Source organism: Flavobacterium sp. PLA-1-15 (assembly GCF_049060005.1).
Taxonomy (GTDB): Bacteria; Bacteroidota; Bacteroidia; order Flavobacteriales; family Flavobacteriaceae; genus Flavobacterium.
Genome location: NZ_JBMGQS010000001.1, coordinates 230,687 through 346,029, shown reverse-complemented (window position 1 = coordinate 346,029; position 115,343 = coordinate 230,687). Strand labels below are relative to the sequence as shown.

At 35.8% G+C, this 115,343-nt stretch carries 99 protein-coding genes and 2 tRNA genes (1 of these 101 cut by a window edge); 73 read left to right on the top strand and 28 right to left on the bottom strand.

The features are described from left to right. Window positions 1–29: 29 nt before the first annotated feature. From ACI6PS_RS01535 to ACI6PS_RS01510, 6 genes are all read right to left on the bottom strand, one after another. Window positions 30–1,499, bottom strand: coding sequence for a lipopolysaccharide biosynthesis protein (locus tag ACI6PS_RS01535; RefSeq protein ID WP_421010776.1), 1,470 nt, complete (start codon window positions 1,497–1,499; stop codon window positions 30–32). A 7-nt stretch (window positions 1,500–1,506) separates the two neighbouring features. Further along, window positions 1,507–2,802, bottom strand: coding sequence for a glycosyltransferase family 4 protein (locus ACI6PS_RS01530; protein WP_421010775.1), 1,296 nt, complete (start codon window positions 2,800–2,802; stop codon window positions 1,507–1,509). 32 nt (window positions 2,803–2,834) lie between these two features. Further along, window positions 2,835–3,305: a hypothetical protein gene (locus ACI6PS_RS01525; RefSeq protein WP_421010774.1), complete on the bottom strand. Its 471-nt coding sequence runs from the start codon at window positions 3,303–3,305 to the stop codon at window positions 2,835–2,837. Between the two features lie 4 nt (window positions 3,306–3,309). Continuing rightward, entirely contained in the window at window positions 3,310–3,465 is a 156-nt protein-coding gene (locus tag ACI6PS_RS01520) for a hypothetical protein (protein ID WP_421010773.1), read from the bottom strand. Window positions 3,466–3,508: 43 nt separating this feature from the next. Then, window positions 3,509–5,953 (bottom strand): YfhO family protein, encoded by a 2,445-nt coding sequence (locus ACI6PS_RS01515; RefSeq protein WP_421010772.1) that lies wholly within the window; start codon window positions 5,951–5,953, stop codon window positions 3,509–3,511. 76 nt (window positions 5,954–6,029) lie between these two features. After that, window positions 6,030–6,314 (bottom strand): DUF4834 family protein, encoded by a 285-nt coding sequence (locus ACI6PS_RS01510; protein ID WP_421010771.1) that lies wholly within the window; start codon window positions 6,312–6,314, stop codon window positions 6,030–6,032. Window positions 6,315–6,440: 126 nt separating this feature from the next. Here ACI6PS_RS01510 and ACI6PS_RS01505 point away from each other — a divergent pair, with 126 nt between their 5' ends. Then, entirely contained in the window at window positions 6,441–7,400 is a 960-nt protein-coding gene (locus tag ACI6PS_RS01505; protein WP_421010770.1) for a transporter, read from the top strand. After that, window positions 7,400–8,518, top strand: a complete 1,119-nt coding sequence (locus ACI6PS_RS01500; protein ID WP_421010769.1) for a GTP cyclohydrolase — start codon at window positions 7,400–7,402, stop codon at window positions 8,516–8,518. Before ACI6PS_RS01505 ends, ACI6PS_RS01500 begins: the two co-directional genes overlap by 1 nt. Before the next feature lies 1 nt (window position 8,519). On the opposite strand, the gene ACI6PS_RS01495 is transcribed toward ACI6PS_RS01500, so the two are convergent. Then, on the bottom strand, window positions 8,520–10,055 hold the full coding sequence (locus tag ACI6PS_RS01495; protein WP_421010768.1) for a YifB family Mg chelatase-like AAA ATPase: 1,536 nt from the start codon (window positions 10,053–10,055) through the stop codon (window positions 8,520–8,522). 153 nt (window positions 10,056–10,208) lie between these two features. On the opposite strand from ACI6PS_RS01495, the gene ACI6PS_RS01490 reads away from it, so the two are divergent. The 3 genes from ACI6PS_RS01490 (at window position 10,209) to ACI6PS_RS01480 (ending at window position 13,251) form a co-directional block, all read left to right on the top strand. After that, window positions 10,209–11,408 carry an NAD(P)/FAD-dependent oxidoreductase gene (locus ACI6PS_RS01490; RefSeq protein WP_421010767.1) on the top strand — a complete coding sequence of 400 codons (1,200 nt, stop codon included), beginning with the start codon at window positions 10,209–10,211 and terminating at the stop codon, window positions 11,406–11,408. A 31-nt stretch (window positions 11,409–11,439) separates the two neighbouring features. Next, the gene (locus ACI6PS_RS01485) at window positions 11,440–11,817 is read left to right on the top strand and encodes a PH domain-containing protein (RefSeq protein WP_421010766.1); all 378 of its coding nucleotides are present in this window, start codon (window positions 11,440–11,442) and stop codon (window positions 11,815–11,817) included. Window positions 11,818–11,895: 78 nt separating this feature from the next. Continuing rightward, window positions 11,896–13,251: an FAD-dependent oxidoreductase gene (locus ACI6PS_RS01480; RefSeq protein ID WP_421010765.1), complete on the top strand. Its 1,356-nt coding sequence runs from the start codon at window positions 11,896–11,898 to the stop codon at window positions 13,249–13,251. Between the two features lie 36 nt (window positions 13,252–13,287). On the opposite strand, the gene ACI6PS_RS01475 is transcribed toward ACI6PS_RS01480, so the two are convergent. The 3 genes from ACI6PS_RS01475 to ACI6PS_RS01465 form a co-directional block, all read right to left on the bottom strand. Then, window positions 13,288–15,264: an alpha-ketoacid dehydrogenase subunit alpha/beta gene (locus tag ACI6PS_RS01475; protein WP_421010764.1), complete on the bottom strand. Its 1,977-nt coding sequence runs from the start codon at window positions 15,262–15,264 to the stop codon at window positions 13,288–13,290. Between the two features lie 198 nt (window positions 15,265–15,462). Then, complete coding sequence (locus ACI6PS_RS01470) at window positions 15,463–16,821, bottom strand: hypothetical protein (protein WP_421010763.1); 1,359 nt, start codon at window positions 16,819–16,821, stop codon at window positions 15,463–15,465. Between the two features lie 11 nt (window positions 16,822–16,832). Continuing rightward, window positions 16,833–19,232, bottom strand: a complete 2,400-nt coding sequence (locus ACI6PS_RS01465; RefSeq protein WP_421010762.1) for a TonB-dependent receptor — start codon at window positions 19,230–19,232, stop codon at window positions 16,833–16,835. A gap of 229 nt (window positions 19,233–19,461) precedes the next feature. Between ACI6PS_RS01465 and ACI6PS_RS01460 the strand changes: the two genes are divergently transcribed. The 5 genes from ACI6PS_RS01460 (at window position 19,462) to ACI6PS_RS01440 (ending at window position 23,560) form a co-directional block, all read left to right on the top strand. Further along, window positions 19,462–20,412, top strand: coding sequence for an isopenicillin N synthase family dioxygenase (locus ACI6PS_RS01460; protein ID WP_421010761.1), 951 nt, complete (start codon window positions 19,462–19,464; stop codon window positions 20,410–20,412). 82 nt (window positions 20,413–20,494) lie between these two features. Beyond that, on the top strand, window positions 20,495–20,827 hold the full coding sequence (locus ACI6PS_RS01455; RefSeq protein ID WP_421010760.1) for a translation initiation factor: 333 nt from the start codon (window positions 20,495–20,497) through the stop codon (window positions 20,825–20,827). 59 nt (window positions 20,828–20,886) lie between these two features. Continuing rightward, the gene (locus ACI6PS_RS01450; protein WP_421010759.1) at window positions 20,887–21,756 is read left to right on the top strand and encodes a nucleoside phosphorylase; all 870 of its coding nucleotides are present in this window, start codon (window positions 20,887–20,889) and stop codon (window positions 21,754–21,756) included. Continuing rightward, window positions 21,757–22,605, top strand: coding sequence for a substrate-binding domain-containing protein (locus tag ACI6PS_RS01445; protein ID WP_421010758.1), 849 nt, complete (start codon window positions 21,757–21,759; stop codon window positions 22,603–22,605). Between the two features lie 22 nt (window positions 22,606–22,627). After that, window positions 22,628–23,560, top strand: a complete 933-nt coding sequence (locus tag ACI6PS_RS01440; RefSeq protein WP_421010757.1) for a transglutaminase domain-containing protein — start codon at window positions 22,628–22,630, stop codon at window positions 23,558–23,560. A 158-nt stretch (window positions 23,561–23,718) separates the two neighbouring features. Here the strand turns inward: ACI6PS_RS01440 and ung are convergent, their stop codons facing one another. Then, window positions 23,719–24,384 (bottom strand): uracil-DNA glycosylase, encoded by a 666-nt coding sequence (gene ung, locus ACI6PS_RS01435; RefSeq protein ID WP_421010756.1) that lies wholly within the window; start codon window positions 24,382–24,384, stop codon window positions 23,719–23,721. A gap of 284 nt (window positions 24,385–24,668) precedes the next feature. Between ung and ACI6PS_RS01430 the strand changes: the two genes are divergently transcribed. Next, complete coding sequence (locus ACI6PS_RS01430) at window positions 24,669–26,837, top strand: endonuclease MutS2 (protein WP_421010755.1); 2,169 nt, start codon at window positions 24,669–24,671, stop codon at window positions 26,835–26,837. Between the two features lie 4 nt (window positions 26,838–26,841). Further along, a complete protein-coding gene (locus ACI6PS_RS01425) occupies window positions 26,842–27,252 on the top strand; it encodes a thiol-disulfide oxidoreductase DCC family protein (protein WP_421010754.1) in 411 nt (136 codons plus the stop codon). Window positions 27,253–27,299: 47 nt separating this feature from the next. Here the strand turns inward: ACI6PS_RS01425 and ACI6PS_RS01420 are convergent, their stop codons facing one another. After that, window positions 27,300–28,616: a tetratricopeptide repeat protein gene (locus ACI6PS_RS01420; protein ID WP_421010753.1), complete on the bottom strand. Its 1,317-nt coding sequence runs from the start codon at window positions 28,614–28,616 to the stop codon at window positions 27,300–27,302. Window positions 28,617–28,634: 18 nt separating this feature from the next. Then, entirely contained in the window at window positions 28,635–31,259 is a 2,625-nt protein-coding gene (gene gyrA / locus ACI6PS_RS01415) for a DNA gyrase subunit A (protein ID WP_421010752.1), read from the bottom strand. Between the two features lie 263 nt (window positions 31,260–31,522). Here gyrA and ACI6PS_RS01410 point away from each other — a divergent pair, with 263 nt between their 5' ends. Both ACI6PS_RS01410 and rimK read left to right on the top strand, forming a co-directional pair. Continuing rightward, entirely contained in the window at window positions 31,523–34,066 is a 2,544-nt protein-coding gene (locus ACI6PS_RS01410) for an ATP-dependent Clp protease ATP-binding subunit (RefSeq protein WP_421010751.1), read from the top strand. Window positions 34,067–34,199: 133 nt separating this feature from the next. Next, the gene (gene rimK / locus ACI6PS_RS01405) at window positions 34,200–35,573 is read left to right on the top strand and encodes a 30S ribosomal protein S6--L-glutamate ligase (RefSeq protein ID WP_421010750.1); all 1,374 of its coding nucleotides are present in this window, start codon (window positions 34,200–34,202) and stop codon (window positions 35,571–35,573) included. A 38-nt stretch (window positions 35,574–35,611) separates the two neighbouring features. Here rimK and ACI6PS_RS01400 read toward each other — a convergent pair whose 3' ends face one another. Beyond that, entirely contained in the window at window positions 35,612–36,265 is a 654-nt protein-coding gene (locus ACI6PS_RS01400; protein ID WP_421010749.1) for a class I SAM-dependent methyltransferase, read from the bottom strand. A 129-nt stretch (window positions 36,266–36,394) separates the two neighbouring features. Then, a complete protein-coding gene (locus ACI6PS_RS01395) occupies window positions 36,395–36,781 on the bottom strand; it encodes a hypothetical protein (RefSeq protein WP_421010748.1) in 387 nt (128 codons plus the stop codon). A 396-nt stretch (window positions 36,782–37,177) separates the two neighbouring features. Between ACI6PS_RS01395 and ACI6PS_RS01390 the strand changes: the two genes are divergently transcribed. The 10 genes from ACI6PS_RS01390 (at window position 37,178) to ACI6PS_RS01345 (ending at window position 46,900) form a co-directional block, all read left to right on the top strand. Further along, the gene (locus ACI6PS_RS01390; RefSeq protein WP_421010747.1) at window positions 37,178–37,342 is read left to right on the top strand and encodes a hypothetical protein; all 165 of its coding nucleotides are present in this window, start codon (window positions 37,178–37,180) and stop codon (window positions 37,340–37,342) included. A 308-nt stretch (window positions 37,343–37,650) separates the two neighbouring features. After that, window positions 37,651–38,733 carry a glycine cleavage system aminomethyltransferase GcvT gene (gene gcvT / locus ACI6PS_RS01385; RefSeq protein ID WP_421010869.1) on the top strand — a complete coding sequence of 361 codons (1,083 nt, stop codon included), beginning with the start codon at window positions 37,651–37,653 and terminating at the stop codon, window positions 38,731–38,733. A 126-nt stretch (window positions 38,734–38,859) separates the two neighbouring features. Further along, a complete protein-coding gene (locus ACI6PS_RS01380; protein ID WP_421010746.1) occupies window positions 38,860–40,902 on the top strand; it encodes a carboxy terminal-processing peptidase in 2,043 nt (680 codons plus the stop codon). Window positions 40,903–40,980: 78 nt separating this feature from the next. Further along, window positions 40,981–41,691 (top strand): YebC/PmpR family DNA-binding transcriptional regulator, encoded by a 711-nt coding sequence (locus ACI6PS_RS01375; RefSeq protein WP_026704877.1) that lies wholly within the window; start codon window positions 40,981–40,983, stop codon window positions 41,689–41,691. Window positions 41,692–41,861: 170 nt separating this feature from the next. Next, window positions 41,862–43,415 carry a response regulator gene (locus ACI6PS_RS01370; RefSeq protein WP_421010745.1) on the top strand — a complete coding sequence of 518 codons (1,554 nt, stop codon included), beginning with the start codon at window positions 41,862–41,864 and terminating at the stop codon, window positions 43,413–43,415. Window positions 43,416–43,437: 22 nt separating this feature from the next. Next, on the top strand, window positions 43,438–43,845 hold the full coding sequence (tsaE, locus tag ACI6PS_RS01365) for a tRNA (adenosine(37)-N6)-threonylcarbamoyltransferase complex ATPase subunit type 1 TsaE (protein ID WP_421010744.1): 408 nt from the start codon (window positions 43,438–43,440) through the stop codon (window positions 43,843–43,845). A gap of 253 nt (window positions 43,846–44,098) precedes the next feature. Beyond that, the gene (locus tag ACI6PS_RS01360) at window positions 44,099–45,292 is read left to right on the top strand and encodes an alanine dehydrogenase (RefSeq protein ID WP_421010743.1); all 1,194 of its coding nucleotides are present in this window, start codon (window positions 44,099–44,101) and stop codon (window positions 45,290–45,292) included. A gap of 36 nt (window positions 45,293–45,328) precedes the next feature. Further along, window positions 45,329–45,703, top strand: a complete 375-nt coding sequence (locus tag ACI6PS_RS01355) for a DUF4258 domain-containing protein (RefSeq protein WP_421010742.1) — start codon at window positions 45,329–45,331, stop codon at window positions 45,701–45,703. A 60-nt stretch (window positions 45,704–45,763) separates the two neighbouring features. After that, a tRNA-Val gene (locus ACI6PS_RS01350) sits at window positions 45,764–45,841 on the top strand. Between the two features lie 72 nt (window positions 45,842–45,913). Further along, on the top strand, window positions 45,914–46,900 hold the full coding sequence (locus ACI6PS_RS01345; RefSeq protein ID WP_421010741.1) for a phosphotransferase: 987 nt from the start codon (window positions 45,914–45,916) through the stop codon (window positions 46,898–46,900). Window positions 46,901–47,053: 153 nt separating this feature from the next. On the opposite strand, the gene ACI6PS_RS01340 is transcribed toward ACI6PS_RS01345, so the two are convergent. Next, a complete protein-coding gene (locus ACI6PS_RS01340) occupies window positions 47,054–50,329 on the bottom strand; it encodes a CheR family methyltransferase (protein ID WP_421010740.1) in 3,276 nt (1,091 codons plus the stop codon). Between the two features lie 208 nt (window positions 50,330–50,537). Here ACI6PS_RS01340 and ACI6PS_RS01335 point away from each other — a divergent pair, with 208 nt between their 5' ends. Beyond that, window positions 50,538–50,786 (top strand): hypothetical protein, encoded by a 249-nt coding sequence (locus ACI6PS_RS01335; protein ID WP_421010739.1) that lies wholly within the window; start codon window positions 50,538–50,540, stop codon window positions 50,784–50,786. Between the two features lie 592 nt (window positions 50,787–51,378). Here ACI6PS_RS01335 and ACI6PS_RS01330 read toward each other — a convergent pair. Next, window positions 51,379–52,155, bottom strand: a complete 777-nt coding sequence (locus ACI6PS_RS01330; protein ID WP_421010738.1) for an XRE family transcriptional regulator — start codon at window positions 52,153–52,155, stop codon at window positions 51,379–51,381. A gap of 144 nt (window positions 52,156–52,299) precedes the next feature. Here ACI6PS_RS01330 and ACI6PS_RS01325 point away from each other — a divergent pair, with 144 nt between their 5' ends. From ACI6PS_RS01325 to ACI6PS_RS01285, 9 genes are all read left to right on the top strand, one after another. Then, on the top strand, window positions 52,300–53,670 hold the full coding sequence (locus tag ACI6PS_RS01325; RefSeq protein ID WP_421010737.1) for an exonuclease domain-containing protein: 1,371 nt from the start codon (window positions 52,300–52,302) through the stop codon (window positions 53,668–53,670). A 70-nt stretch (window positions 53,671–53,740) separates the two neighbouring features. Continuing rightward, on the top strand, window positions 53,741–54,367 hold the full coding sequence (locus ACI6PS_RS01320) for an alpha-ketoglutarate-dependent dioxygenase AlkB family protein (protein WP_421010736.1): 627 nt from the start codon (window positions 53,741–53,743) through the stop codon (window positions 54,365–54,367). A gap of 187 nt (window positions 54,368–54,554) precedes the next feature. Further along, a complete protein-coding gene (locus tag ACI6PS_RS01315; RefSeq protein ID WP_421010735.1) occupies window positions 54,555–55,292 on the top strand; it encodes a hypothetical protein in 738 nt (245 codons plus the stop codon). Window positions 55,293–55,489: 197 nt separating this feature from the next. Next, on the top strand, window positions 55,490–56,128 hold the full coding sequence (locus tag ACI6PS_RS01310) for an SCO family protein (protein ID WP_421010734.1): 639 nt from the start codon (window positions 55,490–55,492) through the stop codon (window positions 56,126–56,128). After that, window positions 56,129–56,503 (top strand): hypothetical protein, encoded by a 375-nt coding sequence (locus tag ACI6PS_RS01305; RefSeq protein ID WP_421010733.1) that lies wholly within the window; start codon window positions 56,129–56,131, stop codon window positions 56,501–56,503. 37 nt (window positions 56,504–56,540) lie between these two features. Then, on the top strand, window positions 56,541–57,398 hold the full coding sequence (locus tag ACI6PS_RS01300; RefSeq protein ID WP_421010732.1) for an AraC family transcriptional regulator: 858 nt from the start codon (window positions 56,541–56,543) through the stop codon (window positions 57,396–57,398). Window positions 57,399–57,410: 12 nt separating this feature from the next. Next, window positions 57,411–58,265 carry an MbnP family protein gene (locus ACI6PS_RS01295; protein WP_421010731.1) on the top strand — a complete coding sequence of 285 codons (855 nt, stop codon included), beginning with the start codon at window positions 57,411–57,413 and terminating at the stop codon, window positions 58,263–58,265. Window positions 58,266–58,355: 90 nt separating this feature from the next. Continuing rightward, a complete protein-coding gene (locus ACI6PS_RS01290) occupies window positions 58,356–59,420 on the top strand; it encodes a cytochrome-c peroxidase (RefSeq protein ID WP_421010730.1) in 1,065 nt (354 codons plus the stop codon). Between the two features lie 10 nt (window positions 59,421–59,430). Then, window positions 59,431–60,390 carry a transporter gene (locus tag ACI6PS_RS01285; protein ID WP_421010729.1) on the top strand — a complete coding sequence of 320 codons (960 nt, stop codon included), beginning with the start codon at window positions 59,431–59,433 and terminating at the stop codon, window positions 60,388–60,390. An 84-nt stretch (window positions 60,391–60,474) separates the two neighbouring features. On the opposite strand, the gene ACI6PS_RS01280 is transcribed toward ACI6PS_RS01285, so the two are convergent. The 3 genes from ACI6PS_RS01280 to ACI6PS_RS01270 are packed head-to-tail and all read right to left on the bottom strand — an operon-like array spanning window position 60,475 to window position 64,646. After that, on the bottom strand, window positions 60,475–62,670 hold the full coding sequence (locus tag ACI6PS_RS01280; RefSeq protein ID WP_421010728.1) for a PepSY domain-containing protein: 2,196 nt from the start codon (window positions 62,668–62,670) through the stop codon (window positions 60,475–60,477). 11 nt (window positions 62,671–62,681) lie between these two features. Further along, window positions 62,682–63,170, bottom strand: coding sequence for a DUF2271 domain-containing protein (locus ACI6PS_RS01275; RefSeq protein WP_421010727.1), 489 nt, complete (start codon window positions 63,168–63,170; stop codon window positions 62,682–62,684). Between the two features lie 3 nt (window positions 63,171–63,173). Further along, the gene (locus tag ACI6PS_RS01270; RefSeq protein WP_421010726.1) at window positions 63,174–64,646 is read right to left on the bottom strand and encodes an ankyrin repeat domain-containing protein; all 1,473 of its coding nucleotides are present in this window, start codon (window positions 64,644–64,646) and stop codon (window positions 63,174–63,176) included. A 233-nt stretch (window positions 64,647–64,879) separates the two neighbouring features. On the opposite strand from ACI6PS_RS01270, the gene ACI6PS_RS01265 reads away from it, so the two are divergent. From ACI6PS_RS01265 to ACI6PS_RS01250, 4 genes are all read left to right on the top strand, one after another. Further along, window positions 64,880–65,866, top strand: a complete 987-nt coding sequence (locus ACI6PS_RS01265; protein WP_421010868.1) for an FAD:protein FMN transferase — start codon at window positions 64,880–64,882, stop codon at window positions 65,864–65,866. Window positions 65,867–66,033: 167 nt separating this feature from the next. Beyond that, on the top strand, window positions 66,034–66,981 hold the full coding sequence (locus ACI6PS_RS01260; protein ID WP_421010725.1) for a DUF4349 domain-containing protein: 948 nt from the start codon (window positions 66,034–66,036) through the stop codon (window positions 66,979–66,981). 359 nt (window positions 66,982–67,340) lie between these two features. Next, entirely contained in the window at window positions 67,341–67,775 is a 435-nt protein-coding gene (locus ACI6PS_RS01255; RefSeq protein WP_421010724.1) for a GNAT family N-acetyltransferase, read from the top strand. 12 nt (window positions 67,776–67,787) lie between these two features. Beyond that, a complete protein-coding gene (locus tag ACI6PS_RS01250; RefSeq protein WP_421010723.1) occupies window positions 67,788–68,861 on the top strand; it encodes an alanine/ornithine racemase family PLP-dependent enzyme in 1,074 nt (357 codons plus the stop codon). Window positions 68,862–69,117: 256 nt separating this feature from the next. Here ACI6PS_RS01250 and lpdA read toward each other — a convergent pair whose 3' ends face one another. The 5 genes from lpdA to ACI6PS_RS01225 form a co-directional block, all read right to left on the bottom strand. Next, on the bottom strand, window positions 69,118–70,524 hold the full coding sequence (gene lpdA, locus ACI6PS_RS01245; RefSeq protein WP_421010722.1) for a dihydrolipoyl dehydrogenase: 1,407 nt from the start codon (window positions 70,522–70,524) through the stop codon (window positions 69,118–69,120). A 95-nt stretch (window positions 70,525–70,619) separates the two neighbouring features. Continuing rightward, window positions 70,620–70,910, bottom strand: a complete 291-nt coding sequence (locus ACI6PS_RS01240) for a type II toxin-antitoxin system RelE/ParE family toxin (RefSeq protein WP_421010721.1) — start codon at window positions 70,908–70,910, stop codon at window positions 70,620–70,622. After that, complete coding sequence (locus tag ACI6PS_RS01235) at window positions 70,900–71,145, bottom strand: hypothetical protein (protein WP_421010720.1); 246 nt, start codon at window positions 71,143–71,145, stop codon at window positions 70,900–70,902. Before ACI6PS_RS01235 ends, ACI6PS_RS01240 begins: the two co-directional genes overlap by 11 nt. 36 nt (window positions 71,146–71,181) lie before the next feature. Continuing rightward, window positions 71,182–72,537, bottom strand: coding sequence for a Na+/H+ antiporter NhaA (gene nhaA / locus ACI6PS_RS01230; protein ID WP_421010719.1), 1,356 nt, complete (start codon window positions 72,535–72,537; stop codon window positions 71,182–71,184). 90 nt (window positions 72,538–72,627) lie between these two features. After that, entirely contained in the window at window positions 72,628–73,086 is a 459-nt protein-coding gene (locus ACI6PS_RS01225) for an Lrp/AsnC family transcriptional regulator (protein WP_421010718.1), read from the bottom strand. Between the two features lie 303 nt (window positions 73,087–73,389). On the opposite strand from ACI6PS_RS01225, the gene ACI6PS_RS01220 reads away from it, so the two are divergent. Continuing rightward, a complete protein-coding gene (locus tag ACI6PS_RS01220; protein WP_421010717.1) occupies window positions 73,390–74,607 on the top strand; it encodes an aminotransferase class I/II-fold pyridoxal phosphate-dependent enzyme in 1,218 nt (405 codons plus the stop codon). A gap of 88 nt (window positions 74,608–74,695) precedes the next feature. Here ACI6PS_RS01220 and ACI6PS_RS01215 read toward each other — a convergent pair whose 3' ends face one another. After that, a complete protein-coding gene (locus ACI6PS_RS01215; RefSeq protein WP_421010716.1) occupies window positions 74,696–76,264 on the bottom strand; it encodes a L,D-transpeptidase family protein in 1,569 nt (522 codons plus the stop codon). 113 nt (window positions 76,265–76,377) lie between these two features. Beyond that, the gene (locus tag ACI6PS_RS01210) at window positions 76,378–78,309 is read right to left on the bottom strand and encodes an amino acid permease (protein ID WP_421010715.1); all 1,932 of its coding nucleotides are present in this window, start codon (window positions 78,307–78,309) and stop codon (window positions 76,378–76,380) included. A gap of 194 nt (window positions 78,310–78,503) precedes the next feature. Between ACI6PS_RS01210 and ACI6PS_RS01205 the strand changes: the two genes are divergently transcribed. The 11 genes from ACI6PS_RS01205 to ACI6PS_RS01155 all read left to right on the top strand — a co-directional run bounded on the left by ACI6PS_RS01205 (window position 78,504) and on the right by ACI6PS_RS01155 (window position 88,508). Further along, the gene (locus ACI6PS_RS01205; RefSeq protein ID WP_421010714.1) at window positions 78,504–79,142 is read left to right on the top strand and encodes a peroxiredoxin; all 639 of its coding nucleotides are present in this window, start codon (window positions 78,504–78,506) and stop codon (window positions 79,140–79,142) included. Between the two features lie 87 nt (window positions 79,143–79,229). After that, window positions 79,230–79,538 (top strand): thioredoxin family protein, encoded by a 309-nt coding sequence (locus tag ACI6PS_RS01200; RefSeq protein ID WP_421010713.1) that lies wholly within the window; start codon window positions 79,230–79,232, stop codon window positions 79,536–79,538. A gap of 11 nt (window positions 79,539–79,549) precedes the next feature. Continuing rightward, window positions 79,550–79,807 carry a DUF6952 family protein gene (locus tag ACI6PS_RS01195; protein WP_310026590.1) on the top strand — a complete coding sequence of 86 codons (258 nt, stop codon included), beginning with the start codon at window positions 79,550–79,552 and terminating at the stop codon, window positions 79,805–79,807. 128 nt (window positions 79,808–79,935) lie between these two features. Further along, window positions 79,936–80,433 carry a thiol peroxidase gene (gene tpx, locus ACI6PS_RS01190; RefSeq protein WP_421010712.1) on the top strand — a complete coding sequence of 166 codons (498 nt, stop codon included), beginning with the start codon at window positions 79,936–79,938 and terminating at the stop codon, window positions 80,431–80,433. Window positions 80,434–80,443: 10 nt separating this feature from the next. Then, the gene (locus ACI6PS_RS01185) at window positions 80,444–80,818 is read left to right on the top strand and encodes a diacylglycerol kinase family protein (protein ID WP_421010711.1); all 375 of its coding nucleotides are present in this window, start codon (window positions 80,444–80,446) and stop codon (window positions 80,816–80,818) included. A 54-nt stretch (window positions 80,819–80,872) separates the two neighbouring features. Further along, on the top strand, window positions 80,873–83,368 hold the full coding sequence (locus tag ACI6PS_RS01180) for a DNA translocase FtsK (RefSeq protein WP_421010710.1): 2,496 nt from the start codon (window positions 80,873–80,875) through the stop codon (window positions 83,366–83,368). A 1-nt stretch (window position 83,369) separates the two neighbouring features. Then, window positions 83,370–84,011 (top strand): LolA family protein, encoded by a 642-nt coding sequence (locus ACI6PS_RS01175; protein WP_421010709.1) that lies wholly within the window; start codon window positions 83,370–83,372, stop codon window positions 84,009–84,011. 9 nt (window positions 84,012–84,020) lie between these two features. Further along, complete coding sequence (locus ACI6PS_RS01170; RefSeq protein ID WP_421010708.1) at window positions 84,021–85,592, top strand: LptF/LptG family permease; 1,572 nt, start codon at window positions 84,021–84,023, stop codon at window positions 85,590–85,592. 5 nt (window positions 85,593–85,597) lie between these two features. Beyond that, window positions 85,598–86,734, top strand: a complete 1,137-nt coding sequence (ribB, locus tag ACI6PS_RS01165; RefSeq protein WP_421010707.1) for a 3,4-dihydroxy-2-butanone-4-phosphate synthase — start codon at window positions 85,598–85,600, stop codon at window positions 86,732–86,734. Window positions 86,735–86,911: 177 nt separating this feature from the next. Continuing rightward, a tRNA-Ser gene (locus ACI6PS_RS01160) sits at window positions 86,912–86,996 on the top strand. A 273-nt stretch (window positions 86,997–87,269) separates the two neighbouring features. Then, complete coding sequence (locus ACI6PS_RS01155; protein WP_421010706.1) at window positions 87,270–88,508, top strand: site-specific integrase; 1,239 nt, start codon at window positions 87,270–87,272, stop codon at window positions 88,506–88,508. Window positions 88,509–88,632: 124 nt separating this feature from the next. Here ACI6PS_RS01155 and ACI6PS_RS01150 read toward each other — a convergent pair whose 3' ends face one another. Beyond that, entirely contained in the window at window positions 88,633–91,386 is a 2,754-nt protein-coding gene (locus ACI6PS_RS01150) for an HNH endonuclease (RefSeq protein WP_421010705.1), read from the bottom strand. A gap of 227 nt (window positions 91,387–91,613) precedes the next feature. Between ACI6PS_RS01150 and ACI6PS_RS01145 the strand changes: the two genes are divergently transcribed. The 23 genes from ACI6PS_RS01145 to ACI6PS_RS01035 form a co-directional block, all read left to right on the top strand. Beyond that, window positions 91,614–92,204, top strand: a complete 591-nt coding sequence (locus tag ACI6PS_RS01145) for a TetR/AcrR family transcriptional regulator (protein ID WP_421010704.1) — start codon at window positions 91,614–91,616, stop codon at window positions 92,202–92,204. Between the two features lie 100 nt (window positions 92,205–92,304). Beyond that, window positions 92,305–93,300 carry a GNAT family N-acetyltransferase gene (locus tag ACI6PS_RS01140; protein ID WP_421010703.1) on the top strand — a complete coding sequence of 332 codons (996 nt, stop codon included), beginning with the start codon at window positions 92,305–92,307 and terminating at the stop codon, window positions 93,298–93,300. A 41-nt stretch (window positions 93,301–93,341) separates the two neighbouring features. Beyond that, window positions 93,342–94,244, top strand: a complete 903-nt coding sequence (locus tag ACI6PS_RS01135; protein ID WP_421010702.1) for a DMT family transporter — start codon at window positions 93,342–93,344, stop codon at window positions 94,242–94,244. Between the two features lie 33 nt (window positions 94,245–94,277). After that, complete coding sequence (locus tag ACI6PS_RS01130; protein ID WP_421010701.1) at window positions 94,278–94,721, top strand: PaaI family thioesterase; 444 nt, start codon at window positions 94,278–94,280, stop codon at window positions 94,719–94,721. Between the two features lie 200 nt (window positions 94,722–94,921). Beyond that, window positions 94,922–95,404 (top strand): DinB family protein, encoded by a 483-nt coding sequence (locus ACI6PS_RS01125; protein WP_421010700.1) that lies wholly within the window; start codon window positions 94,922–94,924, stop codon window positions 95,402–95,404. Between the two features lie 161 nt (window positions 95,405–95,565). Continuing rightward, the gene (locus ACI6PS_RS01120; protein ID WP_421010699.1) at window positions 95,566–96,117 is read left to right on the top strand and encodes a DUF1572 family protein; all 552 of its coding nucleotides are present in this window, start codon (window positions 95,566–95,568) and stop codon (window positions 96,115–96,117) included. A gap of 13 nt (window positions 96,118–96,130) precedes the next feature. Next, a complete protein-coding gene (locus ACI6PS_RS01115; RefSeq protein WP_421010698.1) occupies window positions 96,131–96,649 on the top strand; it encodes a YfiT family bacillithiol transferase in 519 nt (172 codons plus the stop codon). 18 nt (window positions 96,650–96,667) lie between these two features. Beyond that, window positions 96,668–97,411 (top strand): SDR family oxidoreductase, encoded by a 744-nt coding sequence (locus tag ACI6PS_RS01110; RefSeq protein WP_421010697.1) that lies wholly within the window; start codon window positions 96,668–96,670, stop codon window positions 97,409–97,411. Window positions 97,412–97,585: 174 nt separating this feature from the next. Continuing rightward, on the top strand, window positions 97,586–98,059 hold the full coding sequence (locus ACI6PS_RS01105) for a PaaI family thioesterase (protein WP_421010696.1): 474 nt from the start codon (window positions 97,586–97,588) through the stop codon (window positions 98,057–98,059). A gap of 143 nt (window positions 98,060–98,202) precedes the next feature. After that, the gene (locus ACI6PS_RS01100; protein ID WP_421010695.1) at window positions 98,203–98,748 is read left to right on the top strand and encodes a hypothetical protein; all 546 of its coding nucleotides are present in this window, start codon (window positions 98,203–98,205) and stop codon (window positions 98,746–98,748) included. Between the two features lie 231 nt (window positions 98,749–98,979). Next, window positions 98,980–99,825: an RteC domain-containing protein gene (locus ACI6PS_RS01095; RefSeq protein ID WP_421010694.1), complete on the top strand. Its 846-nt coding sequence runs from the start codon at window positions 98,980–98,982 to the stop codon at window positions 99,823–99,825. 78 nt (window positions 99,826–99,903) lie between these two features. Then, the gene (locus tag ACI6PS_RS01090) at window positions 99,904–101,913 is read left to right on the top strand and encodes a hypothetical protein (protein ID WP_421010693.1); all 2,010 of its coding nucleotides are present in this window, start codon (window positions 99,904–99,906) and stop codon (window positions 101,911–101,913) included. Between the two features lie 33 nt (window positions 101,914–101,946). Beyond that, window positions 101,947–103,167 carry a hypothetical protein gene (locus ACI6PS_RS01085; protein WP_421010692.1) on the top strand — a complete coding sequence of 407 codons (1,221 nt, stop codon included), beginning with the start codon at window positions 101,947–101,949 and terminating at the stop codon, window positions 103,165–103,167. 79 nt (window positions 103,168–103,246) lie between these two features. Further along, entirely contained in the window at window positions 103,247–103,534 is a 288-nt protein-coding gene (locus ACI6PS_RS01080; protein WP_421010691.1) for a helix-turn-helix domain-containing protein, read from the top strand. A 117-nt stretch (window positions 103,535–103,651) separates the two neighbouring features. Further along, window positions 103,652–104,458: a transcriptional regulator gene (locus ACI6PS_RS01075; protein WP_421010690.1), complete on the top strand. Its 807-nt coding sequence runs from the start codon at window positions 103,652–103,654 to the stop codon at window positions 104,456–104,458. Between the two features lie 11 nt (window positions 104,459–104,469). Further along, window positions 104,470–105,081, top strand: a complete 612-nt coding sequence (locus tag ACI6PS_RS01070; protein WP_421010689.1) for an ATPase — start codon at window positions 104,470–104,472, stop codon at window positions 105,079–105,081. Between the two features lie 72 nt (window positions 105,082–105,153). Continuing rightward, the gene (locus ACI6PS_RS01065; RefSeq protein WP_421010688.1) at window positions 105,154–105,783 is read left to right on the top strand and encodes a hypothetical protein; all 630 of its coding nucleotides are present in this window, start codon (window positions 105,154–105,156) and stop codon (window positions 105,781–105,783) included. 186 nt (window positions 105,784–105,969) lie between these two features. Then, complete coding sequence (locus ACI6PS_RS01060) at window positions 105,970–107,058, top strand: AAA family ATPase (protein ID WP_421010687.1); 1,089 nt, start codon at window positions 105,970–105,972, stop codon at window positions 107,056–107,058. A gap of 1 nt (window position 107,059) precedes the next feature. After that, window positions 107,060–109,423 carry a S8 family peptidase gene (locus tag ACI6PS_RS01055; protein WP_421010686.1) on the top strand — a complete coding sequence of 788 codons (2,364 nt, stop codon included), beginning with the start codon at window positions 107,060–107,062 and terminating at the stop codon, window positions 109,421–109,423. Between the two features lie 496 nt (window positions 109,424–109,919). Further along, window positions 109,920–112,379 carry a hypothetical protein gene (locus tag ACI6PS_RS01050; RefSeq protein WP_421010685.1) on the top strand — a complete coding sequence of 820 codons (2,460 nt, stop codon included), beginning with the start codon at window positions 109,920–109,922 and terminating at the stop codon, window positions 112,377–112,379. Beyond that, window positions 112,379–113,146, top strand: coding sequence for an HNH endonuclease signature motif containing protein (locus tag ACI6PS_RS01045; RefSeq protein WP_421010684.1), 768 nt, complete (start codon window positions 112,379–112,381; stop codon window positions 113,144–113,146). Before ACI6PS_RS01050 ends, ACI6PS_RS01045 begins: the two co-directional genes overlap by 1 nt. Window positions 113,147–113,176: 30 nt before the next feature. Further along, window positions 113,177–114,598 carry a DUF2971 domain-containing protein gene (locus ACI6PS_RS01040; RefSeq protein ID WP_421010683.1) on the top strand — a complete coding sequence of 474 codons (1,422 nt, stop codon included), beginning with the start codon at window positions 113,177–113,179 and terminating at the stop codon, window positions 114,596–114,598. A gap of 26 nt (window positions 114,599–114,624) precedes the next feature. Beyond that, window positions 114,625–115,343, top strand: the beginning of a protein-coding gene (locus ACI6PS_RS01035) for a hypothetical protein (RefSeq protein WP_421010682.1). The gene runs 841 nt beyond the window's last position; the window shows 719 of its 1,560 coding nt (coding positions 1–719); it begins with the start codon at window positions 114,625–114,627; its stop codon lies off the right edge, out of view.

Below are 115,343 nucleotides of genomic sequence, written 5' to 3'. Positions count from 1 at the left end.
CCATATAAGGCATATAAGGGCATATAAAATTATTTGGTAAGTTTAAGTTTGGCTAAAGCCAAATTCAACACATAATTGATGTCCGACGAAACCTTTAAGGCATAATTGAGGAACAGATACAGGACCGTCACCAATCCCGATTTCAGCATAATGTTGACTACGGGATGAAACGGAAATTCCCAAAAGTAGAACAGCACAAAGCAAACGACGATAATCGCCAATGAAGTGAGCGTATTCTTTGTAAACGGAAACAGTTTCATCTTGAACACCACAAACATCAACTTCGAAAGGCTGTAAAAGGCAATCGAAATCAGCGTGGCAACCGCGGCACCTTCTATCCCAAAGTTGGGGATAAAATACATGTTCAAACCTACAACCATAAACAAGAGCAATAGTCCCAAGAACAAAACCATGCGGTAGTATTTTGAATTGAAGATGATGGAATTGTTGTTGCCCAGCATCAAATCGAAGAATTTAGAAATCGAAATAATGAACACCACCGCTATTCCGCCGCTGTATTTTTCGGGCAAAAGCTGATACAATTCGTTGACGTTTACAAAGATTGCGAGCATGATCCAACCGCCAATAACCTGAAGCGTGATGGACGTTTTCTTGTACAGTTTATTGAGTTCGTCGTGCTTTTTTCGCGCCATCAAATCCGTCGTAATGGGGTGTACAATCTGGTGCATCGCCCGCATCGGCACCGAAACCGTCAGGGCAATATAGATCGCCACCGAGTAATAGGCATTCTCCTTCAGGTGTGCATATTGCCCAATCATAAACTTGTCGATTTCCAACAACATTACGGCAATTCCAGCCGAGAAAATGATAAAGCTGGAATAGATCAATACGTCTTTTTTCTTTTCGGGAAGCCTTAAATGAAAAGCCGGCTTTCTGATTTTAAAGGCTGAAATGGCCATCAATACTGTCAATGCGAAATAAATCCATCCCAAGCTGTAAATGAATTGCACGGGTGTGATCCATTTGAAATAAACCGCAAAAAGAAAGATCGAAATAAAGATGCGCAAGAGCACTTCCTTGATGAAATTCCCATAGACGGATTTCATGTGGACCTTTACCCACGCATAGAAAATCTCGAAATAGGCCATGCACAAACTAATGAGCGGAATCATCCAAGCGTATGTATAAATGATGGGATTCTCCACGGAAATCAAGGAGGCAATCTGGTCGTAAAAAAAATACGAAAGGATAAAAACCGGAACGGCTATCAGCAACGGCAAAACCAGCATTAAGTTTAAGAATCTTGATTTATCATCTTCCGATTCGTGCTCGGCATAAAACTTTATCAGTGTGTTCTGGATGCCGAATGCCAGCAAAGGCATGATCATATTGGATGTTGCCAGCAAAAAAGAAGTCAATCCATAATAATCCTCACCCAAAAAATTGGTGTACATATAAAGCGTATTGATCGCACCAATCCCAAACCCCAAAAAGGTGATGATGGTATTGCGGATGGATTGCTTTATGACGATGCCCATTGGGATTTTAGATTTTAGATTTTAGATTTAGGATTGCAGAGGCCAATTGTTCCGTCAATTTTTTTCGGCTGTATTGCTGTAATCCGATGGCGTGCGATTTTAAACTTCCCTGCTGGTATTCCTTGTAATAGTTGAGGATGGTGCTCTTAAGCTTTTCGGTTTCGTCGTATTCGTGAAAGACACCAGTATTGGTATTTCGGATGATTTCAGAAAAATCAGAACCTTCGGGACCGATTGCAATAATTGGTCTTTCCGAAACCATGTATTCAAACAATTTCCCAGGGATGATGCTTTTCGTGTCTTCCGAATCGATTTCAATCAGCAACAAAACCTGCGATTTACGCTGATGGGCCACTGCTTCCTTGTGCGAAACGTAGCCTAGATTGTTGACATAATCATTTAATCTGAATTCAGAAATGGTATCTAAAACTTCCTGACTTACGGCGCCAATCAATTTCAGTTGGAAATCGGTTTTAAAGGAAGGATTTTCCTTGATGATTTCTTTCAAACACTTCCATAAAATCCTCGGATTTCTTTCGGATAAGAAAGAACCGATGTGTGCTATGGAAAATTTTTCATCTAGCGGTTGCTTTTCGACTTTCTCTACATCAAATCCGTTGGTAATGACTTCGATTGGCTTTGTGGTCAAGGCTTGGAACTCGGTCTTGGTTGTTTCGCTTGTAACCAAAATGGTATCGGCTGCATTCAACACTTTTGATTCCAATTCTTTATGCTTTTTAGATGCCGAATCGGATAGTTTCAAAGCCTTATGGTAACCGATGGTTGTCCAAGGGTCACGGAAATCGGCCATCCAATTGATGTTTAGTTTCTGCTTTAACTCCAAACCGATAAGGTGCAGACTATGAGGCGGACCCGTCGTGATAATCGTTTCGATATTGTTTTCGGTAATATACTTTTCTAAAAACTTAACCGAAGGTTTCACCCATAAAACACGTGCATCGGGAATAAACATATTTCCCCTCACCCAAAGAAGCATTTTCTGAATAAGCGATTGCTTTTTCTGATTGGGAATTATCCCTGAACTTATCTTTTTGGTATTCTTTTTTGAGAAGAAAGAGGCAAATCCGTAAGGTTCTACAATTTTCTTTTTGATGATAATTGCCTTGTCCGAAACCTCACTGAGCAAACCTTCATCCACAATTGGATAGGTTGGATTTTCTGGCACATACACAATCGGCTGTATGCCAAAGTCCGGTAAATATTTTACAAACTTCAACCATCGCTGAACGCCCGGACCTCCTGCTGGTGGCCAATAATAAGCTATGATGAGGACTTTTTTCAAGATGGGATAGGATTGTGAATTATTGAGAGAATTTAAATATCGTTATTAGGATTATTTATTTTTTCTAATTCTTCAATATCAATAATATCTTTAGGTATGTTCGATGCTTTTTTTGCAACTATTAAATTCTTGTAATCGAGAAAATAAACGGGAATGTCATTAATTTCTACAACGTATGCCTTCTCTAAAAGTAAATCAAAAGAATTGTCTTCTAAACCTTTTACAGAAGTCATAATATCAAGTCGCAAATTAAAGTTCAATGTAATATCAGTCCAACCAGGAATAAATTGCATTGTGTTAATATTTTTAAAATCTCCTATTCCAAGTTCCTTTAATGCAACCCTCAAATTTTCTCTATTTTCAATTGAATCTTCTATAAATATGTCGATATCCCCAGTATTTCGTCCATAACCATAAATATTCACGGCAAAACCTCCAATAGTAAGATATTTTACTTTATGTAAAGAAAAATACTTCCAGATTTCAATTATTTGAGTATTCATTTACTTATTTAGATACTTTTTTTGCTGTTTTCAAAAGATATGAAATTTCAATTATTGCCATCAATTTTTCAAATCGTTGTTGAGGAGACATCTTTTTAATCTCTTCTATATAACGAGCTTGCATTTTGGAAGGATGGTCATGATTTAATTTAGCTTTCATAATTCTCATAAATTATAATCAAATTTACTGAAAAATTTCGCTTTTAGGCGTTCTCTTTTTTCCTTTTACTTTCAAAATAAATACCGCCAAGCAAAAACAAAACAATCCCGATTGAACTGAATAATGCAATGGTGCTTCCAGTTTTCACTACTTGAGGCTCAAACTTGAATTCAATTGTGTGTTTTCCAGCAGGAATTTCCATTCCTCTCAAGGTATAATTTACTCTGAAATGTATAGCTTCTTTCCCGTCAATCGTTACGTTCCATCCTTGTGGATAGTAAATTTCAGAGAAGACTGCCAAACCTTTGTTCGTATTATTGGAAGTATATTTCAAATAATTAGGCTTGTATTGGTTCAAGACAATCGTTGCCGTACTGTCTTTTTGATACGAAACGTCATTGCTTACTTTAAATTCTTTGTTGTTGATGACAACTTGATTTTTACTATCAATACTGTCCAAAGCCTTCATTTCTCCATCAGCAGAATCTACAAACTTCACCTCCTTTACAAACCAAGCATTTCCATTTGCATCCGGGTTGATCGCTGGAAACTCCTGCCCTTTTTCATCTACTTGAATAACGTATTTTGTATTCAGCATGTTCAATACTTCCAAGTTATTTTTATCAATTTGATACGCAAACAACTGGTCCATTCTTCGTGGTCGAACGGCACTATAACCTGATAATGATTTATGGAAATAAGACGTTCTGGCCTGTAATCTGCCATTCACTTCATACACCCTGTAATGTGAAGTATCCTGCAAAATATGCTGATCAGATGGCGTTGCTTGGAAAGGTTCTTTTACTTCTCTTGCACTTACAAATCCGCTTGTATCCACATAATTTTTATCTACTAAAACCAAATCACCAACCATAAATGCGCCCACTAAAACTACAGCAAATGTTTGGGATAATCTGTCTTTTATGTACAACCATAATAATCCGAATGCCACCACAATCAAGAATCCAGAACGCAATAAATCGGCTGAATAAAGGTCTTTCCTATCGGCTTTTAAGGCATCCATGAATTCATCTGCAAAAGTTGGGTCGCCCATCTGGCTGAACATCTGAATCAATCGATCATCAATTGGTCCAGAGAAATCGAATAATCCTTTTGAGATAAACAACAATACGATCAAACCTAAAGCAACAGCTCCCGATTTCCACAACGACTTCCACTGTTGTTCCTTATCCGATTTAAAGAAACTTTGCAATCCCATAATCGCCAAGACCGGAATACACAATTCTAAAATAACCTGAATAGAAGATACCGCACGGAACTTGTCGTACATCGGAATATTTTCGATGAAAAAATTGGTCAAGAAAGAGAAGTTTTTCCCCCAGGAAAGCATCAATGTGAAGATGGCTCCAGCAAGAAAAGCGTATTTTATTTTTCGCTTGTCGTTGAACAAGGCTAAAATTGCCAAGAAGAAAACAATAGCACCAATATAAGCCGGAGCGGCCACGATTGGCTGATCACCCCAATAGGTTACGCCATAATTCTCAGTAAAATCAGTTGCTTCGGCAGGTGAAGCTCCTTTCTTGGAAATAAACTCATATATATGCGATTGCTTTCCAAGCTTTTCAGAATTAGAACCTCCAAATAATCTCGGCGCCACAAGATTAAAACTTTCGGAAACACCATAACTGTATTCGGTGATGTACTCATAATCCATTGACGTTGTGGTCTCATTCTTTGAACCATCTGGATTGAAAGTCAGTTCACTTTTTCCTCTCATACTGAAATCAGCATATTCAGAAGTAGCCATCAAGCTAGTTGCATTTGCCCCAAGCGCGAAAATGGAAGCAACAGCAAAGGTTCCCATCGCATACAAAAGCGGTTTGAATTCTTTTGCCTTGATGAAATTGTAAACGAAATATCCTCCAATTATCAAAAGTAAGAACAGAAGATAATACGTCATCTGGAAGTGATTCGCGTTGATTTCCAATGCTGTAGCAATCATCGTAACCAATCCACCGACAATGTACCTTTTTCTAAAAACCAAAATCACACCTGCGATAACCATTGGCATATAGGCAATTGCGTGTGCTTTTGCATTGTGACCAACACCAAGAATGATGATCATATAGGTAGAAAAACCAAACGCCAAAGCACCGAAAAAAGCCTTGAGCGGATCGGTTTTTAAAACCAATAATAAACCGTAAAAACCTAAGAAGTATAAAAACAAGTAGTCCGATGGTCGAGGCAGGAATCGCAACGCATCATCCAAGGCACCAATCCAATCGTTTGGATAATTGGCTCCCATTTGGTAGGTTGGCATTCCGCCGAAAGCGGCATCAGTCCAATAAGGTTCTGCATTTTCCTGAGCACGAAAATCATTTTGCTCCTTTGCCATTCCGGTAAACTGTGCAATATCAGATTGATAAAGCTGCTTGCCCTGAAGGACTGGATAAAAATAAATTAAGGAAATAACGATAAAGCCAAGAATGGCCAAAAGGTGTGGATAAAACTTGTTCAGGAATTTCATTGATCTGTTTTAAAGTTTAGTGTTTAAGGTCCAGTAAATGATTTAAACCGTAAACTATAAACTGAACAATGCAAACTTACTCAATTTCTTCATAATCCACATACTCCCCTACCTTTTTGGTTTCGCGAGGTTTTGTAGATTTTGCAGTATCAACAATAATTTCATCTCTATTGGTATTTTGATACTGATTTTGCTGTTGATTTTGATGCGTGTATTGCTGTTGGAAATTTTGCTCGGCCTTTTGAACCACTTTCTTTACTAGCACAGGCAGGAATAATTTTGCCAAAAACTTAAAGATATAGTAAAACAAAACAATATATAAGATTGTTTTTATAAAACCATTAAAAGAAGCTGTCTCCATTTGTAGAATAAAATTTGTCAAATTTAACAAATCATAACTTTAAAAATAAATTATCAGTCTTAAATAAATAATAAATTATAGTACTTTTGGGTTTACATGATGTACATCATTTCAAAAAAACGAATTATGCTCAAAATCAGATTATCAGCTCTAGCCATTACGCTTTTCTCTTTTGCAACAGGCTATTCCCAACATACAGATGTTATCAATTCCAACCGTCCTGGAGAATCCCAATCGGCTTTTTCTGTTGGGAAAACGGTTTTTCAAGCCGAAACTGGAATTTATGGCATTAAAGAAAAACACTCCTTGTTAGAAACAAAAACAAGTGGTTTTGGGTTTGATTTGAGTTTGCGATACGGAGCTTTCTTGGAGCAATTGGAGTTCAATATCGACTTGCAATATCAAAATGATTCCTTCAAAACCGATTTTAGCAAAGAAACCCGAAGTGCTTTGAAACAGACTACAATTGGAGCAAAATATCTGATTTATGACCCGCATAAAAATTACGAAGAGAAAATAAACATCCACAGTTGGAAGGCCAACCATCGTTTCAAATGGAGACAATTCTTACCTGCCGTTGGTGTTTACGCTGGAGCAAACTTGAATTTCGACAGTCCTTTTTCGCATCCAGAAGAACCGAATTTTTCTCCGAAGGCTATGATTATTACTCAGAATCAATTTAGCGGAGGCTATGTATTGGTCATGAATTTTATTGCGGACAAAATTGGAACTGATTTTTCAAGCTATGGATATGTGATTACGATGACCAAAGGTTTCAACGAAAAATGGTCGGGATTTCTAGAAAACCAAGGATTTAAGAGCGATTACTATTCAGATTCCATCCTTAGAGGTGGTGCCGCCTATCTTATCAAAGAAAATATTCAAGTTGATGCTTCAATCAGTGGGAATTTTAAAGACACACCATCTATACTTTATGGAGGTGTCGGACTTTCTTGGCGTTTTGACAAAAACTACAAACCAGTTCTAATCAAGAGCGGAAAAGAAAGCAAGGAAGACAAGAAAAAGAATAAAGAAAAAGAGAAGAAACGTAAGGACGAAGTTGAAATTGAACCTGTACAACCATAATGATTACTATAAAAGAAGCCGTTACTAAGAAAGATTTATTAGAATATATAAAATTTCCTTTTTCATTATACAAGGACCACCCTTACTGGGTACCACCTTTGATTGACGATGAACTGGAAACGTTTAATAAAGACAAAAACCCAGCCTTTAAAAGTGCCGAAGCCAAGTTTTACATTGCCTATAAAGATGGGAAAATAGCAGGAAGGATTACCGCAATCATCAATTGGAACGAAGTTAACGATCAAGGAAAAAGAAAAACGCGTTTTGGATGGTGGGATGTAATTGACGATATAGAAGTTACAAAAGCACTTTTGAACAAGGTTATTGAATTTGGAAAAAAAAATAATCTGGACCATATTGAAGGTCCGATGGGATTTTCAAATCTTGATAAAGTTGGCGTTGTAACCGAAGGTTTTGACGAAATCGGTTCTATGATTACTTGGTATAATTATCCTTATTATGCCAAGCATTTGGAGCAATTAGGCTACGTGAAAGAGAAGGAATACATAGAAAGTAAGTTTCCATTTTCGAATGTAAAGCCTGAATTTTTCATAAAAGTAAAGGACCTGATTATCAAAAGGTACGAGCTAACCTCTTTGAATTTCACCAAGACGAAAGACATCATGCCCTACGTGGATAAAATGTTCGACTTGTTTAATTCGTCTTATGCTGAACTGTCTTCTTTTGTAGCGATAACAGATGTTCAAAAGGAATATTTCAAGAAAAAATACATCAGTTTTATCAATCCTGAATACATCAAATTTGTAGTGGATAAAGATCATAAATTAGTGGCCTTTAGTATCGTGATGCCTAGTTTTTCCAAGGCTTTACAAAAAGCAAACGGTAAACTTTTTCCTTTTGGATTGTTCCATTTATTGAATGCAAGAAAAAACAGCAAGGAAGTTTTATTCTACTTGATTGGTGTTGATCCTTTCTATCAAAGCAAAGGTGTTACTGCATTGATTTTCAATGAATATTATGAAACGTTTAGACAAAAAGGTATTACAAATTGCATCCGAACACCAGAATTGGAAGACAATTTGGCGATTCAGAATTTATGGAAACATTTTGATCCAGTGATTTATAGAAGAAGAAGAACTTATACTAAAAAAATATAATCTACCCCAACCATCCTTCTCGATCCAAACTTCGATATTGAATTGCCTCTGCAATATGCGAAGCTTCAACATTTTCCGAAGCTTCCAAGTCGGCGATTGTTCTGGAAACTTTCAAGATTCTGTCGTAGGCTCGTGCAGAGAGATTCAATCGTTCCATAGCGGTTTTTAATAGATTTTTTGAAGTTTCATCCAATACACAAAATTCGCGTATCTGTTTGGTATTCATCTGGGCATTATAGTTGACCTTGTCCATTAGTTCAAATCGTTTGGATTGAATTTCCCTTGCATTGGTCACTCTCTTTCGAATGTCCACACTGCTTTCAGCTTTTCGTTCTTCGGATAATTTATCGAAAGGAACGGGTGTCACTTCAATATGGATATCAATCCTGTCCAATAAAGGTCCGGAAATTTTGCTCATGTAACGGTTCATTTCGTGAGGTGAAGTTTTGGAAGGCATATCGGGGTCATTGAAAAAACCACTTGGACTTGGATTCATACTTGCCACCAACATAAATGATGAAGGATAAGTTACTGTGAATTTTGCTCTGGAAATCGTTACTTCCCTATCTTCCAAAGGTTGACGCATTACTTCCAAAACATCCCTTTTAAATTCTGGTAATTCATCCAAAAATAAAACACCATTATGTGCCATCGAAATTTCTCCAGGTTGCGGATAACTTCCACCTCCGACCAAAGCTACATTCGAAATCGTATGATGTGGGCTCCGAAAAGGTCGTTGATTCATCAAACCGACTTCCTTTAATTTTCCTGCAACGCTATGGATTTTTGTGGTTTCCAAGGCTTCACGCAACGTCATTGGAGGTAAAATACTTGGCAATCTTTTAGCCAGCATCGTTTTTCCAGCTCCTGGAGGCCCGATCAAGATGATATTGTGTCCCCCAGCTGCGGCAATTTCCATGCATCTTTTGATGGACTCCTGCCCTTTCACATCGCTGAAATCAAATTCTGGAAAATCTAATGTCTTGTAAAACTCAGCTCTTGTGTCAAATCTAGTAGGTTCGAGCGTTCCTGTGCCTTCGAAGAAATCAATAACTTCCTTGAGGTTTTCAACGCCATAAACATCCAAATCGGAAACTATTGCCGCTTCTTTTGCATTTTGCTTTGGCAGAAAAAAACCTTTGAATCCTTCTTCTTTTGCTTTTATGGCAATCGGCAATGCTCCTTTTATAGGTTGCAATCCGCCGTCAAGCGAAAGCTCGCCCATGATGATGTATTTGTCCACTTCTTCGGCTTTGATCTGGCCGGATCCAACCAATATGCCAATAGCCAACGTCAAATCGTAGGCGGAACCTTCTTTCCTTAAATCGGCAGGTGCCATGTTGATGATTATTTTTTTGCCGGGCATGGCAAAACCGTTGTTTTGTAGTGCGGCAGCAATCCTGAAACTGCTTTCTTTAATGGCATTATCGGGAAGTCCGACAAGGTGGTAACCAATTCCTTTATCCATATTAACTTCCACTGTAATCGTAGTGGCTTCTACGCCAAAAACCGCACTTCCGAATATTTTAACTAGCATGGCTTATAATGTTTAAATTATTTTTAAAAATAATAATTTTTTATTAATACGAAACAAAAAAATAGTGCTTTTTATTTTTCATAATGTTTACTTAAATAGAACCCGTTACGCTATAATTTTGGATTAAATTTAAGTTGTTAATAATAAATTGATATGAACTTAAAATCAGGGTTGCCGTTTTGGCTGATAAAGAATGGATTAACATCTGAGTACAAGACTTTAGATGAAAATATTGAGACAGAAGTCTTGATAATTGGTTCGGGAATTACAGGTGCGTTGGCCGCGCATTTTTTATGCGAAGAAGGTGTAAAATGCATAATTGTAGATAAGCGAATGGAATCTACAGGAAGTACGACTGCAAGTTCTGCACTACTTCAGTATGAGATTGACGTCTTTTTATTTGAATTGATTGAAAAAGTAGGTGAAGAAAATGCCGTTAAGGCTTATGAATTGTGTCTTGAATCCATTTATACTTTGCAAAAAATCATTAAAAAATTAAAGATTGATGCCGATTTTACCATGAAATCAAGTCTTTATCTTGCTTCGGATACAAAAGGTGTAAAGGATTTGGAGAAAGAATATGAAACAAGGAAAAAACACAAATTGCCTGTGACTTTTTTAAATCAAAAACAACTAAAGACGAAATTCAATATTGATAAAAAAGCGGCTTTGTATAACGATGTTTCTGCTCAGGTGGATACTTATAAATTATGTCAGGCTATTTTGAATCATCATAAAAAACATTCCGGATTAGTGGTTTACAGTCATACCGATATCATCAAAATTGAAAATAAGAATGATTCTATAATTGCTTATACCGAGAAGAAAAATACCATTATGTCCAAAAAAATCATTGCCGCTCCTGGCTTTGAATCGGAGAATTTATTGGATGAAAAAGTGATGAATCTCAACTCTACTTATGTTTTGGTAAGCAAGCCTTTGAAGGATGAGGATTTTTGGGAAGAACGTTGCCTGATTTGGGAAACTGCTCGGCCTTATATTTATGTCAGAACAACAGATGATAATAGGATTATGGTTGGTGGTTTTGACGAACCTTTTCAAGACCCGAAGCGCCGTGACAAACTAATGGAAAAGAAAAATGATGCTATCTTGAAACGTTTCAAGAAGCTTTTTCCCGACAGCAAGATTGAGCTTGACTTTTACTGGTGTGGTACTTTTGGGGAAACCAAGGACGGTTTGCCCTTTATTGGTGAACATAAAAAACATCCCAACATGTATTTTGCATTGGGGTATGGCGGCAACGGCATTACCTTCAGCGTTATAGCGGCAGAAATGATTAAAGATATGTACTTAGGAAAAACCGTCAAAAATATATTTTCTTTCGATAGATAATGATACATTTACACTCTAAAAAAATAATAAAATGGGACTATTTAATGCTATTTTAGGCAACGCATCTGAGGCAAGTACTGAAGATGTTTCGAAAGAATTCGGGCCTCTTTTGATTGAAGGTGAAAACATTGAAAAAGCATTCAAGCTGATCAAAGATATGTTTGTTTTTACGAACAAACGTTTGATTTTGGCCGAGAAACAGTTGGTTGGCACAAAGGTGGATTACTTGTCGATTCCGTATTCGAGCATCAAGAAATTTTCGAAGGAAAGTGCTGGGATATTGGATCTGGATGCTGAATTGAAAATTTGGCTGAACCACGACGATCAACCTATCAAGAAGCAGTTTGGAAAAGGCGGCAACAACATCAACGAAGTGTATCAGATTTTGAGCAAGCACATCTTGAAATAAAATAAATTACATCCATAAAGCTACCCAATACTAAATGTGTTGGGTATTTTTTTTTATATTTATAGAAATGAGTTTTATATGAGCAAACTAAAATTAGTGATCATCGGTGGAGATGCGGCAGGAATGTCGGCGGCTTCGAAAGTGCGACGCGAAAACCCAGGCTATGAGATAGTTGTTTTTGAAAAATCGGGCTTTACTTCCTACTCTGCTTGCGGGATTCCGTATTTTATATCGGGAAAAGTGGGCACTTATGAAGAATTGATTGTTCGATCTCCGGAAGAATTTATAAAGAAATACAAGATTGATGTAAAGCTTTTTCACGAAGTGATTGAGGTAGATACCAAAAACAATCGAGTACTGGTTCGGAATTTAGAAGATAAAACGCAGTTTTGGGAAAGCTATGAGCAGTTGTTGATTGCAACCGGTGGAAAATCGTTTTGTCCGGAAGTGGAAAAACGTGAAGCCGATGGAATATTCGGTGTTCAGAGTTTGAAGGGCGGTATAAGACTAGATAATTTCATAAAGAAAAACAAACCTAAAACATCTGTAATTGTAGGCGGAGGTTATATTGGACTTGAGATGGCCGAAGCTTTAATCATCAAAGGATTGAAGGTGACGCTGATTAACTTGACAGCTGAAATTATGAACACTTTGGACCCGGATATGGGAAAAATCATCAATAATGCGATGACAAATTTGGGTGTGAAGATTTATGTGAATGAAGCATTGAGTCATTTTGAGGCGAAGGACAATATGGTTACGGCTGTGGTTACGGACAAGAAAACCATCAAGACCGATTTGGTTATTTTAGGGATGGGAACGAGTCCGAATACGGCGTTTCTTAAGAATTCAAAAATTAATCTAACAGAAAAAGGTGCCATAAAAGTCAACCGACAACAACGCACGAACATCAAGAATGTGTGGGCAGCGGGAGATTGTGCGATGACGTATAATCTGGTAAGCAAAAAGCCATTTTATATTGCTTTGGGAACTGTTGCGAACAAAACCGGATTGGTTGCGGGAACCAATATAGTTGGGAAAGACGCACGTTTTCCGGGTGTGGTTGCAACGGCGGTTTGCAAGATTTGTGTGTATGAAGTGGCGCGGACAGGTTTGCTTGAAAAGGAACTTGGCAATTTGGGAATCGATTATGTACAGGCCATCATCAAGACCAAATCCAGGGCACATTATTATCCGAATGCAAAAGATATCTATGTGAAATTATTGGCGGAGAAACGAACTGGAAAACTGCTTGGCGGACAAATTATTGGTGAAGAAGGTGCGGCAAAACGCATTGATGTTTTGGCGACAGCCCTGACCAATAAACTTACTTTACAGAACATTATTGATTTGGATTTATCCTACGCTCCACCTTTTTCTCCCGTTTGGGATCCGGTTCAGACGGCTGCACGAAAGTTGATAAACGATATCTAAAAAAATCCCGATGCTCTAAACATCGGGATTTCATATTTAATAAGCCATCAATTCTTTTAGGGCTTCTTCGAAGCGGCCCTTGCTTAGGAACTGGTCTTCCAATGCTTTTGTGAATGGAATTGGAGAATCCAAACTTGCGACACGCTTAACAGGACCGTCCAGATATTCAAAACAATGCTCCATAATTAGGGCTGAAATATCGCTGGAAACACCACCAAACATAGTGTCTTCTTGAAGAATTATTACTTTTCCTGTTTTCTTTACGGAAGCAAAAATAGCTTCGGTATCCAGTGGTTGCAAAGTTCTTAAGTCTAATAAATCTGCAGAAATATCTGTGTTTTTTGCCAAAGTATCCAACGCCCAATGTACGGATGCTCCGAAGGCAATGATGGTTACATCGTTTCCTTCTTTTAATAAAGATGCTTTTCCCAATGGCAAAGTGTAATAATCCTTTGGAACATCTTGGTAAACGCTTCTATATAATTGTTTATGCTCAAAGAACATTACCGGATTCGGATCATTGATGGACGCATTTAAAAGTCCTTTTGCATCATAAGGGAAGGCTGGATAAACTACCTTCAAACCTGGAGTTTTGGTAAACCAAGCTTCATTGGTTTGCGAATGGAAAGGACCTGCTTGAGTTCCGCCACCACAAGGCATACGCACCACAACATCGGCATTTTCTAGCCAACGGTAGTGTGATTTTGCCAATAGATTTACGATTGGGTTGAAACCTGTAGAAACGAAATCGGCAAATTGCATTTCTACAATTGCCTTGTGTCCGTTGATCGAAAGTCCCATCCCTGCAGAAACCACAGCACTTTCACAAATTGGAGTATTGATGACTCTTTCTTTGCCAAATTGTGCTACGAAACCATCAGTAATTTTGAAAGCACCACCATATTCGGCAATGTCCTGCCCCATTATTACTAAATTTTCTTGACGCTCCATCGATTGTCTCAAACTATTCGAAATCGCATCAATCAAACGGATGTTTTCTTTCTCTTCGGAGGGATTTACTTCCTCAAAATCATAAGGCCTGTAAACATCGTTTAGTTCTCCTTCATAAGTTGGAACGATTTCAGGTTCGGCTTGCACCATAGCCCAATTTTCGTCTATTTCTTTCTTGATTTCGGCTCTGATGGCTTCGTCAGCGTCTTCTGAAAGCACATCAGTCAACTTCAAGTATTTTCTGTAATTGTCAACCGGATCTTTAATGGCCCACATGTCCATCAATTCCTGCGGTACATATTTTGTGCCGCTTGCTTCTTCGTGGCCACGCATCCTGAAGGTTTTAAATTCCAATAGAACTGGACGAGGCGTTTCGATCATCGAAGCTTTCAATTCTGATAATTTATTGAATACTTCCAGGATATTATTTCCGTCGATGATATGCGATTCCATTCCGTAACCGATTCCTTTATCGGCTAAATTCTCGCAACGGTACTGTTCATTTGTTGGGGTTGAAAGTCCATAACCATTGTTTTCGATTACAAACATCACAGGCAATTCCCAAACGGAAGCAATATTTAATGCTTCATGGAAATCTCCTTCGGAAGTAGCTCCTTCACCGGTGAAAACTGCCGTTACTTTTCCATTTTTCTTTAATTTATTAGCTAACGCTATTCCGTCGGCAACACCCAATTGAGGTCCGAGGTGCGAAATCATTCCTATAATCTTGAATTCTTGCGTACCAAAATGGAACGAGCGGTCGCGGCCTTTTGTAAAACCGTTTGCCTTTCCTTGCCATTGTGAAAACAATCTGTAAAGCGGAATGTTTCTTCCTGTAAAAACACCAAGATTTCGGTGCATCGGCAGGATGTATTCGTCTTTATCCAAAACAGCGGTAACGCCGCAAGCGATGGCCTCCTGCCCGATTCCGGAAAACCATTTGGAAACTTTTCCTTGGCGGATGAGTATCAGCATTTTTTCCTCAATCAATCGAGGTTTTAAAATTCTTTTATATAAGTCTAATAATTGCTCGTTGGAGAGGTTTTTTCTATCGAAATTCATAATAGTTACGAAAAGGTTTGCGTGATTTTTTAAGCTCGCCCAAAATTATAAAAAAAAGACCATCTAGAATCTGATTTATAACATATTTTTCTGTTAAAGTGAAAAAATATTATATGCTTTCAAAACTTGAAAACAATAAAAAAGCCAACACGATATTTTGGTATCGCATTGGCTTTGCATTTTATTTTATGGATGTTATTAGAACGCTCCGATAAAGTGGTTTCCTGGTTTGTTGACCAATTTAGCCCCTTTTGTTACAGCACCTGTTTGGCTGTTGATGATGTAGATGTTACCATCTTTACCAACTGGGGCAAGGGTTACATACACATCATAGCCATCTACTACAAATCCTTGGTATTGGAACAAGTACATATCTGGATCGTATGGCAAGTCAATTTGCTGAGCTGTTTTAGCATTCAAATCTACACGAGCGATGAAACTTTGTGCTTGACCTGACAAAGCAGATTCTGGTGCTCCATCGTGAGTGTACATTACCATCGCGATTCCGTTACCTACATATCTCCAGTTTTCAATGTAAGAATTTGTTACCCCCAAAGCAGCATCCAAACTGAATACGAAATTGTTATCATATTGGTTATTTTCAGTAATTCTTAAGATATGAGAACCACCTGCATCTCTTTGAGTTGCTTGGTAGATGCTGCCATCATTAGCCAAGAAGCTGTTGAAAGAACGGTAACCACTTGTATCACCAAAACCTACCGTAGAAGTAATGATTGTTGGGTTTTCCAATGAAGGATAATCCACAACTACCGATTTAGAACCTAGATGTTCAAACTCTGGCTGGTTTGCACCTGTAGCTGTATTGGTTTTACGCATCCAAGTCCCGATAATTAACTTATTTCCTGCTTTGTTCAAAACCGGAGCATCCAAACGGAAGATGTGGTGTCCTTGAGCTTCTTCTGCAGCGCTTAAAGCAATTTCATATGATTTTGTTGCTGAGATTAAAGCATTTTGCATATCCAAAGATAAAACGGTAGCTGTTCCTCTGGTGTTGATGTACGTTCCGTCTTCAGTAGTCTTAACAACTGGAGCGGTAACGTTTACAGCTACTCCTGTCTTGTCTCCATCGAATAATTTTACCCATCTTGGGTTGGCGCTTGCGTATTGCGCAATACTCACTACTCCACCTGTCGGGCTAAAGTTTTGACCACCACGAACGATGTATTTAGAGAATTCTCCGCCGTTACCCCCACCGTAAGCGATGTTGAAGAATGTAAAACCATCTTCAGACGATTGCAAACGCGCAGTTCTAGCAGAAGGCACTACATATCCGTTATCAAAAACACTAATGGTTTTGTTTGGATCTTTAGCATCTTCTTTGCTAACCGAATAAATCACTGTTCCACCGTTACCATCTCCTGGAACTCCATCGGTGGTTCCCATAATAGCTCCTGCAACTGTGATCCATCTGCCTTCTGTGATAGGCGGTTCAGTAGTTCCATTACCTTTGCTATCATCATCGCTACAACTTGTAGCTAAAACTAGAGAACTAAAAACGGTTGTAAAAGTCAGAAATTTTAAAAATCTTCTTTTCATTGTGTATATATTTAGAAATTATTGAATACGTAATTTAGCTTAAGGTAGAAGGCGCGTCCGGGTTTTTGTACTCCCATATTATCATAGACTTGCCTGTTGGTAATGTTTTTAGCATCAAAGCTTGCGATGAATTTTTTATTTGGGAACACATAACTCAATCCCAAATCGTGAATGTTTTGCTGCGGCACATCAAAATAATCATAGCCTGCAAGGTTGCTGCTGTCTGGAAATAAAAAGTTAAATGTATCTACGAAGAGGTAGCTGTAGAAAACATTCAATTGTGAGTTTTTTGCAATAAGATCCTTAAACATATAGTTTGCTCCAATGTTCATTGTCAAAAAGGGCTCATTAGGCAAATCTCTTTTGACCTGGTATCGATCTATAGTTGTCAATTCAAGCTTGGATGTATTGAAGGATAAATTGAAATTATTATCGAAGGTGTAATTAAACTCAAAATCAAATCCTTTTGATTTTGCATTTCCTTGATTTACAAAACCTAAAACTTGGATATCATTGTTAATCTGTGATGACAAAGGGCGTCCAATCCTATCAGTTATATCTCTGATAAAACCATTTGCGGCAAAAAACAAACTGTGTTTTTTGAATTTGAATGCTCCCAATCTGAATCCTAGATTTAAATTTTCGCTTGATTCATATTTTAGGTTTGGATTGTCTAACGTGTTTTCTGTTGCATCTCCAAAAACTTCGTTTTCATTAGGCAAACGAACTGCCCTTTCTGCAGATGTTAAAAGCGTAACCGTAGGCAATACTGCAAATGAAATGGCGGCACCAAAACCTTCGGCCTTTTTAGTACTCTTACTTACATCTTCTACAATTGTATTGACTCCATCAACTTGTTTAAGTACTGGATTCATTCGCTCCATATCCTGATTGTAAAGTTTTCCGAATAGGGACGTTTTTAATTTATTGTTGAAGCCTACAAATTCATACGTCAAAGAGGTTATGTTTTTAGTCATATCCCTTGTTCCCATAAATTTCCTCTCCAATATTGATAGTATTTCATCATCATCTTTCCTCCCAATGGTATTTACCATATTATTAAATAAGATTTTATGGTTGTCATTTATGGAATAGGAAATTCCAGCTCTTAATGAAAAAACATTTCGCTCAATATTCATAATTGTAGCCGGCCCTTGTTGGGCTCCTTTATCAGAATTGAATGGTTGTCCGTTAATATTTATTGCTTGATTCCCATCCCAATTGTATACCTTTTTAACGGTATCGTTTACCATACGGTTTCTTTTGCCGTAAATTCCGTGCAAATCAAAATCCAATCCTTTTACTAAAAAATCTTTCTTGTTGTAAGCAAGATTCAATAATTGAGCATCGGCTCCGGTAAACCTTCCTTTGTAAGGAGTCGTCATAAAAACTCCGTGTTGTACCTCTTGATAGGAATCTGATGTAGTAAATCCAATGAAAAAATTATCAGCCCATTTTACATCGGTATATCCAAGTTCTACAACACCTCCTATAGAACGATAAGTGTCATTGAATCTTTTAGCTTTGATGTGTTCTTGTCTTCCGTTAGGCAAAACATTGTACACGAATTTTCCCCAAACTTCATAATCATTATCTGAATAATTTAAAAAACCCGATGCCTTTACGGTAAAACCAGATTTTTCAAATCGATAAAGCCCGCTGAAATTGGTTTGTGCCGTATTGAAAGAACCGTATGAAGCAGAAACGTTAAAGTTATTCCGCATTCCTTTTTTCAAAATAACATTGATTGCACCACCCAAAGCATCATCAGATAAATGGCCCGGAAGTACACCCTTATAGATTTCAATCCTTTCAATTATTGAAGGCGGAATGCTATTCAAATCAAAAGAAGAACCGTAATTTGAAGCAGGAATTCCATCAATAAAGATTTTGATGGCATTGCCTGACATACCGTTGATATTAAAGCTAGCATCAGACCCCATACCTCCATTTTGTCTGATTCTTACTCCAACGGTTCTATTCAATAATTCCATTGTTTGCAGATTTCGCAAGCCAGCTTCTTTGGTTTCAATAACATTTACAGCAAAACCCTTTTCTTCAATCTGCTTTTTGATGGATTCTTTTTTGATAACCACTTCTTTCAACTGCTCATCCTTTTGAATTAGTGTAAAGGGAAGTGAAATTGTTGGTGCATTCACTTGAACAGGAACCGATTTGCTTTCAATTTCAAGTGAGCTAAATTCTAAAGTATAATTACCGTAAGGAACATTTGTAATAGTAAATTTTCCATCACTATCGGAAACGGCCGATTTTTTAATTTCTTTTAAAAGGATACTAACATTGGTTGAAGGTACATTGTTTTCGAACTTTAAAGTTCCAGAAATGCTTCCATTTTGAGCGAAACTTGCCATAGATTGGACAAGCAAATACAATAAGAAAAGTTTTTTCATGAGAAAATCTTAGTGGGATAGAGATCATTTTCGGTGCAAATATAACTCCTTATTTATAATAAATCCAAATAAAAGAAATAACAATCTACAGTAATTTTCTTATATCTCAAAATTTAACAGTAAAACGATGTTAACAACTTTTCTGTTTTTTGAAATGAAATAATTGATACATTTGTAACAATAAGGCTTGAAGCCTAGCAAAGTTATTAACATCTATTTTTAAAAGAGTATGCAAAATATTCCTAGTGTTGACTTGCGTGATTTCCTTTCGGACGACCCGAAACGTAAACAAAAATTTGTAAATGAAATCGGAAAAGCATTTGAAGAAATTGGCTTCGTTGCTTTAAAAGGTCATTTTTTAGATGACAAACTGGTAGATGAATTGTATGGCGAGATTCGAAATTTCTTCGCCCTACCGTTGGAAACCAAATATTCGTATGAAATTCCAGGAATTGGAGGACAGCGTGGATATGTTTCCTTTGGAAAAGAACATGCAAAAGGCCGAAAAGAAGGCGATTTGAAAGAGTTTTGGCACTTTGGCCAATATGTTGACAAGGATTCAAAATGGGCTTCAGAATATCCCGATAACGTTGAGGTAAAAGAACTTCCTCGCTTTAATCAAGTGGGTAAGGAAGCCTATCAAATGCTTGAAAAAACAGGAATTTATGTTTTAAGAGCCTTGGCTTTGCATCTAGGTTTGGATGAATTTTACTTTGATGATTTCGGAAAAGAAGGAAATTCAATTTTAAGACCTATTCATTATCCGCCGATTACTCAGGAACCAGAAAATGCTATTCGAGCCGCAGCTCATGGGGACATCAACTTGATTACCTTATTGATGGGTGCTCAAGGAAGAGGGCTTCAAGTACAAAATCATGATGGAGAATGGATTGATGCCATTGCGGAGCCAGATGAATTGGTAATTAATGTAGGTGATATGCTTTCCCGCCATACGAATAACAAATTAAAATCTACGATTCACCAAGTGGTAAATCCGCCTAGAGAACTGTGGGGAACATCAAGATATTCTGTGCCATTTTTTATGCATCCTGTGAGCGATATGCGCTTGGATTGCTTAGAGAACTGCATTGATGAAGAAAATCCAAAACTATACGAGGATATTTCGGCAGGCGAATTCCTGCACGAGCGTCTGGTTGATTTGGGATTAATCAAAAAATAATACATTAGTTCAATTATTTAAATTCCAAATTCCAATCTTTATCTTGGAATTTGGAATTTGTTTTTTGAAAATTTATAAGAATATGGATTTACAAGACCAATTAAAAAATCTTTTCCCAGACCACGACCCTTCACAAGAAATCGAAGAAACATCTTCTGAACCAAAAGAACTTTGGATACAGAAAGAACCAATGATCTGCCAATATGAAAGAAGAAAAGGAAAAGCCACAACTATAATTTCCGGTTATACCGGTGAAGACGAAGACTTTAAAATCCTTGCCAAGGAAATAAAAAGCAAATTAGCCGTTGGCGGAAGTTTTAAAGACGGAGAAATCATCATTCAAGGCGATTACCGCGATAAAATAATGAACCTTTTAAAAGATAAGGGCTTTAAAGTAAAGCGAGTTGGAGGGTAAATCTTCAACTATAATTTCAATATTAACAACCAAAAACAATTTAAACTTAGTAACTCATAATGATACAATCATCAGAATTAATATTAAATCCAGACGGTAGTGTTTACCATTTGAATTTAAAACCAGAACATATTGCACACGATATTATTTTCGTTGGAGACCAAAATCGTGTAGAGAAAATCACGCAATTCTTTGAAAAGATTGAATTTTCTACCCAAAAAAGAGAGTTCAAAACCCAAACAGGGATCTATAAAGGAAAAAGAATAACCGTAATGTCAACCGGAATAGGTCCAGACAATATTGATATTGTCATTAATGAATTGGATGCTTTGGTAAATATCGATTTTGAAACACGCCAACCAAAAGAAGAACTCACTTCTTTAAACATCATCAGAATCGGAACCTCAGGATCGCTACAGGAAGACATTCCCGTAGACAGTTTTGTGATGTCAAAATTCGGACTTGGTGTTGATAATATGCTCCGCTCTTATTTAATTGATGAAGTTTCAAATCCTGAAATGGAAGAAGCTTTCATCAAACATACGAATTGGGATTTAAGAAAAGGAAAACCTTACGTCATTAAATGCTCTGAAGAATTAGAAAAAATTATTGAAAGCGATAAGATGTTTAAAGGAATTACCGCAACAGCTGGAGGTTTTTATGGACCACAAGGAAGGGTTTTAAGACTAGGAATACAAGATCCTGAACTAAACAGTAAGATGGATAATTTTAATTTTGAAGACAACAGAATCACCAATCTTGAAATGGAAACAGCAGCAATCTATGGCTTGTCTGCTTTACTCGGACACAATGCTTTATCGCTAAATGCAATCATTGCCAATCGAGCAAGTGGTACTTTCAGTATCGACCCATACAAAGCTGTAGATGAGCTGATTGCTTATACTTTAAACAAACTATCAGGTAAATAAATGAAAAACCTCAAAATAGCCGGAGTTCCGGAACACTTTAATTTGCCTTGGCATCTTTGCATCGAAAATGGCGAGTTTGAAGCCGAAGGAATTGATCTGCAATGGACCGATGTTCCCGAAGGAACAGGTAAACTCTGCCAGATGCTTCGCAACGGAGAAACTGATATTGCCGTGATCCTAACCGAAGGAATCATCAAGGATATCGTAGCCGGAAATCCGAGCAAGATTGCTCAAGTTTACGTGCAATCCCCTTTGATTTGGGGGATTCACGTAGATGCAAAATCAAAATACAAGACACTTTCCGATTTAGAAAGTACAAAAGCAGCCATCAGCCGAATTGGTTCTGGATCGCAGTTGATGGCCTATGTAAATGCCCATAACGAAGGTTGGAAAACAGATGATTTGCAATTCGAAATCGTCAACACTATTGATGGTGCCGTCGATGCCTTATCAAACGGGAACGCTGATTATTTCATGTGGGAACGCTTCATGACAAAACCACTTGTCGATAACGGAACCTTCCGCCGAATTGCCGACTGTCCTACTCCCTGGCCGTGTTTTGTAATTGCTGTTCGAAATGAAATACTCGAAAACGATCCTGAAAGCATCCAGAAAATTCTTGAAATCATCAACCAAACCACCCAAGAATTCAAAGAAATACCAAGTATCGACCGAACCCTATCAGAACGCTACAATCAGAAAACAGAAGATATCCAAGAGTGGCTTTCACTTACAAAATGGTCGCAAAAGCAATTGACGGAGCAAATGTTAAACAAAGTCCAAAATCAACTGCTCGAACTTTCTATTATCGATAAAAAAGGTACTTTTGTTGAAATAGTGAAAGCCTAGAAAGCGGTTGCCATTTCGGTATATGATAAACTTCAAAAACATTAGTATTCAACAAATAAAAAGCAAGCTCCAGGTCAAAAAACCTTGGGACAATGTCATTATTTTTCTGTTGAACGTACTGATTGCGATTCCCGTTTTCATCATCATTCACCAAAACATCATCGACCCTGAATGGCCCTACCAAATCGATAGGATTTTACTTTTCATCGCTTTAATCGCCGTCATTCAATTAATTTTACGAGCCTTACGAACCATCATCATCGTTTGTTTGGCCATTTACCTTGTAGTCTTAATTTACGGAAGTACCTTCGGAAATTACGGTTTCAATGCCGTGTACGAAGACTATCGTTCCATGATGTACACCATGCTCGACGACCCGAATCCGCAGGATATCATCATCGCAAAATTGTTGCCGTTTCCCAATAAATCAAAGATTCTCAACGCCATAGATTACAGCAATCCAAAGGTTCGTAATTTCGCACTGATGGCCACCACAAAAAATTTCCGCAACATAAAAGGCTACCACCAATACCGTGTAACCATTCAGTGTTTTGCTGTTTTCAAGGAAATAAAAAACAATTGGAACTACGTTAACGACCCGAAAGGTCAGGAATATATCGCAGCTGCAAGCGAATCCATCCAGCATTTTTCTGGCGATTGCGATGATCATGCCATCCTCATGGCCGCCTGTATACGAGCAGTTGGTGGCACTCCCCGACTCATCCACACCGGCGGACACATCTATCCCGAGATGTTAATTGGTAATAAAAAAGACCTCGAAGCCGTCAATTATCTCATCAAGGAAATACTTTTCAAGCAGGAAAGCAAAGGAAAAGACCTCCATTACCACATCGACGAGCGCGGTCAAATCTGGCTCAATCTGGATTATACCGCAAAATATCCCGGTGGTCCATTCATGTCCGAAGAAATCCTCGGAGCCTTGACATTAAATTGATTTTGGAGCAATACTTCAGGCGTTTTTTTAGTCCATGTTCCCGCCTTCCTTCCAAATCTTTTTATTTTTTAAAGAAAAAAATAAAAAGGATTTTCCCTCCAGTCGGGGCTAATTGAAAACTTTAGGCATTCTTTAAACTTTCCGAAAACTACACAAATTTACCATTCGATTTCATCCCTACCTTTCGATTTCAAATAAGCATTCGCCTTGCTGAAATGTTTGTTTCCAAACCACAATCCACGATTCGCACTCAATGGCGAAGGATGGCCTGTTTCTAGAACCAGATGCTTTTCCCTGTTGATTTTCAAACCTTTCTTTTTCGCAAATCCACCCCAAAGCAGGAATACAACTTCTTCATTGCTATCCGAAACCTTCTGGATAACAGCATCCGTAAAAGTTTCCCAACCTTTATTTTGGTGGCTTCCCGCTTCGTGAGCTCTAACCGTTAAAGTGGCGTTTAACAACAAAACCCCTTGCTTTGCCCAACGTTCCAAATTTCCAGTTGCAGGAAAAGGCTTTTCCAAATCCGTTTGAATTTCCTTGAAGATATTCACCAAAGACGGCGGAAAAGCAATTCCATCGTTCACCGAAAAACACAAACCATTTGCCTGACCAACACCGTGGTAAGGGTCTTGCCCAATAATGACAACCTTTACTTTATCAAAAGGACAACTATCAAAAGCGGAGAATATCTGAGGGCCTTTTGGGTAACAAGTGTGTTGTGAATATTCAGATTTTATAAATTCTATAAGGCTTTTGAAATATGGTTTCTCGAATTCGTCTGCTAGGATGTTTTTCCAGGAAGGTTCTAAGTTGATTTGCATTGGGATTTTTTTTTGATTGTAAAGTTCGGGAAGTTTATCTAATTCATTACTCTCTTTTAATGATTTCTATTGGAGAAAAAGGATTAAAAGAAGCCTAAAGTTTTTATCTAGCCCCGACTGGAGGGAAAATCCTTTTGTCCCGGGGTTCGGGACAAAAGATTTGGAAGGAAGGCGGGAAAATGGATTGAAAAAATGCCTTTGTTTTGCTCCTAAATTAAAGCCAAAGCAGATTCATTAATCGTGTGAAACTTTGTAACTTTGGGCTTCCCAACTTATTTCGGAAAATGATATCCATAACAGAAAAAACATTACAAGATTTACAATTTCCTACCGTTTTAGAGACCGTTTCGAGTCTTTGCAACACCGATCTCGGGATGGAAAAAGCAATGAATATAACGCCTTTCAAGGACAAGGAAAGTTTGATGGAGGCTTTGAGCCAAACGTCGGAATATGTTTCGTCGTTTCAGAATAACAATGCGATTCCGAATCACGGTTTCGATTCGATTGCACACGAAATCAAGTTTCTGGCAATTGAAAATAGTACTTTGGAAGTAGGCAGTTTTAGGAAAATTGCCAATATTTCGGATACCTCCAACACGCTTTTGCAATTCTTTAAAAAATTTAACGATTATTACCCAACGTTGAACAATAAAGCTTCAGAGCTTGAATTTACCAAAGACATCATCAAGAAAATTGATGTTGTGGTCGATAAATATGGCGAGATTAAGGATGATGCTTCTCCAAATTTATTAGGCATTCGAAAGGAAATCAATATAGTTCGAGGAAAAGTGAACCAAAGTTTTGGGCTTTCATTATTGCAATACAGCGGTTTGGGCTATCTGGACGATATCAAGGAAAGTTTTGTACAGAACAGAAGGGTTTTGGCCGTTTTGGCAATGTACCGAAGAAAGGTGAAAGGTTCTATTTTGGGAAGTTCCAAAACGGGAAGCATTGCTTATATCGAGCCTGAAGCTACGTTGAAATATTCGCGTGAATTGAGCAATTTAGAATACGAAGAAAAAGAAGAAATTGACAGGATTTTGAAACAACTTTCGAATGATATCCGTCCGTTTTTGCCTTTGATAATTCAGTATCAGGATTTCTTGAGCGATATTGATGTGGTTTCGGCGAAAGCCAAATATGCGAATAAAATTAATGGAATTCTTCCTGCAATTACGGAAGAAAGAAGGATGTATTTTAGAGAAGCCTTCCATCCTATTTTATATTTGACGAACAAGCAGAAAAAAGAAATTACCTATCCTCAGACGATTGAATTGCATCAGGAAAGTCGAATCATTGTGATTTCTGGACCAAATGCCGGAGGAAAAACCATCTCGCTAAAAACTGTTGGGCTGTTGCAATTGATGTTGCAAAGTGGCATGCTGATTCCTGTTCACGAACGTAGCGAAACGTTTTTGTTTGATCGAATTATGACGGACATTGGTGACAACCAATCGATTGAAAATCACTTGAGCACGTATAGTTATCGTTTAAAAAATATGAACTTTTTCTTAAAGAAATGCAACAGCAAAACCTTATTTCTAATCGATGAATTCGGTACCGGTTCTGACCCTGAATTAGGAGGAGCTTTAGCGGAAACGTTCTTAGAAGAGTTCTATTATCGGGAAGCTTTTGGAATCATCACGACGCATTATTCCAATTTAAAGATGCTGGCGAACGAATTGCCTTTTGCGACGAATGCAAATATGCTTTTTGACGAAAAGTCATTGGAACCGATGTACAAATTGATTTTGGGACAAGCGGGAAGTTCGTTTACGTTTGAAGTGGCCCAGAAAAATGGGATTCCATTTGGTTTGATCAATCGTGCCAAAAAGAAGATCGAAGGCGGGAAAGTTCGTTTCGACAAGACGATTGCCACTTTGCAGAAAGAACGCTCCAAACTCGAAAAAACATCTTCTAATTTAAAAGAAGAGGAAACAAAGGCACGTGAGGAAAGCAAAAAATTGGAAGCGACGAATGCAAAAATCAAGCAGAAATTAGAAAGCTACCAAGAATTATACGACAGCAATCAGAAGATTATTTATATCGGTCAGAAGATTGATGATATTGCGGAGAAATATTTCAACAATAAGAACAAAAAGGATTTGATTGGAGAGTTCCTGAAATTGGTTGAAATTGAAAATTCCAAGAGAAAAAAAGCAACTCCAAAGGAAACAAAAGTAAAACAGGAACTGAAAAAAGAAATCATCAAGGAAGTTACGGTCCAAGTGGAAGAAATCCGTCAGGAGAAGAAAGAGAAAAAAATAAAGGCTTCTTTGGTTCCAGAAAAACCAAAACGTGTTTTGAAATTAGGAGACCGGGTGAGAATGCTGGATGGAAAATCAATTGGAACGATTGATAAAATTGAACGCAACAAAGCCATTGTAAATTATGGCGTTTTCACTTCAACGGTAAGTTTGGATTCTTTAGAATTTGTGGAAGCAAAAAAATAAGATTATGAATTTACCTAGAGATAAAAAGATTATCCTGTTTGACGGCGTTTGCAATTTGTGCAATTCGTTTGTTCAGTACGTCATCAAAAGAGATAAGAAAGATGTTTTCCGGTTTGTGGCTTTGCAATCTGATTTAGGTCAGGAGATTTTAAAACACATCGGAATTGATACAAAAAATATTGACAGCATCATTTTATACGAACCAGGAATAGCTTACTTCTATAAGTCTTCGGCTGCAATAGAAATTGCAAAAGGTTTAGGAGGATTTTTAGGATTGAGTGCTATTTTTAAAATTATTCCAACGGCTTTGAGAAATACTATTTATGATTATGTAGCAAAAAACCGCTATAAATGGTATGGAAAAAAAGAGGCATGCATGATTCCTACTCCGGAATTAAAAGCTAAATTTTTATAAAAAAAACCTGTTCAGTAGAACAGGTTTTTTTTTATATCCAAAACGGATTATTCTTTAATTGTTGCTTTCAATGCTTTTGCCTTGTCAGTCATTTCAAGTGCATTGTAAACACTTACAAGAGTAGTCTTGGCCGCGGTATTCTTATCATCAAGACTGATAGTTTTTTCAAGATGCTTTACAACAACTTCCAATATTGCATCTCTTTGCTTTTTCAATGCATCGTATTTTTTATTATCGGCAGCCGAAGTTCCCAATTTGTTCATCTGGTCAAGGATTACCTGAGATTCATCTATCTTCAAAGCAGATAAATTAAAATATGCATTTGCATAATTAGGATTGATTTCGATTGCTCTTAAATAATATTTCTCTGCTCCTTTTGGATCCTTGTTGTTGCTACTGATAACACCTAAGTTAAAAACCAAATCAACATTATTCGGATCTTTTTCCAAAACTTGATTTATGGCATTTTTATAGGCTTCCATATCATTTGTTTTTAGATATAGATCAGCTTCTGAAAGTAACAAAGAAGAGTCGTCAGGGTTAGCTTGTCTAGCGTCAATAACTGCTTTCTTAGCCTCTTCAATTTTACCTTTTTGAACCAATATCAAGGCTATGTTCTTGTAAATTTCACCTCTTTTTGAAGGTTCTTTTTCCTCTCTTGGAGCAGTATGGGTACCTACTTTTACATAGCTATCCCTGGTCGCTTTATCTCCAAAAAAATCTTCCTGATTATTGGCTTTATTTTTTGCGTAATAGTTGGTCTTTTCTCCAGAATAATTCAAGGCTTTCAACTCCTCATAATACTTCAAAGCTGTATCATAATCTTGTCCATTGACAGCATAACTTGCTGCATAGTACAATTTTTCCTGATCTTTGGTATCCAACAAGTACAGATTGTGTAATACTGCCGCTGCTTCAGAATATTTCTTTTTATTTCCTAATTCAACAGCATAGTTCAAAAGCGTAGGCTTGTAAAAAGCTACAGTCTGATTGATGTTGTCCGTATAAACTTTCTTACCGGTTCTTTTTTCATAATCCAAAACATTGTTTGCCGAAGTAGTAAATTCTGCAACAACGGCCGGAGTTATAAATCTTGCCATTTGTTCTGGAGTAGCCGCTGGTCCTAAAGCTTTAATTTCCATTACTGGAGTCATTGCTTTAAAGAACGAAGCATAAATCTTATCTCCTTCTTCTGAAGCCAATGGTGTCAATTTTACAACATTTGCCTTATAGTCAATCACATCTTTGGCAGATGGTGCATCTTTTGTATATAACTTTTTAAGATTTTTTAATTCATCTTTCTGTGCAAAAGAACTTACCGAAATAAGCAATGCCGTTGCAAGTAGTACAAATTTATTTTTCATATTGTTGTGTTTAAATTATTATTCTTCAGATTCTTCTTCTTCAGAGTCATCTTCTTCTAAATCTTCGTCTTCGATTTCTTCGTCTGAGTCATCGTCGTCGTCTTGCCCACCTTCGTCTTCTAGCACTTCCAAAACTGGTTTTACTCTTTCGATGGTTTCATCTACAATGATATTTCCATCTTCATCAACAGCTGGTTCAACTACATCATCTTTCATAACTTTCGTTACTGCAGCAATAGAATCGTTTCCTTTGATGTTGATTAATTTCACACCTTGTGTGGCACGCCCCATTACCCTTAGGTCTTCAACTGCCATTCTGATGGTCAATCCTGACTTGTTGATGATCATCAAATCATCAGCATCTGTGACATCGTTAATCGAAATCAATTTACCAGTTTTTTCAGTGATATTAAGGGTTTTAACACCTTTACCACCACGATTCGTGATTCTATACTCGTCAAGGCTTGAACGTTTTCCGTATCCGTTTTCAGCAACTACCAAGATTTCACTGCTCATATCATTTACAGTAACCATGCCAATCACTTCATCAGTATCGTCTTTTAAAGTGATACCACGAACTCCTGAAGCAGTTCTTCCCATCGGACGTGTTTTGGTTTCTTCAAAACGAACCAATTTTCCAGATTTAACCGCCAAGATAATTTGGCTTTCACCATTTGTTAATTTAGCTCCTAATAATTCATCTCCTTCTTTAATTGTAATTGCGGCAACACCATTGGCTCTTGGTTTAGAATATTTCTCCAGAGATGTCTTCTTAACCTGACCTTTTTTAGTCACCATTACAAGATTGTGGCTGTTGATGTAATCCTTGTCTTTTAGATCTTGAGTACAGATAAAAGCTTTCACTTTATCATCACTTTCGATATTGACCAAGTTTTGGATGGCTCTACCTTTTGCGGTTTTGCTTCCTTCTGGAATTTCATAAACACGCATCCAGAAACATTTTCCTTTCTGGGTGAAGAACATCATATACTGGTGGTTTGTTGCAACATACATGTGCTCTAAGAAATCCTGATCTCTTGTTCCTGCACTCTTTTGTCCAACTCCTCCTCTATTTTGTGTTTTGTATTCTGTTAAAGGCGTACGTTTGATATAACCTGCATGCGAAATGGTGATTACTACATTCTCATCGGCAATCAAATCTTCAATACTTACATCTCCACCTGCATATTCAATGATAGAACGACGCTCATCTCCATATTTATCACGGATTTCTGTCAATTCTTCCTTAATCAAATCCATTCTCATTTCTTTACTTGCAAGCAAAGCTCTCAAATGATCGATTAATTTCATTATTTCATCATATTCTGCCCTCAATTTATCTTGCTCCAGACCTGTCAATTGACGCAAACGCATTTCTACGATTGCTTTCGACTGGATTTCAGATAATTTGAAACGCTCCATCAATTTTTCTCTGGCTTCATCGGTATTTTTAGAAGCACGAATCAATGCAATTACTTCATCAATATTATCCGAAGCAATAATCAAACCTTCTAAAATATGGGCTCTTTCTTCCGCTTTACGTAATTCATATTGAGCTCTACGAACTACAACTTCGTGACGGTGTTCCACAAAATAATGAATCAGTTCTTTCAGATTCAACATTTGAGGCCTTCCGTTTACCAATGCAATATTATTTACACTGAAAGAAGATTGCAATTGGGTATATTTATAAAGTGTATTCAATACCACATTTGGCACTGCATCACGTTTAAGAATGTAAACAATACGCATACCATTTCTATCCGATTCATCACGGATATTGGCAATACCCTCGATTTTTTTATCGTTAACCAAGTCAGCAGTTTTCTTGATCATGTCCGCTTTGTTCACTTGGTAAGGAATCTCTGTAACAATAATCGATTCTCTTCCATCAACTTCTTCGAAGCCAACTTTGGCACGCATTACGATTCTTCCTCTACCAGTTTTAAAGGCTTCGCGGACACCATCATAACCATAAATTACACCTCCTGTAGGGAAATCAGGCGCTTTGATGTGGTTCATTAACTCATCGATTTCAATTTCTTCATTTTCGATATAAGCCAATGTTCCATTAATTACTTCGGTCAAGTTGTGTGGGGCCATATTAGTAGCCATACCAACTGCAATTCCCGAAGCTCCATTAATCAATAAAGTCGGAACTTTTGTAGGCATTACTTTTGGCTCATACAAAGTATCATCAAAGTTCAACTGAAAATCGACAGTCTCTTTGTCGATATCAGCCATGATTTCTTCCGAAATCTTTTTCATTCTTGCTTCGGTATAACGCATTGCTGCAGGACTATCACCATCCACAGAACCAAAGTTACCTTGTCCATCTACCAAAAGGTAACGCAAACTCCACTCCTGTGCCATACGAACCATGGCATCATATACTGAGGTATCACCGTGAGGGTGGTACTTTCCTAAAACTTCTCCAACAATTCTTGCTGATTTTTTATGGGCTCTGTTTGAAAGAACCCCTAATTCGTACATACCGTAAAGTACTCTTCGGTGTACTGGTTTCAAGCCATCTCTAACATCTGGAAGTGCTCTTGATACAATAACTGACATCGAATAATCGATGTAAGCTGATTTCATTTCGTCCTCTATGTTTATTGGAATTAACTTTTCTCCGTCAGACATATTCTATAGTTATAATTAAATTTACTTGTTTTAAAAAATCCTGCTAATATAACGTTTCTGACGCATTTTTCAGCTATTAAACCGTACAAATTTCTTTGATTTATTAACAAATTTCAACCCTTTTTTAGTTGATAAGTTAATAGAGATTTAACTTTTATTTTTAAGTATTTTTTTGTCACTTAGCTGACAGCAGTAATGACAGGGTACGATTTTTGCAATTCGACTACATTATTATTAAATTTACATCAGCAATTTATATATTTATGGATGATAATTTTTCACCAAGAGTAAAGGATGTTATCACGTACAGTAAAGAAGAGGCTCTAAGACTTGGTCATGACTTTATTGGTACCGAACATCTTATGCTGGGTATCTTGAGAGATGGCAATGGAAAGGCAATAAACATATTGAACAATCTAGCTATCGATTTGGATCACCTGCGCAAGAAAGTAGAAATTCTAAGCCCCGCCAACCCTAACGTAGAGATTAGCAACGATAAGAAGAATCTTCACCTTACCCGTCAAGCGGAAAGAGCCCTGAAGACCACCTTTTTGGAAGCTAAAGTATTTCAAAGCAGTTCCATTAGTACCGCACATCTTTTATTGTGCATATTGAGAAACGAAAATGATCCCACAACCAAGCTATTGAATAAGATGAAAATCGATTATGATGTAGCTAAAGAACAATATTTAAACATGACGCCAAACGAAGAAGAATTCTTAGAAAACTTGCCGAGAAACGAGTCATTCAATGACGATTCAGGACAAGATGACAGTATGAAAGAAGGTAGTTTCAACAACCCTACCAACAAATCCAACAAGAAATCCAAAACGCCGGTTCTGGATAATTTCGGAAGAGATTTAACAGAAATGGCCGAAGAGGGAAAATTGGATCCCGTTGTAGGACGTGAAAAAGAAATCGAGCGTGTATCGCAGATTTTGAGCCGTAGAAAAAAGAACAATCCACTTTTAATCGGAGAACCTGGAGTTGGTAAATCTGCTATTGCAGAAGGACTAGCATTAAGAATCATCCAAAAGAAAGTATCGCGAATCTTATTCAACAAACGCGTAGTAACCCTTGATTTGGCAAGCTTAGTTGCCGGAACAAAATACCGCGGACAGTTTGAAGAACGTATGAAAGCCGTGATGAACGAGCTTGAAAAAAACGACGATATTATTCTTTTCATTGATGAAATCCATACTATTGTGGGTGCTGGAGGAGCAACTGGTTCGCTCGATGCTTCCAATATGTTCAAACCGGCTTTGGCAAGAGGTGAAATCCAATGTATTGGTGCCACTACTCTTGACGAATACCGTCAGTACATCGAGAAAGATGGCGCTCTTGAAAGACGTTTCCAAAAGGTAATTGTAGAACCAACCTCTGTTGAAGAGACAATCACAATCTTGAACAACATTAAAGGTAAGTACGAGGATCACCACAACGTTATTTTTACACCTGAAGCAATTGAAGCTTGTGTTAAGCTGACAGATAGATATATGTCGGAGCGTTTCCTTCCAGACAAAGCGATTGATGCTTTGGACGAAGCAGGTTCGAGAGTTCACATTACCAACATCGATGTTCCAAAACAAATCTTGGATTTGGAGCGTCAATTGGAAGAAGTGCGTGAACTTAAAAATACGGTCGTTAAAAAACAGAAATACGAAGAAGCTGCCAAACTTAGAGACGATGAAAAACGCATCGAAAAGGACCTTGCAATCGCCCAGGAACAATGGGAGGAAGATTCAAAAAACAACAGGATCGAAGTAACCGAAGATAATGTTGCAGATGTTGTTTCGATGATGTCAGGAATCCCTGTAAACCGTATTGCGCAGACTGAAAGTAATAAATTAGCAAAATTACCAGAACTCATTCAAGGTAAAGTAATTGGCCAGAACGAAGCGGTTATGAAAATTGCGCGTTCAATCCAAAGAAATCGTGCCGGATTGAAAGATCCAAACCGACCAATTGGTTCGTTTATTTTCTTAGGGCAAACAGGTGTCGGAAAAACACAATTGGCAAAAGTTATTGCTAAAGAATTATTTGATTCTGAAGAAGCCTTAATCAGAATTGACATGAGTGAATACATGGAAAAATTCGCCATTTCAAGATTGGTTGGAGCACCTCCGGGATACGTTGGGTACGAGGAAGGTGGTCAGTTGACTGAAAAAGTAAGAAGAAAACCGTATTCTGTTGTACTTTTGGATGAAATTGAAAAAGCACATCCTGATGTTTTCAACATGATGCTTCAGGTTTTGGACGACGGATTCCTTACAGATAGTTTAGGTCGTAAAATCGATTTTAAAAACACCATCATCATCATGACTTCCAATATCGGGGCACGTCAATTGAAAGATTTTGGACAAGGCGTAGGTTTCGGAACGGCAGCAAAAACAGCACAATCTGACGAACATTCGAAAAGCGTGATTGAAAATGCCTTGAAAAAAGCATTTGCTCCAGAGTTCTTGAACAGGATTGATGACGTGATTGTTTTCAATGCATTGGAAAAAGAACACATCGACTTGATCATCGAAATCGAATTGAAAAAATTATATGCTCGTGTGAAAGAATTGGGCTACAACCTTAACCTTTCCGATAAAGCAAAAGCATATATCGCTGAAAAAGGTTTCGACAAGCAATTTGGCGCAAGACCTTTAAAGAGAGCCATTCAGAAATATGTAGAAGATGCTTTGGCGGAAGAAATCATCACTTCAAAAATTGGAATGGGCGACGAAATCTTTATGGATATCGAAGACGGAAGCCAAGAATTGACGGTTACGGTTCAGAAAACAGAAGAACCAACAAATTAACCTTAATTTAATACATACTTTAGACCCGATAAATCTTTGTTTATCGGGTCTAATCTTTTTACGACAGTTTGTTCTATTTACAAAAACAAGTAGTACTTTTGATACAGGCAAACTAAAATTCATCAATTAAAATATGCTACAAGAAAAAGTTATCGTAGGAAGCGAAGAATGGTGCTCCTTCCCTGCTCTGGGGATTCCAACGATTAAAGCGCGTGTAGATTCTGGTGCCAAAACATCAGCATTGCACGCCATAAATATTGCTCCATTCATCAAAGATGGAGAAAATTGGGTAAAGTTCGACATCAACCCTATTCAAAACAATGTAAAGACCGTTATCCATTGCGAATCTAAACTGGTTGACAAAAGAGTTGTAAAAAGCTCTAGCGGTTTCCGCGAACAGCGATACGTTATCGGTGCCGAACTTGAAATAGGCGGACAACATTGGTCAATCGAAATCACACTGACTAATCGTGACTCAATGGGTTTCAGGATGTTATTGGGTCGTGAAGCAATGAATGGACGCGTTTTAGTTGATCCTTCTCAAAAATACCTACTAGGACAGCCAACAACCGACAGTCTTAAAGAACTTTATAAAACTTCCGATAGAGCAAAAACAGGATTGAGAATCGGGCTTCTGGCAAGTAATCCTGAACTTTACAGCAACAAAAGAATTATGGAAGCAGGCGAAATGCGCGGCCATGATATGCAATTCCTGAACATCAAGGAATGCTATATGAAACTGGATGCGACGAAACCTGAAATTCATTACAGAGGTGGAAAAATCCTTGATAATTTTGATGCCATCATCCCGAGGATTCGTCCGAGCATTACCTTTTATGGCTGTGCTTTGACCAGACAATTCGAGGCCTTGAAGGTTTTTTGCTTGAATTCTTCTTCCGCCATCACACAATCCAGAGACAAATTATATTCATTGCAATTATTATTGAACAACGGAGTTGATATTCCAACTACAGGATTCGCAAACTCACCTTTGGATACTAATGATTTGATTAAAATGGTGGGCGGACCGCCTTTGATTGTAAAACTTTTGGAAGGCACACAAGGAAAAGGTGTCGTTTTGGCAGAGACCAAAAAAGCAGCAGAAAGTGTAATCAACGCCTTCAAAAGTTTGAATGCAAATATCTTGGTGCAGGAATTCATCAAGGAAGCCAATGGAAAAGACATTCGTTGTTTTGTAATCGATGGAAAAGTGGTTGCGGCTATCCAGCGTGAAGCATTACCGGGAGAATTTAGAGCCAACATCCATTTGGGAGGAACGGCTTCCATCATCAAGGTTACAGCAGAAGAAAAACGTATCGCCATCAAGGCAGCGAAAGCAATGGACTTGAAAGTAGCAGGTGTCGATATAATACGTTCCTCAAAAGGACCATTATTGCTGGAAGTTAATTCTTCTCCTGGACTTGAAGGCATCGAAGGTGCGACCAACAAAGACATTGCGGGCGAAATGATTTATGCAATTGAAAAGAATTTTAGAAACAGACTATAAAACGAAAACAGCTTCTATTTCAGAAGCTGTTTTTTTATTTAAATCTTACTTAGTGTCAACGTATAAAATTTTCGAGTAACGAGATCTCCTATCTTGTTCCTCACTTCATCTGTATTTTCTTTTATTTCGGTGAGCTTAAATCCTTCTTCTTTGGCTAAATTTTGAACTTCATCAACTTCATAAAGCGTAAAGACATATTTTGTAAAAGGAAGATTCTCCATAAAGGACTTGTCTGCCATTGTGATAAGAAACTTTCCATTCGCATTCAAAACACGATGGATTTCCTTAAAAAATTCTTCAGGTTCTTTCCAAAAGTAGATGGTATTTACGGTAAATACAGCATCAAACTGTGAATCTTCAAAAGGAAGCTTCATGCCATCATAAAGAAGAAATTGAACATTCTGACGTAAAGAATCTTGATTGATTTTCTTTGCTTGCTCCGACATTAGGGACGAAATTTCCAAACCAGTATAGCTTAAATTATTTGTCTTGTTAAGAAAATACTTCAAGTGACCGCAATTGCCGTGGCCAATTTCCAAAACTGAATCGTTATCTTTTAAATTCAACTGATTGATACAGTCGGTTGTCATGGCGATATTGGTGGCATTCATCATCTCGCCCATCTGGATGCCCGCTTCTCCCTCGGGTTTTGAGAGCTGGCTGGCTATGTTTTTTAAATCTTCTTCGGTCATTTATCTAAATTTTACGATTATAGAAAAATCTTAGTTCAAAGATAAATCAGATCAAGCTGCGTTGATCTTACCATCAATAAAAAAAGCACAATTATTTCTAATCGTGCTTTTTCATCAAAAAAATAGTTTTTAATCTGCTGGATTATTTCTTGAAAGTCTTAAATCTTGATTATGCAAAACCAAAGAGTCATTAGTTAGTAATAAAACCTTACCTACTGCGACACCCCCAGCTATACCTCCGTTTGCAGCAGGTGTAATAGTTATTTCATCTGCTCCGGTCCATTCCCAAGTTCCAACTCCTTGGCCCATTCCTAAATTGCTCTGATCTTGAATGTATTCTCCATCTTCTCCAAAAAAATAGGCTTTATAGCTTATTGTAGAAGTATTAGCGTTTCTGTACCACCATCCATGTATTTTTGATTGATCGATACCAGCACTACCGCCACTGTCGTCGCTACTGCAGGATGAAAAAAATAAGGAAACCGATAAAAATAAGAATGCGAATTGTTTTTTCATTTTAAAATTGTTTTTGTTATTGTAAGATTTTTTGCTAAAATACAAATTTATTAATACAAAATTAAGAATTATAATTTTTGCATAAAAAAAGAGGAATGCTTTTAAAACATCCCTCATTTTATAGTTTTCGTTAATTTATTCCTTCGGTTTACGTTGACAGTACTTTGAGGCTAAAGAATTGTGTAATACTTTACTAATAAATTTTACGACTAGAGTAAAGCTACAAAAAAAAGTTTTACAATGAATTGATTTTATGTGAATTAACAAAAAACTTTTAGCCTTGTGCTATTTCTCTGTCAAGTGTTAGATAGGCTTTTCCTACGTGTTCGATTATAGTTGAAGTAATAGATTCTTGATGTACTGTTTTGGGAACGGAAATCAAACGTGTTGGGGGCTTTGTCAAACGAGTTGGGTGCTTCGTCAAACGAGTTGGGTGCTTTGTCAAACGTGTTGGGAGCTTTGTCAAACGAGTTGGGTGCTTTGTCAAACGAGTTGGATGCTTTGTCAAACTTGTTGGATGCTTCGTCAAACTTGTTGGGAGCTTTGTCAAACGTGTTGTAAAACAATCTGATGACGATGATGCGCTTGGGGTGACATATTGATTATGGGAATTTTTGCAGATTTTTTTAAAAGGTATTGTATATCGACAATATTGGCAACTAGCCCCGATCGTAGTGGAAATCCTTTGTTCTGAAAACCTATTTTTTCCTGACCTGGCAGAGCGACCGGAGGAAGCTCCTGTCGGGGCTTGGAAAAAAGGGTTTTTATAACAAAGATTGCAGCGGAGAGTGGGAAAAGCTTCTAAAAAAAAGAAAATACTCAGAAAAAAAGCGATAAATTAGCGACTTTAAAATTTTAACTACTTTATGATGAAAGATACTGTATTGAAGCACATACACGAGAGTTTAGGGGCGAAGATTTTGCCGTTTGCGGGTTATAATATGCCTATTTTGTATGAGGGTGTGAACGCGGAGCATGAGGCTGTGAGGAACGGCGTGGGTGTTTTTGATGTTTCGCACATGGGGGAATTTTTGTTGACGGGTCCGAATGCATTGGCCTTGATCCAGAAGGTGACTTCGAATGATGCTTCGACGCTTACTGTTGGCCGTGCGCAATATTCTTGCTTGCCGAACAATAATGGCGGTATTGTGGATGATTTGATTGTGTATAGAATGAAGGAGGAGCAATATTTATTGGTGGTGAATGCTTCGAATATTGAAAAGGATTGGGCGTGGATTTCGTCGCACAATGATTTAGGTGTGGATATGAAGGATCTTTCGGATGAGTATTCTTTGCTTGCCATTCAAGGGCCGAAGGCTGTGGAGGCGATGCAATCGTTGACTTCTGTGGATTTGGCTGGTATTCCTTACTATCATTTTGAAGTGGGGCCGTTTGCTGGTATTGAGAATGTGATTATTTCTGCTACGGGTTATACTGGTTCTGGTGGTTTTGAAATTTACTGCAAGAATGACGAGGTTGAGCAGGTTTGGAACAAGGTTTTTGAAGCGGGTGCTGCTTTTGGCATCAAGCCAATTGGTTTGGCGGCAAGAGATACTTTGCGTTTGGAAATGGGTTTCTGCCTTTATGGAAATGATATCAACGACACGACTTCGCCACTTGAGGCTGGTTTGGGATGGATCACGAAATTCACGAAGGTTTTTGTGAATTCTGATAACCTGAAGACTCAGAAAGAGGCTGGTGTTTTTAGAAAGTTGGTTGGCTTTGAATTGTTGGACAGAGGTGTGCCGCGTCAGGATTATGAAATCGTGGACAAAAACGGTGACGTGATTGGAATTGTAACTTCTGGAACGATGGCGCCGTCGTTGAACAAAGGTATCGGGATGGGTTATGTAACGACTCCTTTCTCTACGGTTGACAGCGAAATTTTTATCAGAATCAGGAAAAATGATGTTCCTGCGAAGGTGGTAAAAATGCCATTTTACAAGAAATAATTGATGCAGAACATACGTTTTGAGCGCATAAAAAAAATCACTACTTGTTAGTGATTTTTTTATACCTTGATGTTTCCAAAAACAGACTATAAAATACCCGAAATAGCTGTTGTAAAAGTGAAGATTATGAAGAGAATTTTACTTTTTTCGTTGCTGTTGCCCCTATCCGTTTCGAGTCAGTCGAACGACAAGATGTGTGAAACGCTTTCTAAAATAAATGCTCTTGTAAAGGAAAATCACTTTCAGCCGAAACCGGTGGACGACAGTCTTTCGGTTTTTGTTTTTGATAAATTCATTGACGGACTGGATGAGAATAGGAATATTTTCACGAAATCTGAATATGAAAAACTTAGTAAGCACCGCCTCTTAATTGATAATTATATTGCTAAAAATGATTGTTCATTTATGAATGACTTTGTTTCTATTTATAAGAAAGCATTGGAAAGGAAGAAAAGCGTTCTTGAAAAACTAGAAACGGTGTCACTGGATTATAATTCGCAGGACAGTGTGAAATTCTCAAAAGATCAATTTCCGTTTGATTTGACTGAAAATGATTTTGATCGGGTTTGGAAAAAGAGGCTTCGGTTTGATATTTTGGAAGACATTTCAAAACTGAGCAAAAATGCCGACTCGTTGCAACTTCACTTTACAGAAATTGAAAAGACAATCAAGCAAAGGGTTTTTGATACCAATTTATGCAAGGTCAATAGCATTCTGAACAATAAAAATGGTGTTAAAAGTATCTTGAAAAATGATTTCCTGAATGCGTTCTGCTATTACTTTGACCCCCACTCCAACTACTTTTCCTTTGATGCAAAATCAAGCTTCTTGTCGGGTTTGTCTACCAGTAATTTGTCGTTGGGAATTGAAGTTTCGATGAACGAAAGGGATGAAATTGTGATTGAAGAGATTGTTCCAGGAGGTCCGGCAGCTCGAAACAGTAAGATTGAAGTGGGCGATGTTGTAACCAAAGTTTCCAATACCAAAGGTGAAGAATACTGGGTTTCGTGTTCCTCGATGGAAACAATTGGCGAAATGATTTTTTCGGATCATAATAAACAAATTGAGTTGACGCTTCGCAAGAAAAACGGCACAACAATAGCCGTTTTATTGAAGAAAAAAGTGATGAAAGCCACTGCAAACGCGGTTTATAGTTTTATTGCGGAGAAAGATGCAAAGGTGGGCTACATTAAGATTCCAAATTTCTACGCTGATTTCGATGAAAGGAGTCCAAAAGGATGTGCTGATGATGTGGCAAAGGAAATTGCTAAACTGAAAAAAGATAATATTTCTGGACTTGTAATTGATTTACAAAACAACGGCGGCGGATCGATGGCCGAAGCTATCAAGTTGGCCGGAATGTTTGTTAATGCAGGCCCCATTTCGGTTTTGGTGGATAACAATCACAATCAAAACATCATCAATGATTTTTTTCGAGGTGAGATTTATGATGGTCCAATCGTGATTTTGATGAACGGCTATTCGGCTTCTGCCAGCGAGTTTTTTGCGGCAGCGTTACAAGATTATAATCGTGCGGTAATTGTGGGTTCGACTTCATTAGGAAAAGCCTCAATGCAGACAATTATGCCTTTGGAAGAGAACAACGAAAATGATTTTGTTAAGCTAACAATTGAGAAGTTTTATCGCATTTCGGGCGAAAGCCACCAAATAAAAGGCATCATTCCGGATGTTTTTGCTCCCGTATTGTTTGATAGTTTGATTAAAAGGGAAAACAGTTTTAAAACAGCTTTGCCATACAATGCAATTACTACGAGTACAAAATACAATCCGTTGCCGAAAAATATCACCTCGGAAATCATTAATTTGAGTAAAACTAGGATCGATAACGACTTGCGTTTTAAAGAATTGAAAAGCATCAACGAGGAGATTAATTTTACTTATAACAAACCTCGAAACCCCGTTAGATTGACTTTTACTGATGTATTTAAAGAAGTGCACGACATTGATTCTTTATGGGAAAAAGTGAAAAATGCTACTGAAAAAGAAAACAGCCTGCTTATTTACAATACTAGTTATGACACTAAAAAATTGGCTTCGGACGATTTTCAGCGTGAGATAAATACCTTTAAATTGAAGGACATCAAAAGTAATCCTTACCTAGAAGAAGCCATCAATATCATTAATGATTATAAAAAATTTAAGCAATAACTTTTATTCTGGCTCAAACATTTTTGATATAAAGAAGGAATAACACTATTTTTGCAACCGTTAAAATAATTTTTAGAAATGGGAAGAGCTTTTGAATTTAGAAAAGGTAGAAAAATGAAACGTTGGTCAGCAATGGCCAAGGCATTTACCAGAATTGGAAAAGATATTGTAATGGCCGTTAAGGAAGGCGGACCAAATCCGGAAGCGAATTCCCGTTTGAGAGCCGTTATGCAAAATGCCAAGGCTGCCAATATGCCAAAGGAAAATGTGGAACGTGCCATTAAAAAAGCGACCGATAAAGATACTGCGAACTACAAGGAAGTTTTGTTCGAAGGATATGCACCGCACGGAATTGCCCTTTTGATTGAAACTGCTACCGATAATAACAATAGAACCGTTGCCAACATCCGAAGCTATTTCAACAAATGCAACGGAACAATGGGAACTCAAGGTTCGGTTGAATTTATGTTCGACCATACTTGTAATTTCCGAATCCCAGCAGAAGGAATCGATGTGGAAGAAATGGAATTGGAATTCATTGATTTTGGTGCAGAAGAAATTTTTGCCGACGAAGACGGAATCTTGATCTATGCCCCTTTCGGAAGTTTTGGTGCCATCCAGAAAGAATTGGAAAACCGCAAGATTGAAATCCTCTCTTCTGGTTTTGAAAGAATTCCGCAAGTAACCAAACAATTGACGCCAGAACAAGTAGCTGATGTTGAAAAACTTCTAGAAAAAATCGAAGAGGACGACGATGTTCAAAACGTTTACCACACCATGGAAGAGTAATCTTTTTTAATTATACATATACTAAACTCCCTTTTTGGGAGTTTTTTGTTTTAAAAAACTTTGAGCCTTGGTGCCTTTGTGGCAAAAAGATTTACAAAAATATTAAGAACCAACCCAACCAATAAATGTTAAATTGCACTAACTTAGTAACAGAATTTTACCTCAATTAAATGGATCAGATAAAAATACTTTGGGTGGACGATGAAATCGATTTGCTCAAGCCACACATACTCTTCTTGGAGAAAAAAAACTATAATGTAACCACTTGCAACAACGGTCGAGATGCAGTTGACATGTTCGACGAAGGCAATTTCGACATTGTTTTCCTGGATGAGAACATGCCTGGAATGAGCGGTTTGGAAACGCTTCAGGAAATCAAAGAAAAGAAATCTTCTACTCCAGTAATCATGATTACAAAAAGTGAGGAAGAATATATTATGGAGGAAGCAATCGGTTCTAAAATTGCCGATTATCTGATAAAACCCGTAAATCCGAACCAGATTTTATTGAGTATCAAAAAGAATTTGGACCATTCGAGATTGATTTCTGAAAAAACTACTTTAGATTATCAGAAGGAATTTCGAAAGATTGCAATGGAGCTTTCAATGGTAAATTCATACGAAGATTGGTTTGAGTTGTATAAAAAACTATTGTATTGGGAAATCGAACTCGAAGACATCGACGACCAAAATATGGTGGAGATATTGGAATCGCAAAAGATCGAAGCCAATTCGCAATTCGGAAAATTTATCGAAAGAAATTATGAAGATTGGTTTGCACCAAAAGCCGACAAACCTATTCAATCCCATACCCTTTTCCGTGAATTGGTGGTTCCAGAAATAACCAAAAAAGACCGACCAGTGCTTTTTGTCGTAATCGATAATTTACGTTACGACCAATGGAAAGTCTTTGAAAGTGCGGTCAACAATCACTATAAACTGGAAAAAGAAGTTCCGTATTATGCCATTTTACCAACTGCTACACAATATGCCAGAAATGCTATTTTCTCAGGATTGTTGCCAATTGACATGGAAAAGCAATTCCCACAATATTGGAAAAACGATGTGGACGATGGTGGAAAAAACCTTTATGAAGCAGAGTTTCTTACGGCACATTTAAAACGTTTGGGATTAAACATCAAACAGGATTATTTTAAAATTACAAACTTAGCGAGTGGAAAAAAACTCGCTGAAAATTTCAAAGCGTTAAAAAACAACGACTTGGTGAGCGTGGTTTATAATTTCGTAGACATGCTTTCGCACGCCAAAACCGAAATGGATGTGGTGAAAGAATTGGCTTCGGACGACAAGGCCTATCGTTCCTTGACCTTGAGCTGGTTCAAGAATTCCCCTCTTTTGGAGATCATCCAGCAGGCACAAAAATTGGGTTTCAAACTCATCATCACTACCGATCACGGAACCATTAACGTAAAAAATCCTTCCAAAGTAATCGGTGACAAAAATACCAGCTTGAACTTGCGTTATAAGACCGGAAGAAGTTTGACGTATGAGGACCGCGATGTTTATGCGGTAAAAGATCCTAAAGCCATAGGATTGCCAACGATTAACATGAGTAGTTCGTATATTTTTGCTAAAAATGATAACTTCTTGGCCTACGTCAACAATTACAATCACTACGTGAGTTATTACCGAAATACCTACCAGCATGGTGGCATTTCACTCGAAGAAATGATTGTTCCGTTTTTAGTTTTTAATCCAAAATAAAAATTTATTGTTCTGAAATACAATGGAAATAGAATTCTCACTTGAACAGATAAATCAAGTTGCTCAGGAAGTTTTAAAACAAAATCCACAAAAAGTGATTCTCTTCAATGGCGATATGGGAGTTGGCAAAACGACCTTCATAAAAGCATTATCAAAGGCGCTTGGCGTGAAAGATGCTACAAGTAGTCCAACTTTTTCGCTCGTAAACGAATACGAAGCCGAAAACGGAAAACTCGTTTACCATTTTGATGTGTACCGACTCAAAAATGAAGCTGAAGCCTACGATATTGGCATAGACGAATACCTTTATTCAGATGAATGGTGCTTTATCGAATGGGCCGAAAAAATTCCGTCGTTGATTCCACAACAGCATTCTGTCATAGATATAAAATTATTGAGCAACGGAAATAGGAAGCTTGTTTTAAGGTAATTAGAAGCAAAACATTAGGCATATTTGTCCCGAAGCTTCGGGGCATTTTCCTGCTTTCCGCTTCAATCTTTTTCAATTGTTTCGGGTTTAAACCCGAGGCAATTGAAAAAGGATTTCCACTTCAATCAGGGCTATTTAGGAAACTATTTGTGTACTTTAAACATTTCTTAAAATCGCACATAAAATTCCAACAATTCACTTCTCGAATTTCAACTTTTTGCGTAATTTAGACCATTAATTTTTAGGTACAATTATGTCACTATCTCCATTTACCAAACAGCAACTCATTCCTCAGGAAGAAAAGCTAGAAATCGCCCGACACAAGAGCGAACTTTTTATTGGCCTTCCAAAAGAAACTTCTTTTCAGGAACGAAGAATTTGTTTGACTCCTGATGCGGTGAATTCGCTTACATCACACGGACACAGGGTAATGGTAGAGTCAGGTGCAGGCGAAGCTTCAAGTTATTCCGACAAGGAATACAGCGATGCTGGTGCCGAAATTACAAAAGACACGAAGAAAGTTTTCGGCTGTCCGATGATTTTAAAAGTCGAACCACCAACGATTGAAGAAATAGAAATGATCAATCCACAGACGATTATTATTTCTGCCATTCAGCTTAAAACACGACAAGCTAACTATTTTGAAGCACTTCATAAGAAAAAAATTACTGCCTTAGCTTTTGAATTCATCAAAGACGATGACGGGACTTATCCTGCAGTAAAATCCTTAAGCGAAATTGCAGGAACAGCTTCAATATTAGTTGCGGCCGAATTGATGATCAGTAATAAATCAGGAAAAGGTCTCTTGTTCGGAAATATTACCGGAGTTCCTCCAACTGATGTAGTGATTCTAGGTGCTGGAAGCGTTGGTGAATTTGCCGCCAAAACCGCCATCGGATTGGGTGCAAGCGTAAAAGTTTTTGATAATTCAATAACCAAATTACGAAGACTGCAAAACAATCTCAACCAGCGTGTCTATACCTCAACCATACAACCAAAAACGTTACTAAAAGCATTACGCCGTTGTGATGTTGCGATTGGCGCGATGAAAGGTCGCGACCGTTGTCCGATTATTGTAACCGAAACAATGGTCGAACACATGAAAAAAGGTGCCGTAATTGTAGACGTCAGCATTGATACCGGCGGATGTTTTGAAACTTCGGAAGTGACTTCACATGAAAAGCCAACTTTTATCAAACACGAAGTAATTCATTATTGTGTACCTAATATTCCTTCCCGATATTCAAAAACGGCTTCATTATCCATCAGCAATATCATCACTCCTTACCTCTTGCAAATTGCCGAAGATGGAGGTATTGAAAGCTCCATCAGATGCAACAACGGACTAAAGCACGGAGTTTATTTCTACCACGGAATCCTTACCAACAAAGCCATTGGCGAATGGTTCGGAATTCCAAACAGTGACATCAATTTAATTGTGTTTTAATGGCGTTTGGCTTACCTTTGCACAAAATTTAAACAAATGAAGTTCTATCAGCGTTTCGCCTACTATATTGCCGGATTTTCTATTGGTTTAGTATTCCTATTTTTCATCTTGAACGGAAAAGAAACCAGTTGCAGTTATTTCCCAAATGCCCGAGTTTTAAAGGATTTGAGAAGCAAACCCTTCCATTATTCTGATGTTGCAAAGGAAAAACTGACACAAAGCTGGATTGACTCTGTTGATATCAAAAACACACTTACCTACGGTGATGTAGATTTTGACAGAAGCAATATTAAAGAAGGAGCTGGTAAACTGTACACCATTGAAGGTAAAAATTCTAAAAATGAGAACATTACCGTAGAAGTCATCAATTATTCCGACAGAGTTCTTTTAAAGGATATAAAAAAAGAATAATTTTTTATTCAAAATGTCTTGCAAATATAAAATCATAGTGTATATTTGCACTCGCATTCAGGGCGATTAGCTCAGCTGGTTCAGAGCACCTCGTTTACACCGAGGGGGTCGGGGGTTCGAACCCCTCATCGCCCACCACAAAGGACAAAGAAGTTTAAACACTCTTTGTCCTTTTTTTATGCTCTTTCCTTTTCTTTTAAAAGAATTATCATGACTGTTTTCCCAACACAATACTCATTACTTTCTGCTAAGGCCTTGCAAGAACACTTTTCAAAGCAATATAGTTTTGCAATAACCAATTGCAAACTGATCACACACAATGTAAGTGATACTTATTTGGTTGAAACAATTGCGGAACAGTATATTTTTAAAATTTACAGGGATAAACATCGTTCACATGATGAGATTATGGGCGAAATGCAGCTTTTAGAGTATCTCCACAAGAACAAAGCAAGTGTTTCCTACCCAATCAAAGATGCTTCTGGTAACTATCTTCAAGAATTTAATGCTGCCGAAGGTATTCGATATGGCGCACTATTCACTTATGCGAAAGGAGAAAATATTTATTTGATGAATGATAAGCAATTGAAACTTGTAGGCAAAGAAATGGCAAAATTACATCAATTGTCTTCTAAAGTTGAACTGGATTATACGAGGAAAAAATACACAATTGCATCTACATTACAAGAGCCTTTAAAAGTAATAAAGCCCGTATTTAAAGAACTGAAACCTGAATATGACTATCTTGTTGAAATCGCTGAATTGGCTGTACAAGAACTGTCAAAATTTGACTTATCAAGCTTCAGTTATGGCTATTGCCACTATGATTTCTTGCCTAAAAATTTTCATTTTCAAGGAGAAAATCAACTCACTTTTTTTGACTTTGATTTTGCTGGACAAGGATATTTAATAAACGATATCATGACCTTCCAAGTTCATTTTTTTCTGGATGTTTATTACGGAAAGTTAACGCGGAATGAAGCCGACAGATGCTTCAGTGTATTCCTTGAGGCCTATCGCAAAACCAAACCAGTAACCGATGATGAAATAAAATCCATCAAATATTTCGGTCTAGGCTTTTGGCTGTTCTATTTTGGTTTCCATCAGGAGAATTTCGATGATTGGTCCAATTCATTCTTCACGCCCAATTTTATAAAAAGCAGAATACCTCTCATTAAAAACTGGATGGAATATTAGCATTTCGATCTCTTTTTAATCCTATTAAACAATTTAATTTTACTGACATCATTTGAGAAATTACTGATACCTCATCGAAAATAATCTTGTTGCTCCGAACAAAGTAAGTATTCATAAAAAAAAGCGAAAAGTATATCTTTTCGCTTTTAATTTTTAAATGGTTTTGCTGGGAATAAAAATGGAGATTGTTGCACCCTCATCTTCCTTTCCGGTGGCTTTTATAAAGCCATTATGGTTGTTGACAATCTTTTTGCATAAGGCAAGCCCCAAACCGCTTCCGCGAATTTTATCCTTGCTGTGTAGCCTAAAAAAGGCATCAAATATTTTTTCTGATTGACCCTCATTAAAGCCAATACCGTTGTCGCTCACCAAGATCTTAATGTACTCCAACTCAGGATTTCCTCCCATTGAACTGATTTCATCATTTGTGGCGCTATCAGTTGTTATTGTAACTTGTGGCTGTACATCGTCTTTGCTGTATTTGATAGAATTGATGATCAGGTTAGAAAAAAGTTGTTGCAATTGCTGTGGCAACACTGCTATTTTTGGCATAGCTTCAACTGTAACAACCGCTTCCTTTTCTTTGATAATATCCTTCAAATCACCTACAGTTTTCTTGAGCAACACATTCAAATCTGTTTTCTTGAATTCGTTCTCTATGGCGATGGTTCGGGTATAGCTCATTAAATCTTCTATAAGCTGGCGCATATTTTCTGTAGAAACCACTATCCTTTCGAGATTATACATACTTTTTTCAGAAAGACCCTTGTCTTCCTCCAGTATTATTTTTGCAAACATAGAAATCTTGCGCAAGGGTTCCTGCAGATCATGGCTTGCCGCCCAGCTGAAAGACTGCAACTGCTCGTTGTAGAGTTCCAATTCGGTATTTTTAAGAAGTAGCTTATCGTTATTTTTCTCTAGGTCGGTAATATCCTCCAAAGTAATCAGTATCATTTCCGCCGGCGCAACATCTATAACACTTCTTGCATTAAGGATTAGATTCCTTTCCCCAATTTGCGGAAACAAGGTCTTGATCTTATATTCATCGATGGTCGACTTCTCCTCAAACACTTTTTTCAAGGCTTCCCTTAATTCCGAAACATCCCATTGTGACGTTCCTATATCAAAAAACGATTTCCCCTCGGTGTCGATTTCTGCTTTTCTGAAATAATCATAAAAGGCCGGATTCGCACTCTTAATACGCAGTTCCTTGTCCAACACAATCAATGGATCGCGTACACTTCGTATAATTGATTCTGCGTAATTGCCCAAAGAGGTCAGTTGTTCTTGGCGGTCACGCAGCTCATCGTTCACGCACATCAGCTCTTCGTTGTTGGATTGCAGTTCTTCAGCCGCAGATTCCAGTTCGTCGTTCAAGGCCTGCAATTCTTCGCTGCTGCTCAACAACTCCTCATTGGTGGTTTGGAGTTCTTCAAAGGCAATCTGCTGTTCTTCAGTAACCCGTTTTATGTCTTCTTTGAGTTGTGTGAGTTCGCTTTCCAATTCGGCTATGCGTTTTTGTTCTGCCGTCTTGCGTTTACTGGTATCATCCTCATCTTGAGTAATAATCTCCCTTTTCTTGAAAACTATCATCTGATAATGGTCATCGCTATTAAGCGGAATGATTTCTACATCTGCCAAATAATGCTGGTTCTTGACCCTCACATTTTCTTTCTTTACCGGTTCGCCTGTTTCCTTTACTTTCAGCAAAGCATTTCGGAGTTCAAAACTGATGCCCTCGCGCGCCATCTTCAGTATATTGAAATTAGGTTTCCCCGGTGAAGGCAATAAAAAAGGACTAGTATCACCATAAAAGTGTACGATCTCCTGACTTTCATCAATCACTACTCCGGCAGGGGTGAACTGCGAAAAGAGAATATCCGAAGCTGTTTTCCTGAAATCGGTATCAGGAACATGCTTCAGTTCCATATTAGGTTTTTCTTTCAAAATCGGCACCGTCTTGACCTCTGCACTGTATTTTGCCGTATTGAATTTTTTCATGTACAGCTTCTCGTGCTTTGCCACAGCTTCAAAAAGGTGTGGAACGTTGATGGCGCTTTCTGATTTGCCAAGAAACAAGAAACCGTTTTCCTTCAAGGCATAATGGAATGTATTGAGCACCTTGTTTTGAAGGAATGAATCAAAATAAATGAAAACGTTCCTGCACGAAACCATATCGATCTTTGCAAAGGGCGGATCTTTTATAAAATTGTGTACCGCAAACACACACATCTCACGGATGACTTTGTTGACATGATAGGTACCTTCCCTTTTCGTAAAGTAATTGGCCAATCGGGCTTCCGATACATTCTGCAAATCGTGCAAGGCATATGCTCCTGCCCTTGCCTTGGTGATGACCCGCTCTGAAATATCTGAAGCAAACAGTTGCACTTTTATATCCTGCTTACGGCTCAAAAGGAATTCATGGAGGCTTATAGCCAATGAATAGGCTTCTTCTCCAGTAGAACAGCCTGCCACCCAGATTCGGAGTGTCTTGCCATTACTGTTCTGTACAAGTTGCGGAAAAATGGTATCGTTTAAAGATTCGAATATTTTAGAATCACGGAAAAAGTAACTTACCGGAATCAATAAATCATTAAACAGGGCATCCTGTTCGCTTCTCTCATTGCGAACGAAATTCAAGTAATCTTTTAGTTCCTCTTTTTGGGTCACCACCATTCTCCTCGCGATTCGACGGCGGATGGTAGGCTGTTTATAATGGCGGAAATCATTTCCCGTCCGCGAATAGATGATCTTGATGATCTCCGACAGCATTTCCTCTTCGTCTTCCGGCACGTGCTCTATCTCGGTATAGGCATAACTGGCTTCATAAGAATGGCGTATGTGCAGCAGCTGTGAAGGGATTTCCTCAGGAGCAAGAATATAATCAATCGCTTCACTGTCAATTGCGTTTTGAGGCATATTACTGTGCAAGGCAGTCAAAGGATCCTGTGCTATGGTCGCTCCGCCAAATTCCTTTATCACCTTGAGACCAGTTGTTCCATCGGAGGAATTGCCTGAAAGCAAAATACCTATTGCCCAGCTCTTGTATACTTCTGCAAGCGAAGTAAAAAAAGTATCTATGGGAAGAAACTTTCTTTCGTTCCTGCTTCTGGAAGATAGTTGCAATACTCCGTATTCGGTTACCAAAACACGGTTCTCGGGTATGATATAGATGTGATTTGGCTCAAAAACGATATCATTGATAATCTCAACGACAGGAATCTTGCTTGCTTCTGATAATCTTTCAGCAAGGCTTGTTTCTTCTGGCAAAGGCAAATGCTGTGTAATGACATATGCCATGCCCGATTCCTTTTGTATATGACTGATCAGCTTAATAAAAGCATCTAGGCCTCCCGCAGAAGCGCCAATTCCAACAATAGGGAAATTTTGGAGAACCTTATCGGCATCCTCTTTCTTTTGTGTCATTAATGAAAGTTGTTTTATTTTGGGTAAACCAAATATAATTTAAAATAAGCAACTTTCAAAGCATGACTTGTGCGAATAGTATAATAAACAATCCAAATACCATAAACATTGCTTTACAGATTGTCCAATATTTGTAAAGCTATCGAGATGAATACCTGAAGGAGAATTCAGAATCAATACTTTGTAGTTTCACTTAATACATAATGCTATGAAAAATTTAATTCTTATCGCTGTTGCATTGCTGTTTTTCGGCACTGCTTCTGCACAAGTCAATCCCAAAACCAGAGATACTTTGGCGACAGGCAAACAAACCGACACCACCCTTACGAACAGAAACAAAAACAATACTGTTAAAAAAGCGGTGAAAACAAAAGACCATACAAAGGTTACACGACAAAAGTCCGTAACGAAAGACACAATGACCACTACGAAAACCAAAAAGGAAACAAATCGTTAAGTTAATTTAGTTTGCATGAGGAGGCCTGTTTTTATACAGGCTTTTTTGTGCAACTCCATTTATCTTATAATAAATCCGATAAAAACTATAAAAATTGCACTAGTGTTTCGAACTACTTTTACTTTAGAAATTTAGCCTTGTACCGCTGTTCCTTTTAAAACAAAGACGACGGGTAGTCCGATTGTCGAGGAGGCTGTAAACGGTTCATACACTTTCCACCCGTTCGTGTATGATGCAAACCAACGTCGGCGCTTTATAGCGGAATCCGATCAGCAACACGGCAATAAAAGCAATTGCGGTACAAAAAGGCTTTATTTAGTAACAATCTGACATCAACTTAAAAAATAAAAGATATGGAATGGTTTGAAATAGCAGGTACGGTATTTTTTGTAGCAATGCTGCTAAAATTCGGAAACAACGGCCGTGGGTTAATGGAACGATAATCTATTTGCTTACAGCTTGACAGGTACGAAAATGGTAGTATGAAATCCTTACATCTTACGGGAATTATAATACCAAAAAACCCTTTGAAACTTTAGAAGTTCAAAGGGTTTTATTTTACAGCCAATAAAACAAATAGTGACTGATTTTGCTATACTTTCCTTCCTGCAAATTCTGCCTTCAAAGCCGAAAAATCCTGACGTATTCCCTGCAACACATCCTTGACACTCATGACACCCAAATCGTCCTGATCGAATTCCTGGGTGGCAATACTGCACGCATAGCGCCAAATTTCCAAAATTTCTGAAGCTTTTACTTCATAGGGTTCATAAATTGTATTGTCAGAAACCGCCATCAGCGATTGGCTGTCTTTCTTCTTCAGCCGTTTATACGAAATACCGTTTGATTTGGTCACCAGGATATACGTCCTCCCGTCCACTACATCACTAAAACGCTCTATATACTCCCCCACCACAAACGAACCTTCCTTATGCGGGGGCATGGAATCGCCCGTTATAGGAAAAGCTCGGTATTTTCCATTTCTCAAAAAGGGCAATGAAATATGCTGCAAAGCTTCAATAAATTCCGGATCGCTGTAACCCGCAAGATAACCCGCCTGCGCTTTTGCCGGAATGATTTCAATCTTATTTTCCCCAACACTGTCAACGGCGATGGGAAACAACAGGCGGTTGTCTTCCAACTGCAACAAGTTCTCATAAGGAACGTGTCGGATGTCGAACGACAACAACAAGTCAATGCTTACATGGTAATAACGTGAAATCTTTTGAAGGCACACCAATGGCGGATCAGTAGTTGCTTCATATTTTGCATAGCGTTCTCGCGGAATGGTCAGCGCATCCGCTATCTTTTGCTGTGTCAAACCGTGCTTGACACGCAGGTACCTAAGGTTATCAGAAAATACAGACATGTGTTAATGGTAATATTATTCACAACAAATATAATTATTTTTGGTAATATTGTTCCTAAATTTGTATTATCTTTTTACACCCTCAGAAAGAACTTTTTATACCATTCCCTAAAGATAGAACGCACAACCCCTTTAGCTTACAATATGAAGAAGACCGAATATGCCATTGTAGATATTGAAACTACTGGTGGCAATGCAACCCATAGCCGCATCACTGAAATCGCCATACGCATACACGACGGTGTGAATATAATCGACAGTTATGAAACATTGGTAAACCCTGAAAAGGAAATACCGGTTGCCATTTTTGCACTTACAGGCATTACGGATGAAATGGTGCGCCATGCTCCTATTTTTGATGACATAGCCGAAAAGGTAGCGGCACTTCTTACCGATAGGATATTTGTGGCCCATAATGTAAATTTTGATTATTCATTCGTACACCATCAACTCAAACAGGCTGGCTTTAATTGGTCGGCTCAAAAATTGTGCACCGTTCGCCTGGCCCGAAAAATAAAGCCCGGCTTTGCCTCATATAGCCTCGGGAACCTCTGCCGCTCATTAGACATCCCTTTATACAACCAGCATCGCGCAGGAGGTGATGCAGATGCTACCGCACTTTTATTTGCGCAACTTATGGAAGAAGACCTGGCAGGAGAAATCACGAAGATGGTAAAAAAGAATGCACAGGACCAGCGCCTTCCGCCAAACCTTCCGCCCGAAGATTTTGCACAGCTCCCGGAAAAACCCGGCGTTTATTATTTCTATAACAAAGAAAAGAAAGTGGTCTATGTAGGAAAGGCGATCAATTTGAAGAAACGCGTAGCATCGCATTTCACCGGAAATAAGATCACACCGCAAAGACAGCATTTTCTTCGCGACATCTATTCCATCTCCTATGAGGTTTGTGCCAATGAATTGATGGCGCTATTGCTTGAGTGCACCGAAATCAAAAAGCTTTGGCCGGATTACAATAGGGCCTTGAAGCGTTATGAACCAAAATTTGGACTCTACCAGTATGAGGCTCGCAACGGCTATCAGTATCTGGCAGTGGCCAAATTGGGCAAATTTCAGTCCTGCAAAGAGGTCTTCAACAGCGAATACGAAGGCATCAACATATTGCTGGAATTGGTAAGGGAATTTGAAATCGACAACCGTTTCTGCAGTTACGGACCATCCTCCCAGATCGAACAGATGCGGCCAGACACTACCGGCAACCTGCCCGATCTTCAAGAACACAACACAAAAGTTGAAAACGCACTGGAACATCTCAAGAACAGCAAGCCGAGCTTTGCCATCATCGACAAAGGAAGGTCTGTCGAAGAACGGAGCTGTGTATGGGTTGAAAATGGACATTTCTACGGAATGGGCTACCTTGCCTCCGATGTTTTGATTACAGAACCTTCGGAAGTGAAGGAATACATCACGCCCTACAAGAGCAATCACTACATGATGCAACTGGTGCATTCCTATGCAAAAAAATACCCAGGGAAAGTTTATAAACAACAAACGTGACCCAAATCACCAAAAGCCGTACCCGAAGATAATCTGTAAAACGGGCACTTCTTAAAATGTAAACAAGCCAATGACACTGTTTGACGACATCGACCTCTTTATGTCCGGTACTGGAGGCAAGAAAGTATTTGAGCTTCCTGATGCCGACGTTTTTCTTATTGATCATTTTTTCGATAAGCAAGAATCTGATTATTACTATCAAACGCTTCTGGAGCAAACCAGATGGAGCGAATACCAGATGCCGATGTACAACAAGATTGTAACCGCCCCACGAATGATTGCATGGCTGGAGGACAGCGAAAATACAGGTGCCCATTTAGAAACACCTGAACTGACCCCTGACTTAAAAACCATACGGCAACGTGTTGAAAACGAAACAAACATTAAATTCAATGCCGTATTGCTGAACCTCTACCGCAACGGCAACGACGGCGTGTCTTGGCACAGCGACAAGACCGGCAGTTCCAACAAAGACATGAACATTGCCTCGGTAACGTTTGGCGAAACCCGAATGTTCAGGCTTCGTCATAAATTTCTAAAGCATGTCCCGCAAGTTGAAATTCCCCTGCATCATGGCACCTTCCTGCTGATGGCGGGAAGCACAAACAGCTTTTGGGAACATCAGGTACCGAAAACTGCCAAGCAAGTACTTCCTCGAATAAACCTTACTTTCCGACAAGTAAACCGAAAAGTCTAAAATAAAAGTCCTTTATTCAAACAAAATTGGAAATTGATTCGAAGATTATTCATCCTAAATCCATAGTAAGTCCATAGTGAGTCCATAGTAAGTCCATAAAAAAGGTGCTTTTTAATGGTTTTATTATTTATTTATCATTAAATAATTATACCTTTATGAATAATTAACCTAAACCAAAAATAGGATTATGGCACGGATTAATACAAAAGGATTGCTAACTGGAACAGTGGGGAACTATTCCTTTAAAATTTTGAATGGTGTGGCAGTTGTGCAAAGCAAGCCCGGAAAAGGAGGTGTCAAGCAAACCACAGCTACCAAATCCAGTGCTTCGGAGTTTGGAAATGCGCATGCGGTGGCAAAACAAATCCGCTTGGCACAATTTCCGTTGCTTCAGGATTTGTCGGATGCGAGGATGTACAACCGTTTTGCAACTGCCATCTACAAGACCATCTTGAGTGCAAAAGACATGCCCAAAGGCGAACGTACCTTAGCCGATGGCGACTTGGAAAATCTAGAGCATTTTCAATTTAATGCAGACAGTCCGTTTTATAAATACTGCAATGCTCCTATGAAAGTTTCTATGAATGAAGAAAACAGGATAGCAATTTCGATAGACTCTTTTGATGCAAAGAAAGACATAGAAAGCCCCGAAAATGCTTCGGAGGCAAAATTGGCTTTTCTTGTTACAACCTTCCATCCGAAAGATGGAACGGAAAGCCATGCCGAATTGTTTCAATTTACGTTTGCGCTTTCAAACGATGCCACTGCCCCGCAACAATGGACATCCGAGATGTTGCCTGCTGGAAGCATAGCATTGGTGAGTGTAGCGCTATTCTACTCCTGCAAGAACAACCTTATCGGATCGGTTGGCCTCAACAGCAAGAAACTGCATCCATCTGAAATTATAAAAGCATTTAGGCTGTAGAAAATTCACATTGCTTGTGGTGATAGGCGGCTTCAAATTGACAGACCTGCCCTATTTCAATTATGCTTCATCACGCTTCGAAACTGCATGTTACTCTTTTGCGACAGACACCAGAATTGATTAACGATATACATTACCGCAAAAGTGAAATTCCAAATGGTTTTGTTTGGCTATATTTGCATCAGATTTAGAATTTGATGAAAAAAGCTTTCCCTTTTAGCGTAAAAACCAGTTGCATATCTGCACTACTTCTTTCGCTTGCCTTTATAGGCTGTTCGCAAAAAGAACAAAAGCTTCCCTATCTTGGAAATCCTGTTGTAGAAAATAACGATACGATTTATCCCAAGATTGCCGATTTTAAGTTCACCGATCAGGACAACCGGATTGTGACCAACAAGACCTTTGAAAACAAGATCTATGTGGCCGATTTTATCTTCCTTTCCTGCCCTACGATTTGTCCAAAAATGACTTCGGAATTGCAAAAGGTGTATGCTGTTTACAAATCAAATCCAGATGTTCATTTATTATCACACACTATTGATCCTGAAAATGATACAGTAGAGCGCTTAAAGCTATACTCTGAGAGCATTGGTATTACAAACAACTGGTATTTTGTTACGGGAGAAAAGGAAAACATATACGCCATTGCCGAAAAAAGCTATTTTACAACAGCCTATAAAGATGCCAGCGAACCGGGTGGCTATGTGCACGGTGGCGGACTGGTTTTAGTGGACAACCATGGCCATATTCGTGGTGTTTATGACGGAACAAATACAGAGGAAACCAAGAGGCTTATTGCCGATATTGGCATCCTTCTCAAAGAACTGAAAGCATAGATGAAGAAGATTGTCCTCCATATCATGCTCTTGACGTTTGTATTCCAAAGTACGTGCAACTTCTGGATCCTGATTTCATTCTATGCCAACCGCGAATACATTGCCGAAAATATCTGTATCAACCGTTTCGACCAGATGCCGGTATGTAAAGGGCAATGTTTCCTGAACAAGCAGCTGAAAGAAACCCAGAAGCAGGAACAAAAGCTTCCCGACCTGAAAGGAAAGGAAATCCAATTGTTTATAAACACTTTAGAAGTGGCTTATAATGAGCCTGTATTCTTCTTCCAAGAAACTTCCAGACCGGACATCCTTCCGGATTTTACCTTGATCAAACAACTTCCATCTTCCATCTTCCACCCTCCAAAACTGGCTTAATTTCTTTTAGCATTCACTAAAATTAATTAAATCGGGTATGTATACTTCTAAAATAAAAGTATGCAGCTTGGATGTATTCGGTACTGATGTGCAGCATTTTTGGACAGGCAACCTCTCGGTTTTGCAGGACCTTCCGAATATGCAACACCCTCACAAAAACGATTTCTATACACTGCTGTTTACAGTTGATGCTTCGGGCAGACTGCAAATAGACACAGAAGAAATATGCGTTGCTGAGCCAAGCATCATCATCATCGAACCAGGTTGCGTCAACAGCATTGTGCTGGGCGAAAATGCGTCGGGAAAAGTCATCTGCTTTTCTGAGGCCTTTTTCTCCCTGCGCTACAACAACAATATTCTGAATCATTTTTCCCTCTTTCAAAAGGAACAAAGGATTATTACGTCTATCAACAACGATCAGTTGGAACGACTGAACAAGCTGTTACAGATGGCGGAAGCGGAATTTGCACGCAAATTATCGGACAGCCTAAAGGTGCTTCGGTCGTATGTCAATATCATTTTGTTTGAAATGGAACGCTTGCTTTCGACAGCGTATTCCATTCAGAAAAACGATTTGAATTCAGAGAAGATTCAACAGTTCAAGAAGTTGATTGAAAAACATTATACGACCAACAAACTACCTTCCTATTATGCTGAAAGTATGAACATAAGCGTAAATTATTTAAACCGTTTGTGTAAAGAAAAAACCAACCTAACAGCAGGAGACATTATCCGAAAACACATCGCAATTGAAGCGCAACGGTTGCTCCAATTTACGACACTAAATATCAATGAAATTGCCAACGCACTTGGATTTGAAAGTGCGTCCTATTTCATCACCTTCTTTAAAAAACAATTGGGTATAACACCCGAACAATTTAGAAAAAATCATTAAACACATTCAACAATGAAAACAAATTTTAAACAACTGGCCTTATTTTTAGCACTTACTGGATTACTAACTTCTTGCAGCAACGACGACGGCACATCCGGACAATCGGCGGAAGGAACCGGCGATGTGGAGCTCTTTTTTGACAACGGTGTAAACGGGGATGCCTTGGTATTGGGCAGTTCGTATATGAACTCCAATGGCGAAACACTGACCATCAACCGTTTCAACTATATCGTAAGCAATTTTGTTTTGATCAAAGAAGACGGAACGGAATATGCCTATCCAAAAAACCTGAGCTATTTTGTAATCAGCGAGGAAACAGAAGCCCTGACGGTACATTTGGAGAATGTTCCTGCGGGCGATTACAAGCAGATCAAATTCGGTATCGGGGTCGACCAGCAACGTTACCTTGAAGGCGAAACAGCCCAACAGGAATTCTGGAACCTTGCTTCTACCAACAATATGGTATGGACCTGGAGCACGGGTTACCGCTTTATCAATTTTGAGGGAACCTTTACACCTGCTTCGCATGCCCACAGACACGAAGAACCGGGAACTCCTGGAGCGGGATCCTATAATTTCCAAATCCACCAAGGAAGCAATACCGCAACTGACAATTACAAAACAATTACATTGAATTTGCCTACTACTGCCAGGGTGCGTACCAATGAGATACCAAACATCCATTTTATTGCCGATGCAAATGTGATTGCCGATGGCGTAAACAAGATTGTCTTGCACAACAACTTGAACACAGCAGGAACAAATGCCAGCATCATGGGAGGAGAAAACCTGATTAAGATTGCCACCAATACGCTGAACATGTTTAAAGTTGACCATGTTCATAACGGTGCTGGAAGCCATCACTAAAACGATTCTGAACCATTAAGGTATTGAGAAATTTAAGGCTTGACCGACTTACTATCTTAATGGTTTTACTAATTCAATCCAAAATAGAACATGACTTTATTTTTTAAGAATATAAAAACTATTATTCTTTGGTTTCCATTGGCTTTGGTTTCTTGCAGCAATGACGACAATTATGCCAACATTCCCGAAGACAGTCCATACGACTTGGTTATTCCGTCGAATTTCCCTGATGTATTGCAGGACATTGCCAACAATTATCCGACAAAAAACGGAGTGGCACTGGGACGGAAGCTGTTTTACGACGCACGGTTATCTCGGGACAATACCATTTCATGCGCGTTTTGCCACGAGCAGACATCGGCTTTTACCCACCACGGTCACGATTTCAGCCACGGCATTGACAACCTGATTGGAACAAGGAATGCTCCGGCAGTTCAAAACATGATCTTCCAGAGCGAATATTTCTATGACGGTGCTTCGAACAGCTTGGAAATGCTCTCGATTGTTCCGATACACAACCCTGTGGAAATGGATGAAACGCTTCCGCAGATTGCTAAAAAGCTTAAAGCGGATGCCCAATATGTGCGTTTATTTGGAAGTGCTTTTGATAACCAACAGATCAGTTCGGCAAATATTTTGAAAGCTTTGGCGCAATTCATGACAATTATGATTTCTGCCGATTCCAAATACGACAAATACGTGCGGAATGAACTGGGCGGAACGATGGACACTCAGGAATTACAGGGACTAGCATTGTTTCGGAACAATTGCGCTTCCTGCCACGCTACCGATATTTTTACGGACAACACTTTCAGAAACAATGGCCTACCTCCCAACCCCAACTTAAACGACTTGGGCAGGGAAACCGTAACAGGGTTTGAATACGACCGCTATAAGTTCAAGGTTCCGAGTTTGAGGAATGTTGCGTTGACAGCACCCTATATGCACGACGGACGCTTCGGTTCCCTGCAATCGGTATTGAATTTCTATTCGAACGGTGTTCGAAATACGGCCAATCTGGATCCGCTGATGCAACAACATCCAACTTTGGGTATTCCGCTTACACAAGAAGAGAAACTGGCCCTTATCGCTTTCCTGAACACCTTAACCGATGAGACGTTTATTACAAACCCAGCCTTTTATCATCAAACATAATTCTATCAAAATGAAAAAAATAATAGCAGTACTCGCCTTGTGTTTCACACAGATTGCTTTTTCAAACTACTATACGAAAACATCTTCCTCCTTTCCTCCATTGAATCCGCCCGCATCGTTTCTGCTTGATGATTGCGATGCCTGTGGTTGTTCGGCAAATGGCGGAAGCATGGGTTTCAGCTCGATGCTCAATGAGAATTTCGTAGGGATACGGTATTTCCATCAGAGCTATAAAAGCCGTGACGGCGTGTTTAACAATTCGCCTTGGATTGATGAGAACTTCAATACAGCCCAAATCTGGGGAAGGATTCCCGTTTCGGAAAGGATCGAAATTACAGCATTGATTCCGTATCACTTTCATAGAAGGATAAAAACCAATGATACCCAAAATGTAAACGGTATTGGTGACCTAACAGTTATGGCTTTTTATACGGCCTTTAAAACAAAAACGGACAGCAGTTTTTATCAACATAAAATATTAGTGGGCGGAGGCGTAAAAGCACCAACAGGAGATTTCGACAGCAAGAACAACGGAAGCATCAACCCCAGCTTTCAGGTTGGTACCGGAAGTTGGGATTATACTGTTGCTACGGAATACATCATCAGAAGAAAAAGATTCGGACTGAATACGGCCCTGAATTATATCTTTAAAACGGAGAACGAATCGAATTACAAATTTGGCGACCAGTTCAATTACGGAACCACATTGTTTTACACTACTTCCATCAAAAACCTATCAATAGTTCCGCAGATTGGAATTGCTGGTGAAACTTACAAAGCGAATCAGGATCATCAGGAAGATGTTCCATTTACCAAGGGTGATATTTTCTTCAGCAAAGTGGGTGTTGAAGCGGGTTATAAAAAATTCTCTGCCGGAGTGAATGCGATGCTTCCGATTAATCAGAATCTTACTGGCGGGCGTGTCGAGGCCAATTATCGTCTGGCGGTTAACTTGAATTATACTTTGTAGAAAAGAACCTTAATAGGCATTTAAGGGCGTTAAAGCTAGTTTATAGTTCTTAAATGCCTTTTATGGTAAATTTGGTAACGTGAATCAATAACAATCCGTCAACAGCTGGTTTCTAGACTGGTAATAGCTGATGGTTTTCATCTTTTGCTCAAGGCAGATGCTTTCAAGGATTTCTACCACCATCTGTTGCATAGCCAATGATCCGCAAATCATAATGACACCGTTATTTTTTAGAACTTCCGCAATAATCAATGCATCTCGCTGTACCAAATCCTTAACGTATTGCTTTTCGCCTTGGCGAGAATAAGCAAGGTTCAATTTTGTCAATTTTTGCTCCTGCAAGCCTTTTTCAATACCTTCCTGATATAATTCAAACGAAGATGAATCACGGAATCCGCAATACAAATGAGTTTCAATCTTGTTTCGGTTTTCATCGATCATTCCTAAAAACGGCGCAATACCCGTTCCGTTTGAAATCATCACGACGGTTTTTGCCTTTTTTGGAAAATGAAAGTGGGCATTCTTATCCAAACTGGCGTCCATAGTATCGCCTGGATTGAGTTTGTATAAAAATCCGGAACCCAGTCCGTTTTGATGCAACTTGACACTCAATTGCACTTCGTTGTTTACTTTTCCGATAGAATACAAGCGTTCACGGTGATCCTTTGCGGGGTAAATCGCCAGCAAATCTCCTGAAGTGAATTTGGCTTTGCCTTTTGGTTTTAATTTTATCAAAAAAGAACCATCAACGTGGGCAATTTCTGTTTTTTCGGTAACTATAAACTTCTGGGTACGCTTTGGTTTAAGGTTCAGAAGTTCTTTCGAAATGGAAAAGGATATTTCGATTTTCTGTGCTAAAAGCGACGACCATTTTTCGAAATCATCAGGTGATTTATCATTTACGGTATGCGCTTCCAATAAAGCTTCCGCCCATTCTTCTTGTTGAAGCGCATTATTTACTTCATAGGCAAACTTGCAAAAATCCGGATAGGCATACGAGCCAAAACCAAGAACAGAAAAATGTATCTTGCTGGGTTGCGGATTTTCTTTGAGCTTCTTTAAGAATTTTGAAGCATTGGTTGGCGCATCACCCAAACCATAAGTTGCCGTCATTACAATCAGATGTTCGGCTTTTGAAAAAACGGTATAGCTGTTCAGTTCCGCGATAAATGATTTCTGATTATTTTTAAGCAATTCATTGTGGATGGCATTTGCATAACGGATGGTTGTTCCGTTCTCTGAACCTATCAGGATAATATATTTGCACTCTTCTTTCTTGTACTTATTTTTGAGCCTGTTGCTTCTTCTCTTCAAGGTAATCACAAAACCGGAATAGATAAAAAACAGAATGTTGATACAGGCAATGGCCAAGACAATCGACCAAATGGCACTTGCTCTTCCTGTATGCAAATCAAGACTTAAATCATTGAATATTTTAATTTTAGAATAGTTTACTTCACTTAAAATTTCACCTGTAAATTGATTTACGGCTAATTCTTTATCTTCCAAATACAACGTAAAATAATCTTCGACATCATCCGAGAAAGGGAACTCAATTTTTTTAATATCTGATAAGGCAATGTTTTGGAAAGCCTCGAATTCTACCAGTTTCTTTTTAGGTTCAGATGAGATATTGTCAAAATCTATTTTATGCGAAATCTTCTGCTCTTCAAATAAATTAAACTTAACCAAGGAAAGATAGGTCCCCGTCAAAGCGAGAATAATGATGGGAATAAGTGTCAATCTTCCTAACACTACGTGGTAATATTGGGCAAAATTCTCCTTTACGATTTTGTTAAAAAAGCGCTTCATGCCGCGTTGCCTCTGAATGATTAGAACTGTTCCTGAAAAGGCTATTAAAAACAATAGAAACGAAACAAATCCGATGATAAAACGTCCTGTTTCCTTCAGAAAAAGCGAACGATGCAAGTTTGTGATCCATTGAAAGAAACTGCTTTTCTTTTCAATACTACCAAGTACTTTACCTGTTTTTGGATCGGCATAGCCCGAAACATCGTTTCCGTCCTGATCAATTGCGTTTATGATTACAAACTGATTGTCGTCTATGGAAACATCTAGAATTTCGTCGTAGTTTTTGGTAAATGTTTGCATCATTTCGCCCACCGAAATCTCATTGAAGCCTTCTACTCTGTAAGGCTGTACTTTTTGAGAAATAGGCTCAAATGCTAAAATAATTCCTGTAATGGAAGCTAATGCTATAAAAAGAAAAGAAGATATAGCCAATGCTAAATGGCTATATCTCCAGATTGAAATTGTCATAAGCCTAGACTTTAATTTGCATTAAGGCGCACATATCTTATATATCCAGTTCCTTCGTTTTTCTTGGCTAGATTTTCTGTAGTAAGCGGAAATTCAAGGTCTTTTAGATGGTATTCCTGGTTTTCTACAGCCGATTCAAAACGCAAGCTGTAACCAGCATTGATTTTTGAATTTTCTATTTCCAAAACCGTCATGCTCCTATCGCCACCCGCAATGGAAGCTCCGGTTATGGCATTAATGTTCGATTTTTTCTTGTTTTGAAATTTATTCCATTCCTTCAAATCCTTATACCACTGCTTGTCTGGTCCCATCATATAAAGTGTCTTTTCGTAAGCACCTTTTGGGTCAATCAATGATACAACGATATAGGCTCCTTCGCCAGGATAATTGGTCATTTGAACCATGCATTTGTATTTTGTAGTTGCCGTTTTTTGTGCAAATGATACAAATGATGAACAAACAAGCGCTATTGTAAAGGCAATTTTTACTAGATTCTTCATAGTCTATTTTAAAAAGTCGATTGATACTTTATTTTGAGTCAAATATTCATTTTCTGAGGCTAAATCATAGGCTGTTTCTCCCATTTCTGTTTTAACATCTTTTTTAGCTCCATCTACCAAAAGTTGCTTTAATACAGTATCATCTTTTGCAATCAGGGCCGCTTTGTGAAGTGCCGTCATTCCTTCATTGTTTTTTATATTGATGTCTGATTTATAACCACCAACAAGCTTCACTAAATGAGCGTCATTTTTCGCTACAGCCAAATGATACAAAGTGTTTCCATTCTTTTGTTGAGTCTCTATCTTGAATCCTTTATCTGCTAATAGTTTTGCTTTTGCTTCAAAAATATCTTTCTTTTCTGGATTATACGATTGTATCAAGTAAGACGATAAGTTTTCTCCACTTCTATCAATAACCTTAACATCGGCACCTTTTTGCAAAATCAAACTTACAACTTCTGGTGTGTTTCCCTTTACAGCAAGAGCTAAAGCCGTTACACCTTTACTATTCTTTTGATTGATGTCTTTAACGGTCTGCAAAATATTAGCGATGAGCTTTACATCATTATTTGATGCTGCTGCATTCATAAAAGGTGTATTTCCATCATTATCTGCCTTGTTTAAATCTACACCTTTCGATAAGAAATAAGCGATAATCTCCTCTTGCTTATCCTTGCGTACGATGGAATGAAAAACATTTTCTCCATTTTTTCCAACTGCGTTTGGATTAATTTTCAAACCTGCAAGATATTGATACACTTCCAAAGTATTAGAAGTACCTCTACCTCCCTGGCTTGCAATAAGCATTGCATTATCGGTATATTTTACACCTTTGGAAATCAGAGCTTTCAAAGTTTCAATATTCCCGACTCTTGCCGCATAGTTAAATGCAGTGTTTCCTTCCTTATCAGTGCTATTCAAGTCCAAACCTTTACCAATAAAATAATTAGTTAAGGTAAAATCTTTATCATGGGGCGCTGCCAATAGTAATGCATTTGCTCCTTTATTATCTTTATCAGTCTTAACATTAATACCATTTTCGATAAGCAAATCATAAACTTTCGTATTAGCTTGTCCTGCAGAAGCAGCAAAATTTAAAGCTGAATATCCCTTATCGTCAAAAATGTTTGTTTTTGCACCATTTTTAAGCAAATGTTCCATTATTTCAATGTTTCCTCTCCAAGCTGCCCAGAAAATATAAGTACGACCATCGTGTGTCAATTTGTTTACATCATTTCCTTTGATGGCCAATAAATGTCTGATCACTTCATTTGAAGCCTGTTCATTAATTGCTAAAACCGTCGGATCAAAGGCGTTGCTGTTCAGTTCTGTAGGATTGTTTCCTTTTTTAATTTCGGCATCTACTGCTTGAACTGTTGGATTTTTTTTCCAAAATCCACGGTCTAATAAGGTATTGTTTTGAGCTTGGATTGAAAAACTTAACAAAGTAATTGTGGCGATAAAAAGCTGTTTCATTTTTATGAATTAAATGGTTAAAATACCAATTGGGTATAATTTTGTAGTAATAAAAATTGTACGGCAAAACTACTAAGAATGATTCTAAATAAAAAATTAAACATCATCAATATCGATGTTAATCTAGGTTTAGGTGCGTTAAATAAATCATAATGAATTTTCCAAATCCTTTTAAGGATAAATTATAATCTCAAAGAAAATTAAAATCTACTTTTGCCTGTAATTTATAAATGATGAAGAAATACCTTTTAATATTATTTTTTTTTCAGTTCGTTGGTTCTACTGCACAAATCACGCAAAGCAGTGCTGTAACGCTGATGGGCTCTCGTTTTGACATTACGATTGTTGCCAAAGATATCCCAACAGCAGAAGCTTATATCGATTCTTCGGTTGCCGAAATCAGCAGAATTGAAAATCTAATTTCCGACTGGATTCCAGAAAGTCAGTTGTCGCAAGTAAATAAATTTGCAGGGATAAAGCCCGTAAAAGTAGATGCTGAACTTATAGCACTCACAGAAAGAGCCATCCATTTTTCTGAAATGACGGACGGAGCATTTGACATTAGTTTTGCCGCCGCGGATAAAATCTGGAAGTTTGACGGATCAATGACCGAACTGCCGTCACCCGTTGCAATTTCTGAATCGGTAAAAAAAATTGGCTATAAAAACATCATCATCAATAAAGATGAATCTACTATTTTCTTGAAGTTTCCTGGAATGAAAATAGGATTCGGTGCCACCGGAAAAGGATATGCTGCCGATAAAACCAAGGAATTGATGATTTCTAAAGGTGTTCAAGCCGGAATTATAAATGCTTCAGGCGATTTGAATACATGGGGAAAACAACCGGACGGCAGCAACTGGATCATCGGAATTACCAATCCGATAAAAGAAGATGATTTATTTGCCGCCTACGAACTTTCTGGAACTGCGGTAGTGACCTCGGGAAATTATCAAAAGTTTATAATGATTGACAACAAACGATACGCACATATTATCGATCCGAGAACGGGTTACCCTTCTTCAGGGTTGTCCAGTGTTACTATTTTTGCAGATAGTGCCGAAAAAGCAAACGGATTTTCTACTGCAATCATGGTTTTAGGGAAAAAAGCAGGACTCAAACTGCTCAAAAAAAATCCCGATTTGAAAGGCATTCTTATCGACGATACAGGAAAAATATTCTACTCAAAGAAATTTAATATGAAAGAATATAAATTCTAAACACTACAAACTCATTTAAATTCAAGCTCTTAAAATTTCTGGCACAATTTTTAGTATTGTTAAAATAATCTAAAAATTCATATTACTATTGATTGAAAATTACACTATCACTTTCCGTATTTAAAACTGTAATTAAAATTAATTAGTAACCTTTAATATGAATTTTTATGAAAAATGCTTTGAAAAAATGGGACTCAAAATCTGGGTTCCTTACACTTCCAAAAATTGGAGTTGCACTACTCCTATTTGTAGTTGTCCTTTCCTGTAAAAAATATTCTGAAACAGAAGAAGCAACAGCGGAAATGACCGAAACAGCTGCATCGGCTGATAATGTCTCCTCATCTGCCGCAGTAGAAAATAAAAACAGCGATCGGAAGTTTATTAGGACGGCTGATGCAAAATTTAAAGTAAAGAATGTTGCACAATCGACCTATGCGATTGAAAACGCTACAACCAAGTTTGGTGGATTTGTAACCTATACCAATTTGCAAAGCAGCGTTTCGGAGAAATTTGATACCAAAATCAGTCAGGACAGTACGTTAGAAACTACACGTTATAAGGTTGAAAACAACATCACCATTCGTGTTCCTAATACGCAATTGGACACGGTGATCAAGACCATTGCCAAGCAAATTGATTTCTTGGATTATCGTGTAATCAAGGCCGATGATGTTTCGCTACAACTGTTGAGCAATCAATTGGCGCAAAACAGAAGCAAGAATTATGAAAATCGATTGGAAAAAGCAATTGATGAAAAAGGCAGAAAACTCAAAGAAATCAATCCGGCAGAAGAAAATTTGAATAATCAGAAAGAAAATAACGACAATAAAAAGTTAGAGAACCTCGCCTTGAATGATAAAGTGAATTTCAGTACGATTTCGTTGTACATCTATCAGCCGGAAACTACAAGATTGGAAATGGTAGTAAATCAAGCGGATATAAGTGCCTATCGACCGCATATTGGAATTCAGATTCTGGACGGACTGCGAACAGGCTGGTACATGCTCGAAGCCATTATTGGATTTATCGTGCAACTTTGGTCGTTGATTCTAATCGCCTTTGTTGGCTATTTCGTCTATAAAAAATATTGGAAGCAAAGTATAAAAGTTTCTTGAAAAATCAAATTCATAAACTAAGATGTAAATTTTACATCTTAGTTTATGAATTTGAAAACAGAACAACTCCATTGATTTACAGCCTTCTATAAAGCATAAAATCCAAGTCTTTACTAAAAAATTTGCCCAAGCGGTCATTTTTTTGTAAATTTGCACCATTCATTACAATGAGAATTTGTCTCATTTCTTACTGGCTGTTCCTACGGCACATTTAAAATTCTTGTTTCATATCGTTTGAAATACTGTGGCTTTTCTAAAGCCGCAAAGCAAATTGCGTTCTATACATTCGTTATTTTTTAAATGTCTCAAAATGTTGCGGAGTCAATGAAATATGAGCAATTCATTAAATTATTTATAGTATGACGACTGATAAAATTAATTACGATCACTACCATCAAACCCAATTCAGCAACGAACAAATTGCCACTTTCTTAGAAGAGCATCTGGACGAATTTGGCGATGCAAAGGAAGACATCCTTAAATGTATCGATTTTGTTCAAGATGAAAAAAAAGGTGGCCACATCATCCTTGCCACAAATTCCAATGAAATTATAGGCGCTGTAATCCTTAACAATACTGGAATGAGTGGCTATATTCCCGAAAACATATTGGTTTACATAGCAGTAAACAATACCTACAGGGGAATGGGCGTTGGCAAAAAATTGATGCAAGAAGCTATTCAAATTTCTAAAGGAAATATTGCACTGCATTGCGAACCCGACAATCCAGCTCGAAAATTATATGAAAAATTAGGCTTTACAAGTAAATATTTGGAAATGAGATTGACCAAATAAACAACCAGAAATATGGCATTTATAAAATTACATAGAAGTAAACTGCAGCACAATTACAAGCATTTGAATACACTTTTCCAATCTAAGAATATTGAATGGGGAATTGTATCAAAGCTTCTTTGTGGCAATAAATTATTCATACAGGAACTGATAAACCTTGGAACAAAAGAAATACACGATTCAAGGATCAGTAATTTGAAAACCATCAAGTTGCTGGCGCCAGAAATTCAGACTGTATATATAAAACCGCCTGCAAAACAAAGCATTAGAAGGATTGTAAAATATGCCGATGTGAGTTTTAATACAGAAATTGATACGATTAAAATGCTATCGGAAGAGGCAAAAAGACAAAATAAGAACCACAAGATCATTATTATGATTGAGATGGGCGACTTGCGAGAAGGCGTTATGGGTGAAGAATTAATTGACTTTTACGGACAAGTAATCAGTTTGCCGAATATCGAAATCCGGGGCATTGGAACGAATTTGAATTGTTTGAGTGGTGTGATGCCAAATCAGGACAAACTCATTCAGCTTAGCCTTTACAAACAATTGATTGAAGCTAAATTCAATATTTCTATTCCTTGGGTTTCGGGTGGAACTTCTGTGGCGATTCCGTTGATTTTGAAAAATGCACGACCGATGGCGGTGAATCATTTCAGGATTGGTGAAGCGCTTTATTTTGGAAAGGATTTGTTTACGGGAGAAACGATGAAAGACATGGAAAGTGATGTTTTTCAATTGTTTGCCGAAGTCATTGAAATTACAGAAAAGCCAAATGTCCCAACAGGCGATTTAGGAGAAAACGTAGCTGGAAATGTCTTTAAAAGTGACGAAAACGAAGATTTGGGAGGCTCATCGCTTCGGGCGATTCTGGATATTGGACTACTCGATATGCAACCCCAATATCTCGCTCCAGAGGATAAAAATATTACCATGGTGGATGCAAGCTCGGATATGCTGGTTATTGATATTTCTAATTCTGAAAAGGATTATAAAATTGGTGATTTGATTTCGTTCAAAATTCAATATATGGGTGCACTATATTTATTGAATTCAGACTATATTGAGAAAGTCGTTGCTTGATACACAAAGTTGGCAATGATTCCGAAGATGCAGAAAATTTCCTCCTAGCCCCGATTGTAGTGGAAATCCTTTTTTGAATTGCTAGGGGTTTAAACCCCTAGCAATTCAAAAAAGATTATAACGGAAAGCGGGAACATGGATTACTTTATTACTACCGATTCGCTCCTAATAAAAAACCCGCTTCTAAATAGAAACGGGTTTTCTTATTTTTAAAATTTCTAAAAGTCTAAGCGTCTAAAAATCTAACAATCTAATATTACATGTGAATTGGTCTGTTTTCAGTTGCTGCCAATGCCGCTTCTTTAACCGCTTCCGCGTATGTTGGATGCGCGTGACTCATTCTAGAAATGTCTTCGGCAGATGCTTTGAATTCCATTGCTACGACAGCTTCGGCAATCAAATCGGCGGTTCGGGCGCCAATCATGTGGATTCCTAACACTTCGTCGGTCTTTTTGTCGGCAAGGATTTTCACGAAACCATCCGTGTCACCACTCGCGCGGGAACGTCCCAACGCTTTGAATGGGAAACTTCCAGCTTTGTACTCCACTCCTGCTTCCTTCAACTGCTCCTCTGTTTTACCAACAGCGGCAACTTCTGGCCATGTATATACAACACCTGGAATCAAATTATAATCAATATGTGGTTTTTGACCAGCGATTGTTTCCGCAACAAAAACACCTTCTTCTTCGGCTTTGTGCGCCAACATTGCTCCTTTTACAACATCTCCGATAGCGTAGATGTTTGAAACAGAAGTCTGCAAATGATCGTTTACTTCGATTTGACCTCTTTCGGTAACTTTTACTCCTGCCTTGTCAGCATTCAGACCGTCAGTATATGGACGACGACCCACTGAAACTAGCGAGTAATCTCCGTCAAGCGTAATCGTTTCTCCTTTTGCATTTTCAGCTTGCACTTGTACGCCTTCTCCGCTTCTTTCTACCGATTTCACTTTGTGAGACGTGTAGAATTTCATGCCTTGCTTTTTCAAGACTTTTGTCAATTCTTTCGACAAACCAGCATCCATTCCTGGGATGATTCTATCTAAATATTCCACTACGGAAACTTGAGCTCCAAGACGAAGGTATACTTGTCCCAATTCCAAACCGATAACCCCACCACCAATAACTATAAGGTGTTTCGGAACTTCTTTCAAGTTCAACGCTTCTGTTGAAGTGATGATTTTTTCTTTATCTATTTTGATAAACGGTAAAGAAGATGGCTTAGAACCTGTAGCAATAATCGTGTTTTTTGCTTCCAAAGTTTCAGAAGTACCGTCTGCTTTGGTCACTTTTACGTGCGTTGCATCTTCAAATGAACCAACGCCTTCAAAAACGGTGATTTTATTTTTGTCCATCAAATATTTGATACCCGAAACGTTCTGGTCTACAACCGTTCCTTTTCTGGCAATCATCTGTTCGATGCTGAATTTGATTTCGCCTGTAATTTCGATTCCGTGTTCCTTGAAATGCGAAATGGCATCGTGATAATGGTGCGAAGAATCCAATAATGCTTTTGATGGAATACAACCAACGTTAAGGCAAGTTCCTCCTAAAGTTGAATATTTTTCGATGATTGCGGTGTTGAAACCCAATTGTGCACAACGAATTGCGGCAACATATCCACCTGGTCCTGAACCGATAACGACTACGTCAAATGAACTCATAGTATATTGTTTTGTGTGTTTTTAAAAATTGTGTAGCAAAATTACGGAAGTTTTTTTGTTTAGGGAGTCTTTTGAAGTTACTAATTTGAGATTTATCAAGGCTTTTTGTCAGGATTTCTGCTTGTATGAAAAACAGAATAAATTATCACTTCATCGTCAATAATTTCATAAACTACAGTGAATGGAAATCTCTTTAATGGCATTTCCCTGTAAATAGATTTTCTTTTAATTGAGAATAATTCTGGATTTGATTTTAAAATACTGAAAGCTGATTTTAAATGATTTAGAAATTCTTTTCCTAGACCTTTTCGTTTCAATTCATAGAAATCAATTGATTCGGTAATTTCTAAAGAAGCTAGTTTGGAGATTATGATTTTAAAAACCATACTTTGAATTCAATTCATTTTCAAAATCGTCCCAAGAAATTCCTGAATTTTTATCTGATAAATAGTTTTCTCTAGCTTCTTCTACTTTTAAATAATGACTTTCCGGAATTGAAGAATTTTTATCCTCTTTAATGATTGCATCAAAAACACTTTCGAGCAAATCCAATTTTGATTCATCTTCAAGGATTTTACCAAAATCAGTCATCAATTTTCTTCTTAGTTCTTTAGTTTTCATAGTGTATGGTTTATATCAAAATTAAACAAATAATTTTTATGAACTAATAACTTTTTTGGTTTCCTTCTTCGCATTTCTATTCAATAAAATATACCCCGCAATTCCCGCTAATATGGAGGCTACAAAAATCGCAATCTTTGCTTGTGTAATATGTTCCGGATTTTCATAAGCCAAAGTGGTGATAAAAAGACACATCGTAAATCCAATTCCCGAAAGGATACTAATCCCGAAAAGATGCTGGATGGTCATCATTTTTGGAAGCTTCACCAGTTTCAATTTCAATAAGATAAAGGTCACGCCAAAAATCCCGAGGAATTTCCCCACGATCAATCCCGTAACGATACCTGAAAAGATATTGTTCGAAAATAAATCTTCAAAATTAATGTTGAACACTACTCCGGCATTCGCCAAAGCAAAAATCGGCATCACGACAAAAGCTACAACAGGATGCAAACCGTGCTCCAATCGTTGCAGTGGTGGCATCGCATGTTTGGTCATCGATTTCATTTTTCCGATGATGTGCAGTTGGTCGTTCGTCAGCGTCGGTCCATCGAGCGATTTGGTTTCGTCCAGATTGCTCGAATATTTTTTTATCTTTTTAAGGAATCCCGCCTCGCTAATTTTGGTGGTAGCCGGTATCGTGAAGGCAACCAAAACCGCTGCGATGGTTGCGTGAACGCCCGAAAGCAAGAACGGAACCCAAACACCCAATATCCCCACAACACCGTAAAACAAGGTGCTTCTTACTCCAAATCGATTGGCAATCATCAGCAATACAAAGAAACTAAGCCCGACGATTAAGCTTACATACGAGATTTCATTGGTGTAGACCAAAGCAATAATCAAGACGGCTCCGATATCATCGACAATACCAAAGGCAGTGAAAAATATTTTTACGGAAGCAGGAACTTTATCGCCTAATAGATATAAGATTCCGAGGACGAACGCAATATCACAAGCCATCGGGATTCCCCAACCGTCAAGGGCTTCAACATCCGAAGTATTGAAAAAATAGAAAATCAAGGCAGGAAAAATCATTCCCGAAATTCCAACAATGATGGGAAGTATTGCGTTTTTAAAACCTGATAATTGTCCGTCGACCATTTCGCGTTTTAATTCCAATCCCAATACAAAGAAAAATATGGAAATCAAACCATCATTAATCCAATGATGCAAGTCGTAGTCAAGGAAAACTGTATCATTAAAATTTAAGGAAATCCTGTTTTTCCAAATCCCTAAAAACCACTCCGACCAAGGGGAATTGGCTAGAATAACCGCAATTACAGTCGCCACAAGAAGCACGATGCCTCCCATAACCGAATTGCTGATGAATGATTTCATTGGATTGATGACGTAGCGGTCAACTGGGGCTACTCGTAATTGGTCTTGCATAAAAGGTATTTTGGTGTTTTCCCAAATATAACTTTTTGAAACTTAAAAACCCAATGATTGTAAGGATATTAGGATTTCTTTGGCATATTTTTATAATGAAAAAGCGGTTGTATTTTTTACTTCTCCAATCATAAACGTACTGTGTGTGCTTCCAATATGTTGCAGGGTCGTGAGTTTCGTAACCATAAATTCACGGTACTCTTCCATATTTTCCACACAGATTTTCAAGATGTAATCATAATCGCCACTGACGTGAAAACATTCCAAAACTTCGCTGAGTTGCACCACTTCTTTTTCGAATTGCGAAATAAATTCTTTCGTATGTTGCATTAATTTAAGATGGCAGAACACCACAAACCCTTTTTGAATTTTATTTCGGTTGAGAAGCACTACATATTTGGAAATGATTTCCTCACGTTCCAATTTTTTGATGCGTTCGTAAACAGCTGTAACGGAAAGGTTCAGCTTCAAAGAAAGTTCTTTTGTGGTTTGCTTGGAATCTTCCTGAATAAATTCAAGCAATTTTTTATCGGTGGTATCTAAAGTCATTTGGAAATATTTTCGGTTTAAATGGAAATATCCATCGTTTAATGTAAATATAATTACAAATATAGAATATTATAGTTTTATTTTCTAAATATATAAACTATGGTTGATTTATAATCTATTTGTTCGTTGTTTTGAAATGATAAAAAGGCACGAAAAGATTGTTTTCTAGCCCCGACTGGAGGGAAAATCCTTTTTGTTTTTTCTTTAAAAACAAAAAGATTTGGAAGGAAGGCGGGAAAATGGAACCCAAAAATGCCCAAGCCTTTCGCTCCTAATTATAAAAACAAACTAACATTATATACAATGAAAAATTTTAATCCGGCTGATAACATTCAGGACTTGCAGTATTTTGGGGAATTTGGTGGTGTAAATCCGTCCATTTCTGATTCATCAACCTATACTTTTTTGTCGGCCAAAACGATGTTCGACACGTTTGAAGGCAATGCAGAAGGCTGTTATTTGTATTCACGTCACTCCTCGCCTAGCAATTTATATCTGGACAAGGCATTGTCGGCAATGGAAGGAACGGAATCTGCGAATGTTTCGGCTTCTGGAATGGGTGCGATTACGCCAACGCTTTTGCAATTGTGCGGAAGTGGCGACCATATTGTTTCGAGCCGAACGATTTATGGCGGAACGTATGCTTTCTTGAAAAACTTTACTCCGAAATTTGGCATCAAGACGACTTTTGTGGACATCACGAAATTGGATGTTGTAGAAGCTTCGATTACACCAAACACTAAAGTTTTATATTGCGAAACCGTTTCAAATCCGTTGCTTGAAGTGGCTGATATTGCTGGTTTGGCGAAAATTGCAAAGAAACATAATATCAAATTGGTTGTCGATAATACGTTTTCCCCTTTGTCGGTTGCTCCAGCAAAATTGGGTGCCGATATCGTGATTCACAGTTTGACGAAATACATCAACGGAAGCAGTGATACGGTTGGTGGTGTGGTTTGTGCTTCACAGGAATTCATCAATGATTTGAAGAATGTGAACAACGGGGCAAGCATGCTTTTGGGACCGACGATGGACAGTTTGCGTTCGGCAAGTGTGATGAAAAACTTGAGAACGTTGCACATCAGAATGAAGCAACACAGCCATAATGCACAGTTTTTGGCTGAGAAATTTGAACAGGCTGGCTTGAAAACAGTTTACCCTGGATTGAAAAGCCACCCGAGCCATGAATTGTATAAAAATATGATTAATCCAGAATATGGTTTTGGTGGAATGATGACCGTTGATGTTGGAAGTCTGGACAAGGCCAACGAATTGATGGAGTTGATGCAACAACGCAATTTGGGTTATTTGGCGGTAAGTTTAGGGTTTTACAAGACCTTGTTTAGTGCTCCTGGAACATCTACATCTAGCGAAATTCCGTTGGACGAACAAAAAGAAATGGGACTTACCGATGGTTTGATTCGCTTTTCAATTGGATTGGATAACGATATTCAAAGGACGTATGATATGATGAAAGCTTGTATGATGGAATTAGGTGTTTTGAAAATGGAAAACGCTTAAAAACACAGCTTCTTACAAACACGAATTCCACTAATGTACACGAAATGATTTGTGTAAATTAGTGGAATTTGTGTTTTAAACTATTGGATTACTTGGCTTGTGTATATAATAAATTAGCCAATTTGTCGTCACGTTTGTAAATGTCTTGGTAGAAACTTACGTTACCATTTTCATCGGCCCAAGCTGTGAAATAAGCGATATACACTGGGATTTTATGATTTAATGTATAATACTTTTCAGTTCCGGCATTCATCGCTTCATCAATTTTTTTGGCATTCCAGTTTTTATCGCCTTCCAAGATTTTATTGGCCAATTCTTTGGCTTTTTCTACACGAACACAACCGTGACTCAAAGCTCTGGCATCCCTACCAAACAAACTTTTTGCAGGCGTATCGTGAAGGTAAATATTATTGGAATTTGGGAACATAAATTTTACTAATCCTAAAGAGTTGTTTGGTCCTGGCTTTTGACGCACGTTACCATTGTTCCATTCCATATTGTGTTTTGCCAGATAATCGCTATCTGCCTCAATTCCCGGTTTGATTTCGTTTTTGATGATGCTCGGCGGAATGTTCCAATACGGACTGAAAACCAAATAACTCATTTGTCCACTGAACACTACTGTTTTGTTGAGTTCTTTACCCACCACCACATTCGATTCTAAAACACGTTTTCCATCCTTAAAATATTGCATTCTGTACGAAGGAATATTTACGGCCACAAGCTCCTTTGCGTTCATCGTTTCGGGATTGATCCAACGGCATCGCTCCATATTTACGATGATGGTTTTGATTCTATCTTCAACAGAAACATTCAAATTCGCAACCATAGCCGGCCCGATTTTGTTATCGAATTTACGGTGATGACGGCTTTCATATTTCGTCAATGCTTCTTTTAATTCATCATCAAAAATGGTTTTCTTTGAATCGTTTTTTAAATCTCCAATTAGGAACAGTTTCTTTCTGATTTGAGCCACTGCAGTTGAAGAATCGCCCACTTTCAGCGATTTCACTCCTTCTGCCAATTGAATGGTTCCCCAACTACCCGCCTTTTGAATTTCACGGAATTTGTGCAAGGCTTTTTTTAGATTGTAGTATTGACCGATTAGCTCGCCTTGGTCTTTTTTAATTGAGTAAGGGTCCTTCAATAGTTCATCTAAATAATCAACGTAGGAAACATTTTCACGTGGTAAAAACCATCCGGTTTGCTTGCTTTTTTCAGCATCTAAGCCTTGCAAAACATTTTTGGTGTAGAAAAAATACATCGAGCTCACCAAGAAATCGCTTTCTGGACCCGGCTTCTTGCTTTCTCTTTGGTCAAAAAGATCGTCGATTTGCTTTTTGTAAGGCAATTGCACTTGCACTCCATCATTTTTAATCTGATTGATTCGGTTGTATAAAACTTCTGCAAAATCAATCCTTCCATCTTTATCATACCATACATAATGATAGTTTCTTTTTTGATACACTTCTTTCAATTCGCCTTCAAACTCCTTAAAATCTGGAAATTTGGCAATAAAGTTTGGTATATAAGTGCTGTCGAATTTTACCAATTCGTCCTTGGCAATAACAGCTGATTTTTCTTCCTTTTTTTTGCAGGAAGTAATCGTAATGAATACTCCAGCGATTAGGATAAAATATAATTTAAGATTTCTCATAGGGATTTGTTTTTTATTTTAAATATACACAAAAATATCTAGCGATGAAAAGGGTTAACATCAATTTAAGGATTGTGTTCCATAAAAAATCCCGGAAGAACCGGGATGTAATTTTAAATGTTCTGAACATTCAATTTGCTGTTTTTTCGGCTAAAGCCAAAATAAATAACCAAACCTAATAAAAGCCAGATGGAGAAATAAATCCAATTCCAAACGCTCAACTCGGCCATCATGTACAGACAGCAAACCAGACCTAATAAAGGTATTAGTGAAAGGTTTTGTCGCCAAGACCATACAGTTAAACCCAAGAGTACAATCAAAAAGATGTACATTGGAATTTTATGCTTGAAAAGGGCAAATCCTGTTTCGTATTTCAAGTCATTATCAATTGGCAATGCTTCTACCAAATCAATGTATTCCGTTTCGTTTTCACTGTAAGCGTTCAATATTTTTTCCAAATCACTCGTTTCGGATGTAATGCTTCTAGCGTCATTTGCTTTTAAATAAGTGAAAACATTTTCTGTTTGCTCTTTATCCAAAGAAGTTACAATAGCTTCTGGCGTATTGATTTGCTTTTCATTATTAAGGAAAGCCATCGTTGCTTTTTCATTATAAGTAAAAGAAAAAACCAAACCCGCAATCAATAAAACGGGAACAATATATTTTGAATTGATATAGGGCGTTTTGAATTTTCCTCGTGGGATATTCGGTTTGTTCTGCAACACCAAAACTCCGGCACAAACCAAGACAAACGCAAATAAAGTTCCGATACTGCATAAATCCGTAACCATTGTAAGGTTCAAAAACAATGCTGGGACAGCTACCACAAAACCGGTCACGATAGTTGCAAAAGAAGGTGTCTTGAATCTTGGATGTACTTTTGAGAATTTCTTTGGAAGCAACCCATCTCGGCTCATGCTCATCCAGATTCTTGGCTGTCCCATTTGAAAAACCAATAGTACGCTTGCCATAGCGACAACCGCACTAACAGCAATGATTCCCGACATCCATTTTAAATCCAGTTTATCAAAAACAAAAGCCAGCGGATCGCCTACATTCAAATCAGAATAATGCACCATGCCTGTCAATACTAAAGCAATGGCAATGTATAAAATTGTACAGATGATAATCGCCCACATCATTCCTTTTGGAAGGTCACGTTGCGGATTCTTGCATTCTTCGGCTGTTGTAGAAATCGCATCAAAACCTATATAGGCAAAGAAAACCGCCGAAACACCTTTCAAAACACCACTCACTCCGTTTGGAGCAAATGGATCCCAGTTGGTCGTATCTACATAAAAAACACCTACAGCGATTACTAAAAGGATAATACACAGCTTTACAACCACCATCAAATTGCTAGCATTTCTGGATTCTTTCATTCCTCTGTAAACCAATGCAGTAATCAAAATGATTATGAAAAGTGCAGGCAAATCAGCTACAAAATGAAACGATCCTATTGTCGGAGCGGTTGTCCAAGCGGTATAAGCAGTTTTTAATCCGGCCCCTAAATCTTCAAATGACTTCCCTCCTTGCATCAGTGCCGTTGCATCCGCAAAACCGTTTGAGGCCGTCAAATAATCCATTTGAATCCACTGCGGAAGATGAAGTCCGCCACTTTCGAGCAATCCTGTAAAGTAATCACTCCACGAAATGGCGACGGTAATATTCCCAATGGCATATTCCATTATCAAAGCCCAACCGATAATCCAAGCGATTATTTCCCCAAAGGCTACATAGGAATAAGTATAAGCACTACCAGAAACTGGTACCATTGAAGCAAATTCTGCGTAGGCAAAAGCCGCAAAACTACAAGCAAGGGCTGTAAAAAGAAACAAGAAAATAACTGCGGGACCGCCATCCGCACTTGCTTTCCCAATAGTGCTAAAAATTCCAGCACCTACAATTGCCGCAATTCCAAAAGCCGTCAAATCTCTAGCCGTAAGATGTTTTCCTAAAGAACTATGTCCGTCAGTTTCATTTTTTTCAACCTGCCTTAATATATCTTGGACCGTTTTCTTTCTGAATAAATTGGAAAAACCCATATTTGATTTTATCGTTAGTTTAAACAAATATATAAAACCAAATGAAATAGTATCACGTTGCTTTATAAAAATAGAATTTTTAAAATAGTCAAAAACTATCAAGTGATAAATAATTATAATAATTTTTGATGCAAAATTATTTAAGTCTGCCCTACTTTTGTAGTGTTCAAAAAATAACCATTAAAAAATATATTATGTCATTAGTAGGTAAAAAATTTCCAAGCATTGCAGTTGACGCCATTTCAGAAATGGGTGACAATTTAAAAATCAACATTTTTGAAGAAGCAACTAACAAAAACAAAAAAGTTTTATTGTTTTGGTATCCAAAAGATTTTACATTCGTTTGTCCAACTGAATTACACGCTTTTCAAGCCGCTTTGCCAGAATTCGAAAAAAGAAACACGATTGTAATTGGAGCTTCTTGTGACACTAACGAAGTTCACTTCGCTTGGTTGAATACTCCAAAAGACAATGGTGGTATTGAAGGAGTTACCTATCCAATTTTAGCGGATACAAACCGTAACTTGTCCAACATTTTAGGAATTTTGGATATTGAATCTACAAGCTACAGCGAAGATACGGATTCAGTGATCATCGAAGGTTCAAACGTAACGTACAGAGCGACTTACCTAATTGACGAGACAGGTAAAATTTTCCACGAAAGTGTAAATGATATGCCATTGGGAAGAAACGTAAATGAGTACTTGAGATTGGTTGATGCTTACACGCACGTTCAAGAAAAAGGCGAAGTTTGTCCTGCAAACTGGGAAGAAGGAAAACAAGCTATGAGCGCTGACAGAAACAGTACTGCTGCTTATTTGGCTTCAAACTAATTTAAACAATAAGTTGCAAAGTTTCAGAGACACAAAGTTGCAAAGTTTTGCTTCTTTGAAACCTTGCTACATTAAAACTCAAAAACTATGTTAATCGAATTAAACGAGGATACTTTACAAGATATCGTAGCAAAAACCAAAAAGGTTGTGGTGCAATATTCCGCTTCTTGGTGTGGAAACTGCCGTATCATGAAACCAAAATTCAAGAAATTGGCTTCAGAAAATGAAGACGTGACTTTTGTTTTGGTAGATGCTGAAAAATCTCCAGAATCAAGAAAATTGGCCAATGTTTCCAATCTTCCCACTTTTGCCACTTTTGTGGATGGAAAACTAGTGAACGAAACCCAAACGAATAAGGCTGAAGTTCTATCAGAATTGATTGTTGAAATATTATAAAAATCTTCCAAATGAAACTACCAGTTATCAAACATCTGACTCAATTTATTGAAGAAAATGATCAGGATTATATTATCGAAGCCATTGAAGTTCTTGAAGCCCTAACCGAAGTTCCCTCACTAAAGGATGAAGAGCTGGATGTTATTGGAGAATTGATTTCTAACATGTACGGAGCGCTAGAAGTGGACAAAATGGTAAAAGAAGGAACCGACAAAAAGGAAGCACTGAATGCTTTTATGAAAAGGGTTCTTGGTTCGATCGATAAATAATAGTTGCTTAGACAAATAATAAAAACGCTCTCATTCTGGGAGCGTTTTTTTGTCGTTTTCTATGCTTTGAGTGACTTTTATTACCGATTATTTTCATACTTTTGAACCTTAATTTTAACTAAAACAAAATGGCATCAATAACTTTAGGAGGAAATCCAATACATACGACTGGCGAATTACCAAAAACAGGTTCAAAAGCAACTGATTTTAAACTTATTAAAAACGATTTATCGGTAGTTTCTTTGGCTGATTTTGCGGGAAGCAGATTGGTTTTAAATATTTTCCCAAGTGTAGATACTGGAACTTGTGCTGCTTCTGTTAGAAAATTCAACGAAAAAGCAAGCCAATTGGAAAACACGAAAGTATTGTGTATTTCAAGAGATTTACCATTTGCCCAAAAACGTTTTTGTGGTGCCGAAGGTCTTGAAAATGTAGTGAATCTATCTGATTTCAAAGACGGAAGTTTTGGAAAAGAATACGGTTTGGAAATTACCGATGGCCCTTTGGCTGGTTTGCACTCAAGAGTTGTAATTGTGGTTGACGAAAACGGAAACGTTGCTTATACAGAACAAGTTAGCGAAATTGCTGACGAACCTAACTATGACGCAGCTTTAGCGGCTCTTTAATATTTTTTAAATGAAGGACGATCATTCTTTTGTAACCGGACGGTTAAAAAGTTTTAAATATGCGATTCTCGGCGCCTACAAATTAGTAACTACGGAACATAGCATTATGGTGCAATTTTCCTTAGGAGTTTTACTTAGTATTGCTGGTTTTTATTTTGAAATTACCAAAACCGAATGGCTTTTCCAGACTTTAGCTATAGGTTTGGTCTTAAGCATTGAAGGGTTGAATACTGCTGTAGAGAAAATTGCAGACTTTATTCATCCTGATTTTCATAGTAAAATTGGTTTCATAAAAGATATCGCCGCCGGTGCTGTGTTTTTCGCCGCCGTTGCCGCGCTGGCAATTGGATGCATTATTTATGTTCCAATAATTATGAGCTTGTAAAAGCCATTTATCTTTTAATTTTATTTATTTTTACTCCAATTAGCAACAACCTGAATGGCAAAAACGATTAAAAAAGAAACCGCTGGCAAGAAAAATGAAGCGGATACTGCTCCAAAAAAATCATTTAAAATTACCCGTCAACATAAAGTTGTAATTGGTAGTTTGCTTGTACTCTTTGCAATTTCACTTTTGTTGGCGTTTATTTCGTTTTACATTCACGGCCAACACGATCAAAGTGCCATCAGCGAATTAAGCGATCGAACTGTAAGCGTTCAGAATTGGCTTGGAAAGTTTGGTGCCTACTTGGCCGATGTTTTTGTTTACAAAGGTTTTGGTGTTGGAGCTTTTCTTTTTGTGCGATTGTTTTTCTTGACTGGAGCGTATTTGGTTTTAGATTTATCGGTAAAAAAATTAAAGAATACATGGTTTTGGGATTTGTTTGCAATGGTCATCATCTCCGTTTTGTTTGGATTTTTTGCACATTTTCTTCCAGAATTGGGAGGAATCATTGGTTACGAAATGAATCTGTTTCTTCAGGATTATATAGGAAAATCAGGCACTTTATTGGTTTTACTATTTGGATTGATTGTCTATCTTATTTTTAAAATAAAAATATCACCTGATTCTATCAAAGCTTTATTCGAAAAGACGAAAAAAGACCTCTCAGAAGATTTGGATTCCATCAAGACACCTTCAACCCAAAGCACTTATAATTTAGAGGAATTTGCAGTTGATGAAGAAGTGCAAGAAATTACACCAAGAGCTTTCACCGAACCTTTAGAAGAAGATGAAGATGATTTGGAATTGGAAAAAATTGTCATCAAACCGGCATCTCAATTTGAAATCAACAAGGATGCTTTAAAGCCAACGATTAGCAGTTCTTCTGAATTGATTTTGGAACCTACTGTTAAACCTTCTACCTTAGAGATAACTCCTCCAACACCACACATCGAAGAGGAATTTATCGTAGAAAAAGTGGCCGAAGAAGACATTATTGAAGAAAATTTGGCCTCTCGCCTAGTTGCAGATTTTGGTCTTTTTGATCCTACATTGGATTTATCCAACTATAAATTCCCAAGCCTAGATTTATTAAAGGAATATACTACTGGTGGCATCACCATCAATCAGGAAGAATTAGAAGAAAACAAGAACAGAATTGTTGAAACACTTCGTAATTATAAAATTGAAATTGCACAGATCAAAGCAACCGTTGGACCATCTGTAACCTTATATGAAATTGTTCCCGAAGCGGGAATCAGGATTTCGAAAATCAAAAGTTTGGAAGACGATATTGCTTTATCACTTTCGGCCTTAGGAATCCGTATCATCGCGCCAATTCCAGGAAAAGGAACGATCGGTATTGAGGTTCCGAACAAGAATCCTACTATGGTTTCAATGAAAAGTGTGATTGGTTCAGCGAAATTTCAGGAAGCAGAAATGGAACTTCCTATCGCTTTGGGAAAAACCATTTCAAACGAAACTTTCGTTGTCGATTTGGCTAAAATGCCTCACCTTTTGATGGCCGGGGCAACCGGACAAGGAAAATCGGTTGGTTTGAATGCCGTTTTAACTTCATTGCTTTATAAAAAACATCCGGCTGAAGTAAAATTTGTCTTGGTCGATCCTAAAAAAGTGGAGCTGACACTTTTTAATAAAATAGAACGTCATTATTTGGCAAAACTTCCCGATACGGAAGACGCCATTATCACCGACAATAACAAAGTAATCAATACTTTAAATTCACTTTGTATTGAAATGGACAACCGTTATTCTTTATTGAAGGATGCGATGGTTCGAAATATCAAAGAATACAACGAAAAATTCAAGGCACGTAAATTGAATCCAGAAAACGGGCATCAATTCCTTCCTTATATTGTTTTAGTGGTCGATGAGTTTGCCGATTTGATTATGACGGCTGGAAAAGAGGTTGAAACACCAATTGCACGTTTGGCCCAGTTGGCGAGAGCAATTGGAATTCACTTGATTATTGCTACACAAAGACCTTCGGTTAATGTAATTACGGGTATCATCAAAGCCAACTTCCCCGCTAGAATTGCATTTAGAGTTACATCAAAAATCGATTCTAGAACCATTTTGGACACACAAGGTGCCGATCAATTGATTGGACGTGGAGATTTGCTTTATACAAACGGAAATGACGTGGTGCGTGTGCAATGTGCCTTTGTAGACACACCCGAAGTTGAAAAAATCACTGAATTTATCGGTGCTCAAAAAGCCTATCCTAATGCTTATTTATTGCCAGAATTTATTGGCGGTGACGAAAGTGGCATTAAACTTGATATGGATATTTCCGAAAGAGATTCTTTATTCAGGGAAGCGGCCGAAATTATTGTAACAGCCCAGCAAGGTTCAGCTTCATTACTTCAGCGAAAGCTTAAATTAGGATACAACAGAGCAGGAAGATTGATTGACCAATTGGAAGCCGCCGGAATTGTTGGAGCTTTTGAAGGAAGTAAGGCAAGAACCGTAAACATACCTGACTTGAGTTCTCTTGATGATTTTTTTAACAATGAACAAAACAATTTTTAAGATGAAACATTTTATTCAGTTTGCTTTTTTATTAATTTTCAGCTTTTCGATTCAGGCACAGGACAAAAAAGCAAAAGCACTACTTGATGAAGTTACGGCTAAAGTGAAAAGCTACGATAATATTGTAATCGATTTTAAATATTCCTTGAACAACTCAAAAGAGAATATCAATCAGGAAAGTAAAGGAAACGTGACCTTGAAAGACAATCAATATGTATTGAACTTCATGGGAATTACAAAGATGTTTGACGGTAGAAAAGTATATACTATTGTTCCAGAAGACGAAGAAGTGAGTATTTCAAGCGTTGATGAAAAGGATGAGAATGCCATTACCCCTTCTAAAATGCTGACTTTCTTTAATAGTGGCTATAAATATTCTTGGGATATCCTTCAAAATGTAAAAGGAAGAAAGATTCAATATATCAAGTTGATTCCAAACAGTTCAAAAGACCAAAGAAAAGAGATTCTTTTAGGTATTGATACTCAAACGAAACACATCTACAACCTTATTGAAACTGGGAAAAATGGAACCAAAACGACAATTGTTGTTAATTCTTTTAAAACCAACCAACCATTATCAAAAAATCAGTTTACCTTTGTTCAGAGTAAATATCCAAAATACTATATCAACAAGTTAGACTAATTTCCCAGAGTGAAAATTCTTGACCGATACTTATTAAAAACATTCCTGATTACATTTACTTCGGTATTTGTAATCCTTTTTTTTATATTCATATTGCAAACGGTTTGGCTTTTTATAGCCGAGCTTGCAGGAAAAGATTTGGATTTGATCCTTATCGTGAAGTTCCTCCTCTACTCTATGCCAACCGTTATTCCGTTGGTTTTACCGCTTTCGATCCTTCTAGCTTCCATCATGACTTTCGGAGACTTATCCGAAAATTATGAATTTGCTGCGATGAAATCCTCGGGTGTTTCTTTGCAGAGAGCCATGAAAAGCTTGATTGTTTTTATTTTTGTTTTGAGTATTGCCGCTTTTGCATTTGCCAATAATGTAATTCCGTATGCTCAATATAAATTCATTAATTTCCGAAAAAATATTGCTCAGGTAAAACCTGCAATGGCAATAGCCGAAGGACAATTTAGCGATGTTGGAAATTTCAACATCAAGGTAGAAAAGAAATCCGGAGAAAATGGAAACCTTCTTCAAGGTGTAACCATTCATAAAAAATCATTAGGTGGTAATTCTAACAATGCCGTTATTAAAGCTAAGAATGGTGTGCTATTAAGCAGTGAAGACTCCAATATTTTACAATTGGTTTTATTTGATGGACATCAATATGAAGATGTGGTTCCAAAGAAATATGAAGACCGCAAAAAATTGCCTTTTTCCAAAAGCTCTTTCAAAAAGTATGTCATGAATTTGGATTTATCCTCATTAAACAAAGTTGATGTTGATGATGAAAAAGTTGCCAATACAAATACGATGCTTAATATCAATGAACTAAGATATACCTTGGATTCATTAAGCACCAACTACAACAATGATCTGATTTCATTTACAGAAAATGTTCATTTAAGAACTGGAATCACTTATCAGCAATCGCAAAAATCGATTCCATCATATAAGCAGGCCTTAAACAGGCCCGTTGAGGCTCCTATTTCAAAGACCATTACTAAAAACATTGATTCAGTTGATACAGGAAAAACAAAAGATTCTACTAAAGCTAAAGATTCTGTAAAATCTCAAAGCAAAGATTTAATAAAACGCAATGATATCATTCTTGCTAACTATAGCAATACTGAAAAGGCAAAGTTTTTAGAAATTGCCAGAAACAACACCACCAACACTATTTCTACCGTTATAGGAACAAAGGATGAGCTATTCAACAAGCAAAAAACCATTAACGAACATTGGATTGCATTGCATGACAAGTTTGTAATTGCCTACGCTTGCGTTCTAATGTTTTTTATAGGTGCTCCTCTGGGTGCAATTATTAGAAAAGGTGGATTGGGACTTCCAATAGTATTCGCGGTTTTAATTTTTATAACCTTCCATTTCATCAATACTTTTGGTAAAAAAATTGCTCAAGAAAATGAAATTGCCCCTTTTTTAGGAACTTGGATGTCTTCTATAATCCTGACTCCTTTAGCTATTTTGCTAACCTACAGGGCTACAAATGACATTGGATTGATTAATCTTGATGTTATATTGGCACCTTTTCAAAAACTTTTTAAAAGAAAAACACACAACAAAAATAAATAACTACAATGTCATCAGACAAAATACAACTCAACACAATAGAAGAAGCTATTGAAGACATCAGACAAGGGAAAGTAATAATCGTTGTAGATGATGAAGACCGAGAAAATGAAGGCGATTTCTTGGCTGCCGCCGAAAAGGTAACACCCGAGATGATTAATTTTATGGCCACTCACGGGAGAGGCTTAATCTGTACTCCATTAACCGAGAGCCGTTGCAAGGAACTTGATTTGAAAGCAATGGTTACCAATAATACCGACCACATGGAAACAGCTTTTACGGTTTCTGTAGATTTAAAAGGTCATGGTGTTACAACAGGAATTTCTGCTTTAGATAGAGCTAAAACAGTATTAGCATTAATAGAACAAGAAACAAAGCCATTTGATTTGGCTCGACCTGGTCATATATTTCCTCTTATTGCCAAGCAAGGAGGAGTTTTGAGAAGAACAGGTCACACTGAAGCTGCAATTGATTTTGCCCGATTAGCAGGATTCAAGCCAGCCGGTGTTATTTGCGAAATAATGAATGAAGATGGATCGATGGCACGCTTACCGGAATTAGTCGAAGTAGCTAAACGATTTAATTTAAAATTAGTTTCAATTGAAGATCTTGTGGCTTATAGAATGCAACACGATAGTTTGATTGTAAAAAAAGAAGATTTTGATGTAGAAACACGCTTCGGGACTTTTAGATTAAGGGCGTATGTTCAAACTACAAATAAGCAAGTCCACATCGCCTTAACAAAAGGAACTTGGAACCTAGGAGAACCTATATTGACAAGAATAAATTCTTCACAAGTAAACAATGATTTACTGGGCACTTTAACCAACAACGCAGATCAACAACTTGATGACATGTTTAAAGTGATCAACGAAGAAGGAAAAGGCGCCGTTATTTTCATCAATCAGGATATGCAATCAGTTAATTTATTAAACCGAATAACTGAATTGAAATCTTTACAAAGCGAAGGCATTATGAAAGCGCCAAAAATAATCATAGATACAAAGGATTTTGGTATTGGAGCACAAATTTTGCATGATATAGATATTTCTAAAATTAAGCTTGTATCCAATACCCCAGATCAAACTAAGCGTGTAGGAATGATCGGTTATGGGTTAGAAATCACAGAATACGTGAAGTTTTAAGCATTTTAAAAAGATTAGTGAAAATATTTTGAAAAATATCTTAAACCTAAATAAAAGAAAATGAAATGGTTAAAACCAAATAGATAATTTTCTTTATTTTTTAAGCGGAAAATGTTTTGATAATCAAAAAAGCGTGCTATATTTGCACTCGCAATCAGGTAATGAAAGCGACATACTGGAGAAATGGCAGAGCGGTCGAATGCGGCAGTCTTGAAAACTGTTGACTGTAACAGGTCCGGGGGTTCGAATCCCTCTTTCTCCGCGGAAAAAATCCTAAACGGTAGCAAAACCCTGTAAATCTTATGATTTACGGGGTTTTTTCTTTTGCAGACATTCCAAATTATTCATTCAATCTTATTTAAATCGAGATAAAATCGAGACCCTAGAAAATTCAAAAATTAGGGTCTCGCTAAATTACCTCAACACCTACAAACATTGGGTTCAACGACTGGTTCAATAGCTTGTTCAGTCAGTAAACATCTTGTTTGATTTCAATTAGGAATTTAAATTGAGTAATAATTAATTGGTCACCACAATGAAAACAAAAATCACACTTCACTTTTATGCTAAAAGCACAAAAGCCAATGCAAACGGACTACTTCCAATTTATGTAAGACTAACAGTTGATGGGAAACGACTTGAATTTAGTACCAAAAAGTTTGTAGAAAAATCCAAATGGTCAAACGAACTAGCTAAAATGAAAGGCACAACTGAAGAAGCACGTTCAATCAATAGCTACCTTGATTTGATGAAATCAAAAGTGTTGGATGCACAAATGGAACTACTCCACCGAAACGAGACCCTATCTATTGAAAACTTCAAAAGCAAATTACTTGGTACTGAAGAAAGACAAAGAATGTTAGTACCGATTTTCCAAGACCATAACAATAAGATAAAAGAACTCGTTGGAAAAGAATACGCTCCTGGAACATTAGAACGCTACACTACTTCATTGAAGCATACTATCGAATTTATGCAATGGAAATACAACGTTTCTGATATTGATATTACCAAGATTGATCACGCCTTTATAACCGATTATGAGTTTTGGTTACGAAGCGTTAGAAACTGTGCCAATAACACAGCAGTTAAATACATCAAGAAATTCAATAAAATAATAAAGATTTGTTTAGCCAATGACTGGCTAGATAAAAACCCATTTGCAAACTACAAATCAAAAGTCAAAGAAGTCGAACGAGTTTATTTAACTGAAAAAGAAATTCAAAGTTTAATTGAAAAAGATTTCAAAACAGAACGACTATCATTAGTTCGCGATATTTTTCTTTTTAGTTGCTTTACAGGTTTGGCATACATTGATGTTAAAAATCTAACAAAGTCGCATATTAGCTTCGGAATTGATGGCGAGAAATGGATATTCACTCACAGACAAAAAACAGAATCAGCTTCTAAAATTCCAATACTTCCAGTTACACAAATGATAATCGATAAATACGAAAATCATCCGCAATGTATCAACGAAGATAAACTACTACCTATTCTATCAAATCAAAAAATGAATGCCTATTTAAAAGAGATTGCTGGATTTTGTGAAATTGAAAAAGAATTAACCTTTCACATTGCTCGACATACTTTTGCAACGACTGTAACCCTTACCAATGGAGTTCCTATTGAAAGTGTAAGCAAAATGCTTGGGCATAAAAATTTGAGAACTACTCAGCATTATGCAAAAGTATTGGATAGAAAAGTGAGTGAGGATATGTTATTAATCAAGTATAAGTTTACTCCTAAAAATCTAAATGTAAAAATAAGTTGAATTTAAGAGCTTTATTTTGATGCATTCTTTAGCTATGTTATGGCAAATCAAAATTACGTAGATTAATTATTACTCCAAAAATTGAAAAAAAATAATATAATTAAACTCGAATCAAAACAGGAAGTTAATCTTCCTGTTTTGATTCTTTTAGACTGATAAGACTTTCAATCATTACATAATCCTCACCACTTTTTTCAGCGTCAGCTATGCCTAATTTCGACTTTCTCTTATCTGATGGTTTCTTAATTTTTTTGCGTGCTTTAGGAACAGCTTTATTTAATTTTTTACAGCTCTCTTTTCCAAGTTCATTATCCAAATTATAGAAAGCTTTTAATATATCTTCATGATCCTCTTTTTCTGTAAATCTTTGCATGGCATTTTCTACCATTGGTTGCAAAGCCTTAGCATATTCCTTTTTTGTTGAATCACTCCCATAGGCAAGTTGATACATTATCACTCTGAATTCATGTAGATTTGCTCCATAGTGCTTTTCAATGTTGCTTACAACTTTATTTAGGTCAAGTGCATCAACAAAATCTTTACTAAAGTTACTTGTTCCATATTGATTAAGCATTGAAATACTTAACAAACTTCCCCAATACCTCGGAGTAGCTTCTTCAAAATCTTTTTTTACTCTATTAAAATCTATAGAGTTTACAATTTGATTAACTTCTTTTTCAAAAAAAATCAATTCCGTCAATCCTGAGAAAAACATTTGAGGAAATCGAATTTCCTGTAAACTACATGTTTTAATCTGCAAACTGATTTTGTCAACTAAATATTTGAATTCACTTCTTTTGATATTTCCTACGTAATTGCGATAAAAAGAAATCAAGTCATATATCAAATCAATTTTTCCCTTTTCATTTCTTTCAATTATTGTCTGAAAATCCATAAAAGTTAATTTGTTTTGAAAATTTACGACCCATACCAAATGTCCTATCGAAATAGTATTAAATAACCATGGTAAATAATGAAATGCTTCGACATCTGAATTCTTAATAAGTTCGGCAAACTTATCGGAATCAATTCTATCCATAATTGGTTTAGTAACCTCTTTGCAATGGTATTGCAATGTAGCCCCCATTTCATTAAAATAGTACAACGTACCTTCATCCCCATTATTAATCAAATCGGCTATTTCATCCGCTTTATCTTTAAAAACTTCATTCGCAATTTTGCTGTGTCCTGGTAATGTTGTAGTGTGAAGGTGCTTTGCTAAAATTGACAATATTGGCAAACCATGCTTAATAGTTTCATTCGTTAAGCTCCTCCATTGATCTATAGTTAATGAAGCTGACCATCTTCTTGTATAATCATTCGCTTGCCCATACTTTAGCCACGACCAAAGAATCATTATTTCCTTAGCTCTTGTAAAGTCGTTAAACACTTCATCCAACAGTTCAGAGCAACCCGTTCTATTCATGAAGTAAGTGTTTTCGATAAATGATTTGGAAAACTCACGATGAACCGTTTTAAACTTGCCTCTGCTTTCGACTAAAATCCTTATATCACATAGATGATTTAATTTCTCTTTCAGCCATTCCCTTGTGGGTGCGGATTGCTTTTTTAAGATACTATTTCGACTATAGAACTCAATAATTTCATCAATACTTGAGCCTTCTTCAACTTTTGCAATCTGTTTAATTGAGATATAAAGTACAACTAAATCAAATCTGTCTTCAGCTTGAAGTTCTGTATATATTTTACTTATCCTCATTAGTCCTCCACCTAATATAAAAATAAACTGCCAAACGGTTTCTGTACTCTTAGCATAACTTTCAACAACCCTGTTTAAGTGCTGGTCCAAAGCTCCAAAACCAATTCTATCACCATTGTGATTATTGATTTCATTTTGAGTTAAGTAATTAACAATTTCTGTTTCATTTTCTAAAATAACAGATATAACCTCTTCGCGAAGTATAGGCCAACTAATATATTCAACACAATTAGGAAAATGTTGTTCTAAATTTCCTTCGCTATTGAAAGAGTTTCTTGTGTTTACAAGAATTATTTTTTGCTCTTTTTTTGCAAATTGTAAAATGCTTTCAATTTGCTCTGTTTTCAGTTTTGTATTTGCATCATCAATAATTAAAACTAGGTTCTTTTGTGCAAGTGTTAGAAATTGTGATATTTCTCTAGCAATTTCAACACTTGATTTATCAGAAACAACATATTTAAACACTATAGCGTCTTTAATGTGTCCGGCAATACCTTTTGCAAGAGTGGTTTTACCACTACCAGAACCGCCTGCAAGTATAAGTTTATTCTCTTTTTCAATGGTCTTTAAACAATGCTCAGATAAATATCCTTTTGCAAGCTGATGACAAACAGATCCTTTAGGAGAAGAAAAGGAAAAAACATCAGTAATATTTCCTTTTACTGAATAATCTATTATTTCAAATGCACCAAACGGGAAGGTAATTCCTTTTGTTCTGTATTCTTCTGCAATACTCCAAAGATTCTCCCAGGCTTTTTTAATAGATTTTTGTTCTTCAATAGTTATTTTTTTTGAATGTATGTTAGCATGGTCATTCGGACATACTAAAGCCAAGTTATCTTCATTATTATTTCTACTTACATGGTATTCATCTATATGATGTATATGAAATGGTCTTGTAGAGATACCATCTGAACAGTAGCAACAAACCTCACCGCTTTTTGATAAAACAGCATCTAGTACTTCATCTGATATTGGCTCCCTTTTCGTTTTAGCATATATCAAATCAGTTTCATTTTCTGTAAACCCGACCTTTAAAAGAGCATTTTTACTCATGGGCTTTAGACTACTAAGATTTAAGGATTTTGATTCAATTTTTTGAATCAAATCTGTGTCAAAACCTAACTCTAATAAGCGCTTTTCCGAATCCTTTCTCATAATGAATATGTTATGCGTGAGTAAAATTAAAAAACATTTTTAAATGACCATTCAATATATAATATTTACTAATTATCTACTAGATTATTTTCAAAATTGCTCTATTCAAAAAGGAGAATGTTTCGTGTAAATTTACAACCCTAAAAATATTTTAATTCAAAATTAGACCGTTTGGTTTATTTTGATTAGTTTTGTATTGTTTTATAATTATTTACACTTAACAAATAATGTCAAAGTCAGAAAACACTAGACAATTTATAGTAGAGAAAACAGCCCCAGTTTTCAATACAAAAGGTTATGCTGGTACTTCAATGAGTGATATCATGAGTGCAACCGGACTTTCAAAGGGTTGTATTTATGGCAATTTTGAAAACAAAGATGAAGTTGCTTTAGCTGCTTTTGACTTTAATCATAATAAGGTTAATGAACATATGAAGACTAGGATTTTAGCAACTGACAATTCAATTGAGAGGTTGTTAGTATATCCTGACACTTATAAGAACTATTTCAAATACTCCTATTTACAAGCTGGTTGTCCCATTTTAAATACATCTACTGAAGCTGATGATACTCATCCTAAATTGAAAGAAAGAGCCTTTAAAGCATTGAATTTTTGGAAAACTTCAATTGAAAATCAGATAAAAAGAGGTATTCTAAGGAAAGAAATAAAAGAAGATACAGATCCTACAGAAGTGGCAGTAATTATGATTTCTATGATTGAAGGAGCATTTATGCAGGCAAAAGTAACAAATAGGACTACGGAACTAAAAATAGCAATGGGGTTCTTGGAAAAAATGATTTTAAATCTGAAGCTCTAAAATTTTTTATCAAAAAAAAGACCGATTGGTCTATTTTGTATAAATTAGAAATAAAGAAAGAAAACTCTAGAAAATTTATCTATCACTTATAAATATGGAAATGATGAAAATAGTAAAGTATAAACCAGAGTATCAAAAACAGTTTGAACAATTGAATAAATCTTGGGTCGAGAAATATTTTAAAATTGAACCGATGGATGAGACCATTCTCTCCAATCCAGATGAATTCATTATAAAAAATGGAGGGAAAATATTCTTTGTAGAGTATCAAAGTAAAATAATTGGAACAGTTGCATTGATATACGTAAGCGATGGTGTTTTTGAGTTAGCAAAAATGGCTGTTAGTGAATCGTTTCAAGGACTTGGTGCCGGCAAGCTTCTCTGTAAAATTGCTATTGATGAAGCAAGAAAAATGAAGGCCACAAAACTAATCTTATTTACAAACTCAAAATTGAAACCTGCTATTAGTATTTATCACAAATTAGGTTTTAAAAATGTTCAATTAGACGGACAAGAATATAAACGTGCTGATACTAAAATGGAATTGGTAATCACTAATAAGTGGTTTGATAGGGGTTTCAATTTTGATTTCGGTATAGAGCAGTATAATAACTTATTAGATAGATTAGAAAATTTCCCGATGATATTAAATCAAACACTTGATCAGATTCCTGAACAATTTACAACTTATAATACAGAAGGTAAATGGTCTATTAACCAAAATATCGGGCATCTATTTTTACTAGAAATAATATGGCGAGCTAGGTTTCAGGAAATAAACGATGGAAAAAACATGATGTCTCCTGCTGATTTAAACAACACTGCTACTAATAGATCTTCTTTCAACAAATTATCGATAACGGAGCTTACTAAATGCTTCTGGTATGAGCGGATAAAGACAATAGATTTTCTAAAAAGTTTAAATAGTGATGATATACTTAAATCAAGCATTCATCCAAGATTAAATCAGCCCATGAGAGTAATTGACTTGATGTATTTTGTAGCGGAGCACGACCAGCATCATATGAATACAATATTGGAAATTATAAATAATAAGTTTTTTACGAAATATGAAAAAGGAAATACTATCAAATAAAATCAGGTCCATTGACTTTTCTCAACCCTTATATTTTAAAAATGCAAACTAATAAGAACATTATAGCATACATAGCTCTCGCAGTAGTTTCCATTGTATGGGGCACAACTTATTTTTCGCTTCGCATTGGTGTAGAAACTTTTCCTCCATTTATGTTCTCAGCTATTCGTCACATTGTAGCGGGAAGTTTGCTCTTGTTAATTCTAAAGATAGTTGGAAATTTAAATCTCAACAAATCAATTATTATTAATCAGCTTATTTTAGGAATATTAATGATAACATTAGGAAGTGGAGTAATAGGTTGGTGTGAACGTTATATCCCAAGTGGATTAGCGGCTTTGATTGTTTCCATTTTGCCATTATACATTATTGGACTAAATTATTTAGTTGGATTAGAACGACAAAAAATGAACAGACAAATAGTTACAGGTCTTTGTTTGGGGTTTATTGGAATAGCTTTAATTTTCAAGGATAATCTCAAGGATTTTGTAAATCCAACCTATTTAACAGGTACATTAATCACATTCGGAGCCTGCTTTTTCTGGGCAATAGGAAGCGTCTATTCAGCAAAGAATCGGTTAAAAGGAAACAGTTTGCTAAATGCTGCCTTACAAATGTTTTTTGGAGGTTTAGCTCTCATGGCGATGAGTATCTTTATGGATGATTATTCAGAATTACAAGTCATCAGTTCTGATGCTATTTGGTCTCTAGTTTATCTCGTAATAATAGGCTCAGTAATATCATATCCTTGCTACGTTTATGCATTGGAAAAGTTACCCATAGGTATTGTTTCATTATATGCGTATATCAATCCAATCATCGCTTTAATATTGGGCTACTTCCTCTTGAATGAAAAAATTACATACACCACTGTTTTAGCACTTTTTAGCGTGACAATTGGTATCTACAATATAAATCGCGGATATCAAAATAATATAAAATAGCTTATAAATGTTTAACCTCCAATACAATAAAAGATGAATATAGAAAGAAAAGCACAGTTAAAGCAAAGCTTTGAGCGGTCTGAAATAATGAAATTATATGGTGCCGAAGCAAACGTAATTTCTGAGGGGTACTTTGAAACTATTGTAGCTAAACAAAAGTTTATGCTTCGTCCTGCAGGTATGTTTAACGGAAGTACTATAGCTGCCTTGGTAGATGTATCCTCGGGCTATGCAGCTGCTTCCTCAAAAGAATCAAATAGTTATTTCACAACTGTTGAACTAAAAATAAATTACTTAAGTCCTGCTTTGGGTGATAAACTCATCGCGAAAGCACAAGTAATTAAAAACGGTAAAAGGCTTTCAGTAGTTAGATCTGATATTTTCGTTATCGATAAAAATAAAGAAACAATAGTGGCTACTTCTTTAGTTACATTAATGTGTCTTCAAAATAAAAGCAACGAAACACAAATAGACTAAACTTAAATTTATATAACATCTAAATTTTCAGTCAGTTAAAAATGCCTTACTCCGGGAATGTAACTATTTCAATATGTAAATGGCTCTTGACAATGGCTGAACACGAGATTCATCATGGAGCACAAATATACATATATCTGAATTGCCATCAATGTTTGGTTTAAATTCAGATGTTAGCATACAATAAAAAAAAACATCAAATGGATATAAAAATTGTAAAAAACATCATCGGACAACTAAAAGACATTCAAAGTGGAGTGACATGGTATGATGATAATTTTGAAAAAAAACTTGAACCAATAACGAACGAAAAAGCATTTGAGAGGCCAATTCCTCAAATTCATAGCGTAGCGGAATTAGTATCGCATATTTTGGTTTGGCGGAAAGCTTTAATTAATAAACTCAACGGACATGAATCTGACCTTACAATCGAAAGTGAGGAAAATTGGAAAAGTAACGAAGAGTTAAAAAAAATTGGTTGGAAAAAACTGAAATCGGATTTAAGGAAAAGCCAAAACGAATTGATTGACTTCCTTGCTGATAAAAACGATGACTATCTTGAGAACAATAAATATAATGGGAAACATTCGCTCAAATATATGGTCGAAGGAATAATCCACCACGATTTATATCATTTAGGTCAAATCGGAATAACAATTAAATTACTGAATAACAATACATAATGGTTATAAATAATTTCTTGTCATCACCAATCTCTGAAAATCCGAAAAGATTTTCAATTTAGTGCATACTTGCAAAGTTAACTGCTAACCCACTCAACTACTTATAACCGAGAACGATAATATCAAAAACAAGTAACTACAAACTTTAAAATTTAATAATTATGGAAAGCTATTTAAACAGCGTAAAAAAGCAATTTGAGTACTACAAAATGCTAGGCGAAAAAGCCATGGAACAATTGGAAGAAAATCAATTGTTCTGGCAATACAATGATGAAAGTAACAGCATTGCTGTTATTGTTAACCACATCACAGGCAATATGCTCTCTCGATTTACTGATTTTTTGACTACCGATGGAGAAAAGCCATGGAGAAATCGTGACGCAGAATTTAATAATCCTTTCAGTAGTAAAGAAGAATTGATGAATCGATGGAAACAAGGCTGGGAATGTCTAATTCAAGTACTAGAACAACTGACTGAAGCAGATATGGAACGTGTAGTTTATATCCGCAACGATGGCCATTCCGTTGTAGAAGCTATTAATCGTCAATTAGCCCACTACCCTTATCACATCGGCCAAATGGTATTCATTGCTAAAATGATAAAAAATGATCAATGGCAAACTTTATCTATTGCTCGAAATAAATCAACAGATTACAACAGCCGTAAGTTTTCACAAGATAAGGAACGAAGACATTTTACAGATGATTTATAATTAATTGATAGAAATGGAAAATCAAAATTTAAGATACCCGATTGGTCAATTTATAAAACCAGCGAATATAGAAAAGAGTCAGTTGGATAGTTGGATTGAAACCATAGGTTCTTTTCCTTCTGTATTGAATAATATGCTAGAAGCAATATCCGAAAGTCAACTTGATATTCCTTACAGAAAAGATGGGTGGACCGTTAGGCAAGTTGTACATCACTGTGCAGATAGTCACATAAATGCATTTATTCGTTTCAAGCTCGCTATGACAGAAGATAACCCTGTAATTAAACCTTACAAGGAGTCTTCATGGTCTGAATTAGAAGATAGTAAGTACTTACCAATAAGTTCATCCCTATCCATTATACAAGGGATTCACTACAGATGGCATATTCTTTTGAAAAATCTTGATGCTGATACATTAAAAAGAAAATATACTCATCCCGAACACGGGAAGGAATTCACATTGGAAGAAGCAATTGGTATGTATTCTTGGCATTGCCAACATCATTTGGCTCATATAAAATCCATATTGTAATAATAAAAATAATAAGAAATGAAAACAATGTTAATAACAGGATCTAGCCGTGGTATTGGTGCGGCTACGGCAGTACTTGCTGCTCAAAGAGGATTTTCAGTGGCAGTGAACTACAATAAAAATATAGAAGCGGCAGAAAACATAGTTGAAAAAATAAAATCAACTGGAGGCTCTGCAAAAGCATTTAAGGCAGATGTTTCTAATGAGGCTGAAATAATACGACTATTTAACGAGGTTGACACAGAGTTTGGGAATTTAACTTGTTTAGTAAATAATGCCGGAATATTGGAACAGCAATCTAAGTTAGAAAATATAACGTGGGAAAGATTACAGCGAATATTTCAAGCCAATACTTTAGGATCTTTTATTTGTTGTAGAGAAGCAATTAAAAGAATGTCAACTAAATATGGTGGCAACGGAGGAACTATCATAAATGTGTCGTCAATTGCTTCTAGAACCGGAGCACCATTTGAGTACATTGATTACGCAGCATCAAAAGGTGCTATCGACTCTCTCACTATTGGATTATCTAAAGAGTTGGCAGAAGATGGAATCCGTGTAAATGCAGTACGACCAGCTTTTATACATACCGACATTCACATTTCTGGAGGAGAACCTGGAAGAATAGAAAGAGTAAAAGAGAGCATTCCATTAAAAAGAGGTGGATTAGCAAGCGAAGTTGCAGAAGCTATTCTTTGGCTTGCATCTGAAAAGTCATCTTATTCCACAGGAATATTTATTGATGTAACAGGAGGGCGTTAATTCAATTTATAAATCTTGATTAATAAGAAAATAACAATAGTAGGATAACACTTTAGCCTCTCTCCATTAATTTAAGCTTCTTAAGATACAAATTAGTGTAAAGTAAATCATAAGCTATTGCGAAAATCTAAATGAATCCAAATTAAGAAATACACACATCTAATCTTCAAAATAATGAAAAAAATACCAACACTAGAGTTTATAAAAAATATGATAGCTGGAAAGTTGCCAAAAGACGTAACTACAAATATGAGATATCCAACTGCGATTTCAAAAACATTAAAAATGAAAATTGTAAATGTGGAAAAAGGAATTGCAACAATTGAAATTGATGCAGATTCTGAAGTCCATGGCAACCAACAAGGTACTATTCACGGAGGATTACTATGCGAACTAGCAGACGCAGCAATTGGAACGGCACATTCAACGATTATAAACGATGACGAAACATTTACAAGTTTAGAATTAAAAATCAATTTTTTCCGACCTGTATGGAAAGATACTTTAAAAGCGTTTGCAACGCCTATTCAATCTGGAAAGACAATTACAGTCTATAATTGTGAAATAAAAAATACTCAACAAAAAGTTGTCGCACTCGCAACAAGTACAGTAATGACATTGAGAGGAGATAAAGCTGTCGGAAGGTAAAATCAACAAAGTCTAGTATTTCTATTAAATCATTTTTATTCAAGTATTAAAAATGTACTTATCAATTAAAATGACCTCTAAATTAAACCCTTAAAAGACTATCGCCCCGACATAATTTAAGATTGGGAAAAAAAATTAAAAAGATGAAAACATTTGACAAAAAAGTGAATATTCCAAGCTATTTACATGAGTTACACGGAAAGCAATCTAGCATTTTTGATCTATTAGTCAACTATACTACTGTAATAATTACCACAAGCATAATCATATATCTTGCATGGAATTTATCTTTAAGTACTTTCAAGTTATTCATTCTAGGGATAGTGGCATTAGATTTATCAGGCGGTGTAGTATCCAATTTTACTGATGGAACAAATAGGTACTACATCCAAAATATAAAGATGAGATATTTTTTCATTGTGCTTCATGTCGTTCAGCCGTTATTGTTATTATGGCTTTTCCCAGAAGATTTGATTGAAATATTGATAATTGCAATTTACACTTTGATTGCAGTGATAATTATTGATAGTGTTGAAAAACATTCAAGGCAAAGAGTGCTTGGATCTTTTTTAATGGTAATTGGTATTTCAATATCATTCTTGATGGATGACATAGAAGCAGTTGTTCACCTAATGCTCATTCTCTTTATTATAAAATTAATTATTGCTTTTGCCGTAAAGTGGAAATAAAAAACACAATACACTACTTCACAATCACCCGTTTAGAATTAAAAATAACTATGTCTAAAAAATATAGAAAGATGCTTTAATCCCAATGTATGTATCTATATTATAGCACAGAAATACAATTATACCCTCATATTTTAAAATAAAAACATAAGTTGAAGTAGAAACCCTTGCTTGCTCAGCTATAATCAAACTTAAAAGAAAAAATGTTTTGGGAGTTAAAATTAATGCAAATTGAATCCAAAAATTAGTCAATTACTTTCTAGCCTTAATGAACAACTTAATTTTATTGACTTAGAAGTTGACAACCAAATAAAAAAATGTGAAAATGCAATAGAAGTCATTTTGGCTTCTATTGCAAATTTAAAAAAAATAATATCCAAGAGTAATTTCAAAACTGATACCGAAGAAATTCAATTTTTTAAAGATCTAAAACCTCAATTTACCTCAAAATTAATCTACTACAATATGGTCTTTAAAATTGAGATGAAAAGACCTAATGGAGGAAACCGAATTTTAAAAAAATATTACAATAATGAGTTATTAAAATTGAAAGCCTTTTTTGATAACGAATTAGAATTTTACCAATATTATCGAACAGGCAACACATATCTCGATTATAAATATTTTCAAAGAGGCAAATTTGATATAAAATTAGCACTCGACAATTTCTATTTTGAGGCGGATACAACTTTTAGCACTTCTCACGACTTCAAAGTAGCTCAAATTCTTGCTAATGATTTAATTCAATTATATTTAGAAAACCAATTAATTATAATTGAAAACAAAGATACCTCTGAAAAATCACAACGCAAACCGAACACCAAATTGATGTGGACAGGATCTAAAGTAGCATTAACGGAATTGCTCTATGCACTACATTCTGAAGGAGTATTTAATAATGGTACAACAGAAATTAAGGATATAGCAACCTATTTAGAATATACTTTCAATATCGAGTTAGGGGATTATTATCGTACTTTTTTAGAATTAAGAATGAGAAAAACCTCTCGAACAAAATTCCTATCTTCGCTAACAGATAGCCTTATAAAAAAAATGGATGAGGCAGATGAGAAATAAAAAACTATGCATAAATCTCTTTTTATATTAAATTCTGATCAAATTAATAAGCATGGTAGTTGTTTTACAATAGCAGCTATGGAAGATATTGTTTGGGGAAAATCTACTCAAGCAGTACCAATGCATCTTGGACACGACATGCACAGACCTATAGGTTGTATGGTTCCTTTTGGTTTATATTTTGAACCTCAACTAGTCAGAAATATTGGTGTCTCTTTAATTCCAGAAACTGATGAAGAAACCGAACAGATTTTAGATTTCAAAAAATATTCAACTTACATAAATATAAAAGAAGATATTGATTCCAATAATGGAGCTTTATACAAAATCTTAAAAGATAATTTAAGTGATGATTTTAAATATATACATTCAAGTACGCTTGCCATTTTTGATAAAGGTATTGTAGCAAAAGTATTCAAAAACTTAATCAACTTAAAAGTAAAAGACGATCTCATTCCCATAAAAGATTTACTAAAAGAATTTGATTATAAATACCAAGGTGTTTTTGTTCATAAAAAGCTTGATTTATGTATTTATGCAGATAGTTTTTTTAGAAGGTCTTTATCAAGACACAACTGTTTTCATTATAAATTTTTAGATGAGTTTATGTCATTCAAAGATAATGATGAGGTCGTTCTAAAGATAGCTATTGATTGGGATTTAATTGGGTATGCACAATCACTTCTTCCTACTATGGAATTCGATTATTGGTTTGGTCCAAAATATTCTGATGAAATAGATAAAATTGATCCCGGATTAACAAAACATATTACGACTGATTTTGAAAGAGATTATTATCAATTATCTTCAACTGAATTCTTTTGGAAGATTAATAAAAACTTGAGAGAGTTTGAACTTGAAGAATTAAAAGAATCTGAAGCTCCAACAGAAGTAAATTTCTATGGTTGTAGATATGTTCATTCTATTTATGATACCAATAAATCTACTTTTGTTCACTTTGATGGTGCAATAAGAGGCTATGATTCTGATTTATATTTTGAGAGAATAGATCAAAAAATGACAGATTTTGGCAGAAGAAGTCAATACAAAAAACTCTTTCGTATGGATGGGAAAATTGGAATTAATGATTGGAAAAGTTTGATAACACATTATATGCAAAGCAATCCTCTTATATACGAATATTTTAATGCTGAAAAACCAAAATCTGAACTAGAAAAACCTAAAGATAATATATCACTAGTGGAAGAATTGGTTCCTCATAAAATTGATGAAAATGAGGGGATTAAATTATTGCTATCATATCATGAGAAGAATACTAATTATAGTGAACATAGTCATTCAGTATCTATTTATGATGTAGTTGATAATGGGAACGGAGCCATTGATGCAATTGAAGAAGATATAATTGAAGTTAAAAAAGCAATTGATAGATTAGGAAAAAAGTTATTCATAAAAGAAGATGTCTTATATGGAAATTTTAAAGACGAATATTGGAACATTCCTTGCATATTTCATAGTGCTGCAGAACCTCAAGAGGACATATCAATAACAATTCAAGCACTTAAAAATATTTTTAACAAACTAATAGAAAGACACCTAAATTCTGTAATTTCATTCACGCTTGCATGGAATATGGAAGAAAAAGAAGTTAGATTAAGTTCTTTTGGTCACGTTAGCGATTTAATAAAATGGATGAATACATTTACTAGCATTCCAACAATACGAGATGAGTTTAAATCTTGGCTTGAGAAACAAAGAACGTATCTTAATTCTAACTATGAGGAATTCATAAATAAACCCGTATTAAAAGACATTTGTCAATATGATGGTGTAATTTATATAAAAAGAAAAATTATTGATCCATTATATCATGCAAAACCAATAATTAAAGATGAAAGTTTAATTTGCCAATTACAAATACCAACTGATGACAGAAATTACGATGATATTATAGAAAATAGAATTGTACCAGTAATGACTTATTTTATTAAGAAAGCCACATGTAGTAAAACAGGCAAAAGTTATTACGACAGTCCATATTCAAAATATTTAGATGATGATGTTCACGTAATTATAGAAGACTTTGAAGGACTTACCTTTTATTGGTCAGATAAACCAGTAAATTAAAAACAACCCAACTTGGGTACAACTTGTGAAAAAATGAATGTAATTATTTTAGGTGCCGGTGCTTCAAAATCATATTCAGAATCTCCAACAGGTCAAAAAATGCCTATTGCAAACGATTTCTTTAAAACTTTCCATAATCTTGATATTGCATCAAATTCTTGGGTTTTGATTGGTTTTATAATTCAATATTTTGCACAATATCGCAACAAAAAAACTTTAGACTTCCTTGATTTTAATGAAGATATTGAAATATTACATAGCGAAGTAAAGAATAGATTATTGGAAAGTCTGATTTCAAGTGAAAATAACTTTTTTAACAAAGAGAATGCATTAAACAATATGCAGTATTACAAAGCATATATGGAACTCATTTTCTTATTTACAAGTGTAATTAATGAAATTCAAAATGGTCCTGTTTCTAAACCACATTTAAACTTAATAAAATATATAAATCCTGATGACTCAATAATTACATTCAATTGGGATACATTAATGGACAGAGCATTGTCCGAATCAACGGATTGGAACACTTCTGAAGGATATTATGTGAAACCTTCAAAAATTTACAGAAATGGATGGGTCGATACTAATAAAAAAGAGGAAAAAAAATATCCATATTTAATTAAATTACATGGTTCAACAAATTGGATAACAAGTCATTTAATTCCTGAGAATGGTAAATTAGAGATGCTTCAGGAAACTAATGCGGATGATTTTTATATTTACGAAAGTTCCATTGATCCTTACAGTACCTATGACGGTAGATATATGCCAGGATATACTAATTTTTCGTATGGCTATTATCCTCCGAATTTACCATTAAAGGGCAAGAAAATTCCTGAAGGTATGATGTTGATGAAAAATATTATTAGAACAGGTTTTAATCCTAAAGGGGAAGCTGATAGTTTTGGATTAGTGTCAATGCCATTAATAATTCCTCCTGTCCATAACAAAGAATACGATTTTTATGGAAACATTTTTTCAACCCTTTGGTCAAAAGCTGAAGAGGATATTACAAAAGCAGAAAAAATAATCTTAATTGGATATTCATTCCCAATTACTGATATTAGGACTAACAATCTTTTTAAAAGAGCATTTTCAAAAAGAAAAACAATGCCTCAGATTATTATTGTAAATCCAAATTCAAGTCAAATTGAGGAAAGATTCATTTTTGAATTTGGTATTAAGAAAGAAAATATTTCCATATACAATGAGTATTTTGATGTTAATTTTGATTTAGATAAATTATTTTAAACCCAACTTGGGTATAACTTGGGTAATTAAACTATTCAAATGCTACAATTTTGTACCATAACAATCTAAATCATACGTTATGGCAATTGAAGTTATTACTCGCGAAGACTTAAACGAATTCAGAAGTCTTCTTTTGAATGATCTAAAAGAAATCATTCAATCAAAACCGCAACAAACAAAACAGTGGCTCAAATCCAATGAAGTCCGCAAGCTGTTAAACATTTCTCCAGGTACTTTACAAAACCTCCGCATCAATGGAACACTAACTTACACTAAAGTTGGTGGAATCATGTATTATGATAATTCAGACATTGAAAAACTCCTACACGGAAACAAAGTAAATGCCCTGCCTACTCTGTTTAAGTAAGATAGTAACGATATTGTCATACTGAGCTTGCGAAATATCTCCTGCAAAGCAGGTCAATCATTGAACATAGTTCAAGAAAGACTAATCACTAATTACTTTTCACTAATCACTATAAACATGAACTACATCAAACACCTAACAGGCTTCTTCATTCGCATTGCATCTGAAAAAACTATATATCCAACCCATATAAGTCTGTATCTAGCATTATTTCAAAGTTGGAACGTCAATCGGTTCAAAAACCCCATTGCAATATCTCGTGATGAAATGATGAAAACTAGTCGCATAGCTTCTAAAGCTACCTATCACAAATGTATTAAAGAATTACAAAGCATGGGATTTATTGACTATTTGCCATCATATAATCCGTATGCCGGTTCTGAAGTAATCTTGTATGACCTCTCAGACAGGAAAAATGCTTTTAAAAATCAAACCAGTTCAATTATTGAACAAACCGAACCAATAAATAACCAAGCTAACGGTAACGATACTGAACAAGTAAATGAACCCAATATATATAACAATACAAAAACATCTAAAAACAATAAAAACATATCTGTAGATACCAATTTTAAAATTTTTGATGAAGAAGAATTTATTTTTAAAGAAAACGATAAAAAAGAAAAAAGTTCCGCTAAAAAAGAAAAAGTTGATAAACCAAGTTTAGAACAAGTCAAAGAATATTTCAAACAAGAAGAATATTCAGAGTTTGAAGCCGAACGATTTTATAATTATTACACAAGCAACGGTTGGCTCATTGGTGGAAAAACAAAAATGATGGATTGGAATGCAGCAGCTCGTAATTGGATGCTAAATACTGCAAAATTCACAATAAATCTTCCGCAAAATCTTCAACAAAGAGAACAACCAAAAGCGAAACACTTACAAGTTACAGAAGACAAAAACTATGCAGAACCACTATAGAAAATCATGTCATGACTTCACAATACAACTATCCGGAAATCCTAGCATGGTTAGAAAAAAAAGCCAAACAAGAATATGGTTCAAATTTTCATTTCATAGAAGAAGATTTTGAGAATATTATAAAACTGGTAGCTTATTTTTTAAAAGATGAGGTAACGGCAAGCCAATTCGGATTAGACTTGACAAAAGGAATTCTACTTTCTGGACCAGTAGGTTCAGGTAAAACGTCTTTGATGACAATAATGAAATACATAACCCAAAAAGAAAATAAATTCTACATTAGAACTTGTCGCGATATAAGTTTTGAATTCATTAAAGAAGGCTACGAAATCATACATCGATACAGTCGCGGAAGCTATTCACAATCGGAATATAAAAACTATTGTTTTGATGATTTAGGAGTAGAAAGTAACTTGAAATATTATGGAAACGAATGCAATGTGATGGCAGAAATAATTCTCTCAAGATATGATCTATTCATCTCTAGAAAAGTCATAACCCATATCACTACCAACCTATCAGCTTCAGAAATAGAAACCGTGTACGGTAACCGGGTTCGCTCAAGATTAAGAGCAATGTTAAACCTCATCGCTTTCGATAAAACCACCCAAGACAAACGCTAAAAAAATAACATCAAACTGCTTTGCGAACATTGCGAAAATCTTTGTGCTCTTTGCGGTTAAATAAAACAAACTATGAGAAAAATAAACATCTTTTGGAACTGGTTTCAAGACAACAACCAAACCATAAAAAACTTCTTAAACGAAACCCCAAAATCACAAAAGCAAATCTGTCATTGGATAAAACACCGATTGGGTTTCTATTGCAAAGAACTCGACTACATAATTGTATTTCCCAAAAAGCCAACCCAAAAGACCGAACTAATCATTACGGCAAACGGAAATTCGGAATACTTTACACAAGTAACCGAATTAATAAAACACGCTCCAATACTCAAGCATTGGAAATTCACAGCATTTATTCAACCTACAGCAAACATTGATGAAATTATTGATGGTTTAGAAGAACCATACATCTTTCCAGAAATTACTTTAAAAACAAGCGATATAAAATTCTTGCCACTCGCTTATGACGAAAAAACAAAAAAACTCGACATCATGGTGTATTTAAAAAACTACAACATCCATTGCGATACCAAAACTTGGAACCAAGCAATCTACATCATCATACAAGACTTATTGGGAGAAAAAGTATTATATCAAAATATCAATTTCGTACAACTCGCTCAAATGCCCAGTAACAATAATGAATTGATAGAATTGTATGATTTACAGTTTTATATTGATAGTATGAATAATAGTTAACTTTCGGCAATAAATACAATTTACTGCCAAAGTTTAATTTGAGGTTTTTTAATTACACTAAATACTTATTCTACAACACTTTTAGATATAAAAATTACGAATTAGCAAAATAAAATTACGAATTACTGTTTTTGCATTACGTTTTTAATTATATTTGTACCACAAAACCCAAATAAATTTACGTCGATGTATACTGAACTAATAAAAATAATTGAAGGTGGATTGAATAACGACCATAAAAAGGTCATTAATTATTCCAATCATTTAGCAAAAAAATTAAGAGATGATGGAGATAGTAAATTAGCTGACAAAATTTTAAAAACAATTCAAGGAGCTAAAGGTATGCCTGTTTTTAAAGATCAATTATTTGATGCTCCTGTAGATAATGATACTAGATTAAATATTGCTGATATCATATTGCCGCAAGACATAAAGTTTGACATAATTGTTTCTGAAGGTATTGTAGAGCCAATAAACAATTTTATTTCTTTAGTAAATTCCAAGAATGAAATAAAAAGTAAAGGCTTAGATATTAATCTATCACTTTTACTCTATGGTCCTCCAGGTTGTGGAAAGACAACATTAGCTAAACATATTGCTAAAGAGCTAGATATTCCAATTGTAGTAGCACGCTTTGATTCTTTAATTTCTTCTTTGTTGGGCAATACCGCTAAGAACATTAGAAAATTATTTGATTACGCAAAAAGTAAGCCTTGCATTTTGTTCTTAGATGAGTTTGATGCTATAGCAAAAGCGAGAGACGATAATCAAGAAACTGGAGAATTAAAAAGGGTAATTAATAGTCTTTTGCAGAATATAGATGAATTTTTGGAAACAGGAATATTAATAGCTGCTACTAATCATGAACAATTACTAGATAGTGCAATATGGAGGAGATTTGAAAAAGTGGTAAATGTAAACAAGCCAAATTCTGATGAAATAAAAAATTTAGTGGAAAATTATTTTGCAAAAATTGGTTCTGATTTAGCTACAGATGATAAAAAGTTCGAAATGGTTAAAACGTATATGAGCAATTTATCCCATTCTGAGATTATTAAAATCATTAATAGTGCATATTACAACTCAATCATAAAAAAATCAGTTTTTGAATATGAAGATATCTTTTCTGAATATTTTAAATACAAAAACAACAATAGATTTCTTCCAGAGGATATGATTAAGTTTTTAAACGAAAGTCATATCCCACAGAAACAAATAGCAAATTATTTAGATATTTCAATTAGACAAGTTAGGAACGCTTTAAATGTAGAATAAGATGGCAAAGAAGAATTTACCAATTAAGCTTTTTCAAAAAAGGCAAAAAATAGATGACCGTAGAGTTGAAGGTGGCGGTGGAGATAATATTCCTAAATGGGAATTATCAGGACAATTACTTGCTGAAAGAGCAGAAAGTTTTATCGAGCCTATTAATGAATTAATTGAGGTATTTCAAAAACGCAATGCTTCAAGAAGTTTTATTCCTGCTACGCTAAAAATTGATATTGATGACAATGCAATTGCTAAATCACATAGAAAAGACATTCAGAAAATTTTTAATGGTAAAGTAACCAAAAACAATATTATTGGTTTTCTTGACTCAAACAGTGCAATTGTTAAAGTTGACAGCATTGAAGAAGGTTTACAGATAAAAAGCAATATAGCCAATTATCTAAAAAATCCGCGTGGTATTTCTGCTATTGAATCAATGGAAGTCTTCAAACCATTTATAGTAGATATTGAAGACAACCAAGCGGTCAAAATCTCTTTAATTGATTTTCTGAACTATGAAATTAATAATGCTGTCAAAATTGCTTTTATTAAGTATTGTAATCAATTTAACATCGAGGTAAAAGAAGTAAATTATTCTCCGGGGCTAATAATATTTAAAATTAAAAATGCTTCACAAGCAGTTTTAGATAGTATTTCTGACTTTGAAGCACTAGAGTCCATAACTTTTATGCCAAAATATCAGGTAGAAACAGATAGTATGGAATCTGATAATACTGTTGATATAAAAACACCTGCTGAAGGTGTTGAATATCCAATTGTTGGAGTTTTAGATACAGGTGTGTTAAAAAATCCATATTTAGCTCCTTGGCTACTCGATGATAAATTTTCTTCATATCCAGATGAGCTAATTGACCCAATGCACGGTTCTTGTGTTTCAAGTATAATTCTTTATGGCGATCAATTACAAGGTCAAAATTGGACAGGAAATACAGGTTGTAAAATTTTTGATGCTACGGTATTTCCAGATCAAAAACAAGAATCAATAGATGAAGATGAATTAGTAGAAAATATTAGAGAAGCGATAAAGGGAAATAATCATATTAAAATTTGGAATTTGTCATTAGGCACTGCCGCTGAATCCGACATCAATGATTTTTCAGATTTCGGTAAGGCTTTAGATGATATCCAACTAGCGAATGATGTAATTATTTGTAAATCAACAGGGAATTGCAGAAATTTCGAAAATGGACATCCAAAAAGCAGAGTAGCAAGGTCAGGCGATTCTGTTCGTTCTTTAGTGATTGGTTCAGTTGCACATTCAAAAAATATTCATGACATAGCTGATATTAATCATCCATCACCATTTACAAGAATTGGTCCTGGCCCAGCCAACAGTATAAAACCTGATATAGTGTCATTTGGTGGCAATGCAGGTATGAGAGACGGTAGAAGGATAGAAAATGGTGTAAATGCTATTTCTCACAATGGAAATTCAGTGAGAATTATTGGGACTAGTTTTGCTACACCAAGAGTAACATCATTATTATCGGAATTAAATTTTAAAATTAATGAAACTTTTAACCCTACTCTTTTAAAAGCTTTAGCTATTCATTCTGCAAAATATCCAACAGGAATTAGTCTTCCTATTAGTGAAAGAGTAAATCAAATGGGATTTGGAATTCCTGATTCAGCTGATGAAATAATCTATAATGATCCACACGAAATAACATTGATATTGCAAGAGAACATTACTCGTGGCGAATTTATTGAAATATTAGAATTTCCTTTTCCTGAAAGTTTGATTGATGATGATGGCTTTTTCTATGGAGAAATTAAAATCACATTAGTTGGCCAACCTGTATTGAGAGAAAAACAAGGTGCAGAATATTGTCAATCAAATTTAGACTTAATGTTTGGTACTTATGAAAACATAAAAGAACGAGACACAACCAAAGCTAATATTCTCAATGAAATTGGTCCAGACGACACGCAAAATGTTTTACTTGATTCTAATTATAAAAGTGCACATATTAAAGATACTGAGAGCGAATATGCACGTGAAAGAGTATTACTTAATTATGGAAAAAAATACCAACCAGTTAAGAAATACTCTGTTAATCTAAGCGAAATGAAAGATGCTAGACAACGTGATAGTTTAGCTGGTAATAGAAAATGGTATGCAAAAATCAAAGGAACTTATAGAGATTTTGCCGAAACATTAGCAATTCAAGATGGTGAAGAATTAAACCAAGACTTTACATTTATTGTAACCATTAGAGATACAAAAGGTCAGAAGCAAGTGTATAATGAAGTGTCAAGACTTTTAGCTGAAAGAAACTTTTTACATTCTAACATCAAGCTTAGAGAAGAAATCCAAATCAATATTAAAGGAGATAATCAAGCTAAATAATTAGATACTATTATGTTACAAATCAATCAATATTAGTCTTTTTTTTGTAATAAATCAATCAATGACAAATTCAAACAATCAGATATTCTCACCAGAACTTCTAAATAAATATCATTCAAAATTCAAACTTTCAAACACTTCTGATTTAAAAACAAAAAAATAGGTTATAGAGCAATGGACTAAAGAACTTAATTCAGGAAAATTAGATTGTCTAAAAGAAGAGGAAGTTAAGTCTCGTTTTATAATAGATATTTTTGGTAAAGTATTAGGATATAAATTTAATCATTCAAGAAAATGGAATTTAAGAGAAGAATCAAAAACATTAAGTAATGGAAAAAAAGCTGATGGTACATTAGGCTATTTTAGTTTTGATAAAAATTTAGATGATGTTAGATCAGTTATTGAAATTAAAGACGCTAAAACGAATCTTGATGCTAAACAAAATAGAAAAGTAAGTAACACTCCTATTGAACAAGCATTTGACTATTGCATTGATATGGGTGACAAATGCAATTGGGTAATTGTTTCAAATTTTAAAGAAATAAGATTTTACAATAGTCAAGATAATTCTAAATACCAAAGCTACTATTTAGAAAATCTAAATCAAGATACTTATCTGAGAGAGTTTGTCCTGTTATTTCATAAAGACCGTTTAATTTCCTTAACTAATAAATCTCAAACAGATAAACTTTATGAAGTATCATTAAAGCCTCTGATTATTAAGAAAAAAAATAATCATATACTCGATGAAATGTATTTCTGCATTAAAAAGTTTGACGGATTTGGCTTTGTAGATCCAAACTATTTATCTACTGTTTATCCATTTAATATTCTTAAAAAACAAGTATGGCATTATGACAATGGTGAATTATTTACAATAAATAAAGAAATATTTGGACTTATTAATGAAATTACGATTGAAGAAAAAAAAATCAATTTTAGTGCTAAACTAACAGCTGAACTTTCAAGTTTAAAGATCGAAAACGCACAAGAAAAGGTTACAGAAGTGTTGAAATTTTTAAGAAAATGTAATATCCATTATCTGACAGCCGTAGAAGATTATTTAAAAATTGGTGAAAACCGAAAGAACACAATTGGTTATAGTTATTTACATATATTTCCAACATCGGAAGAAGAAAGCAAAACAATAAACATAAGCCTTAATACAGAAACTGAATGTGATTGTTTAAACTGTAATTACAATAATTTAGATTTTGGAAAATTACTAAATAAGCTCAAGGCTAATCAAGGTAATATTGACTTTTACGATTCAGAGTATGCTTATGGTAATTATTTAGTAGCTTCTAATGATTATAAAATCTCTTACAATATTTATAAATATCTTGAAAAAAATAAATACAAAGAAGAAAAGGGAATTGAATATTTCATCACAAAATTTAATACTAAATATTTGAATGGTTTAATAAGGGGCTATTATTCTGGAGATGACCGAGAAGAAATAATTGAGAACATTAATCACATCGATTTAGATGAAGTAATTTATAACGAGCTAGAGTATGAAATTGATGATGATGTAAAAAAATACCTTATCCAAATAAAAGAAAATAAGTTACTAAATCGAGTAAAAGAAGAAATAAGAAAATTAAACTCATCTATTGATAATTTAAAAAGTTTGTATGACAATAGAGGAAAACAATATTCGGGTCCAGATTTGGTAAATAACTTATATCAACAATACATTCTTTTGTATCTTCATGTAAATAGAAACTTTATAATTCAAAATGTTTTTACTGATTACAAAGAAATTACTTCAGAAATGTTTTCCGGGCTTATTCAAAGTTATAAAACTAAAGAGGTAGGTTTAAAATCATTCAATGCTTTTATAATTGTTGAAGCAATTTTAAACATAAACACTGATGAATTAAAAAGAATAGTAAAAGCAGTTAATTCTTTAAAAATTGAAGAAAATGAAATTAACGATTTAATTGAAATAGTCCTCAATTTTCTAAATTCTTTCTATGAAGATAGTTCTTTTGCCTTTGACCCTATTAAAAATGATTCATTATCAAAATCTTGTATAAGCTTCCCATTTGAAAACAAATTATGCAGAATTTTTAGTAATATTTTTACGTTTCTTAAAATAATAGACCTTACTAAAGAACATATATCTCAAATTGAAAAACCAATTGTATCTTTTTTGAAGTCACAAACAATTCTTAATCATTATACATTAGATTCATTTTGCGAGTTCCTAATTGAAAAAGGAAACTTATTTAAAGAAAAACATATAATCGAAATTTTAAATATTGCAATTGACAAGGATTGTCCAAGATATAATACTTACGAGAGATTAGTTAAAAGCACTTGTAAAGCACTTGAAAAAAATCATCCTGACTATAAAATTTCAGATACTTATCTAATACAAAATGCTTTTTCAAATTGTAACATACTTTCTTCGAGTAGGTCAAAACTAAGATACTACATAGGGTTTTCTAAAATAGCCAATAGTGAATGTCAGCTATTAATTCAAAATATAATAGATAATCATTTAGACAAAGAATTTAATTATGATTTATATGAAGACTTGTTGAGGAGAGAAATTTATAATTACAATCACAAAGATTATTTTGATAAATACTTAGAGACGGTTTCAAAAATGGCAGGTGGTTCAGTCAAGTTTATCGAAGGTGATTATGAAGTTTTCAATTTTTCATTCATGAATTTTACAATGCTAATCCATAGATTAGAAATTAAGCTTAATCCAAATCAATCAAGTAAATTTAAAAACTTAATTGATTTTGAAAAGTGGCTATTAAATCCAGAAGACTTTGATTACAAACTTTTTAAAATATATTGGTTAAAACCAATATCACATAGTAATTTCTTCTTAACTAAAATTAAAAATAATAAGTATATAAAAACTCAATTGGAGAATGAGTTAAGAAAAGAATTTAATCAAGAACTATCAAATACCTATGTAAAATATTTTATATAATGGCAAAGAAAAATAGAACCAAAATTCCTCAAGTAAATAAAGTTAGAGCAATCCTTCAGAAAGAAATAAACTCCAAATGTCCTAATTGTGAAAATACAGATGTTGGACACTTTGAAATACATCATATTGACGAAAATCCAGAAAACAATCAAATTGAAAACCTAATTTTACTTTGCCCTATTTGTCATTCTAAAATCACTAAGAAAGACATTCAAATTGATGAAGTCAAAAAATGGAAGAATAATTTAGTGAATAGAAATTCAGATATTCAATTTATATCTGTAACAGTTGATAGTGAAAATTGCGGTTGGGAAGCAATTAAAGGAGCCATAAATGCTTTTGAAGCAGTTCGTTTTAAATCGCTATTTCCAATACTCAATTTTACATTTATAAATAATTCTGAGAAAACAATTCTCTTAACTAATATTGAAATAAAAAACCAAAGACTTCCCATTGGTTTATCAGGTCCAGTAATTGATATTCCGACAATTCTTAGACCAACAATCAAATACAAAATTAGATTACCTAAAGATGAAGAAACTATAAATACAGTTCTAAATGATGAAATCATAATCCCAAAAAATACAGCGTTCAAATTTCAAGTTGAAATATTTAATGACCACATGGAAAGCTTCATGCCTCCACATAATAAATATGCAATATATTTTAAATTCGGTTTCAATAATGATTTTTACATTGATGCTCCGATGATTTTGTTAAACTCATCTAAATATTATGATAGATTAACTCATGTTGGGTTAGGATAAATAAATTATAAACAATCACAAGAATGTATAATGTATAGGTTTAGATGTATAGAAAATCTCATTGGAAAACATAAAGAACTTGAAAATCAAGAAATCTATTTTGCTGCTCAAGAACAATTAAATGATCCTATGGAAGGATTTTTAGACATCTTTTGGCAGGGAGATAAAATTGTTTGGAATAACCTTTTAAAACACTATTTAATGTGTCTTGAAACTGTATATTTTTCAAATTTATTTGAAATAAAAAAAACTACATTAAGTTTGAATGATATTCCTATATACAACCATCAAAATCAATATAGGACAGAGAAAAGAAAACAGATGTTTGATGAAATTGAAAATAAATTTAACCAGTTCCTGTTTATTAAAAAACTTCCTGAATATTTAGCCAACAAAAAAGAACAAATTCGAAGAAATGAATTATTGTGTTATTTACGCAGTGTTCAAATTTATGCAGTTGATTCCATAAGTTTTGTTTATAAAAATCATTCATTTCTTAATCCACTTTTCCATAAAAAAAAATTAAAAAACATTTCAGATTTTTCAAAAGCTAATATCGAATTAATCAAATTAATCAATTCATACGAAAGCAATACTATTGATGAATTACAATTTGAAAATATTGCTTTAAGTATAACCAATAAAACTTTTCATGAATATGATTTATTAATTGCTAAAAAAAATAAAGACACCAATATTAGTAACAACTTTAAGTTTATACTATATGAATTTTCAGAAGCGTATATTACAAGATTAGAGTCTATTGCTTATCCAAAATGGTACACCGCTTGTTTTATGTCAGAATGCAGTAATTCATCAGTTTGGGGACATTACGGCGATAAACATTCTGGTGTATGTTTAAAATTTAAAACTAATACTATTGATAATAAAATTCAATTAGACTTGAACACAATATATGGATGTAATGAAAATGGTGACATCATAGGAATGGTTTCGCATACATTTCATAAAGTCAATTATGAAAATAAACATGTTGAAATTAATTTTTTTAAATCATTAGGGAGATTACCTGTATATCAATTAAGATATCAATGGTATACTGACCAGGAAGGGAACATGAGTAGCTGTGCAGATCCTATTAACGAAGATGAAGAAAAAAATAAAGTTTGGTTAGATCAATATTGGTTAAATTTTCAAAATGGTGCAACAACAAAATTAAAAGATTGGCAATATGAAAATGAATATAGATTATTGATAAATAACATGCTGCATGACTATGAATCTTCTGAAAAAAGAAAATTGAAATATGATTTTAATGATTTAGAAGGTATAATATTTGGAATAAAAACTTCAACATCTGATAAAATGAAAATAATAAAAGTTATAGATCAAAAATGTAAAGAACATAATAGAACTAATTTTAATTTTTATCAAGCCTATTATTCAAAAGAGACAGGAAACATAAATCATGAGAAGTTGAATCTAATTTAATACAAAATAAAAATTCAAATACAACTATGAAAAAAAAAACATTAGAAAATGTAAAAATGTCAGATTTGACTAAAGTATTAAACAAGTTCAAAGAAGATGGTAGAATTTTTAGTTGCAGTATCGAACAATTATCAAAACATTTTTTAAAAGAATTTCTAGATATAAATCCTTTTCAAGTTGATTTTGATGAGCTAACTAAAAAGTATTTAGAAAACATCAACTTTACTACACCAAAAACTATTAAAAACAGGAGTAATAAGATATTTGAAGATTTTTTTGAAAAGAAAGATAAAGAGTTATCAATTGCAGTTACAAATAAAGAAGACTTTCATAAATATATTTGTAAAAAATACCTTGAAATAGTTCGAGAACCTAAATCTGAATTACTTGAAACCTACACTAATACAATAAATGATTTAAAGACAATTGATGACACTTTAAATGATATTAGTATTAAAAGAGATAAAATAATAAGAGACAATAAAGCCGAAGAGATACAAGAAAAACTTCCAATTCTTCATTATTATAAAGAGTTAAATGAAATAGCAAAAGAAGAGGTAATTCATTTTTTAAAATATGATATTAGAAATTTTGCACTAGACAATTCCATAGAACACTTTTTTACACATAATTTTTTTGGCAAAACTCCATACAATTATAACTGGAACCCACAGGCATACCTGCCGCAACGCCCAAATGATCTAGCTAATAAATTCGGAGAGTTACCATATTCTCATTTTTTAAA

Coding starts and splice junctions, on each gene's coding strand:
- ACI6PS_RS01445 (WP_421010758.1), top strand. CDS start 21,757: ATGAAAAACCTCAAAATAGCCGGAGTTCCGGAACACTTTAATTTGCCT.
- ACI6PS_RS01325 (WP_421010737.1), top strand. CDS start 52,300: ATGAAGAAGACCGAATATGCCATTGTAGATATTGAAACTACTGGTGGC.
- ACI6PS_RS01060 (WP_421010687.1), top strand. CDS start 105,970: ATGTATACTGAACTAATAAAAATAATTGAAGGTGGATTGAATAACGAC.
- ACI6PS_RS01110 (WP_421010697.1), top strand. CDS start 96,668: ATGAAAACAATGTTAATAACAGGATCTAGCCGTGGTATTGGTGCGGCT.
- ACI6PS_RS01100 (WP_421010695.1), top strand. CDS start 98,203: ATGAAAACATTTGACAAAAAAGTGAATATTCCAAGCTATTTACATGAG.
- ACI6PS_RS01355 (WP_421010742.1), top strand. CDS start 45,329: ATGAAGTTCTATCAGCGTTTCGCCTACTATATTGCCGGATTTTCTATT.
- ACI6PS_RS01105 (WP_421010696.1), top strand. CDS start 97,586: ATGAAAAAAATACCAACACTAGAGTTTATAAAAAATATGATAGCTGGA.
- ACI6PS_RS01300 (WP_421010732.1), top strand. CDS start 56,541: ATGTATACTTCTAAAATAAAAGTATGCAGCTTGGATGTATTCGGTACT.
- ACI6PS_RS01535 (WP_421010776.1), bottom strand. CDS start 1,499: ATGGGCATCGTCATAAAGCAATCCATCCGCAATACCATCATCACCTTT.
- ACI6PS_RS01200 (WP_421010713.1), top strand. CDS start 79,230: ATGTTAATCGAATTAAACGAGGATACTTTACAAGATATCGTAGCAAAA.
- ACI6PS_RS01480 (WP_421010765.1), top strand. CDS start 11,896: ATGAGCAAACTAAAATTAGTGATCATCGGTGGAGATGCGGCAGGAATG.
- ACI6PS_RS01130 (WP_421010701.1), top strand. CDS start 94,278: ATGAATATAGAAAGAAAAGCACAGTTAAAGCAAAGCTTTGAGCGGTCT.
- ACI6PS_RS01290 (WP_421010730.1), top strand. CDS start 58,356: ATGACTTTATTTTTTAAGAATATAAAAACTATTATTCTTTGGTTTCCA.
- ACI6PS_RS01450 (WP_421010759.1), top strand. CDS start 20,887: ATGATACAATCATCAGAATTAATATTAAATCCAGACGGTAGTGTTTAC.
- lpdA (WP_421010722.1), bottom strand. CDS start 70,524: ATGAGTTCATTTGACGTAGTCGTTATCGGTTCAGGACCAGGTGGATAT.
- gcvT (WP_421010869.1), top strand. CDS start 37,651: ATGAAAGATACTGTATTGAAGCACATACACGAGAGTTTAGGGGCGAAG.
- ACI6PS_RS01395 (WP_421010748.1), bottom strand. CDS start 36,781: ATGAAAAAACAATTCGCATTCTTATTTTTATCGGTTTCCTTATTTTTT.
- ACI6PS_RS01440 (WP_421010757.1), top strand. CDS start 22,628: ATGATAAACTTCAAAAACATTAGTATTCAACAAATAAAAAGCAAGCTC.
- ACI6PS_RS01430 (WP_421010755.1), top strand. CDS start 24,669: ATGATATCCATAACAGAAAAAACATTACAAGATTTACAATTTCCTACC.
- ACI6PS_RS01420 (WP_421010753.1), bottom strand. CDS start 28,616: ATGAAAAATAAATTTGTACTACTTGCAACGGCATTGCTTATTTCGGTA.
- ACI6PS_RS01375 (WP_026704877.1), top strand. CDS start 40,981: ATGGGAAGAGCTTTTGAATTTAGAAAAGGTAGAAAAATGAAACGTTGG.
- ACI6PS_RS01070 (WP_421010689.1), top strand. CDS start 104,470: ATGACTTCACAATACAACTATCCGGAAATCCTAGCATGGTTAGAAAAA.
- ACI6PS_RS01305 (WP_421010733.1), top strand. CDS start 56,129: ATGAAGAAGATTGTCCTCCATATCATGCTCTTGACGTTTGTATTCCAA.
- ACI6PS_RS01465 (WP_421010762.1), bottom strand. CDS start 19,232: ATGAAAAAACTTTTCTTATTGTATTTGCTTGTCCAATCTATGGCAAGT.
- ACI6PS_RS01310 (WP_421010734.1), top strand. CDS start 55,490: ATGAAAAAAGCTTTCCCTTTTAGCGTAAAAACCAGTTGCATATCTGCA.
- ACI6PS_RS01360 (WP_421010743.1), top strand. CDS start 44,099: ATGTCACTATCTCCATTTACCAAACAGCAACTCATTCCTCAGGAAGAA.
- ACI6PS_RS01135 (WP_421010702.1), top strand. CDS start 93,342: ATGCAAACTAATAAGAACATTATAGCATACATAGCTCTCGCAGTAGTT.
- ACI6PS_RS01215 (WP_421010716.1), bottom strand. CDS start 76,264: ATGAGAAATCTTAAATTATATTTTATCCTAATCGCTGGAGTATTCATT.
- ACI6PS_RS01400 (WP_421010749.1), bottom strand. CDS start 36,265: ATGACCGAAGAAGATTTAAAAAACATAGCCAGCCAGCTCTCAAAACCC.
- ribB (WP_421010707.1), top strand. CDS start 85,598: ATGTCATCAGACAAAATACAACTCAACACAATAGAAGAAGCTATTGAA.
- ACI6PS_RS01340 (WP_421010740.1), bottom strand. CDS start 50,329: ATGACACAAAAGAAAGAGGATGCCGATAAGGTTCTCCAAAATTTCCCT.
- ACI6PS_RS01500 (WP_421010769.1), top strand. CDS start 7,400: ATGATTACTATAAAAGAAGCCGTTACTAAGAAAGATTTATTAGAATAT.
- ACI6PS_RS01320 (WP_421010736.1), top strand. CDS start 53,741: ATGACACTGTTTGACGACATCGACCTCTTTATGTCCGGTACTGGAGGC.
- ACI6PS_RS01140 (WP_421010703.1), top strand. CDS start 92,305: ATGATGAAAATAGTAAAGTATAAACCAGAGTATCAAAAACAGTTTGAA.
- ACI6PS_RS01150 (WP_421010705.1), bottom strand. CDS start 91,386: ATGAGAAAGGATTCGGAAAAGCGCTTATTAGAGTTAGGTTTTGACACA.
- ACI6PS_RS01055 (WP_421010686.1), top strand. CDS start 107,060: ATGGCAAAGAAGAATTTACCAATTAAGCTTTTTCAAAAAAGGCAAAAA.
- gyrA (WP_421010752.1), bottom strand. CDS start 31,259: ATGTCTGACGGAGAAAAGTTAATTCCAATAAACATAGAGGACGAAATG.
- ACI6PS_RS01225 (WP_421010718.1), bottom strand. CDS start 73,086: ATGACTTTAGATACCACCGATAAAAAATTGCTTGAATTTATTCAGGAA.
- ACI6PS_RS01240 (WP_421010721.1), bottom strand. CDS start 70,910: ATGGTTTTTAAAATCATAATCTCCAAACTAGCTTCTTTAGAAATTACC.
- ACI6PS_RS01285 (WP_421010729.1), top strand. CDS start 59,431: ATGAAAAAAATAATAGCAGTACTCGCCTTGTGTTTCACACAGATTGCT.
- ACI6PS_RS01520 (WP_421010773.1), bottom strand. CDS start 3,465: ATGAAAGCTAAATTAAATCATGACCATCCTTCCAAAATGCAAGCTCGT.
- ACI6PS_RS01045 (WP_421010684.1), top strand. CDS start 112,379: ATGGCAAAGAAAAATAGAACCAAAATTCCTCAAGTAAATAAAGTTAGA.
- ACI6PS_RS01410 (WP_421010751.1), top strand. CDS start 31,523: ATGGATGATAATTTTTCACCAAGAGTAAAGGATGTTATCACGTACAGT.
- rimK (WP_421010750.1), top strand. CDS start 34,200: ATGCTACAAGAAAAAGTTATCGTAGGAAGCGAAGAATGGTGCTCCTTC.
- ACI6PS_RS01235 (WP_421010720.1), bottom strand. CDS start 71,145: ATGAAAACTAAAGAACTAAGAAGAAAATTGATGACTGATTTTGGTAAA.
- ACI6PS_RS01175 (WP_421010709.1), top strand. CDS start 83,370: ATGAAACATTTTATTCAGTTTGCTTTTTTATTAATTTTCAGCTTTTCG.
- ACI6PS_RS01315 (WP_421010735.1), top strand. CDS start 54,555: ATGGCACGGATTAATACAAAAGGATTGCTAACTGGAACAGTGGGGAAC.
- ACI6PS_RS01510 (WP_421010771.1), bottom strand. CDS start 6,314: ATGGAGACAGCTTCTTTTAATGGTTTTATAAAAACAATCTTATATATT.
- tsaE (WP_421010744.1), top strand. CDS start 43,438: ATGGAAATAGAATTCTCACTTGAACAGATAAATCAAGTTGCTCAGGAA.
- ACI6PS_RS01180 (WP_421010710.1), top strand. CDS start 80,873: ATGGCAAAAACGATTAAAAAAGAAACCGCTGGCAAGAAAAATGAAGCG.
- ACI6PS_RS01255 (WP_421010724.1), top strand. CDS start 67,341: ATGACGACTGATAAAATTAATTACGATCACTACCATCAAACCCAATTC.
- ACI6PS_RS01455 (WP_421010760.1), top strand. CDS start 20,495: ATGGATTTACAAGACCAATTAAAAAATCTTTTCCCAGACCACGACCCT.
- ung (WP_421010756.1), bottom strand. CDS start 24,384: ATGCAAATCAACTTAGAACCTTCCTGGAAAAACATCCTAGCAGACGAA.
- ACI6PS_RS01460 (WP_421010761.1), top strand. CDS start 19,462: ATGCAAAATATTCCTAGTGTTGACTTGCGTGATTTCCTTTCGGACGAC.
- ACI6PS_RS01345 (WP_421010741.1), top strand. CDS start 45,914: ATGACTGTTTTCCCAACACAATACTCATTACTTTCTGCTAAGGCCTTG.
- ACI6PS_RS01220 (WP_421010717.1), top strand. CDS start 73,390: ATGAAAAATTTTAATCCGGCTGATAACATTCAGGACTTGCAGTATTTT.
- ACI6PS_RS01265 (WP_421010868.1), top strand. CDS start 64,880: ATGAAGAAATACCTTTTAATATTATTTTTTTTTCAGTTCGTTGGTTCT.
- ACI6PS_RS01280 (WP_421010728.1), bottom strand. CDS start 62,670: ATGACAATTTCAATCTGGAGATATAGCCATTTAGCATTGGCTATATCT.
- nhaA (WP_421010719.1), bottom strand. CDS start 72,537: ATGCAAGACCAATTACGAGTAGCCCCAGTTGACCGCTACGTCATCAAT.
- ACI6PS_RS01515 (WP_421010772.1), bottom strand. CDS start 5,953: ATGAAATTCCTGAACAAGTTTTATCCACACCTTTTGGCCATTCTTGGC.
- ACI6PS_RS01425 (WP_421010754.1), top strand. CDS start 26,842: ATGAATTTACCTAGAGATAAAAAGATTATCCTGTTTGACGGCGTTTGC.
- ACI6PS_RS01270 (WP_421010726.1), bottom strand. CDS start 64,646: ATGAAACAGCTTTTTATCGCCACAATTACTTTGTTAAGTTTTTCAATC.
- ACI6PS_RS01040 (WP_421010683.1), top strand. CDS start 113,177: ATGTATAGGTTTAGATGTATAGAAAATCTCATTGGAAAACATAAAGAA.
- ACI6PS_RS01185 (WP_421010711.1), top strand. CDS start 80,444: ATGAAGGACGATCATTCTTTTGTAACCGGACGGTTAAAAAGTTTTAAA.
- ACI6PS_RS01120 (WP_421010699.1), top strand. CDS start 95,566: ATGGAAAGCTATTTAAACAGCGTAAAAAAGCAATTTGAGTACTACAAA.
- ACI6PS_RS01260 (WP_421010725.1), top strand. CDS start 66,034: ATGAAAAATGCTTTGAAAAAATGGGACTCAAAATCTGGGTTCCTTACA.
- ACI6PS_RS01485 (WP_421010766.1), top strand. CDS start 11,440: ATGGGACTATTTAATGCTATTTTAGGCAACGCATCTGAGGCAAGTACT.
- ACI6PS_RS01295 (WP_421010731.1), top strand. CDS start 57,411: ATGAAAACAAATTTTAAACAACTGGCCTTATTTTTAGCACTTACTGGA.
- ACI6PS_RS01090 (WP_421010693.1), top strand. CDS start 99,904: ATGGAAGATATTGTTTGGGGAAAATCTACTCAAGCAGTACCAATGCAT.
- ACI6PS_RS01210 (WP_421010715.1), bottom strand. CDS start 78,309: ATGGGTTTTTCCAATTTATTCAGAAAGAAAACGGTCCAAGATATATTA.
- ACI6PS_RS01195 (WP_310026590.1), top strand. CDS start 79,550: ATGAAACTACCAGTTATCAAACATCTGACTCAATTTATTGAAGAAAAT.
- ACI6PS_RS01335 (WP_421010739.1), top strand. CDS start 50,538: ATGAAAAATTTAATTCTTATCGCTGTTGCATTGCTGTTTTTCGGCACT.
- ACI6PS_RS01205 (WP_421010714.1), top strand. CDS start 78,504: ATGTCATTAGTAGGTAAAAAATTTCCAAGCATTGCAGTTGACGCCATT.
- ACI6PS_RS01330 (WP_421010738.1), bottom strand. CDS start 52,155: ATGTCTGTATTTTCTGATAACCTTAGGTACCTGCGTGTCAAGCACGGT.
- ACI6PS_RS01470 (WP_421010763.1), bottom strand. CDS start 16,821: ATGAAAAGAAGATTTTTAAAATTTCTGACTTTTACAACCGTTTTTAGT.
- ACI6PS_RS01065 (WP_421010688.1), top strand. CDS start 105,154: ATGAGAAAAATAAACATCTTTTGGAACTGGTTTCAAGACAACAACCAA.
- ACI6PS_RS01475 (WP_421010764.1), bottom strand. CDS start 15,264: ATGAATTTCGATAGAAAAAACCTCTCCAACGAGCAATTATTAGACTTA.
- ACI6PS_RS01525 (WP_421010774.1), bottom strand. CDS start 3,305: ATGAATACTCAAATAATTGAAATCTGGAAGTATTTTTCTTTACATAAA.
- ACI6PS_RS01490 (WP_421010767.1), top strand. CDS start 10,209: ATGAACTTAAAATCAGGGTTGCCGTTTTGGCTGATAAAGAATGGATTA.
- ACI6PS_RS01250 (WP_421010723.1), top strand. CDS start 67,788: ATGGCATTTATAAAATTACATAGAAGTAAACTGCAGCACAATTACAAG.
- ACI6PS_RS01115 (WP_421010698.1), top strand. CDS start 96,131: ATGGAAAATCAAAATTTAAGATACCCGATTGGTCAATTTATAAAACCA.
- ACI6PS_RS01505 (WP_421010770.1), top strand. CDS start 6,441: ATGCTCAAAATCAGATTATCAGCTCTAGCCATTACGCTTTTCTCTTTT.
- ACI6PS_RS01380 (WP_421010746.1), top strand. CDS start 38,860: ATGAAGAGAATTTTACTTTTTTCGTTGCTGTTGCCCCTATCCGTTTCG.
- ACI6PS_RS01495 (WP_421010768.1), bottom strand. CDS start 10,055: ATGCTAGTTAAAATATTCGGAAGTGCGGTTTTTGGCGTAGAAGCCACT.
- ACI6PS_RS01370 (WP_421010745.1), top strand. CDS start 41,862: ATGGATCAGATAAAAATACTTTGGGTGGACGATGAAATCGATTTGCTC.
- tpx (WP_421010712.1), top strand. CDS start 79,936: ATGGCATCAATAACTTTAGGAGGAAATCCAATACATACGACTGGCGAA.
- ACI6PS_RS01050 (WP_421010685.1), top strand. CDS start 109,920: ATGGGTGACAAATGCAATTGGGTAATTGTTTCAAATTTTAAAGAAATA.
- ACI6PS_RS01275 (WP_421010727.1), bottom strand. CDS start 63,170: ATGAAGAATCTAGTAAAAATTGCCTTTACAATAGCGCTTGTTTGTTCA.
- ACI6PS_RS01080 (WP_421010691.1), top strand. CDS start 103,247: ATGGCAATTGAAGTTATTACTCGCGAAGACTTAAACGAATTCAGAAGT.
- ACI6PS_RS01155 (WP_421010706.1), top strand. CDS start 87,270: ATGAAAACAAAAATCACACTTCACTTTTATGCTAAAAGCACAAAAGCC.
- ACI6PS_RS01075 (WP_421010690.1), top strand. CDS start 103,652: ATGAACTACATCAAACACCTAACAGGCTTCTTCATTCGCATTGCATCT.
- ACI6PS_RS01125 (WP_421010700.1), top strand. CDS start 94,922: ATGGATATAAAAATTGTAAAAAACATCATCGGACAACTAAAAGACATT.
- ACI6PS_RS01085 (WP_421010692.1), top strand. CDS start 101,947: ATGAATGTAATTATTTTAGGTGCCGGTGCTTCAAAATCATATTCAGAA.
- ACI6PS_RS01145 (WP_421010704.1), top strand. CDS start 91,614: ATGTCAAAGTCAGAAAACACTAGACAATTTATAGTAGAGAAAACAGCC.